This is a genomic window from Anaerolineales bacterium (assembly GCA_019637805.1).
GTDB lineage: Bacteria > Chloroflexota > Anaerolineae > Anaerolineales > UBA11579 > JAMCZK01.
Genome location: JAHBVB010000001.1, coordinates 960320 through 1075662, shown reverse-complemented (window position 1 = coordinate 1075662; position 115343 = coordinate 960320). Strand labels below are relative to the sequence as shown.

General features: G+C 61.7%; 105 protein-coding genes and 1 other annotated feature (2 of these 106 running past the window's edge). Of the genes, 45 read left to right on the top strand and 60 right to left on the bottom strand.

Translation table 11 applies throughout. The features are described from left to right. Positions 1 to 1375 carry the 5' portion of a carboxypeptidase regulatory-like domain-containing protein gene (locus KF885_05230; GenBank protein ID MBX3048559.1) on the bottom strand. It extends 152 nt beyond the left edge of the window, so 1375 of the gene's 1527 nt are visible here — the first part of the coding sequence; its start codon is at positions 1373 to 1375; its stop codon lies off the left edge, out of view. A gap of 225 nt (positions 1376 to 1600) precedes the next feature. Here KF885_05230 and KF885_05225 point away from each other — a divergent pair, with 225 nt between their 5' ends. From KF885_05225 to KF885_05210, 4 genes are all read left to right on the top strand, one after another. Continuing rightward, complete coding sequence (locus tag KF885_05225; GenBank protein ID MBX3048558.1) at positions 1601 to 2254, top strand: O-methyltransferase; 654 nt, start codon at positions 1601 to 1603, stop codon at positions 2252 to 2254. A 4-nt stretch (positions 2255 to 2258) separates the two neighbouring features. After that, entirely contained in the window at positions 2259 to 3050 is a 792-nt protein-coding gene (locus KF885_05220) for a DNA alkylation repair protein (GenBank protein MBX3048557.1), read from the top strand. A gap of 100 nt (positions 3051 to 3150) precedes the next feature. After that, positions 3151 to 3426 carry a 30S ribosomal protein S15 gene (gene rpsO, locus KF885_05215; protein ID MBX3048556.1) on the top strand — a complete coding sequence of 92 codons (276 nt, stop codon included), beginning with the start codon at positions 3151 to 3153 and terminating at the stop codon, positions 3424 to 3426. Positions 3427 to 3661: 235 nt separating this feature from the next. Further along, a complete protein-coding gene (locus KF885_05210) occupies positions 3662 to 5893 on the top strand; it encodes a polyribonucleotide nucleotidyltransferase (protein MBX3048555.1) in 2232 nt (743 codons plus the stop codon). A 67-nt stretch (positions 5894 to 5960) separates the two neighbouring features. Here the strand turns inward: KF885_05210 and KF885_05205 are convergent, their stop codons facing one another. Further along, positions 5961 to 6689, bottom strand: a complete 729-nt coding sequence (locus KF885_05205; GenBank protein ID MBX3048554.1) for a hypothetical protein — start codon at positions 6687 to 6689, stop codon at positions 5961 to 5963. A gap of 335 nt (positions 6690 to 7024) precedes the next feature. On the opposite strand from KF885_05205, the gene KF885_05200 reads away from it, so the two are divergent. Further along, a complete protein-coding gene (locus KF885_05200; GenBank protein MBX3048553.1) occupies positions 7025 to 9316 on the top strand; it encodes a hypothetical protein in 2292 nt (763 codons plus the stop codon). 109 nt (positions 9317 to 9425) lie between these two features. On the opposite strand, the gene KF885_05195 is transcribed toward KF885_05200, so the two are convergent. From KF885_05195 to KF885_05120, 16 genes are all read right to left on the bottom strand, one after another. After that, on the bottom strand, positions 9426 to 9890 hold the full coding sequence (locus KF885_05195) for a zf-HC2 domain-containing protein (GenBank protein MBX3048552.1): 465 nt from the start codon (positions 9888 to 9890) through the stop codon (positions 9426 to 9428). Then, on the bottom strand, positions 9887 to 10369 hold the full coding sequence (locus KF885_05190) for an RNA polymerase sigma factor (protein MBX3048551.1): 483 nt from the start codon (positions 10367 to 10369) through the stop codon (positions 9887 to 9889). The genes KF885_05195 and KF885_05190 overlap by 4 nt, the downstream gene beginning before the upstream one ends. A gap of 310 nt (positions 10370 to 10679) precedes the next feature. After that, positions 10680 to 11222 carry a dihydrofolate reductase gene (locus KF885_05185; protein ID MBX3048550.1) on the bottom strand — a complete coding sequence of 181 codons (543 nt, stop codon included), beginning with the start codon at positions 11220 to 11222 and terminating at the stop codon, positions 10680 to 10682. Positions 11223 to 11595: 373 nt separating this feature from the next. Then, entirely contained in the window at positions 11596 to 13134 is a 1539-nt protein-coding gene (locus KF885_05180) for a UDP-N-acetylmuramoyl-L-alanyl-D-glutamate--2,6-diaminopimelate ligase (protein ID MBX3048549.1), read from the bottom strand. A 66-nt stretch (positions 13135 to 13200) separates the two neighbouring features. Further along, positions 13201 to 13938 carry a F0F1 ATP synthase subunit B gene (gene atpF / locus KF885_05175; GenBank protein ID MBX3048548.1) on the bottom strand — a complete coding sequence of 246 codons (738 nt, stop codon included), beginning with the start codon at positions 13936 to 13938 and terminating at the stop codon, positions 13201 to 13203. Positions 13939 to 13977: 39 nt separating this feature from the next. Beyond that, positions 13978 to 14202, bottom strand: coding sequence for an ATP synthase F0 subunit C (atpE, locus tag KF885_05170; GenBank protein MBX3048547.1), 225 nt, complete (start codon positions 14200 to 14202; stop codon positions 13978 to 13980). 35 nt (positions 14203 to 14237) lie between these two features. Further along, a complete protein-coding gene (locus KF885_05165; GenBank protein MBX3048546.1) occupies positions 14238 to 15266 on the bottom strand; it encodes a F0F1 ATP synthase subunit A in 1029 nt (342 codons plus the stop codon). Then, a complete protein-coding gene (locus tag KF885_05160) occupies positions 15259 to 15555 on the bottom strand; it encodes a hypothetical protein (GenBank protein ID MBX3048545.1) in 297 nt (98 codons plus the stop codon). Before KF885_05160 ends, KF885_05165 begins: the two co-directional genes overlap by 8 nt. 55 nt (positions 15556 to 15610) lie before the next feature. After that, positions 15611 to 17059 (bottom strand): NADH-quinone oxidoreductase subunit N, encoded by a 1449-nt coding sequence (locus KF885_05155; GenBank protein MBX3048544.1) that lies wholly within the window; start codon positions 17057 to 17059, stop codon positions 15611 to 15613. Further along, positions 17060 to 18538 carry an NADH-quinone oxidoreductase subunit M gene (locus KF885_05150; protein MBX3048543.1) on the bottom strand — a complete coding sequence of 493 codons (1479 nt, stop codon included), beginning with the start codon at positions 18536 to 18538 and terminating at the stop codon, positions 17060 to 17062. 19 nt (positions 18539 to 18557) lie between these two features. After that, positions 18558 to 20132 (bottom strand): NADH-quinone oxidoreductase subunit M, encoded by a 1575-nt coding sequence (locus KF885_05145; protein ID MBX3048542.1) that lies wholly within the window; start codon positions 20130 to 20132, stop codon positions 18558 to 18560. 6 nt (positions 20133 to 20138) lie between these two features. Further along, entirely contained in the window at positions 20139 to 22304 is a 2166-nt protein-coding gene (nuoL, locus tag KF885_05140; GenBank protein ID MBX3048541.1) for an NADH-quinone oxidoreductase subunit L, read from the bottom strand. Positions 22305 to 22310: 6 nt separating this feature from the next. Then, complete coding sequence (nuoK, locus tag KF885_05135) at positions 22311 to 22616, bottom strand: NADH-quinone oxidoreductase subunit NuoK (protein MBX3048540.1); 306 nt, start codon at positions 22614 to 22616, stop codon at positions 22311 to 22313. Positions 22617 to 22626: 10 nt separating this feature from the next. Continuing rightward, positions 22627 to 23145, bottom strand: a complete 519-nt coding sequence (locus KF885_05130) for an NADH-quinone oxidoreductase subunit J (GenBank protein MBX3048539.1) — start codon at positions 23143 to 23145, stop codon at positions 22627 to 22629. A 26-nt stretch (positions 23146 to 23171) separates the two neighbouring features. Beyond that, entirely contained in the window at positions 23172 to 24359 is a 1188-nt protein-coding gene (gene nuoH, locus KF885_05125; GenBank protein MBX3048538.1) for an NADH-quinone oxidoreductase subunit NuoH, read from the bottom strand. Between the two features lie 68 nt (positions 24360 to 24427). Continuing rightward, positions 24428 to 24784, bottom strand: a complete 357-nt coding sequence (locus KF885_05120; protein ID MBX3048537.1) for an NADH-quinone oxidoreductase subunit A — start codon at positions 24782 to 24784, stop codon at positions 24428 to 24430. Positions 24785 to 25163: 379 nt separating this feature from the next. On the opposite strand from KF885_05120, the gene KF885_05115 reads away from it, so the two are divergent. The 11 genes from KF885_05115 (at position 25164) to KF885_05065 (ending at position 37444) form a co-directional block, all read left to right on the top strand. After that, positions 25164 to 26744 carry an aldehyde dehydrogenase family protein gene (locus tag KF885_05115; protein MBX3048536.1) on the top strand — a complete coding sequence of 527 codons (1581 nt, stop codon included), beginning with the start codon at positions 25164 to 25166 and terminating at the stop codon, positions 26742 to 26744. After that, positions 26744 to 26977, top strand: coding sequence for a hypothetical protein (locus KF885_05110; GenBank protein MBX3048535.1), 234 nt, complete (start codon positions 26744 to 26746; stop codon positions 26975 to 26977). The genes KF885_05115 and KF885_05110 overlap by 1 nt, the downstream gene beginning before the upstream one ends. An 87-nt stretch (positions 26978 to 27064) precedes the next feature. Further along, positions 27065 to 27742, top strand: a complete 678-nt coding sequence (locus KF885_05105) for a hypothetical protein (GenBank protein ID MBX3048534.1) — start codon at positions 27065 to 27067, stop codon at positions 27740 to 27742. A 115-nt stretch (positions 27743 to 27857) separates the two neighbouring features. Continuing rightward, positions 27858 to 28877 carry a D-2-hydroxyacid dehydrogenase gene (locus KF885_05100; protein ID MBX3048533.1) on the top strand — a complete coding sequence of 340 codons (1020 nt, stop codon included), beginning with the start codon at positions 27858 to 27860 and terminating at the stop codon, positions 28875 to 28877. Next, the gene (locus KF885_05095) at positions 28877 to 29620 is read left to right on the top strand and encodes an HAD family hydrolase (protein ID MBX3048532.1); all 744 of its coding nucleotides are present in this window, start codon (positions 28877 to 28879) and stop codon (positions 29618 to 29620) included. Before KF885_05100 ends, KF885_05095 begins: the two co-directional genes overlap by 1 nt. Positions 29621 to 29924: 304 nt before the next feature. After that, positions 29925 to 32471, top strand: a complete 2547-nt coding sequence (locus KF885_05090) for a hypothetical protein (protein ID MBX3048531.1) — start codon at positions 29925 to 29927, stop codon at positions 32469 to 32471. A gap of 334 nt (positions 32472 to 32805) precedes the next feature. After that, positions 32806 to 33768 carry an ABC transporter permease gene (locus KF885_05085; GenBank protein ID MBX3048530.1) on the top strand — a complete coding sequence of 321 codons (963 nt, stop codon included), beginning with the start codon at positions 32806 to 32808 and terminating at the stop codon, positions 33766 to 33768. Positions 33769 to 33799: 31 nt separating this feature from the next. Then, complete coding sequence (locus KF885_05080; protein MBX3048529.1) at positions 33800 to 35146, top strand: ABC transporter permease; 1347 nt, start codon at positions 33800 to 33802, stop codon at positions 35144 to 35146. Positions 35147 to 35176: 30 nt separating this feature from the next. Further along, positions 35177 to 36157: an ABC transporter ATP-binding protein gene (locus KF885_05075; GenBank protein ID MBX3048528.1), complete on the top strand. Its 981-nt coding sequence runs from the start codon at positions 35177 to 35179 to the stop codon at positions 36155 to 36157. Beyond that, on the top strand, positions 36157 to 37221 hold the full coding sequence (locus KF885_05070) for an ABC transporter ATP-binding protein (protein ID MBX3048527.1): 1065 nt from the start codon (positions 36157 to 36159) through the stop codon (positions 37219 to 37221). Before KF885_05075 ends, KF885_05070 begins: the two co-directional genes overlap by 1 nt. Continuing rightward, positions 37202 to 37444: a hypothetical protein gene (locus KF885_05065; protein MBX3048526.1), complete on the top strand. Its 243-nt coding sequence runs from the start codon at positions 37202 to 37204 to the stop codon at positions 37442 to 37444. The genes KF885_05070 and KF885_05065 overlap by 20 nt, the downstream gene beginning before the upstream one ends. A gap of 29 nt (positions 37445 to 37473) precedes the next feature. Here KF885_05065 and rsgA read toward each other — a convergent pair whose 3' ends face one another. From rsgA to maf, 3 genes are read right to left on the bottom strand one after another with little or no spacing between them, the layout of a single operon-like run. After that, a complete protein-coding gene (gene rsgA / locus KF885_05060) occupies positions 37474 to 38385 on the bottom strand; it encodes a ribosome small subunit-dependent GTPase A (protein ID MBX3048525.1) in 912 nt (303 codons plus the stop codon). Between the two features lie 2 nt (positions 38386 to 38387). Next, complete coding sequence (locus tag KF885_05055) at positions 38388 to 40616, bottom strand: hypothetical protein (GenBank protein MBX3048524.1); 2229 nt, start codon at positions 40614 to 40616, stop codon at positions 38388 to 38390. Next, positions 40613 to 41275, bottom strand: a complete 663-nt coding sequence (gene maf, locus KF885_05050) for a septum formation protein Maf (GenBank protein MBX3048523.1) — start codon at positions 41273 to 41275, stop codon at positions 40613 to 40615. The genes KF885_05055 and maf overlap by 4 nt, the downstream gene beginning before the upstream one ends. A gap of 102 nt (positions 41276 to 41377) precedes the next feature. Here maf and xpt point away from each other — a divergent pair, with 102 nt between their 5' ends. The 6 genes from xpt (at position 41378) to holA (ending at position 47072) form a co-directional block, all read left to right on the top strand. Beyond that, positions 41378 to 41950 carry a xanthine phosphoribosyltransferase gene (xpt, locus tag KF885_05045; GenBank protein MBX3048522.1) on the top strand — a complete coding sequence of 191 codons (573 nt, stop codon included), beginning with the start codon at positions 41378 to 41380 and terminating at the stop codon, positions 41948 to 41950. Next, on the top strand, positions 41947 to 43479 hold the full coding sequence (gene guaA, locus KF885_05040) for a glutamine-hydrolyzing GMP synthase (GenBank protein ID MBX3048521.1): 1533 nt from the start codon (positions 41947 to 41949) through the stop codon (positions 43477 to 43479). Before xpt ends, guaA begins: the two co-directional genes overlap by 4 nt. Before the next feature lie 45 nt (positions 43480 to 43524). Continuing rightward, a complete protein-coding gene (locus tag KF885_05035; GenBank protein ID MBX3048520.1) occupies positions 43525 to 44445 on the top strand; it encodes a hypothetical protein in 921 nt (306 codons plus the stop codon). 170 nt (positions 44446 to 44615) lie between these two features. Continuing rightward, entirely contained in the window at positions 44616 to 45581 is a 966-nt protein-coding gene (locus tag KF885_05030) for a hypothetical protein (protein ID MBX3048519.1), read from the top strand. Position 45582: 1 nt separating this feature from the next. Next, positions 45583 to 46098 carry a hypothetical protein gene (locus KF885_05025; protein MBX3048518.1) on the top strand — a complete coding sequence of 172 codons (516 nt, stop codon included), beginning with the start codon at positions 45583 to 45585 and terminating at the stop codon, positions 46096 to 46098. Then, positions 46095 to 47072, top strand: coding sequence for a DNA polymerase III subunit delta (holA, locus tag KF885_05020; protein MBX3048517.1), 978 nt, complete (start codon positions 46095 to 46097; stop codon positions 47070 to 47072). Before KF885_05025 ends, holA begins: the two co-directional genes overlap by 4 nt. Here the strand turns inward: holA and KF885_05015 are convergent. The 3 genes from KF885_05015 to KF885_05005 form a co-directional block, all read right to left on the bottom strand. After that, entirely contained in the window at positions 47053 to 47307 is a 255-nt protein-coding gene (locus KF885_05015; GenBank protein MBX3048516.1) for a hypothetical protein, read from the bottom strand. The two genes, holA and KF885_05015, sit on opposite strands and share 20 nt — an antisense overlap. Positions 47308 to 47375: 68 nt before the next feature. After that, positions 47376 to 47984 (bottom strand): isoprenylcysteine carboxylmethyltransferase family protein, encoded by a 609-nt coding sequence (locus tag KF885_05010; GenBank protein ID MBX3048515.1) that lies wholly within the window; start codon positions 47982 to 47984, stop codon positions 47376 to 47378. After that, positions 47981 to 49030: a hypothetical protein gene (locus tag KF885_05005; protein MBX3048514.1), complete on the bottom strand. Its 1050-nt coding sequence runs from the start codon at positions 49028 to 49030 to the stop codon at positions 47981 to 47983. Before KF885_05005 ends, KF885_05010 begins: the two co-directional genes overlap by 4 nt. 28 nt (positions 49031 to 49058) lie before the next feature. Between KF885_05005 and KF885_05000 the strand changes: the two genes are divergently transcribed. Together KF885_05000 and KF885_04995 are read left to right on the top strand one after the other, a co-directional pair. Beyond that, on the top strand, positions 49059 to 49613 hold the full coding sequence (locus KF885_05000) for an adenine phosphoribosyltransferase (GenBank protein ID MBX3048513.1): 555 nt from the start codon (positions 49059 to 49061) through the stop codon (positions 49611 to 49613). A 46-nt stretch (positions 49614 to 49659) separates the two neighbouring features. Further along, complete coding sequence (locus KF885_04995) at positions 49660 to 50067, top strand: hypothetical protein (GenBank protein MBX3048512.1); 408 nt, start codon at positions 49660 to 49662, stop codon at positions 50065 to 50067. A gap of 64 nt (positions 50068 to 50131) precedes the next feature. Here KF885_04995 and KF885_04990 read toward each other — a convergent pair whose 3' ends face one another. From KF885_04990 to KF885_04975, 4 genes are all read right to left on the bottom strand, one after another. Then, on the bottom strand, positions 50132 to 52120 hold the full coding sequence (locus tag KF885_04990; GenBank protein MBX3048511.1) for a hypothetical protein: 1989 nt from the start codon (positions 52118 to 52120) through the stop codon (positions 50132 to 50134). Next, positions 52117 to 53772, bottom strand: coding sequence for a glycosyltransferase family 39 protein (locus KF885_04985; GenBank protein ID MBX3048510.1), 1656 nt, complete (start codon positions 53770 to 53772; stop codon positions 52117 to 52119). Before KF885_04985 ends, KF885_04990 begins: the two co-directional genes overlap by 4 nt. 32 nt (positions 53773 to 53804) lie before the next feature. Continuing rightward, positions 53805 to 54791, bottom strand: a complete 987-nt coding sequence (gene trpS, locus KF885_04980; GenBank protein MBX3048509.1) for a tryptophan--tRNA ligase — start codon at positions 54789 to 54791, stop codon at positions 53805 to 53807. A 55-nt stretch (positions 54792 to 54846) separates the two neighbouring features. Continuing rightward, positions 54847 to 55069: a binding site (T-box leader), on the bottom strand. A gap of 48 nt (positions 55070 to 55117) precedes the next feature. Then, on the bottom strand, positions 55118 to 56998 hold the full coding sequence (locus KF885_04975; protein MBX3048508.1) for a hypothetical protein: 1881 nt from the start codon (positions 56996 to 56998) through the stop codon (positions 55118 to 55120). Between the two features lie 67 nt (positions 56999 to 57065). On the opposite strand from KF885_04975, the gene KF885_04970 reads away from it, so the two are divergent. Genes KF885_04970 through KF885_04960 form a run of 3 tightly spaced genes read left to right on the top strand, consistent with a single transcriptional unit; the run spans position 57066 to position 59261 of the window. Further along, positions 57066 to 57617: a 3'-5' exonuclease gene (locus KF885_04970; GenBank protein ID MBX3048507.1), complete on the top strand. Its 552-nt coding sequence runs from the start codon at positions 57066 to 57068 to the stop codon at positions 57615 to 57617. Next, the gene (locus KF885_04965) at positions 57610 to 58923 is read left to right on the top strand and encodes a hypothetical protein (GenBank protein MBX3048506.1); all 1314 of its coding nucleotides are present in this window, start codon (positions 57610 to 57612) and stop codon (positions 58921 to 58923) included. Before KF885_04970 ends, KF885_04965 begins: the two co-directional genes overlap by 8 nt. Positions 58924 to 58940: 17 nt before the next feature. Further along, positions 58941 to 59261 (top strand): nuclear transport factor 2 family protein, encoded by a 321-nt coding sequence (locus KF885_04960; GenBank protein ID MBX3048505.1) that lies wholly within the window; start codon positions 58941 to 58943, stop codon positions 59259 to 59261. A gap of 3 nt (positions 59262 to 59264) precedes the next feature. Here KF885_04960 and KF885_04955 read toward each other — a convergent pair whose 3' ends face one another. Together KF885_04955 and KF885_04950 are read right to left on the bottom strand one after the other, a co-directional pair. Further along, positions 59265 to 59702: an SRPBCC domain-containing protein gene (locus tag KF885_04955; GenBank protein MBX3048504.1), complete on the bottom strand. Its 438-nt coding sequence runs from the start codon at positions 59700 to 59702 to the stop codon at positions 59265 to 59267. A gap of 66 nt (positions 59703 to 59768) precedes the next feature. Next, on the bottom strand, positions 59769 to 60281 hold the full coding sequence (locus tag KF885_04950; GenBank protein MBX3048503.1) for an SRPBCC domain-containing protein: 513 nt from the start codon (positions 60279 to 60281) through the stop codon (positions 59769 to 59771). A gap of 61 nt (positions 60282 to 60342) precedes the next feature. Here KF885_04950 and KF885_04945 point away from each other — a divergent pair, with 61 nt between their 5' ends. From KF885_04945 to KF885_04915, 7 genes are all read left to right on the top strand, one after another. Continuing rightward, positions 60343 to 61764, top strand: coding sequence for an AAA family ATPase (locus KF885_04945; GenBank protein MBX3048502.1), 1422 nt, complete (start codon positions 60343 to 60345; stop codon positions 61762 to 61764). Between the two features lies 1 nt (position 61765). Next, positions 61766 to 62386, top strand: a complete 621-nt coding sequence (locus KF885_04940; GenBank protein ID MBX3048501.1) for a histidine phosphatase family protein — start codon at positions 61766 to 61768, stop codon at positions 62384 to 62386. A gap of 16 nt (positions 62387 to 62402) precedes the next feature. Continuing rightward, on the top strand, positions 62403 to 62927 hold the full coding sequence (locus KF885_04935) for a DUF3090 domain-containing protein (protein ID MBX3048500.1): 525 nt from the start codon (positions 62403 to 62405) through the stop codon (positions 62925 to 62927). A gap of 109 nt (positions 62928 to 63036) precedes the next feature. After that, entirely contained in the window at positions 63037 to 64365 is a 1329-nt protein-coding gene (locus tag KF885_04930) for a hypothetical protein (GenBank protein MBX3048499.1), read from the top strand. A gap of 83 nt (positions 64366 to 64448) precedes the next feature. Continuing rightward, positions 64449 to 65186 carry an SCO1664 family protein gene (locus KF885_04925; protein ID MBX3048498.1) on the top strand — a complete coding sequence of 246 codons (738 nt, stop codon included), beginning with the start codon at positions 64449 to 64451 and terminating at the stop codon, positions 65184 to 65186. 301 nt (positions 65187 to 65487) lie between these two features. Then, positions 65488 to 66492 carry a flippase-like domain-containing protein gene (locus KF885_04920; GenBank protein MBX3048497.1) on the top strand — a complete coding sequence of 335 codons (1005 nt, stop codon included), beginning with the start codon at positions 65488 to 65490 and terminating at the stop codon, positions 66490 to 66492. Next, positions 66489 to 67829: an NAD(P)/FAD-dependent oxidoreductase gene (locus tag KF885_04915; GenBank protein ID MBX3048496.1), complete on the top strand. Its 1341-nt coding sequence runs from the start codon at positions 66489 to 66491 to the stop codon at positions 67827 to 67829. Before KF885_04920 ends, KF885_04915 begins: the two co-directional genes overlap by 4 nt. Before the next feature lie 15 nt (positions 67830 to 67844). On the opposite strand, the gene KF885_04910 is transcribed toward KF885_04915, so the two are convergent. The 14 genes from KF885_04910 to KF885_04845 form a co-directional block, all read right to left on the bottom strand. Then, positions 67845 to 68357, bottom strand: a complete 513-nt coding sequence (locus tag KF885_04910; GenBank protein ID MBX3048495.1) for a hypothetical protein — start codon at positions 68355 to 68357, stop codon at positions 67845 to 67847. A 22-nt stretch (positions 68358 to 68379) separates the two neighbouring features. Then, a complete protein-coding gene (locus KF885_04905) occupies positions 68380 to 68868 on the bottom strand; it encodes a dihydrofolate reductase (protein MBX3048494.1) in 489 nt (162 codons plus the stop codon). Beyond that, positions 68868 to 69662 (bottom strand): thymidylate synthase, encoded by a 795-nt coding sequence (locus tag KF885_04900; protein ID MBX3048493.1) that lies wholly within the window; start codon positions 69660 to 69662, stop codon positions 68868 to 68870. The genes KF885_04905 and KF885_04900 overlap by 1 nt, the downstream gene beginning before the upstream one ends. A gap of 147 nt (positions 69663 to 69809) precedes the next feature. Then, on the bottom strand, positions 69810 to 70739 hold the full coding sequence (locus tag KF885_04895; protein MBX3048492.1) for a bifunctional riboflavin kinase/FAD synthetase: 930 nt from the start codon (positions 70737 to 70739) through the stop codon (positions 69810 to 69812). Positions 70740 to 70748: 9 nt separating this feature from the next. Continuing rightward, positions 70749 to 71693: a tRNA pseudouridine(55) synthase TruB gene (truB, locus tag KF885_04890; GenBank protein MBX3048491.1), complete on the bottom strand. Its 945-nt coding sequence runs from the start codon at positions 71691 to 71693 to the stop codon at positions 70749 to 70751. A 30-nt stretch (positions 71694 to 71723) separates the two neighbouring features. Continuing rightward, a complete protein-coding gene (locus KF885_04885) occupies positions 71724 to 72686 on the bottom strand; it encodes a DHH family phosphoesterase (GenBank protein ID MBX3048490.1) in 963 nt (320 codons plus the stop codon). Next, positions 72679 to 73047: a 30S ribosome-binding factor RbfA gene (gene rbfA / locus KF885_04880; protein MBX3048489.1), complete on the bottom strand. Its 369-nt coding sequence runs from the start codon at positions 73045 to 73047 to the stop codon at positions 72679 to 72681. The genes KF885_04885 and rbfA overlap by 8 nt, the downstream gene beginning before the upstream one ends. Positions 73048 to 73087: 40 nt before the next feature. After that, complete coding sequence (gene infB, locus KF885_04875) at positions 73088 to 74905, bottom strand: translation initiation factor IF-2 (GenBank protein ID MBX3048488.1); 1818 nt, start codon at positions 74903 to 74905, stop codon at positions 73088 to 73090. A 110-nt stretch (positions 74906 to 75015) separates the two neighbouring features. After that, entirely contained in the window at positions 75016 to 75348 is a 333-nt protein-coding gene (locus tag KF885_04870) for a YlxR family protein (GenBank protein MBX3048487.1), read from the bottom strand. 15 nt (positions 75349 to 75363) lie between these two features. After that, positions 75364 to 77271, bottom strand: a complete 1908-nt coding sequence (nusA, locus tag KF885_04865; protein ID MBX3048486.1) for a transcription termination/antitermination protein NusA — start codon at positions 77269 to 77271, stop codon at positions 75364 to 75366. 147 nt (positions 77272 to 77418) lie between these two features. Next, on the bottom strand, positions 77419 to 77970 hold the full coding sequence (locus tag KF885_04860) for a GNAT family N-acetyltransferase (protein MBX3048485.1): 552 nt from the start codon (positions 77968 to 77970) through the stop codon (positions 77419 to 77421). After that, complete coding sequence (locus tag KF885_04855; GenBank protein ID MBX3048484.1) at positions 77954 to 79297, bottom strand: CCA tRNA nucleotidyltransferase; 1344 nt, start codon at positions 79295 to 79297, stop codon at positions 77954 to 77956. The genes KF885_04860 and KF885_04855 overlap by 17 nt, the downstream gene beginning before the upstream one ends. Positions 79298 to 79342: 45 nt before the next feature. After that, complete coding sequence (locus tag KF885_04850; GenBank protein ID MBX3048483.1) at positions 79343 to 80302, bottom strand: protein phosphatase 2C domain-containing protein; 960 nt, start codon at positions 80300 to 80302, stop codon at positions 79343 to 79345. Further along, positions 80289 to 82166 (bottom strand): FHA domain-containing protein, encoded by a 1878-nt coding sequence (locus KF885_04845; GenBank protein ID MBX3048482.1) that lies wholly within the window; start codon positions 82164 to 82166, stop codon positions 80289 to 80291. Before KF885_04845 ends, KF885_04850 begins: the two co-directional genes overlap by 14 nt. On the opposite strand from KF885_04845, the gene KF885_04840 reads away from it, so the two are divergent. Genes KF885_04840 through KF885_04830 form a run of 3 tightly spaced genes read left to right on the top strand, consistent with a single transcriptional unit; the run spans position 82165 to position 86249 of the window. After that, positions 82165 to 84135 carry an alginate lyase family protein gene (locus KF885_04840; GenBank protein MBX3048481.1) on the top strand — a complete coding sequence of 657 codons (1971 nt, stop codon included), beginning with the start codon at positions 82165 to 82167 and terminating at the stop codon, positions 84133 to 84135. The two genes, KF885_04845 and KF885_04840, sit on opposite strands and share 2 nt — an antisense overlap. A 1-nt stretch (position 84136) precedes the next feature. Beyond that, positions 84137 to 85357: a glycosyltransferase family 4 protein gene (locus KF885_04835; GenBank protein MBX3048480.1), complete on the top strand. Its 1221-nt coding sequence runs from the start codon at positions 84137 to 84139 to the stop codon at positions 85355 to 85357. Then, the gene (locus KF885_04830) at positions 85344 to 86249 is read left to right on the top strand and encodes a class D sortase (GenBank protein ID MBX3048479.1); all 906 of its coding nucleotides are present in this window, start codon (positions 85344 to 85346) and stop codon (positions 86247 to 86249) included. The genes KF885_04835 and KF885_04830 overlap by 14 nt, the downstream gene beginning before the upstream one ends. Here the strand turns inward: KF885_04830 and KF885_04825 are convergent. After that, a complete protein-coding gene (locus KF885_04825; GenBank protein MBX3048478.1) occupies positions 86246 to 87949 on the bottom strand; it encodes a hypothetical protein in 1704 nt (567 codons plus the stop codon). The two genes, KF885_04830 and KF885_04825, sit on opposite strands and share 4 nt — an antisense overlap. A 61-nt stretch (positions 87950 to 88010) precedes the next feature. Between KF885_04825 and KF885_04820 the strand changes: the two genes are divergently transcribed. Beyond that, complete coding sequence (locus KF885_04820) at positions 88011 to 89276, top strand: MFS transporter (protein ID MBX3048477.1); 1266 nt, start codon at positions 88011 to 88013, stop codon at positions 89274 to 89276. Positions 89277 to 89296: 20 nt separating this feature from the next. On the opposite strand, the gene KF885_04815 is transcribed toward KF885_04820, so the two are convergent. After that, positions 89297 to 91489 carry a DUF3048 C-terminal domain-containing protein gene (locus tag KF885_04815; GenBank protein ID MBX3048476.1) on the bottom strand — a complete coding sequence of 731 codons (2193 nt, stop codon included), beginning with the start codon at positions 91487 to 91489 and terminating at the stop codon, positions 89297 to 89299. Between the two features lie 119 nt (positions 91490 to 91608). Here KF885_04815 and acnA point away from each other — a divergent pair, with 119 nt between their 5' ends. Continuing rightward, the gene (gene acnA / locus KF885_04810) at positions 91609 to 94308 is read left to right on the top strand and encodes an aconitate hydratase AcnA (GenBank protein MBX3048475.1); all 2700 of its coding nucleotides are present in this window, start codon (positions 91609 to 91611) and stop codon (positions 94306 to 94308) included. A 203-nt stretch (positions 94309 to 94511) separates the two neighbouring features. Here acnA and KF885_04805 read toward each other — a convergent pair whose 3' ends face one another. Continuing rightward, the gene (locus tag KF885_04805; GenBank protein MBX3048474.1) at positions 94512 to 95984 is read right to left on the bottom strand and encodes a hypothetical protein; all 1473 of its coding nucleotides are present in this window, start codon (positions 95982 to 95984) and stop codon (positions 94512 to 94514) included. Between the two features lie 117 nt (positions 95985 to 96101). On the opposite strand from KF885_04805, the gene KF885_04800 reads away from it, so the two are divergent. Further along, a complete protein-coding gene (locus KF885_04800; protein MBX3048473.1) occupies positions 96102 to 96290 on the top strand; it encodes a hypothetical protein in 189 nt (62 codons plus the stop codon). Positions 96291 to 96424: 134 nt separating this feature from the next. Here the strand turns inward: KF885_04800 and KF885_04795 are convergent, their stop codons facing one another. The 11 genes from KF885_04795 to KF885_04745 all read right to left on the bottom strand — a co-directional run bounded on the left by KF885_04795 (position 96425) and on the right by KF885_04745 (position 107367). After that, positions 96425 to 96886, bottom strand: coding sequence for a DUF402 domain-containing protein (locus KF885_04795; protein ID MBX3048472.1), 462 nt, complete (start codon positions 96884 to 96886; stop codon positions 96425 to 96427). Beyond that, on the bottom strand, positions 96879 to 97919 hold the full coding sequence (locus KF885_04790) for an ABC transporter ATP-binding protein (protein MBX3048471.1): 1041 nt from the start codon (positions 97917 to 97919) through the stop codon (positions 96879 to 96881). The genes KF885_04795 and KF885_04790 overlap by 8 nt, the downstream gene beginning before the upstream one ends. A gap of 2 nt (positions 97920 to 97921) precedes the next feature. Further along, positions 97922 to 99673 carry an iron ABC transporter permease gene (locus tag KF885_04785; GenBank protein ID MBX3048470.1) on the bottom strand — a complete coding sequence of 584 codons (1752 nt, stop codon included), beginning with the start codon at positions 99671 to 99673 and terminating at the stop codon, positions 97922 to 97924. After that, positions 99622 to 100089 carry a pyridoxamine 5'-phosphate oxidase family protein gene (locus KF885_04780; protein MBX3048469.1) on the bottom strand — a complete coding sequence of 156 codons (468 nt, stop codon included), beginning with the start codon at positions 100087 to 100089 and terminating at the stop codon, positions 99622 to 99624. The genes KF885_04785 and KF885_04780 overlap by 52 nt, the downstream gene beginning before the upstream one ends. A 9-nt stretch (positions 100090 to 100098) precedes the next feature. Continuing rightward, positions 100099 to 101142 carry a thiamine ABC transporter substrate-binding protein gene (locus KF885_04775; GenBank protein ID MBX3048468.1) on the bottom strand — a complete coding sequence of 348 codons (1044 nt, stop codon included), beginning with the start codon at positions 101140 to 101142 and terminating at the stop codon, positions 100099 to 100101. Further along, complete coding sequence (locus KF885_04770) at positions 101139 to 101798, bottom strand: thiamine diphosphokinase (GenBank protein ID MBX3048467.1); 660 nt, start codon at positions 101796 to 101798, stop codon at positions 101139 to 101141. Before KF885_04770 ends, KF885_04775 begins: the two co-directional genes overlap by 4 nt. Positions 101799 to 102065: 267 nt before the next feature. Beyond that, positions 102066 to 102767 carry an endonuclease III gene (locus KF885_04765; GenBank protein MBX3048466.1) on the bottom strand — a complete coding sequence of 234 codons (702 nt, stop codon included), beginning with the start codon at positions 102765 to 102767 and terminating at the stop codon, positions 102066 to 102068. After that, positions 102764 to 103627, bottom strand: coding sequence for a hypothetical protein (locus KF885_04760; GenBank protein MBX3048465.1), 864 nt, complete (start codon positions 103625 to 103627; stop codon positions 102764 to 102766). Before KF885_04760 ends, KF885_04765 begins: the two co-directional genes overlap by 4 nt. Further along, complete coding sequence (locus tag KF885_04755) at positions 103627 to 105735, bottom strand: GAF domain-containing protein (protein MBX3048464.1); 2109 nt, start codon at positions 105733 to 105735, stop codon at positions 103627 to 103629. The genes KF885_04760 and KF885_04755 overlap by 1 nt, the downstream gene beginning before the upstream one ends. 84 nt (positions 105736 to 105819) lie before the next feature. After that, a complete protein-coding gene (locus tag KF885_04750) occupies positions 105820 to 106806 on the bottom strand; it encodes a DNA polymerase III subunit (protein ID MBX3048463.1) in 987 nt (328 codons plus the stop codon). Positions 106807 to 106809: 3 nt separating this feature from the next. Continuing rightward, entirely contained in the window at positions 106810 to 107367 is a 558-nt protein-coding gene (locus KF885_04745) for a hypothetical protein (protein ID MBX3048462.1), read from the bottom strand. A gap of 98 nt (positions 107368 to 107465) precedes the next feature. On the opposite strand from KF885_04745, the gene KF885_04740 reads away from it, so the two are divergent. From KF885_04740 to KF885_04730, 3 genes are read left to right on the top strand one after another with little or no spacing between them, the layout of a single operon-like run. Further along, entirely contained in the window at positions 107466 to 109643 is a 2178-nt protein-coding gene (locus tag KF885_04740; GenBank protein MBX3048461.1) for a UvrD-helicase domain-containing protein, read from the top strand. Positions 109644 to 109646: 3 nt separating this feature from the next. Next, positions 109647 to 110624: a UDP-glucose 4-epimerase GalE gene (gene galE / locus KF885_04735; GenBank protein MBX3048460.1), complete on the top strand. Its 978-nt coding sequence runs from the start codon at positions 109647 to 109649 to the stop codon at positions 110622 to 110624. Further along, positions 110621 to 111037 carry a nucleoside 2-deoxyribosyltransferase gene (locus tag KF885_04730; protein ID MBX3048459.1) on the top strand — a complete coding sequence of 139 codons (417 nt, stop codon included), beginning with the start codon at positions 110621 to 110623 and terminating at the stop codon, positions 111035 to 111037. Before galE ends, KF885_04730 begins: the two co-directional genes overlap by 4 nt. On the opposite strand, the gene KF885_04725 is transcribed toward KF885_04730, so the two are convergent. Beyond that, positions 111038 to 112450, bottom strand: coding sequence for a response regulator (locus tag KF885_04725; protein ID MBX3048458.1), 1413 nt, complete (start codon positions 112448 to 112450; stop codon positions 111038 to 111040). It abuts the gene before it with no gap. Positions 112451 to 112556: 106 nt separating this feature from the next. Here KF885_04725 and KF885_04720 point away from each other — a divergent pair, with 106 nt between their 5' ends. Next, on the top strand, positions 112557 to 113462 hold the full coding sequence (locus KF885_04720) for a J domain-containing protein (GenBank protein ID MBX3048457.1): 906 nt from the start codon (positions 112557 to 112559) through the stop codon (positions 113460 to 113462). A gap of 25 nt (positions 113463 to 113487) precedes the next feature. Then, positions 113488 to 114630 (top strand): trypsin-like peptidase domain-containing protein, encoded by a 1143-nt coding sequence (locus tag KF885_04715; GenBank protein MBX3048456.1) that lies wholly within the window; start codon positions 113488 to 113490, stop codon positions 114628 to 114630. Positions 114631 to 114676: 46 nt separating this feature from the next. Here the strand turns inward: KF885_04715 and KF885_04710 are convergent, their stop codons facing one another. Continuing rightward, a protein-coding gene (locus KF885_04710; GenBank protein ID MBX3048455.1) for a DNA translocase FtsK crosses the window boundary here: on the bottom strand, positions 114677 to 115343 show its 3' portion. Its footprint extends 1595 nt past the window's final position; only the last 667 of its 2262 coding nucleotides appear in the window; its start codon lies beyond the right edge, outside the window; it ends in the stop codon at positions 114677 to 114679.

Sequence of the window (115343 nt, the reverse complement as noted above, 5' to 3'; positions counted from 1 at the left end):
GCGGGTCAAAACTGGCCACGCGGTTGCCGGCTGCATAGCCGATCCAGACCAGGCCGCGCTGGTGGTCAATCTTGACCACATAGGGCTCGGCATTCTTGGTGGGCACTTCCCACTCCGTAAAGGTTTCCGTGACCGGGTCAAACATCGCCAGGCGGCCGCCGGAAAACTCGGGAATCCACAGTTTGCCGTCAGCATCAATATCAAACCGCCGCGGACCACTGGTGTCATGCGGGAACTCATAGTAAGCCACTTCGCCAGTCTCAGGATGCAGCTTATAGATCCGGTTCCAGTTCAAGTCTGAGACCCACACCATGTTGTCCGGACCTACCCGAATCTCGTAAGAGATCGGCAATCCGGCCAGGTTGGAGACGTTATTGTCGGGGATGTCAAAAACCAAGCGAGAACCATCCGGACTGACCCGGATGACCTTGCCAGGGTCGGAGAGGAAATGCCCATTAACCCAAGCATTGCCTTTGGAATCGAGCGCGACGCTGTGCGCGTACATGTCAATGGAGTAGGTTTCGAATTCCGCGGTGAGCGGGTCGAAGAGGGCCAATTGGTGCGGGCTGCCAAAGACGATCCACCAGTTCCCCTCGGCATCCAGCTCCAGCGCGCGGGGGTTGGCGTTGGGCTTTAAAGCATAGCGGGTAAATTCGCCGCTCTCCGGGTCCAACGAATACATGTTGTGGCTGAACATGCCGGTAATGATGATCTGCCCGTTTGAGTCGAGCACCAGGTCGTGAGGGCCAGCGCCAGGGAAGTCATACTCGGTCATGCGTACCTTGGCGGCCTGGGCGGTCACAGGCTGCGGCAGCGGCGGCTGGGTTTCCGCAGTCAGATAGTGCGCCAGCCAGGCAGCCGTTTCCTCCACATCCAGAGGCCCGATGATCGGGAACCCGCTCTGTGGCCCGTAAAAGCTCAGCATCTTGCGGATGGACGCTTGCCACTGGGTTTCCGTGGGCCAGCCGTTGTAGGCCTTACGCGGCCAGCCGAGCTGGTGACAACCCTGGCAGTCCAAAATAAACTGCCGGGTTTGGGCATCGTCCGGCAGGACGCTTAGCCATTCGGCGCCGCTGACCTGGTCGCGAATGTCCGCGGTGGGCGGCAGGCTCAGGTCGATCTCAAGCGCAGCGGCGGAGGTGATTGTGACATTGTGCGGCAGGGAATATTGATAACCAAACCCATGGGAGGAAATCACATAATCCCCAGCCGCCAGACCGGGCAGGGCATAGCGGCCATCTCCGTCCGAAAAGACCGTTACGGTCACCCCACGGTCGTTTTTGGCCTGCACAAAGGCGAAGGGCACCGGGTTGCTGGTGCCGGCCTGCGTGACCCGGCCCTGGACTGCGCCCACAAAATCGGTCTGGGTGGTCACAATTACTTCAGGCGAGGTAGTAGCGGTTGTTGGTGCGGCCGGCGCAGGACCACAGGCACAAAGACCAAGTATCAATACCAAGCATGCACGCTTTACCGTCAACATAAGTCCTCTTCGTAGGCGACTACTCGTCCTGACCAGCCTGCCATGGCAGGATTATGCTACGATTGCTTGAAAGTATGCCAGCCTAACTCAGGCCGATTTTTAGCACCACACGGAGAACGCATGGACAATCCTACCTGGCAGCAAGTGGATGATTTTCTCGAAAACCTTATGGCCCCGGATGACCCCGGCTTGGCCTCAGCCCTGGCCTCCGCTGAAGCGGCCGGACTGCCCGCCATCCAGGTCTCGCGCATGCAGGCCCAGTTCCTGCACATCCTGGCCCGCGCCATCGGCGCGCGGCGCATTTTGGAACTGGGCACGCTGGGCGGCTACAGCGGCATTTGGCTGGCGCGGGCCTTGCCCGACGGCGGCCAGTTGGTGACGCTGGAGGCGGAGGCCAAGCACGCCGAGGTGGCGGCAGCCAACTTCGCCGCGGCTGGAGTGAGCGAACGCGTCAGGCTGCATGTAGGCCCAGCACTGGAAACGCTGCCCACGCTGTTGGCGGAGTATGAAGCCGGCTTTGACCTGTGCTTCCTGGACGCCGACAAAGCCAACCTGCCGGCCTACTTCGACTGGGCACGCCGGCTGACGCGCAAGGGCGGCCTGATCCTCAGCGACAATGTGGTGCGCGGCGGCCAGGTGCTGAACGGCACAGACGCCAGCAGCCAGGGCGCCCGCAGCCTGCTGCAAGCCCTGGGCAACCGTGGGGACAGCGCGGTGCTGCAGACGGTGGGCAGCAAGGGCTACGACGGTTTCGCCCTGACTATCGTAGAATAACCCTGTGCCAACCATTGAACTGGGCCGCCTGAAACAAGAGGCGGCGCTTTTGTCCCAGCACTTTAGCGATCCGCCCGGCTATTTGCGCGAGCTGGAGCGCCTGCTGGAAGCCTATTCGATGCCGGTCAACCGCCTGGGCGAAGTGCGCGGCCTGCGGCCGGTGCTCAAAACCTACGAGGTGCCAACCCCGCTGCTGCGCCAACTGCAATTGGAGATGAGCCAGTTGGCCGAAGAAGACCCCGCCACCGCACTGCAGGTGGCCGATGGGCTGTGGGCGCGGCGCAGCATTGAGACACGCCAGCTGGCCGCCCGCCTGCTGGGCGCCACGCCGGCCGAAGCGCACGAAGTGACCGCCCGCCTGGCCGCCTGGGCAGAGGAGAACCAGGAACCCTGGCTGGCCCCCGAACTGGCCCAGGCCGGCACGCAGGGCCTGCAGAAACAGCATGCGGAAGCGCTGATCACCTGGGCTGGCCAGCTGCTGGCCGGCGGCCACAGCCGCCAGCAAAGCCTGGCGCTGGCCGCCCTGCAGCACCTGCTGCAAGGCCCGGGTTACGCCAACCTGCCAGCGATCTACACGCTGCTGGAGGCGCCGGTACGCAGCGCCGACCGCAAGATCCGCCCCGATCTGGCGGACCTGCTGAGCGAGCTGGGCCGCCAAAGCCCCAAAGAGACGGAGTATTTCTTGCAGCAAGCCCTGCAGCAGCCGGATCTGGACCCGGGCTGCCGCTGGATCGCGCGCCAAGTGTACAAGGTGCTGCCAGCCGTCAGCCAGGCGCGGCTGCGGCCGCTGCTCTAGATTTCCGCCGGGCTTGCGGTTATAATCTGGCGTTGACTTGACCAGCAGGCTGGCCTTGGCTAGCTGCCTGGAGACCTGCAAAAAAGGAGTGCAGAACGTCATGCCATTACCTCAAGAAAAGAAACAAGCCGTAATTGGCGAATACAAGCGCGCCGAAGGCGACACAGGTTCGCCTGAAGTGCAGATTGCCCTGCTGACCAGCCGGATTGAGCAGCTGACCGGCCACCTGCAGACCCACAGCAAGGACCATTCCTCCCGCCGCGGCCTGCTGAAGCTGGTGGGCCAGCGCCGCCGCCTGCTGGAGTATGTGCGCAGGCACGACTACGAGAAGTATGTGTCGCTGGCGGACAAGCTCAAGATCCGCCGCAAGGCTTAGCCTTCAAAAAGAGGCGGCTTCGCATAGGCCCAGCTTATGCCAGCCGCCTCTTTTTTTGTTTCGCTGCAGGAGGACATTCCAGCGCAGAAAATACTATAATTGCCTCTAACCTAAACCCATCATTGCTCGTTGGCCAGGGCATTGGAACTTGCTCATAAGCCTGCTTGTGACCAGTTTCCAGTTCCTGGGCTAACGGGCCTGTGCGAAGCGCTGCGGCCTTCGCAAAAGGAGATTTATGAAACCCGAGTCCAAAGACTTTAGCGCCCAAGTGGGTAACCAGACGCTGACATTTTCCACGGGCAAGGTCGCCCAACTGGCCGGCGGCGCGGTAACGGCCCGCCTGGGCGATACGCTGATCCTGGCGACCGCCACCATGTCGGCCAACCCGCGCAGCGGGATCGACTTCTTCCCGCTGAGCGTGGATTACGAAGAGCGCATGTACGCCGGCGGCAAGATCCCCGGTTCGTTCTTCCGCCGTGAGGGCCGCCCCAGCGAGGGCGCCATTCTGACGGCGCGCCTGACCGACCGACCGCTGCGCCCGCTGTTTCCCAAGGACCTGCGCAACGATGTGCAGGTGATCATGTATGCCCTCTCCGCCGACGAAGAGAACGTGATCGACGTGATCGCGGTCAATGCGGCTTCTGCGGCGCTGAGCATTTCCGACATCCCCTGGAATGGGCCGGTGGGCGCGGTGCGCGTAGGCCGCGTGGACGGCCAACTGGTGATCAACCCGACCTATTCGCAATTGAAAGAGTCCGACCTGGACCTGCGGGTGGCCGGTACGCGCGACGCGATCCTGATGGTGGAGTGCGGCGCCAACGAAGTGGATGAAGACACGATGGTGGCGGCGCTGGAAGCCGCCCACCAGGCGATGCAGCCGATCATTGATATGCAGGTACAGATGGCCGAGCAGGTGGGCAAACCCAAGCGCGCCTACCAGAGCTTCAAGGTGGATGAGGCCTTGAAGGCCACGGTGCTGGAACGCACCCAGGCTGAACTGGAGCAGATCTTTGACCAGCAGATCGGCAAAACCGATCAATACGGCGCCATCGACGCGCTGCGCGACACGGTGGTGGCCGAACTGGCCGGAGACGACGCCGAGCTGGCTGGGCAAGTAAAAGAGGCCTACGGTTCTGCCGAGAAGGCGGTGGTGCGCCGCCGGATCATCGAGCAGGGCAAGCGCCCTGACGGCCGCACCCCGACCGATATCCGCCCGATCTGGTGCGAGGTGGACTACAGCCCGCGGGCGCACGGTTCCGGCATTTTCACCCGCGGCGAAACGCAGGTGCTGACCCTGGCCACGCTGGGCACCCCGCGCGAGGCGCAGGAGCTGGACACGCTGACGCCGATCAAAGAAAAGCGCTACATGCATCATTACAACTTCCCGCCCTTCTCCACCGGCGAGGCGCGGCCGCTGCGCGGCTCCTCCCGCCGGGAGATCGGCCACGGCGCGCTGGCTGAGCGCGCCCTGGTGGCGGTGATCCCTTCCGAAAAAGAATTCCCCTACACGCTGCGCCTGGTCTCCGAGTGCTTGTCCTCGAACGGCTCGACTTCGATGGGCTCGGTGTGCGCTTCGACCCTGGCGCTGATGGACACCGGCGTGCCGATCAAGGCGCCGGTTTCCGGGATTGCGATGGGGCTGATCACGGACGGCAGCAAGTACCAGATCCTCAGCGACATCCAGGGCATTGAAGACCACCTGGGTGACATGGACTTCAAAGTGGCCGGCACGGACAAGGGCATTACCGCCCTGCAGATGGACATTAAGATCTCGGGCCTGACGACGCAGATGATGGCTGAGGCGCTGCAGCAAGCCAAGGCCGGGCGCAAGCACATCCTGGACAAGATGCTGGAGACCCTGCCGGCCCCGCGGCCGGACCTGAAGGCGCACGCCCCACGCATCACCACGGTGATGGTGCCGATCGAGAAGATTGGCGCGGTGATCGGCCCAGGCGGCAAGACGATCCGCGCCATTCAGGAAGAGAGCGGCGCCAAGATCGACATCTCCGATGACGGCACGGTGTTCATCGCCTCTGACAATGCCGAAGCAGCGCAGATCGCCCGCGAACGCATTGAGGCGCTGACCGAGACGCCGGAGATCGGCCGGATCTACACCGGCAAGGTGGTGCGCATCACCGACTTTGGCGCCTTCATCGAGATCATGCCCGGCACGGACGGCCTGGTGCACATCTCGCAGTTGGACAGCGGCCACGTGGAAAGCGTGGAGAGCGTGGTGCAGATGGGCGATGAAGTGTCCGTGATGATCACGGATATTGACCCCAGCGGCAAGATCCGCCTGAGCCGCCAGGCCGTGCTGGAAGGCTGGACGGCCGAGGAAGCCCGCGAGAAGGACAAGGGCGGGCGGCCCAGCGGCGGCGGGGGTGGTGGCCGCGGCGGCGACCGGCGTGGCGGTGGGGGCGGCCGCGACCGTGGCGATCGCGGCGGTGGTTTCCGCGGCCGGCGCTAGGCCTCTGCAGTTTCCAAGTAAAATCAAACAGCCCCGTCATCTGGCGGGGCTGTTTTTGTCTAGATACTTATTTCAATCGCCCCAACAATTTATTCTTTTGCGATTCATAGTCATCGTTAGAAATAGCGCCTGATTCTCGTAGTTTTGCTAATTCTTCAATTGTCGCCAAAATTTCTCTATTAGTGTTGTCAGCCATAAGAGCTTCATTTTTTCTGAAAAGATTATTTTTGCCCATTGAAATAGAAGTTTGAATTAGCTCCAAATCTCCCTTAAAGTGTCGTGCTATCTTCCACTCGCTCGTCGTAGTTACGACACGCAATATTCTTTCATCAACGGCGTGCGTTCCATGAATTTCTTCGAAAGAAATACGCCAAATCTGATCACCTTTATAGCGTTTTCGATCATCTCGCTCACCGCCAACTCCAGACAACACTTGATAGGCCAAGCTAGAAGGTACTGGAGGATAGTCTTTTGACAGTTTGTCAAAGACACATATGTAAAGACCGAAAGAACTAACGGCCAGATATCCAGTCCCGTACGAGCCTCTTAGCACTCTGTAGGATCTAGTTGAATATGTTCGCAATTGAGAAGTCTCATCCCAAATAAAACTACACGGCCAATACTCTACAAAGGCCTCATTGTTTTCTTCCAAGGAAGGTAGGAGCTCGCGTTCATAGTGTTCGTGAATAATTGAATACCAGTCTTGCTTGGTGCCTTCGGTATTTGAAAGCTGCTCTTTTAGATACTCTTCATGATGAGTTGCTAAGTCAAGCAATCTTTGTTCTAAATCTTTCATTTACCTCTCCAGATTCTTATTGTATCAAGAGTATCCACAATTCAAATGGGCTTCCATTAGTCATTGCGGCGAAGCCTAGTCAATGAAACGCTCTGCCAAATCGGTGACCTTTCGAGATTGCTTAGTCGCAATGATGGGCAGTATTTTATTCTATGCATGTTGAGCATCAAACTGTATTCTTGTTGACGAGTTCTGGGTAATTCTTCGCAGAATGAAGCAAAGTGCAGGCGATCGGACGTTTGGTGTGGAACTGATGGAACCCTGTCAAGTGGGTGACTGTAAGGTTAGCAGCGGGGTGGGTACTATATACTTAAGTCAGGCAGTAGAAGTATCTAATGCGATCTTTATACGATTTTGGTCTTTGTCTTTTGGCGCTGGTATTGGCCGCCTGCTCGCCGGGCGCGGCAGCAAACCCGCTTGAAGCGCAACCGGCCGAGACTGAGGCGACAAACCGGCCGGCCCTGGATGTGCCCCGCATCCAGATTCGGGTGGTGGAGGGCCGCGGGGAATTCTACAACTCACGCAGCGGCGAGCCTTTCGTGCCGCGCGGGGTCAACTATGTCGACTTTTACCGGGCGGAGCACGGGGGTTACGAAGACCGCCTGATGGCCACCAATGTCTACGACCCACAGCGGGTGCGGACGGCGTTCCGGCAGCTGGCGCAACATGGCTACAACACGGTGCGCATCTTCTTCGACACCTGCGGCGGCGGGCCATTCTGCATCGGCAACCCGGCCGGCACGGGCCTGAACCCCGCTTATCTCGACAATATGGTGGACCTGATGCAGATCGCTGGCGAGGAAGGCATCTACATTATCTTCACGGCCAATTCGGTGCCGGAGCACGGCGGCTACTGGGCGTATTTTGACCAGCAAATCTATAGTGCCGACGCGCGCTTCGGGTTCGAGGATTATCGCAATGCGGATTGGCTGCACCCGGCGGGCGTTGAGATCAAACGGCGCTTTTGGCAAGACCTGATGGCGGGGATGGTGGCACGCGACGCACCTTTCGAAGTGATGTTGGGCTGGCAGCTGACCAACGAGCTGTGGCTGTGGAAACATGTGCCGCCGCTGTCATTGGATGAAGGCCATGTCACGATTTCCAACGGCAAGAGCTACGACATGGCCGACCAAGCACAAAAACGCCAGATGGTGGTGGATGGCGTGCTATTTTATATCGACGAAGTGGCGGCGATCGTCAAAGAGCACGACCCGCAGGGATTGGTGACCGTGGGCTTCTTTGCGCCGCAGTTCCCCCACCCGACCGAGATCGGCGGGGACTGGTACGTGGATACGGCCCCGCTGATCGAGAGCGAGGCGGTGGACTTTTGGGACTTCCACGCCTATTACGATACCGACCTGAGCGTAGAGCAGCAGGCGGAAAACTTCGGCATGCCGGGCCATGAAGAAAAACCGGTGATCATGGGTGAGACCGGCTCCGGGCATGCCATCTTCCCCTCGGCCTTCACGGCGTTGAGCATCGGGCTGCAATACATCGCCGATTCCTGTGCGGTGGGCTTTGACGGCTGGCTGCACTGGGGTTATTACCCCTGGCCGGAGGACCTGGACGGCAAACCGTGGACCGTGCTGGAAGAAGACGAACTGATGCTACAAGCCATGTCGCCGGCCCAGCAGCCGGACCCCTGCGTCGTACCGGCGCAGGAACGCGCCAACGTGGCGCTGGGGCGGGCGGCCCAATTCTCCAGCCAATTGGCGGAGAACCCGGCGCGGGCGGCGGTGGATGGCGGAAGCACGCCATGGAACTCCGGCAACTACCCGCCGCAATGGATCGAGATCACGCTGGATGAAGCGACCGTCATTCAACAGGTGGGCATGAGCATCGAGCAGTGGCCGCCGGGCCACACCCGCCACCAGGTTTGGGCCCGGCTGGAAGACGGCAGGCAAGTGTTGGTGGCCGAGTTCTACGGCTTCACCAGTATTGACGGGCGGCTGGTCTACCGCCTGCCGATCCCGCTGGCGGGGGTGAGCGCGGTGCGCATCCTGACCTTGGAAAGCCCGGCCTGGGTGGCATGGCGCGAGATCGAAGTGGTCTCCGCGCCGGCGCCAGAGGCAGAGGCTTGCATTGGCCAGGCACTGGGAAGCGCCCCACTGCACCGCTGGCCGGGCAGTGAACAGCCGAGGGCCTCGCAACTGAGCGCGGGGCAGCTGGCGCTCCTGGATGGGCGGGACAACGCGGCGGACGGCAGCCAGTGGCTGCGGGTCGGCGGCGGCTTGTGGGCCGCAGCTGAGGACATGGCGCTCTCCGGGGACTGCGAGTCGAGCTCGCTGAGCGGACAACCGCTGCCGCAAATGGTGGCGGTCACGTTTCAGGTTGAGGCGCCGGCCGGTTCGGGGCCGGAGATCTTCCTGGGCGGGGACCTGCGGCATCCCGGCATCCCGCCCTGGACGCCGTGGAGTGTGCTGCTGCAGCCCAGCGGCAACGCCTACCGGGTGACGGTGGACCTGCCGGTGGGCGAGGAGATCCGCTATGCCTACAATCTAGGCGACTGGGAGCGGGTCGAGCGCGGCGCCAATTGCGTCGAGACGGCGCCGCGCAGCTTGGTGATCGAAGCCGGCCCGATGCTGGTCGAGGATGTGGTGCAGAACTGGCTGGGGTCGGACTGCTAGCGTTCCTTACAAGCGAGGGCGGCCATGCGATGGTTGAGTGTTGCGTTGCAAAGATAGAGATGGGGCAGGCTGGCTGCCCGCCCATCTATTCTAGCTATAGAGTATCCGGCTAGTTGCGGCCCAACCAGCTGTTGAGCAGCACCAGGCCCCACAGGGCGGCTGCGGCCACAAGCAAGGGAGGCACCAACTGCGGAAAAGCCTCTTTGAACAGGGTGATGGAATTGCCGTCAAACCAGAAGGCAAAAATCGACAAGGTGGCAAAGATGGCTGCCCCGACAAGCCCACCACGGACAGCCATGCGCAGACGAGTTTGCGAGAAAGTGCGCTTTTCTTCCTCCGCCGTGGGGGCAGGCGGACTCCCCAGCAGATTGTCGAGTTCACGGTCGAGCTGTTGCAAGCCGCTCTCCCGGTTCAAATCCCCTGCCCCAGTGGTGTTTTGCAGTGTGTTGGCCAGCTGGCGGAGAGAAGCATCCTGCGCCAGAGCTTCCTCCACCAGGCGGCGGCTGGCCGGGCTGAGTTCCCCAGCGCTGTAGAGGGGCAACAAGTCGATAATCACTTCGCGTTCGATGTTCATTTTTCCTCCAATTGTTGGCGGGCCAGCAGAAGCTTAAGGCGAGCGCGGTGGACCACCACTTTGGCCGTCGAGAGGCTGAGGCCGAGGGCGGCGGCGATCTCGGCATAGCTCATCTGCTCCACGGCGCGCAGCAGGAGCGCGGTGCGCTCACGCTGGCCGAGTTGGCTGAGAGCCTGGCCGGCCGAGGCGAACTGCTCAGCCTGCTCAAGAGCGACCAGCGGGGAGACTAGCGAAGCAGGCAAGTTCTCGGCCAGTTCGACCTGGCGGCGATGTTTGCGCCGGTCCTCGAGGTAGAGGTTGCGGGTGATGGCGAAAAGGTACGACCGCAGGGTGGGTTGGCGCAGGGTATCGATGCGCAGCCAGGCGCGCACGAAGGTCTCGCTGGTCAGGTCCTGGGCCAGGTGGACGTCGCCGCAGAGCCAGAAAGCGAAGCGCTGCACGGCGGGGGCGTAGCGGTCGTAGACTTGATGGAAATCCATGAGTGCCTTCCATGGAGTATATGCAGTTGGTGGGGAAAAGTTACAGTGAGAAGCCTGGCTGGAATCGCTCCATCCAGCGAAGCTTGGTACCGGCGTTATGAGGATCCTTCGCTGCGTTCAGGATGATGGGTTGGCTTACGGTTGAGGCGGCATACAAACGAGAGGGCATGAGCAAAACAAGCGTAATGAAAGCCCCTCGCTGCGCTCAGGGCGACACGAATTGAGCAATATACGGGGGGACCTTCGCTGCCGCTCAGGATGACGCGGGATTAGGCAGAGACGGCTTGCAAGCCGCCCCTACGCGCAAACATTACTTTTGGTAATGAAGGGCAACAATCCCGGAACGGAAGGTTTTTGTTTCAACAAGCTTTAGGGTATGTTCCCCGCCTGCTTCGAACAGACGCGGGCCTTTGCCGGCAATGACCGGGTGCACCACGAAGCGATATTCATCGATCAGGTCCCATTGGGCAACTTGCGATCCAATGTTCAGTCCACCGATGGCGATAGTCTTCCCCGGCTGTTGTTTCCACTTCAGAATTTCTTCGCGCAGATTTGAGCGCAGCAGCGTAGTGTTGTTCCACTCGGCCCGTTCCAGGGTGGTAGAAAAGACGATCTTCGGCAGCGCGTCAAATGCGCTGGCGAATGCATTTTCGGTCTGGCTGCCCGATTGGGCCACCGCCACGTCATGCCAGTACGGGTACATCAGCTGGTAGGTCTTGCGGCCCAGGATTTCGACATCTGTCTCTCGGAGGAGCTGTGTGAAATACTGGTTGGTTTCGTCATCCGGCATCCCCGACTCATGGCCGCAGTAGCCGTCAATGGTGATGTTGATGGCAAAGATCACTTTTCCCATTTGTTATTCTCCTGAGATCGTTGGGCAGGGCTATAGCAGGCTGGGTTCCAACCGCCAGCAGGATTTTAGCACTATGGTTGTGGGGAAATCCTTGGCTGGCCAAGCTTAAGCCTTCTACGCGTTTTGTCTGCACGGTGTCAGTGAGCACGACTGTTTAACAAGCGGATTGAAAGCCCTTCGCTTGCGCTCAGGGCGACACGAATTGGGCAATATGCAGTGGGATCCTTCGCGACGCTCAGGATGACGGGATCCGGCAGTAGAGGGCGGCTTGCAAACGAGAGGGCCTGAGCGAACACGCGCAATAAAAGCCTTCGCTTGCGCTCAGGGCAACACGATTTGCAATTAATGGTGGAGATTGCTTCGTCGGCCCTGGCTACCCACTCGTCGGCAGTTTGGGCATTTCCGGGCCGGGGACGCCCAGATATTCGGCCAGGGCGGCGCGCAAAGCAATGCGATCGTCCCAAGGATACTCGGTCTCGCCGAAGCACATGGACTGCTCATGGCCTTTGCCGAGGACGATGACCAGATCGCCGGGCTGGGCTTGCAGCAGGGCAAAGGAGATCGCCGCGCCGCGGTCGGGGACGCGGAAGAAGCTTTTGCCCTCCACCCCACCCTTATGCCGTGCCCCAGCGGCCATTTCTTCGAGGATGCCATCCAACGATTCGGTGCGCGGGTCTTCGGCGGTCAGCACGCTGATGTCGGCCAGTTCGGCGGCGGCCTCAGCCATCATGCGGCGTTTGGCCTTGTCGCGCAGGCCGGCGGAGCCGAAGACGGCGATGAGCTTGCCAGCCGTGAGTTGGCGGCCGGCCTGCAAGGCGGCGATGAGGGCGAAGGGCGTGTGGGCAAAGTCGACGATGGCGTTGAAGTCCTGGCCCATCTCAATGCGCTCCATGCGGCCGGGCACGCCCCGCAGGGCGGCGATGCCCTGCTGAGCCGCCTCTACCGGCAGCCCGAGGCCGATGACGGTGCTGCCGATGGCGGCCAGGGCGTTGGAGACGTTGTAGGCGCCAAACATGGGCGTGTGCACCGGAAAACGCAGTCCGCCAGGACCTACAGCGGTGAAGCTGAGGCTGCCCGGCTGGTTGACCACGTCCTCGGCGCGCAGGTCGGCCTCGGCATGCAGGCCGTAGGCCAGCTGCCGGGCGGTCACCCTGGCGGCCAGCCCAGCGTAGGAGCGGTCGTCACGGTTGAGCACGGCCAGGCGGCCCACCGGGCGCGTTTTGTGGGCCGGCTGCGCCAGGCCGTCAAAGAGCCTGGCTTTGGCATCGAAATAGGCCTCGTAGGTGCCGTGGTCGTTGAGGTGCTCGTGGGTGATGTTGGTCACCACGCCAATATCAAATTCTGCGGGACGGGCGCCGCGCTGCTGGGCCAGGCCGATGGAGGTCATTTCCAGCACGGCGTGGCTCAGCCCAGCGTCGGCCATTTGGCGCAGGTAGCCCTGGGTGTCAAAGGCCTCTGGTGTGGTGACGTGGAAGCCGGTGTCCAACACCTGCTCGCCGATCTGGGCGTTGACGGTGGAGATCATGCCGGTGCCCAAGCCGGCCGCCTGCAGGATCTGGTAGATAAAATTGGATGTGGTGGTCTTGCCGTCCGTGCCGGTGACGCCGATGATGGTCAGGTCGCGAGCCGGGTAGCGGTAGAGGGCGGCGGCGGCGGCGGCCAGGGCGGCGCGCGCATCGGCGACCTGGATGTGCGGGATGGGCAGCTGCACGCCGGCGCGCTCGCCGACCACGGCAACGGCGCCGCGGGCCAGCACTTCATCAAGGAACTGGTAACGGTCCACGCCCTGCACAATGGCGAAGAAAACGTCGCCCGGCTTGACCAGGCGCGAGTCCAAGGCCAGGCCGCCGACCTGCACATCCGGCAGGGCGACGTTGGTGACCTCCCCTAGCAGTTCAGATAAGTTGAGCATGGCGACCCGCCCATGATAACAAAAGGACGCCCATTGCTGGGCGTCCTGTAAGCTGTCTGCAAAAGATCAGCGCAGGTTCTGGCGCATGGAGTTGAGCTGGCCGGACACAGAACCGTCCAGGACCTTATCGCCCACGCGCACCACAATGCCGCCCAAGATGTTGGGGTCGACCTTGAAGCTGACCTCGCCCTTGCCACCAATGGCGGCCAGGACCTGCTTCTGCACATCATCCTGCTCGGACTTGCTGAGCGGCAGGGCGCTGGTGACCGTAGCGGCCGCGCCGCTGACGCTGGCGCCTTCCAGCACAGTGACCTTGCCGGACTTGACGCCGGAGAAGAATTCATCGATGAGGGCTTTCTGCTTCTTCTCGTCCATCGCGTCGCCGATGAGCTTCTGAGCGGCGGCAATCGCCAGGGCGCCAACTTGACCGCGCACATCGCTAAGCACGCGGGCGCGCTCAGCGTCGACCTCAGCCAGGGCTTCTTCGCGGGCTTTGCCAGCGGTGGCCTCGGCGGCGGCGCGGATCTGTTTGGCTTGCTCTTCGGCGCGGGTGGTAACCTCGCGGGCCTCGGTAGCTGCCTTGGTACGAGCGTCGTTCAGCAGCTTTTCGGCTTCCTTCTCCGCGTTGGCACGCGCCTCGGCGGCGATGGCAGCGTCCTCAAGACCCTTGCTGATGGTCTCGCGGCGGCGCTCCAACATATTGGTGATGGGTGTAAACACCCAAGCGCGCAAGGCGATCATCAACAGCAAGAAGCTGCAGATCTGAACGATCAGAAAACCCAGATTAATACCTAAGGCTTCCAATGTAGGGCTCCTTTCCTATCGTGTCTCTCGCCTGTCCGCTTAGACGAACAGAACGAGCATGGCTACCACCAGACAGTAAATGGCGATAGCTTCAGTGAACACGATACCCAGAATCATGCTGGTTTGGATGGTGCCCGCGGCGTCCGGGTTGCGGGCAATGCCCTGCACGCCGCCATAAGCGGCCAAACCCACGCCCAAGCCGGCGCCCATTGCGCCGATCATGGCAATTCCTGCACCAATCATTTTTGCGGCATCAGCTTCCATGTTTCTTCAACCTCCATCAAAGATGAGACAATTTTTTAGTGATGTTCTTCTTCGCCGTGATGCGAATGGGTGGCCTGAGCCATAAAGATCATGGTGAGCATACCGAACACCACAGCCTGAATGAGACCCACACCAAATTCCAGCAGCAACACACCGGTCTGAGCCGCGACCGGAACAAGCGTACCGATAACCAACAGCAAGATCATGCCGGCGAAGATATTGCCGAACAGACGGAAAGAGAACGAAATGATCTTGGAGAATTCCGAGACGATCTCGAAGATACCGACGATGAAATCGATCTTGCCCATGCCGGGCTTGCCCAGCGCACGGATGTTGATGAACTTCTCAAAGTAGCCCAGCCCCAGGGAGCGGACACCGATGACCTGAATGGCCAGGAAAGACACAATTGCGAGGCCCACGGTGAAGTTCAGGTCTGTGGCGGCAGCACGCACAAAGGGTGCCATGATGGCGCCGCAGCTGGTGACGCCGTTGACCGCCACCACCGGCAGGCTGCCAATGCGGAACAGCTCGTCCTGGGTGCAGTCGTTGGCGATGTCCAGGTCATGGTCGACGTGGTGGGCATGCTCGTAGGTGGCTTCGTTGATCACGCCGATACTGTCCACACCGGGGATGAGCTCCATCCAGTTGACGGTCAGCACCAGCAAGGTAATCGTGGCGAAGATGGGGAAGATGGTCTTGGCCCACTTGCCGGCAGTGCCTTCGGTCAGGTTGTAAATGCCCTCGAGCAGAGCTTCGATGACACCCACGATGCCGGTAAAGACCTGCTTGCCAGACTTAAGCGCCGGGCGAATGACGAAAAAAGCCACGCCCAGCAGCAAAATGTCCGCGATGATGACTGCCAACATGGTGTTGGTCAGGTAAAAAGGCTCGCCAGTGAAGGGGAAAGTGAACAGGGTCCCGGTGATCGGCTCTGCAGGCAACTGAATGTACGGGCGCAGAGGGGGAATCTTCCCTACCAGGTAAACATTAATGGCAATAATCGCCAGAGCAATCCAGCGCTTAACGCCATACTTCCACTTGCGGGGGGCTTCTTCTTTAGCCACTAGCCGCGTCCTCCTCGTCTTTCGGTAAATTGGTGGGCACAAAACGCTTGGTAATCACGCGCGTGACCCACAGCATAGCCATTAGCGTAACGGGCACACTTGCACACACCAAACCGAAGGTGTACATGTGGTTTTCCACTGCAAAGTAGTTGTCTAGCCATAATCCGGCGAACAGAGCTAGGAAAATGATAGCAACTGTGAGGAGCCCGGCCAGTGCAGCAGCCGCCAACAAAGCCAAGGAAATCGGACTGCGGGCGTCATTCTGCCCAGGTTTGTTGGCTTGGCCCATCGTTCGAGAATTGTATCACAATCGAAAAAGCTGTCAATAAAACCGGCGAGGCGGGCTAGAAAAGCCCGCCAGCGCCAGAAGCGGCCCAGTTGTACCAGGGCGCAATCACTACGCCCAGGATAAGCACCAGGACGATGGAGACCACCAAAGTGGCCGCCTGCGGGCGGCTGGGCGCAATGACGGCCTCGCCCTTGGGTTCATCCAGGTAGGCAACTTTGAGCACGATCAGGTAGTAGTAGAGGCCGACGATGGAGTTGAGCACGCCCACCACGGCCAGCCAGATCAGGCCCGCCTGCACCGCAGCGGCGAAGGCCAGCACCTTGGCGATGAAGCCGCCCAGGGGCGGGATGCCGGCCAGCGAGAGGAAGGAGAGCAGCAAAGCCAGCGCGAGCATGGGGTTGCGGCGATGCAGGCCCGCAAAGTCTGCGATCTCGTCTGACCCGGTGACGTTGGAGACCACAATGACCACGGCGAAGGCGGCGATCTGGGTGACGGTGTAGACCAGCAGGTAGTAGACCACGCTGAGCACGCCCAACTCCGAAGCGGCGGCCACGGCCAGCAGCGAATAGCCGGCGTGGGCGATGGAGGAGTAGGCCAGGAGACGCTTGATGTTGTGCTGGCTGAGGGCGATGAGGTTGCCGATGGTCATGGTGAGGGCCGAACCGACGGCAATGATGTTCTGCCATTCCGGCTGAATGCCGGGGAAGGCCGCCAGCATGACGCGCATCAGCACCGCCAGACCGGCCGCCTTGGAGGCGGTGGAGAGGAAGGCGGTGATGGGCGTGGGGGACCCTTCGTAGACATCCGGCGCCCAGAAGTGCAGAGGCGCCATGGAGACCTTGAAGCCGAAACCGACCAGCACCAACAGCAGGGCGCCGACGATGACCGGAATGGGCACGCCGGAGGCGGCCATGCCGCTGGCGATGCCGTACAGGTTGGTGGTGCCGGCAAAGCCATAGAGCAGGCTAAAGCCGTAGAGCATGATGCCAGTGGTGACCGCGCCGAAGAGCAGATACTTGAAGCCCGCTTCGTTGGACTTGCGGTCGGTGGTCACGAAGCCGGCCAGGATGTAGAGCGGGATGGAGGTGGTCTCAATGGCCAGGAAGAGCATAACCAGATCGGCCGAAGCGCCCATCAGGGTCATGCCCATGGTGGAGGCCAGCAGCAGGATGTAGTATTCGCCCTTATACCAGAGCTTCTGCCAACCCACGGTCAGCAAGGTAACCAGCAGAGCCGAGAAGAGGAAGATGACCTTGAAGATGAAGGCCAGCCAGTCATGGCGCAGCATGCCGCCCCATAGCAGCTGCGGCTGCGCGGCGGGCTGGGCAAAGGCGATGGTGGCCAGCAGGGTCAGGCCCAGGCCGCCAATCGTGATCCAGGCCGGCAAGGGGCTGTTCTTGCCGTGCAGCACCAGGTCGGCAACAAAGACGACCAGCATCAGCAACAGCAGAGAAATTTCCGGGAGGATAGCCAACAGCATGTCAGCAGTAATCGAAGAAAACATTTATGCGCCTCCCAGCAGGGCCAACACGGCGTTCACGCCGTGCTGCACCATGGGCATAATCACATTGGGGTAAATACCGATGGCAATCATGATGAAGCAGAGGATGCCGATGGCCAATTTTTCCGAAGGCTTGACATCGTGCATGTGGCCTTCCAAGTCCGCCGGCAGCTCACCGAAGAAGACCTGCCCCACCGCCCGCAGGATATAGGCGGCGGTGACGGCGATGGAAACCACACTGATGATGGCGATCCAAGGGTAATTGGCGGCCCACAGGCCCATGAAGATCGGGAACTCGGCGATGAAGCCGGAGAAGCCGGGCATGCCCATGGAGACCAGACCGCCGATGATGAAGCCCACGCCGGCGAAAGGCATGATCTTCATCAGCCCGCCCAGCTTGGGAATTTCACGGGTGTGGGCCTGGTCGTAGATCATGCCGACCACCGCGAAGAAGAGGGCGGTCATCACGCCGTGGGAAACCATCTGCACGCTGGCGCCCACCAGGCCGTTGTAGTCCAGGGTGGCGAAGCCCATGGCCACCAGGCCCATGTGCGAGACAGAGGAGTAACCGATCATGTACTTGAAGTCAGTTTGGGTCATGGCGATAAAGGCGCCGTAGACCACATTGACCAGAGTGAGCAGGATGATCCACCACATGTGGGTCTGGGCGCCGATGGGGAGCAGCATAATGCCGACACGCAGGGCGGCGAAAGCGCCCAGCTTCATCAGCACGCCAGCGTGGAACATGGACACCGCCGTGGGGGCGGCCACATGGCCGACCGGGCTCCAGTTGTGGAAGGGGAAGATGCCGCCCAGGACGGCGAAGCCGAAGAAGACGAAGGGGAACCACAGGTTCTGGAAAGCCGGCGAGAAATTGGCCGTCGCCAGCAGTGTCATATCGAAGGTATTGAGACCAGAGGCGAAGTACATCGCCAAAGCGCCAACCAGGGCGACCACCGAGCCGACGAAGAGGTAGAGCGTCAGCTTCATGGCGGCGTACTCCCGGGTCTGCTTCCAGCCCCACATCGCAATCAGCAGGTACATGGGGAACACGGCGATCTCATAGAAGAAGAACAGGGCGAACATGTCCAGCGCCACAAAGACGCCGAAGACACCGCTGGCCAAAATGAACAAGAAAGCGAAGAATTCCCGCACGCGGTCTTCGATGCGCTGCGAAATGATCACGCCGGTGAAAATGACCACGCCGGTCAGCAGCACCAAGGGGGCGCTGATGCCGTCCACGCCCAGCTTGAACGAGATGCCCAAGGCCGGCAACCAAGCATAATCCTCAATGAATTGATATTGCGGTCCAGCGGCATCAAAACCGAAGTAGACCACCAGCGTCAGCAGGAAGGTGACGAAAGCCGCGCCCAGCGCGAAGCGATAGATCAGATCACGGTTCTTGGGGGGCAGGAAAAGCATCACCGCGCCGGCCAAAATGGGCAGCAGAACGATGGCGCTTAGGAGATAGGGGATTTGCATCAATTCACCTTATGTCCGACTAGCCAAAGATTTTCAACATGGCTTGATTAATGACGTCCAGCAGCCAGGCCGGCCAAATGCCCAACCAGAGCATCAGCACAACCAGCGGGGAAAGCACCAGCAGCTCGCGGCGGGTGACATCCTCAAAGTGGCCTGCGTGGCCTTCGGCCACACGCCACTTCTCGTTGAGCGGGCCGTGCAGGCTCTTGGCGATGCCTTTCAGAATGTAGGCGCCGGTAAAGAGCAGGCCGAGCATGCTGAGGGCGGTGTAGAACGTGAAGATAGGCCAGGCGCCGCGCACCACCAAGAATTCCGAAACAAAGCCATTGAGGCCGGGCAGGCCCAAGGAAGCCATGGAGCTAAGGATCAGCAGCGCGCCGAAGACCGGCACGATGGCAAACAAACCGCCCCACTCTTCCAGGTTGCGGGTGTGGGTGCGTTCGTAAATGATGCCGACCATGAAGAACATGGCGGCGGCCGAGATGCCGTGGTTGAACATCTGCAGCACGGCGCCGTTGACGGCGATGTTGGCGCTTTCGGTGCCGGCGGCGAAGGCCGCGGCGGCGATGCCGAGAACGACGAAGCCCATGTGGTTGACCGAAGAGTAAGCCACCAGGCGCTTGAAGTCAGTTTGGGCAAAAGCGGAGAAGGCGCCGAAGATGATGGCGGCGGTGGCCAGGGCGGCCAGCACCGGGGCATACTGCTGGGCCTGCTCCGGGTAGAGCGGCAGCACCAGGCGCAGGAAACCGTAGGCGCCTAGCTTGAGCAGCACACCCGCCAGGATCATGGAGCCGGCCGTGGGCGCCTCGGTGTGCGCATCCGGCAGCCAGGTGTGGAAGGGCCAAATAGGCACCTTGATGGCGAAGGCGACGGCGAAAGCCCAGAAGGCCACGGCCTTGACCGTGCCGATCTCATAGCCAAAAAGCGTGCCGGTCAGAGCCGGCCAGCTTTGGTAGAGGGCCAGCAGGTCGAAGCTGCCGGACACCACACCGAGCATTTGGATGGCGGCCAGCAGGCCCAGGGAGCCCGCCATGGTGTAGACCATGAACTTGAAGGCGGCGTAGCGGCGGGAAGGCATCTTGATGCCGTTCCACAGCTGGCGCTCGCCGCCCTTGCTGCCCCACTGGTCGATCAGGAAATACATCGGCACCAGGCCAATTTCCCAGAAGACGAAGAAGAGCAGCAGGTCCAGCGAGAGAAAGACGCCCAGCATGCCGGTTTCCAGGGCCAGGAACAGGGCCATGTAGGCCTTGACCTTGTCATCCACGCTGAAAGAGGCCAGGATGGCCAGCGGGGTCAAGATGACGGTGAGCAGCACCATGCTGAGGGAAAGGCCGTCAATGCCGAGGTGATAGCTGGCATTGATGGCCGGGAACCAGACGTGCTGTTCCTGCATGCGGAAACCGTCCACCTCAGGCGCGGCGCCGAAGCCGAACCAGGCGATCAGCGTGAAGGCCAGCGGCACCAGGCTGAGGGCAAAGGCGACCCGGCGGGCCAGGTCTTTGTTCTGCCCAGGCAGCAAAAGCACCACCAGAGCCGCCAGCAAGGGGCTGAACAAAATCAGGGAGAGGATGTTTTGATTAATAAAGTCCATGGTCGCCTATTGCAAAATGTTGAGCAGGTAATAGAAGAAACCGCCAAAGACCACCAGCGCCACCCACAGCAGGTACTGCTGCACCTGGCCAGTTTGGATGATGCGCAGCAGGCGGCCGGCGGCCTGGGTGATCCTCGCCAGCAAATCGGCTGCGTAGTCGATCACGGGGCCTTCAAACTTGTTGCGGAAGATGAGGCCCAGGCCCATAGCGCCGCGGGCGGCCCGGTGCAGCAGGCCGTCAATCACCACGCCGTCCAGGAAGCGATAGCTGAAGTTCTCGGAAAAAGCCTGAGCGGGTTTGACAAAGATGCGCTGGTAGAGCTCGTCGAAGTAGTACTTGTTTTCCAGCAGGGTGTAGACCGGGCCCAGCGCCTTGCGCAGCGGGTCGGTCTGGCCGGCATTGCGATAGACCAGATAACCCAGGCCCAAGCCGCCGAGAGCCACCACCAGCGAGACGATCAGCGGGATCCAGTTGAAGTCCACGGCGGAGGGATGCTCCAGCAGCGCGCCACCCAGGAAGTGGTGGAACCAGTTGGGCAGCAAGCCGCCGATGAGCGGGAAGTGCTCGGGGATGCCGACCCAGCCGGCGGCCACGGCAAAGACCGAGAGCACAACCAGCGGCACGGTCATGGACGGGACATTCTCGCTGGCATGCTCGGCTTCCTTGGTGCGCGGCTTGCCGAGGAAGGTCAGCGTGATCTGGCGCATGGTGTAGAAGGCGGTGAGCAGCGCCGCCAGGGCCAGGACAACGAAAACAGCGAAATGGCCGTGAGCAAACGCGTCGGCCAGAATCTCGTCTTTGGACCAGAAGCCCGAGGTGAGCAGCGGGAAGCCGGAAAGAGCCAACCCGCCGATCAGGAAAGTCCAGAAAGTGATGGGCATCTTGTCCTTCAGGCCGCCCATATTGAACATGTCCTGCGGGTCGACTTTGTGGTCGCCGGTATGCAGCACGCCGTGCTCCACGCCGTGGATGACCGAACCGGAACCGAGGAAGAGCAGCGCCTTGAAGAAGGCGTGGGTAACCAGGTGGAAGGCGGCCGCCACGTAAGCGCCAATGCCGAGGGCGGCGATCATGTAGCCCAGCTGCGAAATGGTGGAGTAGGCCAGGACACGCTTGATGTCGCGCTGGGCCACGGCGATGGTGGCGGCGAAGAGCGCCGTGAAGGCGCCGATGAAGGCCATGATGGTCATGGCGGTGGTCAGCTCGCCGTGGTGCCAGCCGGCGGAGATGAGCGGGAACATGCGCAGCACCATATAAATGCCGGCCGAGACCATGGTGGCGGCATGGATCATGGCCGAAACCGGGGTCGGGCCTTCCATGGCGTCCGGCAGCCAGACGTGCAGCGGCCACTGGGCTGATTTGCCCACCGTGCCGATGAAGAGCAGAATGCTGATCAGCCCGGCCAGCGACAGCCCGCCGATGAAGCTGGGGCTGTGGGCCAGCATGTCCAGCACCTCGGCGTTGTAGAGAATGTCACGGAAATTGAGGGTGCCGGTGGCGGCGTACAGCGCCACGATGCCCAGCAGCATGAAGACGTCACCGATGCGGGTGGTCATGAAGGCTTTCATGGCCGCATCGCGGGCGGAGGGCTTGGCATACCAGAAGCCGATCAGCAGGTAAGAACACAAACCCATGATCTCCCAGCCCACAAAGAGGGTCAGTAGGTTGTCTGAGACCACCAGGGTGTACATGCCGAAGGCGAACAAAGCGATGAAAGCGAAGAAGCGCGCATACATCGGCTCGATGGAGGGCACCGTGTGCCCTGGATGCTTCGCATCCTTGGCGCCGTGCGGCGGCAGGCCGGGGTGGTCGTGGTCTCCTACCGGTTGGCCGAAGTTGTGATAGCCGATGCTGTAGATGAAGATCATCAGCACGGTCCAGTTCACGAAGAACAGGACGATGGCTGAGAGCGGGTCGATCATCACGCCGATCGACAAGAAGCCGTCCGCCAGGGGCAGCCAGTTGATGGCCGAGGCGAAGACGTGCTCGCCAAAGTGGTCCACACCCAGCGCAGCGATGAAGACCAGCATGCCCAGCAGCCAGGAAATGGCGGCAGCGGCCACGCCCACCGTATGACTGAGGGCGTTGTTGCGGCGCGTGAAGAGCAGAATAAGGAAGAACGCCAGCAGGGGCGGCAGCGGGATTAACCAGATCAGTGTTTCAGTCGTCACAAGCGCCTACCACTTCATCAGATTGATTTCGTCGGCCGCGATGGTCTTGCGGCTGTTGTAGATGGAGATAAACAGCGCCAGGCCCACAGCCACTTCGGCGGCGGCCACGGCGAAGACCATGATGGCGAAGATCTGGCCGCCAATCTCTGCTGGGGCCAGGTAACGCCAAAAGGCGACGATATTAATGTTGACGGCGTTGAGCATTAGCTCCACGCTCATCAAAATGGCCACGGCATTTTTACGGGCCACTGCGCCAAACAGGCCCAGCGCGAACAGGCCGGCGGCGAGATAGAGGTACCAAGAAAGCGGGATCATATAACTCCTACTCACCCTTCTTGGGCGCGCGGGCAACATACAGGGCGCCGATCAGCGCGGCCAGGAGCAGCACCGAAGCCACTTCAAAGGGGATCACAAAGCCTTGCGGGGAGAGGAAAGCCACACCAATCTCCACCAGTTCATTCCAACCAGTGGGCAAAGCGGGAGCCAGCGATGTGACCGCCGGCCATTGCCCCAGCATAATAATGAGGGCGAAGCCGAACAACGAGGAGAGCAGCATACCCCAGCCGAAGACACTGTTCATGGTGATCGCCTCGCCGGTCACGTCGCCACGCGTGAGCATGACGGCGAAGATCATCAGGATGGCGATGGCGCCGATGTAGACGATGATCTGCACGACCGCCAGGAAGCCGGCGTTCAGCAAGACGAAGAGCACAGCCACACCGAACAGCACCAGGATCAGGTAGAGCGCGGCATGCACCAGGTTGGAGCGCGTCACCATCATGAACCCGGAGAACAGGATGAGGAAGCTGATAAAAAGAAAGATGCCTTGTTCAACAGTCATAAACCAAATTGCTCCTGGGCGGCTGCCTAAGCCGGCTTGGCCACCGGGCGTTTCTTGAACTTGACGCGCTCTTTGGCCTGACGGCGGGTCATGGCCGAGCTGATCACGTAGCCAATCGCCAGCACCACCAGATTGGCGATGAGCAAGACCGGAATGCGCAGCGCAGTCTCGGAGAAGATCTTGTCCAGGAAGGCGGTGAGGATCAGCAAAGCCAGCGCCACCGGGGTGAGGAACTTCCAGTTGAAGGCCAGCATGTGGTCGATGCGGATACGCGGCAGCGTGCTGCGCACCCACATGATAATGAAGTAGCCGAAGATGCTCTTAAGCATCAGGTAGAAGAGACCCAGAATGGGGGCCTGCTCCGCCCACGGGCCGCGCCAACCGCCCAGGAAGAAGATGGCGAAGAGCACGCCGACCGTGAAGGCATGCAGGAATTCGGCGGCAAAGAACAGGCCGAACTTCATGCCGGTGTATTCGGTGTGGTAGCCGGCCACGATCTCAGATTCGGCTTCGAGCAGGTCAAAGGGCGTGCGGCCCAACTCGGCGATGGAGGAGATCAGGAAGACGACTGCGGCGGCGGGGGCCAGGAAAATGAACCAGGTGTCCTGGGCGGTGACCATGTGCACCATACCCATGCCGCGTGCCAGCAGCACCGGCACCAGCATGGTCAGCAGCATGGGCACTTCATAGGAGATCAGCTGCGCCACGGCGCGAAAGGCGCCCAGCAGGGCGTACTTGTTGTTGGAGGACCAGCCCGCCATCAGCACCGAGAGGATGCCGAAAGAGCCGACCGCGGCGATGTAGAGCACGCCGACATTCAAGTCGGTGCCGATCCAGCCGGGGGCAAAGGGCACCACAGCCCAGATGAGCAGCACCGCCACCATGGAAAGGATCGGCGCGATATTGAAGACCAGCCGGTCCGCCTTCTCAGGGACGACGTCCTCCTTTGTCAGGAGCTTGACGATGTCCGCCAGGGTCTGCAGCAAGCCATAAGGGCCGGCGCGGTTGGGACCCAGGCGGTCCTGAAAGCGGGCAGCGACTTTGCGCTCCACCCAGATAAGGAAGATGACCAGGATCAAACCGAAGGAGGCGACCACGATCACACCCAGCAGCGTGTAGATGAAGGTCACCCAAGCCTCAGGCAGGTTGAGGCTGATCAGCAGGTCCAGGATCCATTGACCAATTACTGCAACGGGGTCTTGCCAAAACGACATGTTTTTCTCGGCTCCTCAGGCAACAAAAAAGAAGGCCGGCAGATCAACACCAGCCTTCTTCCTGTGAACTAAGTCCATTCCAGGGCGCCTTTGCGCCAGGCGTAAAACAGACCGCCAACCAGAATAAGGATAAAGATGATTCCTTCGACCACCGCGAAGAGCGGCAGCATATCGAAAGCCACGGCAAAGGGGAACAGGAAAGCGACTTCGATATCAAAGATCAGGAAGATGAGGGCATAAATGTAGTACTGCACCTTAAACTGCACCCAAGTATCGCCGACGGTTTCCATGCCGCACTCGTAGGTGTCCAGCTTGATGGCGTTGGGCTTGCTTGGCGCCAGGAATTTGGCGACCACGATGGGCAGCAGAGGGAAAACCGCCGCCATAGCGACAAAAATTCCGATAAATATCCAAGTGTTTTGCATAACTTCCTTATTTACCGCAAAGAGGCTTGGGATTTGAGGTGACGAACTCCGAAAAATAGACTTTGTGGATTTTACCACAGGTTGCCGTTTGTGCAACTTTCCGCAAACGAAACTACGCAAAACTACGGAATTGCCGATGCCTGATCACCGCTGCTGATCTATTCGCACCGCCCCAATAAGATACCCGGGGTCGGGGTCCTTCGCTGCCTTCAGGATGAAGAGCTGAGGAGGACAGAGTGCAAGACGCGCTGCAGGTCCTCCGCTGCGTTAAGGAGCACGGCTGGGCGGACAAGGCGCAGATGCCCCATGCGCCTCGCTGAATTGCCGAGCGTGATGAGCTACGCTATACTGACCTCACCACCCGAAAGAGGAGAATTCAATGGCTGAAAGCAGTAAGTTTAGACTTACCTATGCCACCATGTTCGATCCCCCGGAAGAATTGCATACGGGGTACGAAAAGGCAGTGGAAACGATGCGCGCGGCCGCCGGACAAGACCACCCGATGTGGATCGGCGGCCAAGACGTGTTCACCAGCAAGAAATCCGAAGACAGCTCGCCGATCGATACCAGCCTGATATTAGGCACTTTTCAGGATGGCGGCCCGGCCGAGGCCGAACTGGCGATGCAGGCGGCCAAGCAGGCTGCCAAGGACTGGGGCCGGCGGCCCTGGCAGGAGCGCGTGGCGCTGGTGCGCAAAGCGGCCGAGATCATTGACCAGCGCGTCTACCAGATCGCGGCAGTGATCTCGCTGGAAGGCGGCAAGACGCGCATGGAAGCCCTGGCCGACGCGGCCGAGACCTCTGACCTGATGCGCTATGCCTGCGACCAGATGGAAGCCAATAACGGCTTCGTCGTGGAAATGGGCCAGGACCCGCTCAAGGGGTATCAGGCACGCAACACCTCCAAGCTGCGCCCCTATGGCGTTTGGGTGGTGATTAGCCCGTTCAATTTCCCGGCGGCGTTGACCGGCGGCCCGATGGGCGCGGCGCTGATCGCCGGCAACACAGTGGTGTATAAGCCGGCCGAAGTGACCCCGTGGACCTCGCGCCTGCTGGCAGAGTGCTTCCGAGATGCCGGCTTCCCCGACGGCGTGGTCAACTACGTCACCGGCCGCGGCTCCGTAGTGGGCCAGGCACTGATCGACAACCCGCTGACCGACGGGGTGACCTTTACCGGCTCGGTGGATGTGGGCATGGGCATTTACCGCAGCTTTGCGGCGGGCCGCTACCCGCGGCCAACCATCCTGGAGATGGGCGGCAAGAACCCGGCGGTGGTCTCGCGCAATGCCGACCTGGAGCGGGCCGTGCAGGGCCTGTATCGCTCGGCCTTCGGCAACCAGGGCCAGAAGTGCTCGGCAGCCTCACGTATATATGTAGAAGAGCCAGTGTACGAAGAACTGCTGGCCAAACTGGCCGAAGTGACCCGCGGCCTGAACATCGGGGACCCGACCCGCAAAGAAGTCTTCCTGGGCCCGGTGGTCAACCAGAGCGCCTACGAGAGCTTCAAGGGCTACACCGAGGAGCTCTCCCAGGCCGGCGAGTTCGTCACCGGCGGCAAGGTGCTGACCGAGGGCGAGCTGGGCAAGGGCTACTTCTGCGAGCCGACCATTGCGGCCAACGTGCCGCTGGAGCACCGCCTGTGGAAGCACGAGATGTTCCTGCCGATCACCATGGTGCACAAGATCAAGAACCTGGAAGAGGGCATGGCCTTGGCCAACGACGTCGACTTCGGCCTGACCGCCGGCTTCTACGGCGCGCCGGACGAAGCGCAGTGGTTCTTCGAGAACATTGAGGCCGGCGTGACCTACGCCAACCGGCCGCAGGGCGCCACCACCGGCGCCTGGCCCGGCTTCCAGCCGTTCGGCGGCTGGAAGGGTTCCGGCTCCACCGGCAAGAATGCCGGCGGCCATTACTACGTGCAGGAATACATGCGCGAGCAGGTCAACACGGTCATCGAGTAATGCGACGCCTGGCGAAGTTCGCGCTGTGGTCTGGGCTGTTTGGCCTGTTCCTGACCTTCGCCGCCTACAGCGTGGGCCAGTTCCAACTGGAGATCGCCGGCGGCTCACTGGCGCTGCTGCTCTTCGCCTGGCTGATATTGCGCAAGCCGGAAAGGCCGTTCCAGGCGGAACGGCCTTTCCGCACCTTGCGCAAGCTGGGCTTGCTGGGCCGCCCTCACCATCACGAAGATTAAGTGAAACTTAGCGCTGAGAATCCGGCGGACGCGGGGGATATAATCCTGGCTTGAGAAACCCGGCCTGCGGGCCACCAAGGATATGCAATGAACCGAAAACGCCTGTTGTTCATCATCCCCCTCAGCCTGTTGGCCCTCGCGCTCAGCGCCTGCGGTGGCAGCCCCAGCGCCGATTCTTCTTCCCTGGTGCTGACCGAGGCCGCTTTAATCTATGAGCAAAGCCTGACGCAAACCGCCCAGGCCGCGCCGCCCACGGCCACCCCCACAGAAGTGCCGCCCACGGCGACCAATACGCCGGAACTGCCCACGCTTACGCCGACGGTGACGGGCACGCCGCCCACTTCCACTCCGCTGCCCACCCAGCCCCCGGCGAGTGGCGGCGGTGGCGGTGCCAGCCTGGGTTGTCTGCGCGCCGAGCTGACCTACGAAACCATCCCCGACGGCACCCAGATGGAGATCAACAAGAGTTTTAGCAAGCGCTGGGTGCTGAGGAATGTGGGCACCTGCCCGTGGACCCCAGGCTTTGCCGCCATCTTTGTGGATGGTGAACTGATGGGCGCCGAATCGGTGCAGGGTTTTGAAGACTACACTGACAAAGACATCCAGCCCGGTGAGCGCATCGATATGAGCGTCGCCATGCAGGCGCCCAATGTACGCGGCATCTACCGCGGCTACTGGATGCTGCGCAGCGACTCCGGCACCATCTTTGGCTTGGGCCCGGACGGGCGCGCTTGGTTCTGGGTGGAGATCTTTGCCCAAGACTAGGCTGTGATCGGTTGTGCAAACAAAAACACTCGCCGGAGGTCGGCGAGTGTTTTTTAATCGCAAGACTTTCTATGCCAGTGAGTGTTACTCCTTCTAGTAGGAACGTTATGAGAACATGAGCAATCCGAAAGAAATCCTGATCGCAGCCCCGTTCAGCCCTGAGCAGATGGACGAGCTGCGCCAGATGGCGCCTGACTACCAGGTGCGCAACCTGCCCAAGAGCGACAATCAGTCCATCCCGGAAGGCACCTGGGAGCATGCCGAGGTGCTGTATGCCACCCGCGCCCTGCCCACGCCGGAGCAGGCGCCCAAGCTGAAGTGGATCCAGTTCCATGTGGCCGGGATTGACGCTTACTTGGACGCGCCGATCATGGCCAAGGAAGGCCTGCAGGTCACCACGCTGAGCGGGGCCAACTCGCCCCAAGTGGCAGAGCATGCGCTGACCTTGCTGCTGGCCCTGGGCCACCGCGTGCCGGAAATGCTGGCAGACCAGGGTCGCAGCCACTGGTCTGCAGAACGGTTGACGCGCTTTGTGCCCAGCGAGCTGGCGGGCAGCACCGTGGGCATTGTGGGGTATGGCTCCGTGGGCCAGCGGCTGGCGCAGCTGCTGCAGCCTTTTGGCTGCACGCTGCTGGCCAGTCGCCGCGACCTGTTGAACGTAGACAAGGCCGACTACCAGGCCCAGGGCGCGGGCGACCCACACGGAGAATTGCTGCGACGCCTGTATCCCGGCAAGGCGATCCGCAGCTTATTGAAGGAATGCGACTTCGTGGTGGTGACTGTGCCGCTGACCCCCGAGACGCGCGGCCTGCTCGGCGCCAGGCAGCTGGAAGCGATGAAGCCCGGCGCGTTCCTGGTAGATGTGTCGCGCGGCGGCGTGGTGGACCACACGGCCTTGGCGGCCGCGCTGGACAAGGGCCAGTTGGCCGGCGCCGGCCTGGACGTATTCCCCGAAGAGCCCTTGCCAGCCGACAGCCCGCTGTGGGCCATGCCCAACGTGATCGTCTCTCCCCATGTGGCCGGGCTCAGCGCGCACTACACGGCCCGCGCTTTCGAACTCTTCAAGCAAAACTTGCAGCGCTATCTGGCTGGCGAGGAGTTGATCAGCAGCGCAGACCTTGAACGGGGGTATTGATGGCTTCAGAAATCAAGGCGGTGATCTTCGACCTGGGCGGCACCCTGATCTATAGCGATGAGGTCTGGCCGGACCTGATGCAAACGGCCATGCGGGAATTGCTTAGCTATTTGCAAGACCAGGGCCTGCCTTTAAAGGAAGATGGCTTTCTGAAAGAATTCCACGCCCGTTTGCAAGACTATTACGTCCAACGCGATGCGGAATTTGTGGAGTACACCACCGCGCATGTTTTGCGCACCTTGCTGGCGGATATGGAGCAACCGGCCCTGACTGAGGAGCAAATGAATACCGCGCTGCGCCAGTTGTATGCCGTCTCTCAGGCGCATTGGCAGCCCGAAGAAGATGCCCTGCCCACGCTCGATCAGCTGCAGGCCGCCGGCTACCGCATGGCCATTATCTCCAACGCCAGCGACGACGCCGATGTGCAAACCCTGGTGGACAAGGCTGGCCTGCGCGGTTATATGGACTTCGTGCTGAGCTCGGCGGCTTGCGGCATCCGCAAGCCTAACCCGCTGATCTTCCAGACCGGGCTGGACGAATGGGGCTTGGCCCCCGCCCAGGTGGCCATGGTGGGCGACACGCTGGGCGCCGACATTCTGGGAGCGCGCAATGCCGGCTTGTACAGCATCTGGATCACGCGGCGGGCCGACAAAGCGGCCAACCGCGACCACGACGAGACCATCCAGCCGGATGCGGTGATCGCCACGTTGGCTGAACTGCCTGGGCTGCTAAGCAACCGCTAACTCCCCGCTCGGGCCTGCTTAAAACCGAGGATATGCGCCTCTTAGGGTCTTTTAGGGCGCTTAGATTAACAAATTTCAGGGATTCCGGGAATCTATGGCATAATTCCGCGAATTAAGCCCTATAATGCTCATACTATGAAGACCGCATCGTGTTACGGTGCGGTTCTGGTTGGTCTGGATTTTGACACTTTAAACAGATGACCAGCAAGAGCGTTAGATTTCCGAGGAGGTGATTTGCCGCAAGGAACATGTGACACAGATCTACCCCGACTATCCCACTTTCAAAGTTTACGGAGGAGAAAATATGTACCGTAATCGCATTTTGGCGCTGTTCAGTGGCCTGATTATCCTCAGCCTGCTGTTGGGCGCCTGCGCGGCTCCTGCTCCGGCAGCGACCGAGGTTGCCACTGGAGATGATGTTGCAACCGAAGAAGCGACCGAAGAGGCCGCCCCCCAGACCACCCGCCGTGGTGGCTGGCTGGATGAGATCGGCATGAAGGTTGTTGGTGGCGACTCCGCGATCACCCAGATCGCGGCTGGCGACATCGACATCTACACGTCGAACCTGTCCCGCCCCCAGGACGTTCAGGCTGCTGACGCCGCTGGCTTGGAGCGCTCGTTCCAGTATGGTATCTACTACGAGATCACCTTCAATCCCGCGGAGTTCTCGACCGGCGTCTACAACCCCTTCACCAACCAGGCCATCCGCAAGGCCATGAACAACCTGATTGACCGCGACTACATCAACCAGGAAGTTTATGGCGGCTTGGGCACGCCGAAGTTCTTCTCGTTCGTGTCCGCCTTCCCGGATTATGCCCGCCACGTGGACGTGATCCGTGGTCTGGAAGCTGACTTGGCTTACGACCCGGCCCGCGCCGAGGCGGAAATCTCCGCTGCGCTGGAAGCTGATGGCGCTGAGCTGGTCAATGGTGTGTGGAGCCACAGTGGCGCCCCGCTGAACCTGATCTTCCTGATCCGCAGCGATGCCGACGGCACCCGCGTGCCGGTGGGTGACTATGTCGCCAACCAGCTCGAGTCGATCGGTTTCGAAGTGACCCGCCAGTACGGCACCTCCTCGGAGTTGGCCGCCCTGTGGGTGAGCGGTAACGCCGCTGACGGCCTGTGGCACATGTACACTGGTGCCTGGGGCGTGGGTGGTATTACCCGCGACGATGCTGGTGACTTCCAGTTCTTTGATTCTCCGGACAGCGCCTACGGCTTCACCACCCTGTGGCAGTCGTTTGGCACCCACATCGATCCTGCGTATCAGGCCCTGGCGAACGACCTGGCCAATGCCGCTTACTCCAACCTGGATGAGCGCAAGGAAATGGTGGGCCGCGCCCTGCAGTACTCTGCTGAGCACGCTTTCCATGTCTGGTTGATCGACGGTCAGGCCTTCAGCCCCTGGCAGCCGAACGTCTCCGTGGCGTTCGACTTGGCCGCTGGCGTGGACATCAACCCGCTGACCACCTTCACCCTGCGCTTCGATGATCGCGAAGGCGGCACCCTGCAGTGGGGTACCCCTGACCTGTTCGTCGAACCCGCCAACCCGATTGGTGGTAGCAACTGGACCTACGACAACCAATGGCAGCTGCTGACGCGTGACTCCGCTGTGTTGCTGAACCCGCACACCGGTATCCCGCTGCCGCAGCGCATTGCTGGCGCTGAGGTCTACGTTCAGGAAGGTCTGCCCATCGGCACCACCTATGACTGGGTCGACCTGAGCTTCGTGGATGGCAATGAAGTCCCGGCTGAGGCCTGGATCGATTGGGATCCCGTTGCTGAAACCTTCATCACCGTGGGCGAGGCTTACCCCGACGGTCTGACCTCCCTGGTCAAGACTGTGGTGACCTACCCCTCCGAACTGTATGACCGCACTTGGCACGATGGCAGCCCGATGACCGTGGCTGACTTCATCATGCCGGCGATCATGACCTTTGCCACCGGCACCGAAGGCAGCAGCATCTACGATGAAGCTGCCGCTGGCGGCCTGGCTGCCTTCAAGGGCGGCTTCAAGGGTTGGAACATCACCTCCACCGATCCTCTGACGATCGAGTACTACACCGATGTGTGGACTCAGGATGCTGAGTTGATCGCTGGCGCTGGCGCTGCCACCCTGTGGCCGGAATACGGCTACGGCAATGCTGGTTGGCACGCGATTGCCGCTGCCAACCTGGCTGAGGCCGCTGGCGACCTGGCCTACACGCCTGACAAGGCTGTGGTTCAGGAAACCGAGCAGACCAACTTTGTGGGTGGTCCTAGCCTGGAAGTTCTGGCTACCTACCTGCAGCAGGCTGCTGACGAAGGTCACGTGCCTTTCGCTGCCGTCTTGGGTGATTACATCACCGCTGACGAAGCGAGCGCCCGCTACAACAACCTGCTCGGCTTCTACGCCGACCATGGTCACGTGTGGGTGGGTGTCGGTCCGTACATCCTGGATCAGGCCTTCTTGGTAGAGAAGACCGCCGTCTTGGTGCACAACGCCGACTACACTGACCTGGCTGACAAATGGTCCTCCTTCGCTGCGCCGAAGGTTGCCACCGCTGAGATCGATGGTTCTGCCCGCGTGACCGTGGGTGAGGAAGCCACCTTCGATGTGTTGGTCTCCTTCGCTGGCGATGCGTACCCGGCCGATGAGATCACCAGCGTCAGCTACTTGCTGTACGACGCTGAGGGCACTCTGGTTGAGACTGGCGAAGCTACTCCGGTTGCTGATGGTCATTACACCGTCACCCTGAGCAGCGCCTCCACCTCCGCCCTGGGCGCTGGCTCCAACAAGCTGGAAGTTGCTGTTGTGGTCATCCCGGTCAGCATCCCGGCCTTTGCCACCTTCGACTTCGTGACCGAGTAACTCACGAACTAGAAGCGTAAAAGCCAAACAAAGAGGCAGGGCGAACGCCCTGCCTCTTTTGTTTATCCAGCCAGATCATTTCTCATTGTGCAAATGTTGTTTTTTGGTATGATTGATTATCTGCCCCCTTACCACGGAGCAAGGAGAGATCTCTATGAGCGTTGATGTGACAAGCCTCGAGGCTCAGCCAGGCGCACCTCAAGAACAAGTAACAAAGAAGGGGTCTGGCCGAGCAAGCACTCTGGTACGCGTTACCAAGTACACCGCAGTTAAGACGGTAACGTTGTTTATTAGTGTGGTTATTGCTGTATATCTAACGATACTTATTGCGAATATGGGTGGCTATGTTGACCAGATCGTGCGTGGTCAGATTCGCGAGTTCATTGGCCAGCAGTTGCGTGCCAATCAAGAATACCAATTGATGGACCCCGCAGAAAAGAACGCTTTCTTCCTGAGCCAAGTGGAGCGCGCCGAAAAACGCTATGGTCTGGACCGCCCCTTTGCCGTGCGCAGCCTGGCATTCCTATGGAATGCCATCCGGATGGATTTCGGCACGGCACAGCTGATGTCAAGCGATACCGGCTCCCGGCAGGTGAGTTTGATCATTCTAGACCGGCTTGGGCCTACTTTGCTCCTGCTGGGGGCATCCAACCTGATACTTTTCTTCGCAAGTATTGGCGTGGCCCTGGCGCTCTCAAGATCTTATGGCAATATCTGGGACAAGCTGATCATCGCTTTCTCACCCACATCTTCTGCGCCATCCTGGTTCTACGGGCTTTTCCTCATTCTGCTTTTCGCGGCTGTGCTCAAGTGGTTGCCGTTCGGCGGCATGATCGATTCGCCGCCGCCGCGTGATCAGTTGGGGTATGCGCTGAATGTGGCCAAGCACTTGATCCTGCCGACTGCGGCGATCATTACCAGTTCCATTTTTATCAGTATTTACAATTGGCGCACCTTCTTCCTGATCTACTCCAGTGAAGACTACGTGGAAATGGCCAAAGCAAAAGGCCTCGGCGATCGAGACATCCAAAACCGCTACATCCTGCGGCCGACTTTGCCGACGATCATCACCAGCTTTGCCTTGCTAGTGATCTCGCTCTGGACCGGTTTGATCCTGACCGAGGGCGTATTCCAGTGGCCCGGTTTGGGGCGCACATACATCACCGCCATCGGTCTGTACGACACGCCAGTGATCGTAGCGATTACGATCATTTACGCTTACTTACTGGCGCTGACCGTATTCTTGCTGGATTTTGTGTACGCCCTGGTAGACCCTCGGGTCAAAATCGGCGATTAAAAAAAGACAAACAAGGTAAGGTGCCTATTCCATGGAAGGTTTACGCAACGGTTTTAAACAGCTGATCAAATACCCCTCAGCGCTGATCGGGCTGATCTTGATCGCGCTGCTAGTGATTACTTCGATCTTGACGGTAATTTTCATTCCGCGGAACGAAGCGATACGTTTGTGGCGCGGCGGCGAGGCGATCTGGGGACAGAACCCCAAGACGGCCCCGCCTGCCTGGACAAACATCTTTCGCTCCAAGAAGTTGCCGGAAACCATTATTCTTAACCCCAGCAGCCCGGGTACTGATGTGCAGCTTTCCGAGCGTGCTCCGGGCGAGGCCTTGTTGGTGACCTACATCTTTGACTACACAGCTGATGAGGCGCCACAGGATATTGTCTTCAGCTTCACCGCAACCTTTAAGAGCCGCAATCCTTTTGTGAGCATTTTCTGGATCACCCCGGATGGCCGGGAAATCCGCCTGATCGAACAAGGCATCAACTACAACACCACCTATCGGGTGGTGCAGGACACCAAGCTCCAGCGGCGCCTAAATGGGTTGAGCCCGGAGATCGGCCTCTTCGATAACCCTGAGACCGAAGCGGTCGATGTACTCAAAGGCACCTACCAAATTGTGATCGACGGCATCAGCTTTGAAGAAGGCTCACAGATCATCAAATCTGACGTGGTTCTGCACGGCAAGGTACACGGTCTATTCGGCACGGATAACCAGCGCCGCGACCTGACCATCGCCATCTTATGGGGCACCCCCATCGCTTTGGCCTTCGGTCTGGTGGCTTCTTTCGGAACGTCGGTGCTGTCGATGATCTTCGCCGCCATCGGCGTGTGGTTCGGCGGCTGGGTGGATGAATTGATCCAACGCATCACTGAGATCAGTATCAACCTACCCTTGCTCAGCATCCTGATCATGATCGGTACGTTCTATTCACGCAGTATTTGGGTGATCCTGGTCGTTACGGTGGCACTCAACATTTTTAGTGGTGAGATCAAGAGCTACCGGGCCATCTTCCTGCAGGTCAAAGAATCGCCTTACATTGAGGCGGCCAAGTCTTATGGCGCCAGCAGCGGCCGCATCATCTTCAGCTACATGATCCCGCGTGTCACCCCCCTGCTGATCCCCGGATTGGTGCTGGGTGTGCCTACCTTCGTGTTCCTGGAAGCCACTCTGGCGGCCCTGAACCTGGGCGACCCGGTGCTGCCCACCTGGGGCAAGGTGATCTATGATGCCTGGCAAACGGGTGGCGCGGTGTATAACGGCTTTTACTACTGGATCCTGGAACCCGCGGTCCTGCTGATCGTGACTGGCCTGGCCTTTGCGATGGTAGGTTTTGCGATGGACCGGGTCTTCAACCCCCGCCTGCGGGATATTTAATCCTTTCACTAAGAAAGAACGTTATCGCTCATGAAGAACGACGTACTACTCGATGTAGAGAACTTGAAGCTGTCTTTCCGTACCTCCAAAGGGGTGGTGCAAGCCGTGGATGGTGTCGATTTCCAGATGCCGTCCAACCAGGCCGTAGTGGTCATCGGCGAATCCGGCTGCGGGAAAACATCTTTTGCTAAGGCTTTGCTGCGCCTGATCCCACGCAATATCCATGAATACAGCGGGCATGTCCGCCTGAACGGGCAGGACACGATGGCTTTGGACGACGAAGCTTTCCGCGAAGATGTACGCTGGGTCAAGATCTCCATGGTGCCGCAAGCAGCCATGAACTCGCTGAACCCGGTGCTGAAGGTGGGCGACCAGGTAGCGGAACCATTGATCATCCACATGGGCATGAGCCTGAAAAACGCCTTGGAGACCGCCAAAGAGATGTTCAAGAAGGTGGGCGTCCCCGTGGATTTTCTGGACCGCTACGCCTTCGAGTTGAGCGGCGGTATGCGCCAACGCGTGGCGATCGCCATGGCACTGGTAACCAACCCACAGCTGGTGGTGCTGGACGAGCCCACCTCTGCGCTGGACTTGCTGACCCAGGCCAACATCATGAACCTGCTGAAGCGCGTCAAAAAAGAAACAGATGCCAGCTTCATTCTAATCACCCACGACATTGCCACGTCCAGCGAGCTGGCCGACCGCGTGGTAGTGATGTACGCCGGGCAAATCGTAGAAGATGCCGATGCCCGGCGCTTCTTCGAAGATCCGCTGCACCCTTACTCACAAAAGCTGATGGCCAGCGTGCCGCGCTTGCGCGCCACGGTGGAACCGGAATACATCACCGGGCAGCCCCCCAGCCTGATCAACCCGCCCACGGGCTGCCGCTTTGCCGCCCGCTGTGCGCACCGTTTTGACAAATGTGATCAAGACCCGCCGCTCTTTGAGCAAGAGGGCCGTAAAGTAAAATGCTGGTTGTACGAACCTGGTCGCAAGGAGCGCAAAAAGTAATGGCAACAAAGACAAAGAAGGCGGCCCAGGCCGCCAGCCCGAATGGCAAAGCCAGCGAGACCTTGCTTTCCATCAAAGATCTGCGTGTTTGGTTTGAACTGCGCCGCTTCGGCTTTGGCAACGCCGGTTATGTGCGCGCGGTGGATAACGTGTCTTTTGACTTGCACCAGGGTGAGGCGATCGCCATTGTGGGCGAAAGTGGTTGCGGTAAATCCAGCCTGATGAAAACCATTCTTGGCATCAATAAGCCCACTGAAGGTTCAATCGTTTTCGAAGGTCGTGATATCAGCAAGTTCAACCGTGAAGACCTGTCCTGGTACAGCGCCCAGGTGGGCTATGTACAGCAGGACCCCTTTGGTTCGCTGCCGCCTTTCATGACCATCGAGCGCATTTTGGAAGAGCCGCTGATCATTCACGGCGTGAATGACAAAGAAGAGCGCATGCGCCGCATTTACAAAGTGATGGAGGAGGTGAAACTGACGCCCCAGGCGGAGGTGTTGCCAAAGTTCCCCCATCAGATCAGCGGCGGCCAGGCGCAGCGCGTGGTAATTGCGCGGGCGATGATCCTGGAGCCCAAGTTGATCGTGGCCGACGAGCCGGTCTCGATGCTGGACGCTTCTGTACGCGTGGAGATCCTGAAACTGCTGCGCGGCCTGCAAGAGAGCCACAACCTGGCCGTGATCTACATCACGCATGACTTGTCGACCGTGCGCTACTTCTCTGAGCGCATCTTCGTGATGTATGCCGGCCAGCTGATCGAAAAAGCCAAGATGGAGGCGCTGCTGAAGAATGCCCGCCATCCCTATACCCAAGCGCTGTTAGCGGCCACCTCCGACCCGGATGCCGACAATGCCCTGCATTACAAAGATGTGCCCCCTGGCGAGCCCCCCAGCCTGGTGAAACCCCCAACCGGCTGCCGCTTCCACCCCCGCTGCCCTCACTTTATGGAAGGGCTGTGTGATGTGGAGGAGCCGCCAGAGACCCAACCCGAGAGCAATTACTTAACCTTGTGCTGGTTGTATGATCCAGAGCTTGAGGTAAAACTTGCTGCAGTTAAGCGCTAAGCAATATTTGGTCTACGGCTTTCTGATGGTCCTGTTTGGGTTCGTCATGCCTTATATGTTCGTCCTGGGCATAGTCAAGATCAACTTCTTCTTAGCTTTCTTAGCCTACGGCACTTCGCTGGTTGGGATGCTTTTTGGCATCATCGGCATCGCCATGATCGGTGTACAGCGGATCAAGAAACGAAAAGAAGAAGACTATTACGAAGACCGCGAGCGATCGTGAATAAAAAAACGGGCCGATGGCCCGTTTTTTTATTCCTTGGCGCCCTGGCGCAGAAGTTTATAAGACTCGTAGCGGGCGGGATGCAGGTCACCTACCTCTACAGCCGCGCGCACTGCACAGCCGGGTTCATCAAAATGATGGCAGCTGCGATATTGACAGTCATGAATCATGGCGCGCAATTCAGGGAAATAGCCGTCCAGTTCCTCAGGTTCAATGTCCCAAAGCGCCAACGCCTTCAGACCCGGCGTGTCGGCGACATAGCCGCCGGCGGCCAGCTTGAACAGCCGGCGTTCCACGGTGGTGTGCTTGCCCTTGCCCGAGCTTTGCTGCACTTCGCCCACGCGCAGGTCCAGGCCCGGTTCGACCAGGTTCATCAGGCTGGATTTGCCTACGCCGGAAGGCCCGGCCAACACAGACAGTTTGCCATGCAACAACTGGCGCAGTTCCTCCACACCCTGCCCAGTGACCGCCGAAGCATAAATGAGGCCATAACCCAGACCGGCGTAATGGCCAAACTGCTCTTCGGCCGCCGCCTGGCCGACCACATCGACCTTGTTGGCCACCACTGTGGCGGGGATCTGCTGGGCTTCGGCCACCACCAGAAAACGATCGAGCATGCGCAGCCGAGGTTCCGGGTTGGCGCAGGCGAAGACGAATAGGGCCTGGTCTGGGTTGGCGACGATGACCTGCTCATAGAGCCCGTTGGGGCGCGGGTCCTGGCGCACCAGCGCCCGGCTGCGCGGTTCCACCGACTCGATCATCGCCTCCACGCCCCCGCCGGGGTGCGAGACCTCCACACGGTCGCCCAAGGCGACGATGTCGCCCGTGGCGCGGCCCTTTTTGAGGCGGCCGCGCAACCGGGCGACAATATGTCCGTGGTCGGTCTCTACTGTGTAGAAACCCGACTGCGAGCTGACGACCAAACCCTGGCTGATGGTCATGCTTATGGCGACGGCGTAATCACTGCGGGGCTGTCTGAGCCGGCAGTTTCCGTAGCCTGCGCCTGCAGGGTTTCGTCGAAGTAGACCGGATCCAAGACGCCGAAGCTGGTCTCCCACGGATACAAGGTGCCCGGACTGCCGAAGAAGTAATAGCTGGCCACGCGGCGCCAGACCGGGGCCGCAAATTCCGAGCCGTCGCCAATGTTCTCGATCAGCACGGCAATCGCAATATCCGGCTGGTTTTGGCGACCGGCATTGGTGTAGCCAATGAACCAGGCATGCGGATCGAGGCCCTGGCCGGCGGTGGCTGTGCCGGTTTTGCCGTGCACAGGAATGCCGAGGCCGGAGAATTGGCGGAAAGCCGTGCCGCGCGGGTTGGAGGTGACCATGCCCATCGCGGTTTGCAGATTGGTCAAGGTGTCTTCGCTGATCGGCAGGCTGCCGCGCGCTTGGGGTTCAAAGCTGAGTAGCGCGGTCCCGTTGGCGTCCACTACACGGTCCACCAGCAGAGGCTGGTAGAGCGTGCCGCCATTGCCCACCGCAGCCGCATAGACCACGGCCTGCAGCGGCGTGATGGTGGTGGTGCCCTGACCAAAGGCCTGCTGCACGGCCTGGTTGCGGCCGGTGTCACCGTCTTCGGTGCTGGGCGCGGACAGAGTGCCGGCCGATTCCGGCACGCCCTGGATGCCGGTCAGGGCGCCCAGGCCAAAGCCGCGCGACATCTCGGTGATGGCATCTTCCTGGCCAGCGTTAAAGAGATCCAGGCCGATCTGGTAGTACCAGGGGTTGCAGGAGCGCATCAGGCCCTGCAGATAGTTGAGCACGCCGTCCGCAGGCAGCTCACGTGCCACCGTCCAGTTGTCCAGCACGATGCCCGAGAGGCCGAACCACTGCTGGGTGCAGTCCAGGGTGTCCTCCGGCGTGTACAGGCCGCTCTCCAGGCCGGCGGCGAAGGTGATGACCTTGAAGATAGAGCCTGGAGGATACTGGCCCTGGGTGGCGCGGTTGAAAAAGCGCTGCTGATTGTCTGGGAAGTAATTGTTCCAGAAGCTGTTGGCGTTGTTGGGATCTGCCCAGTTTTGATTGAAGCCGGGAGAGGAGACCATGGCCAAAATGCGGCCGGTGTCGCGCTCCATGACCACGATGGCGCCGCTAAAATCCTTGATGGCGTCCTGCGCCTGGCGCTGCAGCTGCACGTCGATGGTGGAATAGATCGACGCGGCGGGTTGCGAAGCGGCCTGGGCCAACTGCGTCACCACGGCACCATTGGGATCCAGCACGTAAAGGGTTCCGCCGCGGGTGCCGGACAGGTATTCTTCTCCCCAGGCTTCGAGGCCCATGCGCCCCACCCAATCATGGCTTTGGTAGCCCAGCGGGATGTAGGTGGAGATCTCCTCGGCCGGGATGGCGCCGTAAAAGCCCACGGTTTGCGGGGCTGCGGCGCCATTGAAGTACAGGCGGGTGTTGTATTCGAAATAGTAGATCCCACTGAGGCCTTCCCAGCTGCCGGCACGCGCCTGAAATTCCTCGCGTGAGACCTCAGCGATGGGCACGTAATAGGGCTCCTCGCCCTCTTCAGGGAAGAGCAGCGCGCTGACTTCGGCGGCTGGGCGCTGGCCGACGCGGGCCAGTTCAGAGACGACTTGGCTGACATCGTCGTCAGCAATGCTCCAGGGGAAGGCGCCTACTGCCACGGCGGTCGTATTGGCGGCGATGGGCTCGCCGTCACGGTCGTAGATGATGCCGCGGGTCGGCACGCTGCGTTCCAGGCTGAGTGTGTTGCCGCCGGCCAGCTCGGGCAGAATGATGCGGTCATCCCACACCACCAGCCAGCGGTCGCCTTCCAACTCCAGGTCCATCTGCGTGTCGCGGGTGATGGCGCCGACCACCGCCGAATTGAGCGTTACGCGGTAGCCCACCTGGGCCGTACGCGGGTGGGTCAGCAGCTGCAAAATCTCGTAATGCACGCCGAATAAGTTGGTTTGGGTGGCGACCATGGCATAACGCGCCAGGAAATCTTCTTCGCTGACCGCCGCGCGGCTGGCCGGGGTCAGCATTTGATACATGGCGGCGTAATCGCCTTCGTTCCAGGCATCCAGATAGGCGCGCACGGCGCCCTCAGGGTCTGGCGCAGAGGCCACGCTGATCACCGGCGTGGGCAGCTCTTGGGCGCCGGGGCCGCCGCAGGCAACCAGCAGTAAGGTCAAAAGGAGCAGGTATAGGGGTTTCATTGGCGCCATTCCAAAATAGCTTCGCTCACTGGACATTGGTAATCCAGATGAGCCTGGCAAGCCGCAGGCAAGTCCTGCGGCAAAGAGAGGTCGAATTTTTCCATAGTGCGCTTCACGTGGCACAGGGGCAGGCCGACCACATTGGCCCGGCAGCCCTGCAGATCCTCTACCGGGTGGAAGCCCGCATGTTGTATCGCATAAGCCCCGGCCTTGTCCAGAGGGTCTCCCGTGGCGATATAGGCCTCCACCTCAGCCTGCGTGTAATCACGCATCGGTACATTGGTGTCGGCCACATCGCTGTGCAGGTGGCCGTCCACCGTGCGCAGCACAGCGATGCCGCTGAAGACCGAGTGCTGGCGGCCGCGCAGCTCGGCCAGCATCTGGCGCGCTTCTTGCGCATCGGCCGGTTTGCCCAAAATACGCTGGCCCTGGGCCACAGTGGTATCAGCGGCCAAAACGATCACATCCTGCCCGACAAAGCGCTCGGCAACCTTGGCGGCCTTCTCCTCTGCCAGACGTCGCACGTAAGCACGCGGTTCTTCGCCTGGGAGAACGTCTTCATTTATATCGGCGGCGTGGACTTCAAAGGGCTGGCGGGTCAAAGCCAGCAATTCTTTACGGCGCGGGGAGCTGGATGCAAGAATGAGGATTTTGGGCATGAGCAATCCAGCGATTCTAGCATATCCACCTTACAGACGGATGAAGAGCCCCAAAGCCGTTGTAAAATCTGACAACGCAGTCTTCTGATTCGAAAGGCCAGGATGCAAGCACTTAAAGAGCGCATATTAAAAGAGGGCCAAAACCTGGGCAACGGCATCTTGAAGGTGGACGGCTTTATTAACCACCAGGTGGACGCCCAATTGATGGACGCTTGCGGACAGGAATTTGCCCGCCTGTTTGGCTCGATAGGCGCCAGCAAAGTGCTGACCGCCGAGATCTCCGGGATTGCCCCGGCGCTGACCACCGCCCAGCACTTGGGCATCCCGGTGGTCTATGCCCGCAAGCACAAGCCGATCACCATGCCAGACCAGGTGTTCCTGACCCTGGCGCCCTCGCACACCAAAGGCCGCACGGTGGAGCTGATCGTCTCGCCGGAATACCTGGCCAGCGGGGAGCGGGTGCTGATCATTGACGACTTCCTGGCCTCGGGCAGCACGATCCTGGGCCTGGCGCGCCTGGCGCAGACCGCCGGGGCCCAGATCGTGGGCGTGGGCGCCCTGGTGGAAAAGACCTTTGAAGGCGGCCGCCAGGTGCTGCAAAGCCTGAGCGTGCCGATCCACTCGCTGGCGGCCATCAGCCGCATGGAAGACGAGATCATCGAGTTTGCCGAATGATCGTGATCCTGGATTTCGGTTCACAGACATCGCAGTTGATCGCCCGGCGTTTGCGCGAAGCGCAGGTCTACTGCCAGCTGTTCCCCTGCGATGCGCCGGCGGAAGAGGTGCTGGCCGCGCAGCCTCTGGGTTTTGTCCTCTCCGGCGGGCCAGCTTCGGTGTACGCCCCCGGCGCCCCGCAGCTGCCGGACTACGTGCCGGCCAGCGGCAAGCCCGTGCTGGGCATCTGCTACGGCATGCAGGCGCTGACACATGCGCTGGGCGGCACAGTGGCCGCTTCCGGGCAGCGCGAATACGGCGCAGCCGAGATCCACAGCACGACGGAAAACCCGCTGTTGGATGGCGCGCAACGCGTGTGGATGTCTCACGGAGACCGGATCGAGCAGGCGCCGCCCGGGTTCGTGCCGATCGCCAGCAGCGACAACGCCCCTGTGGCGGCCATGGCCGACCTGCAGCGCAAGCTGTTTGGCGTACAGTTCCACCCCGAGGTGCAGCACACCCCAGGCGGCCAGGAGCTGTTGCGGCGTTTTGCCGTGCAGGTGTGCGCCGCGCCGGCCAACTGGACCCCCGGGGAAATTGTGGAGCAGTCTGTGGCCGCCATCCGCCGGCAGGTCGGCGGGCAGGCTGTGCTGGCCGCCATCAGCGGTGGCGTAGATTCCAGCGTGGCCTCGGCCTTGGTGCACCGCGCGATTGGCGACCAACTGGTCGCCATTTTTGTAGACAATGGCCTGTTGCGCCAGGGGGAACGCCAACAGGTGACCCAGGCGCTGCAAAGCGGCCTGGGGATCGAACTGGTGGTGGTGGACGCCGCCGCACAGTTCCTGGCGGACCTGGCCGGCGTCACAGACCCGGAGGAAAAGCGCCGCCGCATCGGCGAGCGCTTCATCCGTATCTTTGAAGAGCGGGCCAAGACCCTGGGCCAACCGCCCTTCCTGCTGCAAGGCACGATCTATCCGGATGTGATCGAATCGCGCGCGCCGGAGCGCCAGCACGCCGAACGGATCAAGACGCACCACAACGTGGGTGGTCTGCCAGAGGATATGCAGTTCGAGCTGGTGGAGCCGTTGCGCTACCTGTTCAAGGACGAAGTGCGCCAGGTGGGGCTGCAGTTGGGCTTGCCCGACGAATTGGTCTGGCGCCAGCCGTTCCCCGGGCCTGGGCTGGCGGTGCGCTGCCTGGGCGAGGTGACCGCCGAACGCCTGGAGCGCCTGCGCGGGGCGGACGCCATCTTCACCAATGAGCTGCTGGCCGCCGGGCTGCTGGGCGTGGCAGGCGCGGCGCTGGCGCAGGCCTTCGCCGTGCTGCTGCCGGTGTACAGCGTGGGTGTGATGGGCGACCAGCGCACCTACCAGGAATGCGTGGCCTTGCGGGCGGTGAGCAGCCAGGACTACATGACCGCCGACTGGGCCCGGCTGCCGGAGGACCTGCTGGCGCGCGTCTCCAGCCGCATCGTCAACGAGGTGCAGGGCGTAAACCGCGTGGTCTACGACATCAGCAGTAAGCCGCCGGCCACCATCGAGTGGGAGTGATGTGGCGCGGCGTGTTATAAGTAAGCTCAATACAGGGAGGGCATCATGACACTTGGCAACATCATTTCCAAATCTTTTGCAATCGCCTGGAAAGAGAAGGTGCTGTGGCTGTTCGCCGCACTGCCACTTTTGGCTTTGCTTCCCACGCTGTTCTTCTCGTTCCCCTTGCCGACAAACCCGGGGATGCTGTCAGAGCGCGAAGCGGCGGAGATGGTTTCGGTCTTGTTCGCCGCCATCGGGTTGCAATGCATTTTGGGGATTGCCTCTTATCTGCTGTTCCCCTTCAGCATAGGGGGCATCTTGAAGGGCGTGGCCCTTAGCGAGCAAGGGCAATCACTCTCGATTAAAGACGTCTTTCAAAAGACCAAACCATACTACTGGCGGCTGTTGCTGCTGCCCTTGCTACTGACCGGGCTGGGCGTTTTGCTCTATCTGGTGTTTGTATTTTTCCTGGTCTTATTGATCTCCAATGCAGACACATCCACAGCAGCCGGCCTGATGATCATCCCGCTGTTCTGCTTTCTGTGCCTGGGTCTGATCGCGATCATGCTCGCTTCTGTTGTGATGGTGTTTGCCTTTGCGGCGATTGTAGTGGACGACTTGGGGATAGTCGAAGCCTTCACGCAGAGTGCCAAGCTGATCCGCGCCAACCTGGGCGCGGTGATTGGTTTCGTGTTCCTGTTCGTGTTCATTACCATGGGCGCCAGCTTTGTGTTGACCTTGATCCCGCTCTCGGCCCAATTCATCGCATTCGGCTCAATGGACGTGAGCTCGCCGCAAGCGATCATGGACCTCAGCCAGGCCTGGTGGCTGCGTCTGCTTTACCTGCCGCAATACTTGCTCAGCATCCCGCTCAGTGTGTTTTATTACGCCGGTATCCTGCTGCAATATACGGCTCTAAAGCCGGCTGGGGACGCCCCGCGGCCCCCGGCGAAACGCCCCAGCCGAAGCAAAAAGACCGAATAATCCTGCCATCAATCCAAAGGCCGCCGGATGGCGGCCTTTGTGGTTAACTTGGCGAGCGGGCTGTGCTATGCTAGAACCACAATAGCCCTTTGTAACTTTTGTCCAGCAGACTCCGTATTAGTAGATATACACAAGTATTCTTACGGTACTGCCGGAAGCAAGGAGACAACATGGATTTTGGAAGAGTACTAACCCGTTCCTGGGAAATTATTTGGAAGAACAAGGTGCTGTGGCTGTTTGGCATCCTGGCCTCCTGCGCCAGCGGCGGCGGTGGTGGGGGCGGTGGATTTGGAGGCGGTTCCGGCTGGGAGGCTGATACAACCCCAGGCACACTGCCGCCCCAATTCGAGCAGTTCGGCCGCGGTGTGGAGGAGTTCTTCACCAACGGCGGCTGGGTGCTGATCGTGGGGTTGGTCTGCCTGATCGTGCTGATCAGCGTGATCGCCTGGGCCATCGGCATTTTTGGCAAGGTCGGCCTGATCCGCGCCGTGCTGCGCGCCGAAAGCGACCGCCCGATCTCTTTCGGCACCATCGTCGAAGACGCCAAGGTGGAGTGGATGCCTGCTCTGGGCCTCAACCTCTTGCTGGCCCTGATCGCGCTGGGCGGCACCCTGGCGATCGTGGCCATCGGCCTGCCGCTGGGGATTCTGACCCTGGGCATCGGCCTGATCTGCCTGGTATGTCTGGCCGTGCCGCTGGCGATCGCCTTCAACATCTACAGCGAACTGGCCAATGTGGCCCTGGTAAAAGACCGCCAGGGCGTGAGCGCCGCGCTGAGCAAGGCCTGGGAGACGCTGCGCAGCCAGCCCGGACCGGTGATCATGCTGGCGGTGATTCTGTTCATTGTGGGGTTGGTGGCCGGCGTGGTGATCGCTTTGCCGCTGCTGGTGATCTTCATCCCCTTCTTTTTCACCATCTTCAACGACGCCAACACGCTGGGCCAGAGCTTTCTGGTGGCGATTGGCCTGTTCGTACTGATGCTGCCGCTGGTGCTGTTGCTGCAAGGCATCCTGACCAGCTATGTGCAAAGTGCCTGGACGCTGGGCTACCTGGAATTGGACACCCCGGCTGCTCCGCAGATCGTGGAGCCGGCGCCCAAACCGCGCCGTCCGCGCACCCCGAAGGCGGCCGCGTAACTTGAACCCACTGCAATCTCTGCTCCAAATCCCGTGGTTGCTGCGCACCCGCCGCAACCACGGGCTGGAGCATGCCAGCATTCACATCCTGACCGCCCGGCGCAGCCATAGCGGCCTGGCGGGGCATTCGGATGCCGGCGGTTTCTGGCTGATAGGTGAGGTGCAGACCGAAGCGGTGGAAGCCGCCGTGCAGGAAGCCCTGCAGCGTTTCCGCGCCGGCCAAGCCGGGCTGGCGGTGCACCCCAACTGCGGCACCAACCTGGTGACTGCCGCGGCGGTCACCGGCGGCATGGGCAACCTGGCCCTGCGCGGCAGCCAGCGCAACACTTGGGCTCTGCGTCTGCCGCTGGCCCTGCTGGCTAGCGTGCTTGGCCTGCTGCTGGCCCGCCCGCTGGGCGGCTGGCTGCAAAAATACATCACCACCAGCGCCGACATGGGCGACCTGCAAGTCATCAGCATTCGGCGCAGCCAGCGCGGCCGCACCACCCTGCACCGCGTCGAAACCTTCAGTTCATGAGCGCCCCCAGCATCTACCTGTTCCACGGAGAGGACGAGCCGGCGACCAAGGCGGCGGTAGCCGCCTTGGTCGCCGAACTGGGCGACCCTAGCACGGCGGAGATGAACACAGCCCATTTCGAGGGCAGCCTGTCACTGGACGCGCTGACCGGGGCCGCCATGGCGATGCCCTTCCTCAGCGCCCGGCGTGTGGTCAGCGTGCTGGGAGCCGCCAAAACCTTCAACGCCGCCGAGCCGCGTGCCGCCTTCATCCGCTTTCTGGAACAAATTCCCGCCAGCACGGCCTTTGTGATCCAGGAGTTTGCCGCACTGGACGCCAAACATTGGCTGCTGAAGTGGGTGCAGGCTGCCGGCTCACGCGCCCAGGCCCAGTTGTTCGAACTGCCCAAGGGGCCGCAAATGGCGACCTGGCTGCAGCAACGCACCGCCGAACTGGGCGGGACGCTGCAGCCGCAGGCCGCCGCGGCGCTGGTGCAGCTGCTGGGCAGCGACAAGCTGGCGGCCGACGGTGAACTGGCCAAGTTGCTGGCCTATGTGAACTACAGCCGCCCGATCCAGGCGCAGGACGTGCAGCTGCTGTGCCAGCCGATCGGCGAGCAAGGCGACTTCTTCGGCCTGCTCGATTCCCTAGTGGGCGGCAACCCGGCCCAGGCCATGAACCGGCTGGAAACCCTGCTGCAAGAGCGCGACCATATTCTGTTCTTCTTCAGCCTGGTGGGCCATTTTCGGCTGCTGGTGCAAACCCGCCAACTGATGGACACAGGCCTCAAAGCGCCAGAGATCGCCAAGGAGTTGAGCATCCACCCCTTCCGGGCGGAAAAGCTGGCCGGGCAGGCGCGCCGTTTTTCGGCGCGGGCCCTCAAGGCACTTTATCAGCGCTTATTTACACTCGATCAGGAAATGAAGACGGGAAAGATCGAACCCGGCCTGGCGATGGAAACCTTTGTGGCCGCGCTCAGCGTGCCAACGGCTTAACCCGGCCCTCGGGGGCCACCGAACCCAACCAAAGATAATTGGGCAGCAAGGCAGGCTTGGCCTCCACACGCAGGCCGGCAATGCGCCCGCCGGCGGCGGGCAGCAGGCTGGGGTGTACCAGGCACAAACTGGGATCTTGCCCATAGCGGCGGCGATAGCGTTCCGCCGCCCACAGCACCCGGGCCTCCGGACTCATACTGGTGTCTTCGATCAAAAACAATTCGCCGAGTTCCATAATGAACTCCTTCATGGGAGCCAACGAGCGCTCCCATGAAGATGCTATCGGCCCGATATTGGAGAAGTCTAAGAATTGCGCGGCGCAGTTAAGCGCGGGATGAAAGCCGGCGTGCGCGCTTGATAGTCTCGATAGGCTTGGCCAAAGGCTTTTTCCAGCTTGCGCTCTTCAAACCAGGAGCCGATCACGAAGTACAGCGTGATGGCAAAGATCAGCGCCAGGCTGTTGCCGCTCATCCGCGGCAGCAGCCAGAACACCAGCAGGCTACCGGTGTACAGCGGGTGGCGCACATGCGCATACACGCCGCTGGTCACCAAGCCGCCCGGCCCGGCTGGGCCGGCCAGTTGGCTGAGGCCTAGGAAGTCGCCGATGCCGGTTTGGCGCAGCGAGGCGGCCAGCAGCCCCAGCCCGGCCAACTGGCCCAGCAAGCTGAAAGGCAAGGCCCAGACCGGCAGGCGGTACAGCAGGCCGTCCGGCAGCCAGGCGGCCAAGGCCAGCACGGGCAGCAGGCTGACCACGCCGACCATATTGAAGAACAGCCGATAGTAGCGCTGCTCAGCCCCGGCGCCCAAGCGCCGGGTTGCCCAATCTTTGACGCCGGCCCCTGCCAGCAGCGAGTGCAGCACTGCATACAAGCCAAAGGCCAGCAAGATCCACCCGGCGGAGGATCCATTCATGGCAGGGCCAGCTCCCAAACGCGTTCAAACTCGCCTAAGTATTCCGTCGCCAGCAGCGGGCTTTCGATCACCAGCACATTCTCATCATTGCGCCGCTCGGCGCTGTTGCTGAAGTTGTACGAACCGGTCACCACAATGCTCTCGTCGATGATCAGCACTTTGTGATGCATGGCGCCGCGCTCCCCATCCAGGCGCACATCCAAGCCAGCTTCAATGAAGCCATGATATTCGCCGCCCGTGTTGTTGAGGCCCTGCTCCTCGTCCATCACGCCGTAGATCTGCACACCGCGCTGGGCGGCGGTGTGCACCGCAGCGGCCAGATCGTCTGAGGTGAAGGAAAAGGCCATGAAATATAGGCTCTCCTCGGCGGCATTGACCAGAGCCACCAAACGGCGCAGCACGCCGTCCTCCGGGGCAAAGTACGTCTCCACGCGCATCTCGCCAAAATACCACTGCGGATAGGGTGTGTTGGCGGGAGAAAGATCGCCAAAGTCAAAGCCGAGGAACATTTCCTCAAATTCGGTCAGGTAATTCTCGGCCAGCTCGGGCGAAACAATCCGCAGCAGGTTGTTGCGGTTGAAGTAAGCACCGCTGACGTTGTAGTTCATCGACCCGGTCCAGACCTCCTGGCGGTCTATGATGGTGAACTTGTTATGCATAAAATCCTGGTGGCGGTCATCCACCACGGCAATGCCGGCGGCCCGCAGCTCCTGCAGTTCCGTCCTGCGGCGCAGGTTGTCGCTCTCCACCACCAGGCGCACCAGCACGCCGCGCTGGTGGGCGTCCAGCAGGGCGTCGCGCACGCTCCACAAATCCAGGTCGTAGATGGCCATGTCCACGCTGACTTTGGCGGCAGCGATGGCCGCCGCCAAATGCGCATCCGGCCCGCCGCGCACACTCTGGGCGTGAGGGCTTTCCGGATCGCTAAAATACACGCTGATCAGAGGCACCTCGTCGGCGGCAGCCGCCGGCTGAGGCGCGGCGGGCTGGGGACTGCAAGCCAGCAGCAGGGCGAACAAGGCAAAAAGGCAGGTGTAGGTACGCAAGCCAACATTATAATGAGGCCCACTGACAATGGACAACCAGACCTATTCCGTAGAGATCGCCGGGCTGACCCGGGAACTGCCCCTGGTGGAAGTGGCCCCCGGCGTAACGATTGCGCTGCTCAATATCCTGGGCGATACGGCCCTGGTGCGCGCCAGCGCCCAAGCCCTGGCCGAAAAACTGGCGGGCGTGGAGTACGACACGCTGGTCACTGCCGAAGCCAAAAGCATTCCGCTGGCCCATGTGCTGGCTGAAGTGGCCAAAAAGCCGTACGTGGTGCTGCGCAAGAGCTATAAGCTTTACATGGGCGACGCGATACAAGCCGAGACGGTCTCCATCACCACCGGCGCCCCACAGACCTTGTACCTGGACGCCAAGGACCGCGGCCTGGTGAGCGGCAAGCGGGTGGTGTTGGTGGACGATGTGGTCAGCACCGGGTCCACCCAGCAGGGCATGCGGGCGGTGATGGAAAAAGCCGGGGCGCAGATCGCAGCCGAAGCCGCCATCTTCACCGAAGGCGACCAGGCCAGGTGGGCGCACATCATCGCCCTGGGCCATCTGCCCGTCTTTTTGCAAGATTCCTAAGTATCAATTCTTTCCACTTTTCGTTCTGTAATCAGGAGTGAATGCCATGCAAAAGAAATCTATTTTGATGCTTGTTTTGGCCGTATTGGTTGTTGCGCAGATCGCCTGTGGTTTCAACTACAGCTCTGCCAACATTGCCGACGCCTACATGAGCCTGGACAGTGAAGGCACCCAAAGCACCAGCGTGTACAGCGACGAAGCCGTCTTCTATGCGATTGTGGACCTGGCCAACGCACCCGACGGCACAGAAGTGACGGCAGCCTGGATCGCGGCGGACGCGGAGGGTGAAGAGCCTAACCTGCTGATCGACGAAGTCTCCATCACCAGCGGCAGCACGGTGCTGGTCTTCGACCTGGCCAATGAAGTCGGTTTCCTGTGGCCAGCCGGCGCCTATCAGGTGGAGATCTACCTGAACGGCGAACTGGACACCACGCTGAATTTCCAAGTACAATAAGCCCACAGACCAACCCAACAAAAACAGCCGCGTGTGCGCGGCTGTTTTTGTACGAATAGAACGGTCAGGGCTTCAGCTTGTAAAGACCAAAATGTGATATTTCTACCTGAGCATGGTTGCTGATAAGCACAGGAGAAATGCTAACCTCTTGAACGGCCTCAAAACCAGCCGTGGAGATCAATAGTCCATAAGTGCCCCATTCTTCCGGATACACCCAGCCATAACTGTATTCCTCGTCCCTTATACGTAAATACAGCGCACTAATAGCATGCTCGGTTTTCAGTTTAACGTGCAGGTAATACAAAGAATCCGGTTCTAACTCTTGCTGGAACTCTACCGTCCGCCCGTCGTAAAAGAAGAAGTATTTCTGAAAAAGGCCGAAGTGCTCACCCTGCTGGTCACGTTGCTGCACCCAAAGAAAGCTATCTGAATCCAGAAAACCATCATAAGAAAGCAGTTCTGAAAGCAACAATCCGCCAGCGTTTTCCGAGGAATCTTTGGGAAGAGCCTTATCTTGAATCATGTTTGCCATTAAATTTGAGCCAATAGTCAGCTGATCACAATCCACAACAGCCAAAGGAGTTGCCAACCTCTCGGCAAGGCCAGATAAAGCATTACAGTCCAGCGACTCCTCCAGAACCCTGAATGCAATCAGGCGAGGAGTTTCCGGGCGTCCGAAGCTTTGGACTCGAATCCAATTCTCAGGAAGCTGAACCCGAAGCACGTCTTCTTCAGGCAGAATCACCAAGCTACCAGGGAGCGTCTCGGCAAAATCTCCAGGCAGCCGAGTTATTGGCTTGGTGAATCCGCTGGCATATCCTAGGAGTAACCGCTGCCTCTGTGAATCAACTACTATTCCCTCGGCACCCTCTAACCCAAGCCATTGATCTGCAAGCCGCCAGCGAGCAGAAGCGTCGGCATAACTGCGTCCTTGGCTCTGGATGACTAAGAGGAGCGAAAAAATCACACCAAGCACCAATATCACATGGAGTGGGAGATGCAACCAAACAATCTTGTGGTGCGATTGCCATGCAATTACAAATAGGGTCAAAAAGGTCAAGCCACAGCCAATCAGCAAAACCACCGCAAACTGGCCAGTAGTTAACCATTCTGCATTCCCATAATCAGGTATTGCAATTCGAGATAACCCGCCAGTTAGCCAAGCGCAAATAGCCAAGAACGGCAACAACACAATCACCGTCCGCTTCAGCAAATCCCCAATTAGAACAGAGGATAAGTAGCCCGCTACAAGCAAAGCCGGCCCAAGGAATAGCAGGGGGATTAATACTTGAGCGTAGATGAAGATGTCAACGCGGGTCAGGCCACTAATCAGTAGCAAACCCAAAACCCAGGCAAACCAGAAGCGAGAATTCTTGAGCAACTCTTCGACTGTTGCCGGCCTGATCAGCAAAGCAAGGAAGCTGGCGGGTAGAAGCAGATACCACTCCGGCAAAGCCAGGAAACTGCGCACCGCTATGTAACCATCTGCAAACATTAAGAACAGTCCGATGGCAGCGACTGCGAGGCCTTTGAACCAGGGGATAAGTTTTGGTGGCAAGGATTGGGTTTTATGGAGGGCGAGCCAGCCAAGGCCAGCAAGAAGGACGGTCACCAGCCAAGGCCAAGCAGCATGCGCACCGGCAAAAAATGCCTGACTGGGTTGGAATGCCCAGATCAAGCTAGCAAAGAAACCCGCCTTGCGACCAACCAAAAAATAAGTGATACGATAGACTAGAATAATGTTTACTAGCGACATGGCAAACGGAAAAAAGAATGTTGTCCAATCCTTGACCCCAAACAAGAAATAGAGCAAAGCTAGGGGCCCATTAACCAACAATATTCGGCCACCAAATTCGGCACGCAGTTCAGAAAACAGGCTCGCAGGTGAGTGTGTGCCCAAAAGTTCACCCAACCCATTCGCAATTTGCCAGGCACGATATGCATTTTCGACCGTTTCACCATAAGCTACACCTGGCAAAAAAAGCACCCACACAAGCAAAGCAAGAGCTAACACAAGCAGCAAGTCAGAGTATCGTTTAAAAAATTCTCTCATTCTGCATCCAAAGGCCCATAAACACGGAAAAGCAACTGTCTTTCAAAATAATGCTCCGAGATTAGTTGAGCGTCCCGCGGTGGTTGATTATCTGAGTTGAAGAGGAAGAGCAAGCTATTTGAGGGCAATACCAAATTGCTTGTTGAAGTTACCAAACGCAGACGTCCATTAGGGTCAGCAGGAAATTGATTTTCCCAATCCACAGATAAGGCAAAGTCAAAAGAAAATTCTAGCTGCATGTTTGGGTGATCAGTAAAAACAAGACCATCACTTTCAATATCGAAGGCTTGTGCCGCTTCTTGCAAGTTAGCCAACATTGCCAGTCGTGGTGCAAAAAAGCGCCAATCTGAGGGTTGCACCGGGGCCATGGCTCCCAGGTTGATCAGCAATATCAATCCAGCACCGAACCATGGATTAACCAAAGACTGGGTTTTAGATGGCCTCCAAAGAACGGAAACTAGTATTCCTATTAGTGACAAGACTACCGCGGTTTCACTGAATCGGTTGCCTAAAGCTTCTGATCCCGGGTTTGACATGATGATTGCTAACACGATGATAAGTGGTGCCCAGATAAGTATTAGCCTACGAAGCACATCTTCCTGCACAAATCGCGCCAAGTACATCGCAGCCAGAGCGACTAATCCCGGCAACAAATAGATAACATAACGGGCTTCACCCCAATCCCAAAGTGGGTTGTACTTGAAAATATTTGTCTCAAAAGAGCCCCACTCAAAATAAGCAAGGCCAATCAAAACTAAGGCCAACAAATCATTAGCACGTTTCGTTGAGTTTATGAGCAAATGAAAGACAGATATCAGGAAAAGTGGACCGAACAGCAAAAACAAGGGAGTGTACGTAACAATGAATCCACTGCTATGAATATTGGTTTTGCCAATAGTCAACAACATTGAGAAATCCGTGCCGGCCCGAGCTAATTTAATCGGCAATGTGCCAGAAAACAAAATGATTCCGAGTAGCAAAAGAGCAAATGTGAGCAAAAAGCTCTTAAGAAGAAATCGAACTGCTATCCTTCGAGCAAGAAATCGCTGGTAAACCAACTTGGCCATCTGGATGCTGATAAAAATACCAATAGCCAAGGGTGCAGCTATGATGGTTGGCTTTACGTAAAACCCCCAAATTAAACAAACAAGTGCTCCTAAGTTCCAAAACAAACGCTCACGCAATGGAGTGGCGCGATAAGCACGCAAAAAGAAATACATTACACCTGTGTAAAAGAAAGCGGTTGGTGCATCTGGCATTAGATCAGTGGCCAAAAAGATGTCGAGCGGAAATACGGCCCAAAGCATGGCGCCGATAAGCCCAGCTTTGGGTGGCGCATACAAGGTTGCAAGCAGATAAACCAGTACAACCGTGCCAAGAGAGGTTAGGAGCGGAAATGCAGCTGTTGTCAATGGAGATACACCAAAAACCGTATACAGCAGTGCTGTAGGGGCATAAAGGCCAACACGAGAAGTCCCAAAAGACCACACGCCGAAATGCGTTCGTCCCTGAGTTAGCTCAAAGGCCGATTTTGCATAGTAGTAATCATCACCACGAATCTGCCCAGTGAACAAAATCAGTCGTATGGCGAGGCCGACAAGTACTATTAAAAGTAACCAAAAAAATGGAAAGCTAGTTATCTTTTTGATCATTCACCCTCACCATTGAAATATCTAAAACTGGATTATAGCCCCATCTTCTCCATCGCCTCGCGCAGTGTGGCCTGCACCAGCGGGCGGGCGCGCTCGGTACCTTCATCCAGCACTTTGACCACATAGCCGGCATCTTTCTGCAGCTCCACACGGCGGGCGCGCAGGGGCGCCAAGTAGTCGTTGAGCGCTTCGGCCAAGCGGCGTTTGACTTCCACATCGCCCACCTTGCCCTCACGGTAACGCGTTTTGAAGTCCTCCACCTCGTCAGTGTTGGAGTTGAAAACCTCGTGGTATTCGAAGACCGGGTTGCCCTCCACTGTACCGGGGTCGGTGGCGCGCAGGCGGGTCGGGTCGGTGTACATGCTCATCACCTTCTTGGTGGTCTCCTCCGGCGTGTCGCCCAGGCGAATGGTGTTGCCATAGGAGTTATGCATGGTGCGGTTGTCGGTGCCGGGCAAACGGGCGGTCTTGGTCAGCAGCCCCTCCGCCTCCGGGAAGGTTTCGCCGTACTGGGTATTGAAGCGCCGGGCGATCTCGCGGGTCAGCTCGATGTGCGGCAGCTGGTCCTCACCCACCGGCACCAGATTGGCCTTGTAGATCAGGATGTCGGCACTTTGCAGCACCGGGTAGGTCAGCAACCCCAGCGAGGGGTTGAGCTTGAGCTGCTGGATCTGCTCCTTATAGGTCGGCACGCGCTCCAGGCGGGCCACCGTGGTGAGCATGCCAAACAGCAGCGAGAGCTGGGCATGCTCCATCAGCGCCGATTGGCGCACGAAGGTGGCCTTGGCCGGGTCCAGGCCCGAAGCCAGCCAGTCCACCATCACGTCGGTAATGTTGGACTGGATGCGGCCGGGGTGCTCAAAGTCAGTGGTCAGTACATGCAGGTCGGCAATGAGGAAATAGCACTCATAGTCGTCCTGCATCTTGCGCCACTGCTCCAGGGTGCCTACCAAGTGGCCTATGTGCCGCGGGCCGGTGGGGCGATGCCCGGTAAGAATGCGCCCTTTTGTCTGTGCCATTGCTCTACCTCCAGAGAAATAAAAATTCGTCCTCAATCACAGATTGAAATCTGTGATTGAGGACGAATAGGGATCCGCGGTGCCACCTCAGTTAACCAGCCGTACTGGCTGATTCGCTTGAAGCCCGCTAACGGGGGCGAACCGGCGGCAGCTACTGGAAATCCGTTCACTGCGCAACTCGGCGGTCCATTCCAAGCCGGCGTGGGGGCAGGCTTTCAGCGCTTCCTGCTCTCTGTGCCTTCGTTTCGGCGTGTACTTGTCCGCTTCGCGGTCTTTGCTTATTGAGTAAGGATTATGCGGGCGAAAGCAAGGCTTGTCAAGCCAGGCTAGTCGCACCACTCCGCATAACCATAGTTTTCAATATTCTGCAGCAGCTGACTGCCCGCTTCGCTGCTGAAACCACAGAAATCGGGCCGCGCGGCCGCCAGCTGATAGGGCACGAACAGCGGCAATGCAGGAATACGTTGGGCAAAGATGTTCTGCGCCAGGGCCTGGGCTTCGGCGTAGCCGGGCTCACCCGGCAGGCTGCTCAGCGCGGCCTGGCAGGCGGCATCGTACTCCGCATCCGCCCAGCCGGTAATGTTCCAGCCGCCCCAGCTGTAGCGATAGGTCAACAGGTCCTGGCCAGGGATGGCCTCGCTCAGGTACAGGTAGCAGGCCGGCCGGTCGCTGTGCGGCCAGGCGAACTGGGCCAGCTGGAAGCGGCGGCCAAAGACGGCCCCATCCGGCCCGGGCGCAAAGGACTCGGCGGCCGGGCCGGTTTGCACATCCAGCGCAATGCCGCAGTCATCCAGACTGGAGCGCAGCAGGCCGGCGATCGCCGCCGCTCCCGGACTGTCGCTGGTGATCAGGATCAGCTGCAGCGGCACTCCAAAGGCGGCGCCGGGGTAGAACTGGTTCACCCGCGTGCCTTCCGGGCCGGCCAGCCAGCCAATCTCCTCCAGCAAGGCACTGCCTTCACTGGGGGAGTAGGGAATGCCGTAGCCGACCGCAATCAGATGCTCCGGCTGATAGCTGTTAAGCACCTGCCCCTGGCCGAAGGCCAGTTGGTCCACCAGCGCCTGGCGGTCGATGCACATGGCGATGGCTTCACGCATGCGCACATCGCCAAACCAATCCGGGTTGTCTTGGAAGACATTAAAGCCATCGTCATGGCTGATCTCACGGATGCCGAAGCTGAGCTGCTCCCAGCGCCCGCTGGAAACGTAATGCAGCTGCGCCCCTGCCGCCTGCAGGGCTTCGGCCTGGTCGGCCAAAGCGTCGTCGGGCAGCAGCAAATCGCAATTGCCATTTTGCAGGTCAGCGGCGCTGTGCACGCCAAAAATAATATTGAGGGTGCTGAACTTGGGCAACCCTTCCGCAGCACGGAAGTAGTTAGGGTTGCGCTCCAGCACAATGCGCTGGCCGGGCTGCCATTCGCGTAGACTGTAGGCGCCCCAGCCCAGCGGCTGGCGGTTGCTGGCCTCGGCGGCGAGCAGGTCGGCGGCAGAGCTGCCGCCCCAGGCGTGGCGCGGCAGCGGCGTCCAAAAGTGAGTTTGGTAGCCCTGGTCCAAGTAGCCCGGCAGCCCCTGCCACACAGCGCGCTCGCCCTCGGCGGTATAGCTGGCGGTGCGCTGCACCAGGCTTTTGTCGCCCGGCGTGGCCGGGTCGGCGGCGAGTTCAAAGGAATACAACGAGTCGGCGGCGGTCAGCGGCGCCCCATCCGCCCAGGTCAGGCCGGGCAGCAGCGTGAAGGTCACGCTGAGCTGGTCCATCTGCACCTCGCCCTCGCGGTATTCGATAGTGCAGTTGCCGTCCCGGCAGCCCGCCGGGCGGATGCGCAGGCCGGGCTCGAGTGGGCGCACCTGGCCGTCGGCGTCCACCACCAAGGCGCCGCGGCCCACGCTGACCGCTTGCAGGGTCGCCCCGCCATTATCCAGGCTGGGCACGCTCTGCAAGATCACCGCTTGCGGTTGGTAGCCCTGGGTGTCAAAGGGGCCGTCGTAGATCGCCTGGCGCACCAGGCGCGCTGCGGCGGAATTGTCCGCATACAGGTACAGCGAAGCCGGCTCGGTCGCCGCGCAAATATTGAGGGTCTGCGGGCCAGCCGGGGTAGGTGTGACGCTGGGCTCCGGCGGGGTTACCGGGCCGGGGGCGGCGCAAGCGGCCAGCAGCAGGGCGAAAATGATGAATACAATCAAGGACCAGGGAGATTTGGCGATAGGCATGCAGGGGATTATATCGGCTGGCCTGGACTTGCGGGCTGGCCCCCTGCCCATGCTAGAATCGCCCTCTATGCCAAACGAATGCTTTATTTGTGTGGATGTCGAAACCGCCGGCCCCAACCCGGCCGATTATTCGATGCTTTCGCTGGGCGCCGTGCTGGTCAGCGATGTGCAGCAAGAGTTCTATGCCGAGTTCAAGCCAATCAACATGAACAACACCGCCGAAGCGCAGAGCGTGCACGGTTTGTCACTGGAGGCGCTGGCCCAAACCGGCCTGGAACCGGCTGAGGGGATGCAGCGCTTCGCTGATTGGCTGGCCCAAGTCTGCCAGGGGCAGCCGCCAGTCCTCGTGGCCTTTAACGCACCCTTCGACTGGATGTTCGTGGCCGATTATTTTCACCACTACCTGGACAACAACCCCTTCGGCCACCGCGCCATAGACATCAAGGCCGTCTACATGGGCTTGCACGGCGGGCCGTGGGCCGAGGCCAGCTTCCAGCAGGTCAGCCAGCGCTACGGCCTGCCCCAGATGCTCAATCACAATGCGTTGGATGATGCGCGCCAAACTGCAGTGATGTTTGCCGCTATACTGGCTGAAATCAAGGAGAGCCGCCATGCCTGAACCTTCTGCTGCCCTGCAACGTATCATCGAATCCGCCCAGCGCCTGGGCGTACAGCTGGACGAGAGCGCCGCCCTGCAATGGCTCACGGCGGTCGCCGCCGGCGACGGCCAGGACAGCGACGTGGTCGTGGATGTAAAGGAAGGCGTCTTCGGCCACCGCCTGACCATGCTGGACTTCAGTTCGGAAGAGCTGGCCCACTTCCGCAAAATGGGCAAGCTGGTCGAGTTTGAAGACGTTCCCGGCCAGGTGGAGACCGCCCTGGCGCTCTCCGGATCGGCGGCCCAGTCCAAGATCCAAACCTACCCAGGCGACGCCGACTTCTTTGAGCGCGTCAACATCATCGCCCCCACCCGTGAAGAGGCCTGCGATATCCTCGGCAAGCTGATCCGTGACAAGGCGCTCAGCACGCTGAGGGGGCCGGGCTACGAACTGATCGAGATCAAAATGGGCAACTACCCGCAGGATGTACAGCGCGAGGGCAAGAAACTGCCGGCTGGATCGCCGATCTCCTGGAATGCGGCCGAGGTGCAGGCCGGGCAGATCGAACTGCAAGACGCCGAAGGCACCCCGCTGACACTGACCTGGCAGCAGGCTGTGCAAGACCCAGGCTGGTGCAAGCTGGACTGGGTGGTGGCCGACAAGGCCCACCGCCAACTGGTGAACGCCAGCAACATGCTGGACGCCACCTGGGAGGCGCCGGACGGCACGATCACGCCGCTGGACGGCTACCTGGACCCGTATTTCCAAGAGGTCTATTTGGAAGCCAGCTCCATCCCGCTGTTCACCAAGCTGGCCAAGCAGGTGGACGCCGACGCGTTGGACGAATATGTGCGCCAGTTGGAAAAAGAGGTGCGCAAGTACACCACCAAGGACCCCAACTTCGGCAAAGCCGCCAAGCGCATGTACAACATCTTCCGCCTGACCGGGCGCTATGAGGAAGCCGCCTTCCTCCGCGAGCTCTTCGACGAACCCGCTACGGTGCTCTACCAGGTCTGGTCGCTGATCCGCACGATTGACGACTGCTTTACGCCCGACTCGTCGATCGAACTGGACACCCTGCTGGGCCAGACAGACAAACTGATCCTGAGTGTGGTGCAGGCGCTGGAAGGCCCGGAAGAGCAGGAGATCGTGCGCGAGCTGCTGCAGCTGCGCGACGTGCTCTCACGTGAGCGCGTCCACGAGCAGCTCTCGCCCAAGGCTGAGTCAGCCCGGGCCGAGCTGATCAACCTGGTCAACAACTTCTATTACGAGCGCATGACCGGCGTGCCGACCATCAAAGAATACATGGACGGTTTGGGAAGCTAGCCTGAGGGCTACCCAGAATGGAAACCCCGCAGTTCGGCCATCCCAGCATCCAGGCCGCTTTTGAGGCCCTGCAAGCCGGCGACAAAGCAGCCTGGTTCGCCCAGTTCAGCGACGACGCCGAACTACTGGACGACGGGCAGCCGCTGGCCTTCCGCCCCTTCTTCGAGAACGCCATCGGCCACGAGCGTTTCGTGAGCATCGACGCGGTAAGCCAGGATGGTCATGAACTGATCGGCACCATCGAAACCGAGCAATGGGGCAGTTTCAAAGCCTATTTTCGCTTCGGTTTGAATGCCGAGGGCAAGCTCAATAAGCTCGAGATCGGCCGGGCGGATTAACCCTCAGTCCCGCTCGGCCAGTGCGGCGAACAGGGCCAGCAGCTTGGGCCAGCCCGCCGCGTAGCTGGGGGCGAACTCCCGCACACCAGCGGCCGCCCAGCCGCTGTGGGTCAGCGTCAGCAGCGTGCCGCCCGCCACCTCGATCAAGATCACATCCACCTCTGTGGCCTCTTTGTAGGCCTCGCCCTTCCAGGTGAAGCTGAAGCGCGCCGGGGACTGCAAAACGGTCACCTCTCCGATCTGGAATTCTTCGCCGTTGGCAAAGGTTTCATAAAAACGCCCGCCCACTTCGGGAACAAAGTGGATCTGGCCGGGGGTGGTGTGCTCCGGCGCAAAGCTGTAGCCTTGCAGCGGCCACCACTCGTTGACCCGGTTGACAAACACGTCAAAGACTTTGGCCGGGCTGGCTTGGATCTGGATGTGGGCACTGACGCGGTCCATCAGAATCTTCCTTTAGGTGGAGTCTCGGCATTTTTGCAAACCAGACACGAGCGAATGACTGGCGTCTTATTCGCGAATTTCCGTCACCAAATCCACATAGGCGTCAAGGTCGGGCGGGTGCGCCCAATCGACTGGACCTTTGTCAAAGCGATACGCCAGGCGCGGCAATATGACCTTGCCCCAGGCGCGCCGGAAATACTCAATGCGCTGCTCCCACTGGCCGCCTTGACCAAAACCATCCTCACAGAAGTGCAGACGAGTGCCATTTGCTAACGGCTCGAGGCGCACAGTGATGTGGGTGTGCTGTGGGCGCACATCCGCCAAGTGCGGAGGAGCGTTCCAAGTGAAAGAGATCAAATGCGGGCGCTGCAGGGCCAGAAACACCAGGCCCTCCCCGCCGCGTGAGCCGGGCGCGGCAGCCAGATCGAAGTACATTTCATAAGCCCCGCCGGGCCGGGCGTCTATCTTGGATTCCGGAGCAAAGAAAGTGTGCGCTGTGAGCCAGGCATCCCAGACTTCTTCGGGAGTGGCTTTTAGATCCAACTGAAAGCGAATGCGGCGTTCCATGGTTTCCCTCACTTGTTCATTATAAAAGGCAATTAAATCAGCCCGGCAACCGGCGCTGTATAATTCATCTGCTTTGGCCGATCTCTTTGACCACGCGCTGAAACAGCGCCTCGACCGCGAAGCCCCGTTGGCGGCGCGCATGCGCCCGCGCCGGCTGGAAGAATACGTGGGCCAGCAGGAGATTCTCGGCGAAGGCCGCCTGCTGCGCCGGGCCATTGAGGCTGACCGGCTGTTCGCCTCCATCATCCTGTGGGGGCCGCCGGGCGTGGGCAAGACCACCCTGGCGATGGTCATTGCCAACCACACCCAATCGCACTTCGAAACGCTCTCGGCCGTGATGGCCGGCAAAGCCGAGCTGCGCCAGGTGCTGGACGAGGCCAAAGAGCGCCGCCGGCTGTACAACATGCGCACCATCCTCTTTGTGGACGAGGTGCACCGCTGGAACAAAGCCCAGCAGGACGCCCTGCTGCCGCATGTCGAGAACGGCACCATCACCCTGATCGGCGCCACCACCGAGAACCCCTATTTCGAGGTCAACGGCGCGCTGGTCTCCCGCTCGCGCATCTTCCAGCTGCACCCCCTGACCGATGCTGAAGTGCGCCAAGTGATGCAAATGGCGCTGGACGACCCCGAGCGCGGCTACGGCGGCCGCAGCATCCACCTGCACGACGAGGCCGCCGCCCACTTCATCCGCGTGGCCGGCGGCGATGCGCGCAATGCGCTCAATGCCCTGGAGCTGGCCGTGGAGAGCACCCCACCCGATGCCAGCGGCATGATCCAGATCAGCCTGTCCGTGGCGCAGGAATCGATCCAGCGCCGCGCCGTGCTTTATGACAAGGACGGCGACGCCCATTACGACACGATCTCGGCTTTCATCAAGTCGGTGCGCGGCTCCGACCCGGATGCAGCGCTGTACTGGCTGGCCAAGATGCTCTACGCCGGGGAGGACCCGCGCTTTATCCTGCGCCGTCTGGTGATCCTGGCCGGCGAGGACATCGGCCTGGGCGACCCGCTGGGCCTGGTGGTGGCCAACGCCGCCGCCCAATCCTTCGATTTCATCGGCCTGCCGGAGGGCATTTTCCCCATCGTGCACGCCACGCTGTATCTCTCCACGGCGCCCAAGTCCAACAGCGCCCTGGGCTATTTTGCCGCCTACCAGAAGATCGAAGCTGAAGGCAAGGTGGACGTGCCGGACCCGCTGCGCGACAAGAACCGGGACGGCAAGGCGCTGGGCCACGGCCAGGGCTATGTCTATCCGCATGACGAGCCGGAGCATTTTGCCCCGCAGCAGTACCTGCCCAAGGACGTGCTGGGCACCTATTTTTACGACCCGTCCGAGCAAGGCTATGAAGCCGAGGTCAAAGCGCGCCTGGCGCGCTGGCGCGAAGCCCAACGGCTGGCGCTCAACATCACTCGCAGCGAACAGCTGCCCACCCCGGGCCACGACGAAGCCGAAGAGATCAAACGCCGCCACAAGGGCGGCGGGAGCCGCTAGCATGCCGCTTGTCCTATTGATTCGCCACGGCGAAAACGACTTCGTCAAAACCGGGCGCGCCGCCGGGCGGCTGCCGGGCGTGCATCTCAACGCCCGCGGGGGGGCTCAGGCCGCCGCGCTGGCCGGCGCGCTGGCCAAGCCGTCGCTGGCGGCGGTGTACAGCAGCCCGCTGGAGCGCGCCCGTGAGACGGCTGCACCGCTGGCCAAGGCCCACGGCCTCAAAGTGCACATCCGCCGTGACCTGCAGGAAACCGACCTGGGTGAGTGGCAGGGTCGCCTGCTCAAGGACATGCGCCGCGAGAAGTCCTGGAAGGTCTTGCAGCAGGCGCCTTCGCGTTTCCGCTTCCCTGGCGGTGAAAGCATCCCCGAGCAGCAGCTGCGCCTGGCTAACCAGATCGAAGCGATCTGCGCCGGCCACGGCCCCAAAGACGTCATCGCCTGCGTCAGCCATGCCGACCCGATCAAGCTGATCATTGCCCACTACCTCGGCCTGCCGCTGGACCAGTACCAACGGCTCTCGGTGGACACGGCCTCGGTCAGTACGCTCTTCATCGGCGAGGCTGGCGCCCAGTTGCTCAACTTAAACTGGCGCGCCGGTGACGGTGCTGCCAAACCCGGCTGATATACTATCCACCTCTATGCCTAAACCCATCGAGCTTCGCCCTGTAGACCACATCACCACCGACGCGATTGGCGCCCCCGGCCAGCGCGTCTTTTACATCCAGGCCTGGAAGGACGACCGCATCATCACCCTGGTCTGTGAGAAGACCCAGATCCAGAGCCTGGCGGTCGGCGTGGAGCAGTTCCTGGCTGAGATCAACACCAAGCACGCCGACCTGGCCGACGCCTCGGCCGACTACGACGAAGACCAGATGCACATCCACCCGCCGGTGGACCCCATCTTCCGCGTCGGCCAGTTGGGTTTGGGCTACGACCCAGACGGCGACCTGGTAGCCCTGGAACTGCGTGAGCTGCCCGAAGGCCAGCAGGAGCCGGATGAGCTGGGGCTGGCGCGCTTGTGGTGCACACGCTCGCAGATCCGCGCCCTGGCCAATTGGGGCATCGAGATCGCCTCGCGCGGCCGCCCGATCTGCCCGCAGTGCGGCCAACCGATGGACCCGGCCGGCCATTTCTGTGCCCGCAAAAATGGGCATAAGCATTGATCAGTAAATTAGAATGAGTGGGGCGCCTGCACATCGCATGACACATTCCTGACTACGGCGCTGATCAGAAACCGGAGTAACATCACAATAGGGAGGGCGTTATCCCATCATGCAAAAACACATTCTCCTAACCCTTAGCCTGCTCTTATCCGCCTGTGCCTCCGCGCCGGCCAGCCAGCCGGATGCCTCAGCCAGCCAGCCCAGCGCTACCAGCCAGCCCGCAGCCAGCGCCACAATTGAGGCCAGCCCTACGGTGGAGCCCAGCCCCACGCCAACGCAGCTGCCCTACAGCGGCCCCAACCCGCGCCTGGCCGTAGCTAGATGGGAGCTGGTGGGGGAGAGGGGGGAAGGTTTTATCGACGTGATCGAATTGGGCAGTGAAGAGCTTGTAGCCAGCATTCCCATAGAGGGCTCGTGGAGACTGGCTCTTTCTCCCGACGGCAGCATGCTGTTCAGCTCCCCCAGTAAAGGCCCCGGCACCGTGTATGACCTGGATAGCGGCGAAAGCCGGGTGATTGATCTCTCCGGGATCATAGCCGAGGAGGCTGACCTCCTTCATGTGGCTTGGGCGCCCAGCCAACAATGGCTGAGTTTGGGTGTACTCAACTACCACAGTAGTGATTCCCTGTGGCTGTACAGTCTGCAAACGGACCAGCTTACCTATATTGATCAATTTACGAGCGCATATTCTGCTGGTCAAATTGCGCCCGTCATCTGGTCTACCGGGGATGACATTGTGAGCTATATCCGCGATGCAGATGGGGTCCCGCGCATCTCCTATGATTCCAGCACCGGCCAGCATACGGTCTGGCCGATGCCAAACGCCCAAACGCGTTCTGATTTGATTAAGCATAGTGGCCTGACCCCAGACTCATATCGGTGTGAGATCTGCATACTCCCGCAACTGGGCATGGTGCACGATTACATCTCCCGCCAAGAAAGCCCAGTGCAATATTATTATCAGCTCTACGATTTTGATAAAGTAGAGTTGCTTGCCTATGTAGCCACCTTCGATACGGAACGGGAAGACTGGCGGGAGTACAACATAGAGGTGCTGAAGTTGTTTCCGCTGCAGGACCGCGGAGACTATCTGCTTTTTGTAGAAGAGCGCTCCGGTTCATTCAGCGATGGTGACTTGCTAAATCGTTATTACTCCGCCTGGAACCCCTCGGGTGAAATGCCATTTACGGTAGTGGAAGGCGAGCAGGCCAATACGCTCCCGGACGTGATACCCATGGCGGTCAGCCCGGATGGGAGCAGCTTTGTGGGCTTTCGTCTCGCTGGCACGGATGAATATGGATGGACTTTCAGAGTGGCTAGTGCGTTGGTGGTGGACCTGGCCACCGCAGAGGTACTCTATGAATATCCCCTTCCTGACGCGGCTTACTTTTATGTGCCCACCATAGAGGGGGTCCACGTAGTCTGGCCTAGGGAGTGAGCCGCGTCGGTTGCGCCCCGCAAAAATGGGCATGAGTATTAGTCAACGGGTCAGCCGGTGCTTGGTCAATTGGGAGTAACCAATTGAGCAAGCGACTTAGTGCCCGAGTCACACCCATCGCCATCCTCCAAAGCGGCGAATTCTCCATCACCGGCCAGTTCACTTGGGGCAGCAACTACACATTCCTGGTGGAAGTGACGCAACCCGGCGGCGCCCCGCTGGAAGCGGTCTACAAGCCGCAGCGCGGCGAACGGCCGCTGTGGGACTTCCCCGAAGACAGCCTGGCCGGCCGCGAAGTGGCCGCCTGGCTGGTCAGCCAGGCGCTGGGCTGGGGCTTGGTGCCGCCCACCGTCTTTCGAGACGATGGCCCGCTCGGTCCCGGCTCCCTGCAGCTGCACATCCCTCATGACCCCGAACAGCACTACTTCACTTTTGACGACGCCGTGCGCCAGCAGTTGCGTCCCACGGCGGCTTTTGACCTGCTGATCAACAATGCCGACCGCAAAGGCGGTCATATCCTGCTGGACCCGGCCGGCAAACTCTGGCTGATCGACCACGGCATCAGCTTCCACACCGAACCCAAACTGCGCACCGTAATCTGGGTCTTTGCCGGCGAGCCGTTCCCGGCCGAGGTCAGCGCGGGGCTGGCGCGCCTGGGGCCGCAGCTGGCGCCTGACGGGCCGCTGAGCGCCGCTTTGGCGCCTTACCTCAGCCAGGAGGAGATCGCCGCACTGGAGGCTCGGCGGGCGGCCCTGTTGGCCGCCGGGCACTATCCCGCCCAACCGGAGGACCAGCGCAGCGTACCGTGGCCACCCGTATAAGCTGTCGGTTGACGCCGGCAGGCGAACAACAACCCGCGGCGGGTTAACCGCTATACTGGCTTCAGTTTGCTGGGATTCCAAGCTTATCAGGCTGGCTGTCAAGCCAAGAGACCCTCGCGTCATGATAATAATTAATACTTTGCGGCCAAGAGTACAATCTGTTTAATGAATAAATCACTTGCGGCCTTGGGTGGGGCAAACATCGTATGAAACGATGGCAATTTTGCGGCGCAAGCGCCGCGTCGGAGAATTTAGCGCTGCTGAGCATCGCTTACGATTCTCCACTGCAAGGATGTTTATTGTGAAGCGTTGGCAATTTTGGCTTGGCCTGTTGATCAGCGCCTTTTTCCTCTGGCTGGTGCTGCGCGACCTGCATTTGGATGACTTCATGGCGCAGGTGCAGTCCGCCAACTACTGGTGGCTGCTGCCGGGCGTGGGCGTTTATCTGCTGGCGGTCTGGGCGCGCGCCTGGCGCTGGCATTACCTGCTGCGCCCGCTGAAGACCGTGCCCACCGCAAGCATGTTCCCCATTGTGGCCATCGGCTACATGGGCAACAACATCTACCCGGCCCGGGCCGGCGAGATCCTGCGCGCCGTGGTGCTCAAACGCCGTGAGGGCGTGCCCGTCTCGGCTTCGTTGGCCACCATTATCGTCGAACGCATCTTCGACGGCGTGGTCATGCTGGCCTTCATCTTCATCAATCTGGGCGAACTGGCCGAACTGGGTGGGGCCGGCAGCCTGCTGGGCGGCCTGAACATCCAGCAGGTCGCCTTTTGGGGCAGCCTGGTCTTCTTCGGGGCGCTGCTGGTCTTCCTGCTGGCCGCCATGTTCCCGGCCGCCAGCCTGCGCCTGCTGGCCGCCCTGGCACGCCTGGCTCCGGTTCGCTTCCGCCAGCAGCTGCTCTCCCTGGGTGAGCGCTTCCTGGGCGGCCTGGCTTCGCTGCGCTCCCCGCTGGAGATCCTGATGGTCTTTTTGACCTCGGTGGTGATCTGGCTGTTGGAGACGGGCAAATATTGGTTCGTGATGCACGCCTTCAACTTCGAGGTCAGTTTCTTCGCCCTGATGCTGATGAATGGCGTGGTCAACCTGGCGACCACCATCCCCTCGGCCCCCGGTTACATCGGCACTTTCGACGCGCCGGGCATCGCCGTGCTGGAAGCCTACGGCGTGCCGGCCGCGGTGGCCAGCAGCTACACCTTCGTTCTGCACATCGCCCTGTGGCTGCCCATCACCCTGCTCGGGGCTTATTACCTGGCCCGTGAGGGCATCCGCTGGGGCGAAGTGCCTACGGAGGAGCCGGTATGAAGATCGCCATCATCGGCGCCGGCTTCGGCGGTATGGCCGCCGCCTACGACCTGCGCCGCGCCGGGCACGAGGTCACCATCTACGAAGCCGCCGAGCAGGCCGGCGGGCTGGCGGCGGGCTTCAAGCAGCCGGGCTGGGACTGGTGGGTGGACAAGTTCTATCACCACTGGTTCGCCTCTGACAGACACATGCTGGGCCTGATCGAAGAATTGGGCTGGAGCGATCAAGTGCTCTTCCCGCGGCCTTACACGGTCATGTATCACGAGGGGCGTGATGGCGAGGGCGGCTTTTACCCCTTCGACTCGATCCTGGCCGCCCTGCTCTACCCCGGCCTGGGCTGGGGGCTGGACAAGATTCGCTTCGGCCTGGTGGGCCTGTATCTGCGCCTCAGCAGCAATTGGCGGCCGCTGGAAAAGACCACCGTGGACGCCTGGATGCGCAAGTGGGCCGGGGAGCGTGTCTACGAGCGCATGTGGCTGCCGCTGGTGCAGGGCAAGTTTGGCCCCTACGCCAAAGATGTCAACATGGCCTGGCTGTGGGCCCGCCTGCACGCCCGCACCACGCGCCTGGGCACTTTTGAGGGCGGCTTCCAGGCCTTCGCCGACCAGTTCGCCGCCCGCCTGGGCGAGATGGGCGTGCATATCATCTTCAACGCCCGCGCCGAACGCATCGAGAGCGCCAATGGCGGCGGCCTGACCCTGACGGTGAACGGCGCCGAGCAGCATTTCGACCAGATACTGGCGACCACCTCCCCAAGCCTGCTGGCCAGGCTCGCCCCGCAGCTGCCAGAAGATTATTTGCGCGGCCTGCTGAACCTGCAAAGCATGGGTGCGGTGGTGATGACCCTGGCGCTGGACCGACAGCTATCGAACGAGGGCTACTACTGGTACAACATCCCCAAGAGCGCCGGCTTCCCCTTCCTGGCCCTGGTGGAGCACACCAACTTCGTGCCCCCCGAGCACTTCGGCGGCGACCACATCCTGTATTGCGGCGATTATTTGGAAGTCGGCCACGAGTATTTCTCGCTGAGCGACGAGGAACTGCTGGCACGCTTCATCCCCGGCATTCAGCGCGTCAATCCTGATTTTCGCCGCGACTGGGTCAAAGGGGTCTGGGTGCACCAGACGAACTACGCTCAGCCAGTGCCTCTGGTCAACCACTCGGCCAACATTCCCGACATCCGCACACCGCTGCCCGGGCTTTACTTCGCCAGCATGTCGCAGGTCTACCCCTGGGACCGCGGCACCAACTTCGCCGTGGAAATTGGCCGCAAAGCGGCAGGTATGATGTGCGCTGCTACGCAGCGCCAGGAGAACCTACTCGGCTACACCGAGTAACGGTTCTCCACCGCCTTATCGATATTCATCCCGTTCCCAATTCAGGGGGTTGGCTTGGATATATTTGGCCACGGCCTCAAATTCACGTTCGCTTCGGACGACACGTTCGTAGTAGTTGCGTTGCCAGAAACGTATACCAGGAGTATTTTGCAGTTGGTTGATTGCTTTCGTGGTCGCATATTTATAATAAGCCACCATCTGACCCAAGGTGTGTTTGCGTAGGGGCGGGGTAACCCCGCCCCTACTACCACGGCTCTGCTCCTCACTGCTGTCAGCAATTACTATGACCGCATGCATATGATTGGGCATCACGCAAAATACTGGTACCGCAATACTGGCATACCGATCACCCAACTCAATCCATTGCTTCTCAGCGACCAGACCCAATGGGCTCAATCGCATTTCATTGTTTATGACTTCACCCAATCGGTGCTCTTTCCCATGCACACAAATGGTCACAAAATACGCGCCTGTTTGGCTGTAATCATAATTTGGCAACCTGATGGAACGGCGATTGAGTTTGTGCATGTTCCCCAAGGACGAGCTTCGTCTACCGTTCCAACACCATCAAGCTGAAATCGAAATCATTGCGTTCGCTCGCCGCGTAATCGCGCTGCGAGATCAGCCGCCAGTCGGATTCGTCGAAGGCGGGGAAGAAGGTGTCGGCCTCGACCTCGGCGTGGACGCGGGTCAGATACAGGCGGCCCGCCAGCGGCAGCGCCTCGGCGAAAACCTGCCCGCCGCCGATGACGAAGAGCTCCTCTTCGCCGGCGGCCTCGGCCAGCTGGATGCCGGCGGCCAGCGAGCCGGCCACCTGCGCATCCGCCGGCTGGAAGCCCGCGTCACGCGAGAGCACGATCAGATCCCGGCCGGGGAGCTTGCCCGCCGTGGCCTCATAGGTCACCCGGCCCATCAGCAGATGATGGCCCATGGTCAGGCGGCGGAAGTGGCGCAGGTCGTCGCCCAGGTGCCAGGGCATGCCGCCGCGCAGGCCGATGCCGCCGCGGCGGTCCATGGCAACCACCAGGGAAATCCGCATCAGACGGCCACCGGCGCTTTGATGTGCGGGTGGGCCTGGTAATCCAATAACGTAAAGTCGCTGTAGTCGAAGTCGAAGATGGAGCGGATTTCCGGATTGAGCTGCATACGCGGCAGAGCATAGGGCTGGCGGCTCAGCTGCAAGCCGGCCTGCTCGAAATGATTGCTGTACAAATGACAGTCGCCCAGGCTGATCACCAGCTCACCCGGTTGCAGGTCGCAGACCTGGGCCATCATCAGGGTCAGCAAGGCGTACGAAGCGATGTTGAAGGGCAGGCCGAGAAAAATGTCCGCTGAGCGCTGATACATCTGACAAGAAAGCTTGCCTTCAGCGACATAGAACTGGAAGAGCAGGTGGCAGGGTGGCAGGGCCATCTGCTCCAACTGGCCCACGTTCCAGGCGCTGACCATCAGGCGCCGTGAGTTGGGGTTGCGGCGGATCTGCTCGACCACCTGGGCGATCTGGTCCACCACTTCACCGTCGGCGGCGGGCCAGCTGCGCCACTGCACGCCGTACACCGGTCCTAACTCGCCCTGGGCGTCGGCCCACTCGTCCCAAATGCGCACGCCGTGCTCTTTGAGGTAGGCAATGTTGCTCTCGCCGCGCAGGAACCAGAGCAGTTCGTAGATGATCGATTTGAGGTGCAGTTTCTTGGTGGTCAGCAGGGGGAAGCCCGCCGCCAGATCGAAACGGAGTTGGCGGCCAAAGACGGAGCGCGTGCCAGTGCCGGTACGGTCGCCTTTTTCGGCGCCGTCTTCCAATACTTCACGCATCAGGTCGAGGTAGCTTTGCATAGGTCTATACGATTATACGGAATTTTCCATCTTCACGAATCTCCAAACGTCTTGCGAAGCAGCCGCAGGCTGCTGAAGCAATCCCCGATTCGTTGTCGGAGATTGCTTCGTCGTACTTGCTGCGCAAGTACTCCTCGCAATGACAGGTTAGTGGTTGGTCAGCAGCTCACGCGCGGCGGCGATGTCACGCTGAATCTGGGCCAGCAGCGCCTCCACGCCCTCGAAGCGCTGCTCGGCGCGCAAGCGGGCGAAGAAGTCCAGCTGCAGCTGCTGGCCGTAGAACTCACCACCGGCATAGTCCAGCAGGTGCGCCTCGACCACCGAAGCCAGGGTACCGTCTTCGAAGGTGGGGCGTAGGCCAATGTTGGTCACCGCGCCCCATGCCTGCCCACCGAGACGCGCCCGGGTGACATAGACCCCGTTGGCAGGCAGGGCCAGCTTGTCATCCACCGCCACGTTGGCGGTGGGGATGCCGATGCTGCGGCCGCGCTGCGCGCCGGCGACCACTTCGCCCGCCAGGGCAAAGGGCCGGCCCAGCAGCCGCGCCGCTGCGGCCACATCGCCCTCGGCGATCAGGCCGCGGATGCGCGAGGACGAGACCGGCGCGCCATCCAGCTCCAGCGCGGGCACAGGGTGCAGGCTGAAGCCCAGTTCAGCGCCCAAAGTTTGCAGGGCAGCAAAGTCGCCTTCGCGGTTACGCCCCAGGGCAAAGTCGTGCCCCACCCAGAGCTCTTCCAGGCCCAGGTGCTCTTTCAGCAGCTGCACAAAATCGCGGGCGCTGGTGGCCGCAGTTTCACGGTTGAAAGGGTGACGCACCAACACATCCACGCCCAGGGCGGCCAACTGCTCGGCTTGCTGCTGCGGCGTATTCAAATAAAAACGGCTGCGCGGGCCGCGCAGCACTTCTTCAGGGTGGGGGTCAAAGGTAAGCACAACTGCCGGGGCGCCCTTGGCGTGCGCTCCGGCAGTCAGTTGCTTGAGGATCTGCTGGTGACCAAGGTGCACGCCGTCAAAGGCGCCGATGGTCAGCCAGGCATTTTGAATGTGGGCGGCTTGCAGCGAGGCGAAGTGCTGCATGCAGGCCTCCTAGGACATGAAGACTTTGCGCGGCTGCCACTCCGCGCCGTCCACTTCGATCACGGCGACCAGATCGCCCTGCTCGCTGACGGCACGGGCCAGGCCGGTGGCCTCGGCCGCGGCAGGAATGCGGTGGCCGTTGCGCACCTTCTCCAGCATCTCGGCGTCCAGCTCTACCGCCGGCCAGTCAGCCAACGCTTCGGCCGCGGGGATCAGATATTGCGCCCAACTGCCGGTCTCGAAAGCTTCCCGCAGGCGGCGCAGGGAGACCGCGTCACGCAAAGTGAAGCGGCCGCTGCGCGTGCGGCGCAAGCCCACCAAGTGGGCGCCGGTGCCCAGCTTCTCGCCGATGTCGTTGGCCAGCGAGCGGATGTAGGTGCCGGACGAGCAGTGCACATCCACCACCACCTCAGGCAAAGCCCATTCCAGCAGCTCCAGGCTGTGCACCTGGATGATGCGCGGCGGCAGTTCCACGTCTTCGCCGCGGCGGGCCATGTCGTAGGCCCGCTGGCCCTGCACGCGCACGGCGGAATAGGCCGGCGGGGTCTGCTCGATCTCGCCGGTGAATTGTTCCAGCAGCTTGGTGAACTCCTCGCGCTCGATGTCCACCGGCACTTCCGGGCTGGTAAAGGCGCCCTCCGCATCATAGGTGTCGGTTGAGGAGCCCAGGCGGATGGTGGCCTGGTAGCGCTTGTCTTCTGCCGAGACGAACTCGCTCAAGCGCACCGCCGGGCCCATCAGCACCACCAGCACGCCGGAGGCACGCGGGTCCAGCGTGCCGGTATGGCCGGCGCGGCGGATGCCGGTGCCGCGGCGGATGATCTGCACCACATCGTGCGAGGTCAGCCCAATGGGCTTATCCACCACCAGCACTCCCGAAACCAGGTTGCTCACGTCGTTTTGCCCCGGCTCCCCGCGGCCGCCCCCGGAAGTGTACTGAAAGTTGTTTTGCATCTAAAGGTCGTCCTTTATCCTTTATTGTTTTTATACTGCAACCGCTTGCAGGGCCGCTCGGGTGGCCTGCAAGACCTGTTCCTGTACTTGCGCCAGGCTGCCGGAAAGGTTGGCACCAGCCGCGGCTAGATGGCCGCCGCCGCCAAACTGGGCAGCAATACGCGAGACATCAATCGCGCCCCGGCTGCGCCAGCTCATCTTGACCTGGTTGTCGTGCTGCTCCACAAAGAGCACCACCACCGCGGCGCCCTCGACAAAAGCGATGTTGTTGACCAACTCAGCATCATCGTTGGCCGGGTAGCCCGCCGCCTGGCGGTCCGCCAGGGTCAGGCTGGCCCAGACCAGTTCGCCCTCGCGCTGCAAGCTGCTGAGCCCGGCACCCCAATAGCGCAGGGCTTCAAAGGAGCGGCGCAGCAGGGCGCGCTCGTACAGCTCCGGCAGGTCGGCGCCGCGCTCCACCAGGTCGGCGGCAATGCGCAGGGCCTGGGGATTCATGTTAGAGGTGTGGAAGCCGATGGTATCGGTGAGGATGCCGGTCAAAAGCGCTTCGGGCACGCCCGGGGCGAAGTCCAGCCCCAGGGCGGGCAGATGCTCGGCGAGCATGGCGCAGGTGGCCACGGAGTCGGGGTCGATCAGGTTCAGTTCGCCAAACAGCGTATTGGTAATGTGGTGGTCAATATTCAGATGTACTTGGGGGTGCTGGCGCAGGGCTTCGCCAGTGCGCTCCTGGGCGGCGGCGTCCACCGTGATCACCAGGTCCACCGGGCCTTGCGCGGCGCGCGCGATCTGCTGCACGCCGGGCAAATGGTCAAAGCCTTCCGGTAAGCCGTCGCTCAGCACCATTTGCACCTGCTTGCCCGCCGCCTGCAATGCCAGGCCCAGGCCCAGGACAGAACAGATCGCATCGCCATCCGGGCGCACATGCGAAACGACCAGGAAGCTCTGCGCGTCGTGCAGACGCTGGCGCGCCTGATCCAGCAGTGATCTATCCATTCTTATCCGTGTCGCTATCCTTGTTGAGGGTGGCGATCAAGCTCTCAATGCGCTCTGCGTTTTCGGGCGTAGGGTCCCAGACAAAGCGCAGGCGGGGGAAGACGCGCAGGTCGCTGCGCCTGGCTAACTGTGTGCGCAGGAAACCGGAGGCGTGCTGCAAGCCAGCCAAAATCTCCTGGCTACGCTCCACGCCTTCCAACGCAGAAACAAAGACATTGGCCTGGCTAAGCTCACGGTCTACACGCACATCCGTGATGAAGACGCCCTGCAGGCGCGGGTCAGTCACCTCGAAGAGCAACATCTCCGCGAGCATTTCCTGAATCCCTTTGGCAATACGAGCAGCTCGAGATTGTGAAACCATAGCAACCCTGTAATGACTAAACGAGCAACGTCAAAAGCCGTTACTGCACGGCAACCAGTTCACGAATGTAACACTGGATGATGTCGCCCTCTTTGAAGTCATCAAATTCTTTGAGATTAATGCCGCAGTCAAATCCCTCACGCACTTCTTTGACATCGTCCTTTTCGTGTTTGAGGGAGGAGAGCTCGCCATCGAAGATGACCTTGTCGTCGCGTACGATGCGCACCAGCGCCCCACGGCGCAGTTCGCCTTCGGTCACGCGGCAGCCGGCGATCTTGCCGAAACGGCTGATCTTGAAGACCTGCTGCACCACAGCCTTGCCCAGCAGGCGCTCCTTGAGTTCCGGCTCCAGCATGCCCTTCAACGCCATTTCCACGTCTTCGGTCATGCGGTAGATAATGTCGTAGAGGCGGATGGAGACGCCTTCGGCCTCAGCCTGGCGCTTCACCGCCGCATCAGCTTCTACATTGAAGCCCATCACGATCGCCTTGGAAGCGGCCGCCAGGGCAACATCGCTCTCGCTGATGTGGCCGGTGCCGGTGTGCAGCACGTGCACACCGATCTGACCGACTTTGTCATCCGCCTTCATTTGCTCCAGCGAGGACACGATCGGCTCCAGGGAGCCCTGTACGTCGGCCTTGATCACCAGTCGCAGCTCGCGCACTTTGCCCGCCTGGTAAGCGGCGAACATGCTCTCCAGGGTCAGCGAACCGCCGGCCTGGCCCTTGTCCTGTTTCTCCTTCTCGGCACGTTCGCTCACCAGGGTGCGCGCCTCGCGCTCAGCGTCCACTGTGCGGAAGGGCTCGCCCGCCGCAGGGACTTCATTAAGGCCCAAGACGGAGATGGGCGTAGACGGACCGGCTTCTTCCAGCTTTTGACCGGCGAAGTCGAACATGGCGCGCAGGCGGCCATAGGCCTGGCCCACCACCACAATATCACCCAGCTTGAGGGTGCCGTTTTGCACCAGCAGCGTGGCGATCACGCCGCGCGAGGGGTCGCGCTCGGATTCGATGACGGTGCCGAAGACCTCGCCGGCGGGGTTGGCCAAAATCTCAGTATTGTCGGCCACCAGTTGGATGGCCTCCAGCAGGTCCTGCAGGCCGACCTTCTCCTTGGCGGAGACAGGCACCACGATCGTGTCGCCGTCCCAATCGTCAGGGATCAGGCCGTTCTCGGCCAGCTGCTGCTTGACGCGCTCCGCGTTGGCATTCGGCCGGTCGATTTTGGTCATGGCGACCACGATCGGCACACGGGCGGCGCGGGCATGCGCCAGCGCTTCTTTGGTCTGGGGCATCACGCCGTCATCGGCGGCCACCACCAGCACCACCACGTCGGCGCCCTGGGCGCCGCGTGAGCGCATGGCGGTAAAGGCGGCATGGCCGGGGGTATCCAAGAACGTGATCAGGCGGTCTTTGTGGGTCGCCTGGTAGGCGCCAATGTGCTGGGTAATGCCGCCTGCCTCTTGACTGACCACGGAGGTCTGGCGGATGGCGTCCAGCAGGGTGGTTTTGCCGTGGTCGACGTGGCCCAGAATGGTGACCACCGGCGCACGCGGCTTCAGGCTGCTCTTGTCTTCGTTGGCGATCAGTTGGCGCCACAGGGGCACTTCGCCCGTATTGTCCTGACCTTCCAGCTGGTCCAACTGCTGCATCGTGGCCTCAAAGCCCAGTTCCGAAGCCACAATGGCTGCGGTATCAAAGTCGATCTGCTGGTTGATATTGGCCATCACGCCGTTGGACATGAGGGTTTTGATGATCTGAATGGGGCTGGCTTGCAGGGTGTCAGCCAATTCACGTACCGTCAGGCTGCCCGGCAGTTCAATCGTTTTTATTTCTTTGTCAGTAAGGTTCTCAGCCATAAAACACCAATCCTTCTCCCCTGATCCCCTAAGCTAAGATTTTACCAAGCTTAGTTTGGAACCGAGGGCAGGTTCATACAAAAATGCGACTTAAGAGCAGCAAGGGGCTCTTACGGGGCAGCCTGGGCGAAGAATTCCGTCAGGCGGGCGCGGTCAGCCTCGTTCAAGCTGGTGCGCAGGGCCTTATCCAAGGCGCCGCTCAAACCGCGTTGCCAGCAAGCTTCCTGCAGGTGCAGGTAGGCGCCGCGGCCAGGCTGCTTGCCCCGGGCGTCGACAAAGACACCTTCAGGCGTGCGCACCAGGCGCACTAAGCCGGCTTTGGCCTCAACTGCCCGGCAGGCCACACAAGTGCGCTGCGGAACATGCTTGGCTCGGCGGGGAGGCTGTTTCGCTTTCGCCATGATCACTAGCTGGGCGGCTGGGATGGCCGCCAAAGCGGCCATCCCAGAACGCTAAGCTCAAGCCAGGTCTTCCCATTCGTCCCGGCGAGGCGTATAGGTGACGTCCTCATCCGGATCGTAGTCCAATTCGCGGTACTTCTTTTTCTTGGCCTTCTTTTTCTTGTCAGGCTCAGCTGGGGCGGCACCTTTGGCAACCTTGGCCTTGCCCAGCAACTGCTCTTCGGTGCGAGCAAAGACCTCATCCACAGAAAGCGCCGGCACTTGGGCTTCGGGAGCCTGGCCGCCTTGCATCTGGGCCAACAGCTTCTCGTCTTCTTCGGTCAGTTCGACCGGTTTCTCGTCCTCTTCGTACTCTTCCGCCACACGGGCAGTCGCTTCGGGCTGCTCGACCAGCACGGCCTCCGGCTCAGCCGGGGCCTCAGCCTGCGGTTCAGGGGCCGGTTCAGGCTCGGGTTCCGGCTCGGGCTCGGGGAAAACAAAGGCGTCCAGCTTTTCCTGGATGCTGGCAATGGCCACCGGGCCAACGCCCTCGATCTGCTGGATCAGGCTGCTATCCAGCTTGAGCTGCAGCAGCAGATCGCCAATGGTGGAGAAGCCGTCGCCGCTGATCTTCATCGCCAGGCTGGGCGCCAAGCCCAGTTCTTCCAACGGGATGGAGAAGGCCGCCTTGGGCAACTGCGCCTCAATGGCGGCGCGCTCTTCGCGTTGGGCATCCAGAATGGCCTCGCGGCGGTCCTGTTCCCCGCGCTCCAAGCGTTCCACAAAGCGGCTGAGCAGCGTGTACTCTTCGGGTGTGATCGGGCGGCCTTCGGACTTCTTAGCCAGGATCATTTCGATCTGCGGCAGGAGCTCGACCCAATCAGCATGTTCTTTGGCGAACTTGGCGTTGGCCTGCGCCTGATGCAGGGCATCAGCGGCGGCCTCGGTCAGGCTCTTGATATCAATGCGCCAGCCGGTCAGCTTGGCGGCCAGGCGGGCGTTCTGCCCGTCGCGGCCGATGGCCAGGCTCAGCTGGTCTTCCGGCACCACCACCGTGGCGGTCTTGTTGCCGTCCACGGCTTCGTCCAGGTAAACGCCGGCCACACGCGCCGGGCTGAGCGCCTTGGCGATGAACTGGGCCGGGTCGGTGTTCCACTCAATCACGTCGATCTTCTCGTCGTGAAGTTCACGTACGATGGCTTGGATGCGCACACCGCGGATGCCGACGCAGGCGCCCACCGGGTCAATGCCGGACTGCAGCGCGGAGACGGCTACTTTGGAACGGTAGCCGGGTTCGCGGGCGATGGAACGGATCTCCACCAGGCCCTGATAGATCTCAGGCACTTCATCTTCCAGCAGGCGGCGCAGGAAATCGCGATGGGCACGCGAGAGGATGATCTCCGGCCCGCGGGTGGTGTCCTTGATCTCCAGCAGCAGGGCGCGCACGCGGTCGTGCACGCGGAAACGCTCGCCGGGGATCTGCTGGCCGCGCGGCATCTTGCCCTCGGCCTTGCGGTCCAGCGCCAGGGTGATCATGTGCGGGTTGGCCGCCTGGACAATACCGTTGACGATCTCACCGGTGAGGTGCGAGAAGTATTCCTTCTGCGCCTCACGCTCCGCCTCGCGGATGCGCTGCTGGATCATTTGGCGGGCGGTTTGGGCCGCCACGCGGCCGAAGTTCTCCGGGGTGCTCTCCACCACGACGATGTCGCCCAATTCGGCGTTGGGGTCGTATTTGCGAGCCACGTCCAGCAGTACCTCGGTGCGTTCATCCATCACATCTTCCACCACTTCCTTCTCGGCAAAGATCTTGACTTCACCGGTGGTGTCATCGATGCTGGCCTGCACCAATTGGGCCTGCGAAGCATTGACCGTCTTGCGATAGGCCTGAATGAGGGCATCTTGCACTGCTTGCACAATGACCTCACGCGGCAACTGCTTATCATCCAGGACTTCGTTAAAAGCCAGGGAAAATTCCTTCTTCATCTCTGTATAACTCCTTGTGACCACCCCTAATTAAGCAGAAAAGTGGGGGTTGCCCACTTCCGGTCGTTGCTACTATGGGGTGCTGCCGAACGTGGAAATTGTAGCATCAAAAAATTTCGATGGCAAGGGAAAGCGAACGCAATTTGCTTAATCTGCGGTGTGTAAAGTCTTCAGCAAACGCCAACCGATTTCGCTGATCTGCTGTAAGCGGCCCAAGTGATCGTAGTAAGTCCAATCACCGGCCACCGGCTCAACAATCTCATACCCCAGGCGTTGATACAAGCGCAGAGCATGCGGGTTGTCGTCGGCCACTTGCAGGCACACTTCCCGGAAGCCGCGCGTCCACAGATCAGCCTCGGCGTGGGTCAGCAGCTGGCTGCCCAGGCCGCGGCCGCGCAGTGCACGGCGCACACGAAAGGCATGGATGTAAGCACGGCGGCGGCCATCGGCGGCGCTGGGGTCTGCCTCGCTGTGCAGCTGCACGAAGACCTGCCCCAGGGCGGGGCCGCCGGGCAGCTCAGCCAGCCACATCAGGCTTTGGCCGGTCTGCATGCGGGCAAAGACCCGGGCATACACCCGGCGGAAATGGACGTACTCGCCCTCCCATTCCAAGGCGGGCAGGTCGGCCGCGGTCACCAGGCGGATCACCACACGCTGCAGCCAGGCAGGGTCGGCGTAAACGCTAGCGGCCAGCTTCACGCAGCAGTTCCTCCAGCAAGGCCGCTTCCTGGCGGGCGCTGCGCACTTCGCCGTCCAGCCAGGCGGCCCGCAGCCGGGCCAGGATGTGTGCATAGGCCGGGCCGGGCGGCAGGCCGCGCCGGCGCAGGGCGTGCCCATCGGCGTGCGGCTGCACATGGCGCCAGCGGCGCGCATAGCCTTCCAACTGGGCGGTGAGTGGGCTGCCAGCGGTCAGCCATAGGGCATACACGGCGGCCAGAGGCTGGCGTTCGAGGTGGCTCACCAGGGCGCTGGGCGACAACCGCGCCAAGCGGCGGCGTTCGCTGTGCAGACGGGCCGCGACCAGGGTCAGTTGGCGCAGCTCGCCCTCAAAGCGCAGGCGCTCGGCGATGGCTTCCACCGCCTGCAGCGGCAGCCACATCAGCCACAGGGCCAGGTCGACCCTGGTGGCGCTTTCGGCGGACAATCCCCAGTAGGCCGGGGGCTTGGGGCGAGGTTGCAGTGCTGCAGCAGCCTGTTTGGGAAAACTAAGCTGGGGGTGGATAACACCCAACAACCCGGCGCGCTGCATGGCCTGCAAAATCGGCACGCGCGGCCGCTCTTGCAAAGCAAGCTCCAGTTCATGAAAGATGCGCTCACCGGAAACCTGCGCCAAACCCGGCAGGTGGCGGGCCAACTCCTGGCGGGTCGCCGGCGCCAGCCGGAAACCCAGGCGCCCGGCAAAGCGCAGGGCGCGCAGCATACGCGTGGGGTCGTCGACAAAAGACTGTGCATGCAGCGTGCGCACCAGGCCGCGGCGCAGGTCCGCCAGCCCGCCAAAGGGGTCGTGCAGGTGACCGGCCTGTTCGCCGTTCAGACGCAGCGCCAGAGTATTGATGCTGAAATCGCGGCGGGCCTGGTCCGCAGCCAGATCGGCCAGTTCCACCTGGGGGAGGGCTGCCGGTTGCGGATAGCGCTCGCGGCGAGCAGAAATCAGGTCAATGTGGGTGGGCAGCTTGCCCTTGATCCCCGCCAATAGCGCCGGACGCTGGGGCAGGAGCCAAACGGCTGTGCGAAAAGCCGGGTGGGTCTGCAAATCACCGCCCAGCTGCCTGACCAGCTTACGCCCAAACTGAATGGCGTCGCCTTCAATGACCACATCCAGGTCCAGGCTGGGGCGCGCCAAAAACAGGTCGCGCACAAAGCCGCCCACCAGGTACAGCGGGCGGTCTTGCGCCTGGGCCGCGATCCAGTCCAGCAGCCGCCGCGCGGCGGGCGAAAGCGGCTTGCGCAGCCAGCTTGTCAAGCTGGGCCGCAGGCGGCCGGCAGCATCCAGACGCGGCTCTCGAGGCAGGCGGGGGGAAGCCATCCACCAATCATAGCCGAGGCCAGGGCGCCAGTCCAAGCAATGAGGCTAACGACTGGGCGTGTGTGTGGGCAGCGGGGTCAGGGTGTGGATGGCGGTGGGGCTGGACGGACCTAGCAAGTCGGGCGTATCAGGCTGGCCTTGCCAGGCCAGCAAGGCCAGCAACACCAGCAAAGCGACCAAGCCAGCCCGCCACAGGCGCCGCCGGCGCTGGCTGCGCCGCGCCTGCAGCGGCGGGATGGCGGGCGGCATGCCGATGACAATGGCGGTCAGGTCCCCAGGCAGGCCTATTTTCAGGCCGCGCTGTATCAGGGCCTCAGCCGCATCCTCGATGGGGCTTGCCGCCAGAGTCTCGCCGATCTCTTCCGGCTGCAGGCCATCGCCCAGGCCGCTGGTGCACAGCAGCAGGCGGTCATTGGGCCGCAGGCGCATGCCTTGCTGGCGCAGGGAAGGCCGGCCGCCGCTAGCCGGGTGCAGGCGCAGGTCCACATCCAGCGGCGTTTTGGCGCCTAGATAACCATGCAGGCCATCGGCGTCCTTGCGCGGCGCCGGCGCATTTTTCTCCGGCAGGCGCGGCAGGTTGAGCTGCTGCAGCCGCTCGCCGCGCATCAAGTAGAGGCGCGCATTGCCCACAGAGGCGGCATACAGCCTGTCGCCCACCAGCCAGGCGCACAGGCAGGTGCTGCCCATGCCCTTCCACTCGCGCCGGGTTTCGCTACGCTGCAGGATCAGCCGGCTGGCTTGGATGATGGCGGCCTGCAAGATGCCGCTGGGCTGGCTGGCATCACTCTGCCCCACCAGACGGGTCACCGCATCCACAGCCAGTTGGGCGGCCACCTGGCCGGCCCGGCTGGCGCCAATGCCGTCGGTCACCATGGTCAGCAACGAGGGTTTCGGGTTGGCTTCGCTGAGGGTGTAGTGCTCCAGCGCGTAGCGGTCCTCATTCAAATGGCCAATGGCGCGGGAAGCCACCGAGAGGGGGTATTGGGGTTTTTTAGAGGGAATCATCCCGGCTCGGATTGATCAAGAAGCGGAAGGCCACCCGGCCAATATGCAGCAGGTCCCCGTCTTGCAGCTGGCTGCCCTCCGGTGAGATCGGTGCATAGTTGATCCAGGTGCCGGCTTCCGACCCCAGGTCGGCCACAGTATAAGTGCCATCAGGCTGATGGCTGATCTGTGTATGCCGCCCACTGATCGAGTCATCCTCCAGCACCAGGCTGTTTTGGGCGTCCCGCCCGATAAAGGTTTCGCTGCCAAAAATCGGGAAGACCTCGGCGGGTTGGTCAGCCTCCTGCACATTGAGGCGCTGCAACCAGGCCGGGGGCCGGTTGTCAGCCGCTTCCCCGCCATCAAAGGGCAGCGGAACGATCGAATCCAATAACGGCGTATCGCTCAGCGGGTCGGGGCCGGCCGCCGGGAGCGGCGTGACCCGCCGGCTGCGGCGGCGCGCCCCGGGCTGCCGCGGGCGCAGGCGTCCCGAAAGCACCAGGACCAGCAGGACCGCGCCGGCGGCCAACACCACACCCCCGGCCATCAGCCAGGTGCCGCCACGGTCCAGCAGGGTTTGCAGCCGGGAGGGTGGAATGCTGACGCCGATCTGCACCGGGATCTCGACACTGCTGCCGATCAGCCCCAGGGTGTCCTGGGCTTCAACCCGCAAAGTGACCGGCTGGCTGCTGGTGTAGCCGCTCAGGTCCCAGACAAAGCGGGTGAAAGGCGCACTGCGGTTTTCCGCCACCTGCATGCCGTCCACGAAAAGCGTAGTGCGCTGCAAGCCGCGCTCAATATTGTCGGGGAACTCCACAATGATTTCCAGCGGCTGGCTAAAGGGCGACAGCTGCTGCGGGTCGGCCTCGGACGGGCGGCGTTCAATGCGCACCGGCGGAGAAACCAGGATCGGGTTGGGCGGGCCGATCTCCAGGTTGAAGCTGTGCGCAGCCGACGTGGCCTGCCCGGCCTGGCTGTCCATGCGCAACTGCACTTCATGGGCGCCCGAACTGTGCAATGTGGAATCGTATTGGAAGAAGTAAGCCGAGCGGAAGCCGCGGAAGTAATCCTCAGGGGCGGGGAAGACTTCGCCGCCCGAAAAGCCAAACCATTGGCCGCCGGTGGCCCGCGCCATGGCTGCCAACTGCAGGCTGATTTCGCTGGAGAAGCTGGAAACCGAGCCGATCTGCCAGATGAACAAGGGGATGCCCTGCTCGACCAATTGGGGCTGCCAACCGGCCAGCACGCTCATATCCGCCAGGGAGGGGGAGCTGGTTACCCACCACACGGCGCTGCCTGCTCCCGGCCGGGGAGCAGGCTGGGCGGCGATTTGCAGCGCCAGTTCCAACGGCTGCAGATCCGCAGCCGGCATGGGCGCAGGCAGCCAGTCCGTCAGGGCGCCGGACCACTGCGGCAACGACACGTCCGTGACCAGCGGGCCGGCGCTGGTCACCAGACCCATAGCGCTGTCATTGGGCGGCAACCCGCCGGCCCAAGTCAGCATGGCCTCGCGCACGTAGTCAAAACGGGTGCGCGCCTGGGCATCGCGGATCGTAAAGGCGTCGGTGGGGCTGAGCGCCACGACAATGCGCAGCCCCGGCTGCACCTCACGCAATTGGGACAGCGGGCGCGGCAGGCCATTCTCCAAAACCTGGAAGTCCTCGACGGTTAAGCCGGGAATGGGCTGTCCGGCGGCGTCTCGTGCGCTGAAGTAGCCGAGAATTGTAGGGAAGGCTTCGGTTTCGAGCTGGCTTAGGTGGAGTGTTGCCCCCGTTTGCGCAGCCGCCGGGTGGCTATGCCACAGGGCAGCCAGCACCACGGCCAGCGCAAGTAAAGTACGTTTCAACGCGCCGATTTTAGCATACGGCTTTGGTGATTTGGTCATGCCCCAAAATGGTAAGATGGCCGCGCGCATGGTTCGGACACCGAAACTTCAGACTCTGGTCAAAACCGCCCGCCAATTGGGTCCGGCGGCGGTCTTACCCTACGCCGGCTACCAGCTACGCCTGCGCAGCGGCTGGCTGCGCAGGCAAACCCCGCCCGGCGGGCGCCCCCAGCCTGATCCCCTGCCCGCTGCGCCGCAGGTGCTGCTGCAGCCCGCGGCCGCCGCCCAAATCCGCCGCAGCCTGGGCCAAGACGGACAAAAGCGGCTGTTGGCAGACGCGCAGGCCGCGGCCAAAGGTCGTGCCCGCCTTTTTGATGGGCCAGAACGATCCTTGAGGCTGACCCCAAAAAAGCCATTGGGGCACTGGTTGCGCTATCACAGTCATTTGCCGGACGGCAGCGACATCAAGCCTGTCTGGGAAGCGGGCCGCTTCGGCTGGGCGACGCGCCTGGCTCAGGCCTACTGGCTGAGCGGCGAGGAAAGCCATGCCGAGAGCTTTTGGCGGCTGTTCGAGCGCTTCAACGCCGCCAACCCGGCCAACTGCGGCCCGCACTGGTCCTCGGCGCAGGAGGTGGCCCTGCGCCTGATCCACTGGGCTTACTGCTACAGCCTGCTGGCCGGCGCCGAGGCCAGCACGCCCGCCCGGCAGGCGGCCCTGGTGCAGGCCATGGCCCGGCACGCTGAGCGCATCCCGCCGACTTTGGACTATGCCCGCGCCCAGAACAACAACCACCTGCTCAGCGAAGGGCTGGGCCTGGCCACCGCCGCGGCAGCCCTGCCCAGCCACCCGCAGGCGGGCCGCTGGGCCCAGCAGGGTTGGGCCGCTTTTAATGAAGGCATTGCCCGACAGGTGCATGCTGACGGCGCTTACGCCCAGCACAGCAGCAACTACCAGCGGCTGATGCTCAGCCTGGCCTGCTGGGCTCAGATACTCACTCGACACAGCGGTCAGCCCCTGCCCCGGGCCACGAGCCAGCGCCTGGCCGCGGCGGCCGGCTGGCTGCAGACCTTGTTGGACGAAGCCAGCGGCCAAGTCCCCAACTTAGGCCCCAACGACGGCGCCTATGTGCTGCCGCTCAGCGCCCTGCCGTTTGCGGACTTTCGGCCGGTGCTGCAAGCCGCCCATGTCGCCACCAGGGGCCAGGCCAGTTTGCCGCGCGGCGCCTGGGATGACCTGGCGCTCTGGCTGGGCTGGAAGCCAGGCAAAGCCTCCAAGCCCTCCAGCAACACGGCCGGCCCTTTGCGGCTGCAAAGCAGCCGAGCCTGGGCCTATTTGCGCGCCGCTCGCTTTGAAGAGCGCCCCGGCCACGCCGACCAGCTGCACTTGGACTTATGGTGGCGCGGCCACAACCTGGCCGCTGACCCAGGCACCTACTTCTACACAGCCGCTGTCCCCTGGGACAATGCACTGGCGGGCAGCGCCGTGCACAATACGCTCACGATCGACGGGCGCGACCAAATGACCCGCGCCAGCCGCTTTTTATGGCTAGACTGGGCACAGGCCGAGGTGCTGGAGCAGCGCCGCGACCGCGCCGGCCGGCTGGTATCCGCCGCCGCCCAACACGACGGCTACCGCAGCCTGGGCCTGCGCCACCGCCGCAGCGTGCAAGTGCGAGGCAGCCTGTGGAGTGTGCGCGACGAGGTCTACAGCACCCACCCCGCCACGAACCGCCACCAAGTGCGCCTGCACTGGCTGCTGCCGGATTGGCCGTGGGAGCTGCAGGGCAACCTGTTGGCCCTGCAGGGTCCGGACGGCACGGTCCTGCTGGCCGTGTCTGGCGAGCCGCTGGCCCCGGCGCTGTCCTTGTTGCGCGCCGGGCGGCGCCTGGCGGGCAAAGCCCAGGCGGCGCCCACGCTGGGCTGGTATTCCCCCAGCTACGCCAGCAAGCGACCGGCGCTGGCCCTGCTGGCGGATATTGAAGCCGCCGCGCCGCTCACGCTGACTACACAGTGGACGCTGCCGGACTAATATGCACATCCTGCTGATTCACCAAGCCTTTGTAGACCTGGACCAGCCTGGCGGCACGCGCCACGCCGAGTTCGCCCGCCACCTGGTGGCGCAGGGTCACCGCGTCACGGTCATCGCCAGCCCGGTCAGTTACCTGACCGGCGCGGAGCAGGTGGGCAGCCAGGCGGTCCTGCCGGAGGGGCTGACCATCCTGCGGGCGGCCACCTACCGCGCCCTGCACCGCAGCTTTGTGCACCGCCTGCTCAGCTTCTTCTCCTTCACCGCCAGTGCTTTCTTTATCGGCTTGCGCGTGCGCAAGGTAGACCTGGTTTGGGGCACCACGCCGCCCATCTTCCAGGCCGTCACCGCCTGGGCGCTGGCGCGGCTGAAGCGAGCGCGCTTCTTGCTGGAGGTGCGCGACCTGTGGCCGGCCTTCGCTGTGGAAGTCGGCGTGCTGCGCAACCGACTGCTGATCCGGGCTTCGGAGTGGCTGGAACGCTTCCTATATCGCCAAGCCGATGTACTGATCGCCAATTCGCCTGGGTTTGTGGAGCACATCCGCCAGCGCAGCGGGCGCACAGCCGAATTGGTGCCCAATGGGGCCGACGAAGCTATGTTTGATCCCCAGGCGGACGGGGAGGCTTTCCGCCAGCGTCACGCACTGCAAGGCAAGTTCCTGGTGCTGTACGCTGGGGCGCACGGCCTCTCCAACGACCTGGGGGTGGCGCTGGCGGCCGCCGACCAGCTGCGTGACCAGCCTGAGATCCGCATCGTCCTGCTGGGCGATGGCAAGGATAAGCCTGCACTACAAAGCCAGGCGGCAGACCTGGGCCTGGACAATCTGATCTTCCTGCCGCCGGTGCCCAAAGAGCAGATGGCCGAGGCGTTGGCCGCTGCCGACGCTTGTTTGGCGATCCTCAAGCCGCTCAAGCTCTATGCCACGGTCTACCCCAACAAAGTCTTCGATTACCTGGCCGCCGGCCGACCGATCGTGCTGGCGATCGACGGCGTCATCCGCCAAGTGGTCGAAGCCGCCGGGGCGGGCGTCTTCGTAGCCCCCGGCGACCCGGACGCGCTGGCCGCAGCCATCCGCCAGATGGCTGTCGACCCGCAGCGGGCGCGTGCCATGGGCCGCGCCGGGCGCGCCTACCTGCAGGCGCACTTTTCGCGCAGAGCGCTGGCCCGCCAGCTGCAAACGATTGTCGAAGCCCAGGGCTATAATGCCCGTGATGGGCAGGAATAACCCCCCGGAACTGAGTGAAAGCGAACTGCGCCGCCAGCTGCTGGAACGCCGGCGGGCAGACCGCGCCCGGCGCCTGCAGCGCTTCAGTCAGGATGGCGAACTGGCTGCCAGCCAGGCGGCCGCCGCCGAGCCGCCGCAAGGCGACCCGCTGAATGGCCCACAGGTACACCCCGCGCCCGGCCTGCGCCTGGCCAGCGGGGGGCCCAGCCGCCTGGACCGGACTTTGCTGGTCGTGGAAATCCTGGCGGTACTGGGTCTGGTCTATATCTTCTTCAACGGGCTGAGCGTGCTGGACAACTTGAACAAAGAACTCTCGGCCGCCTTTCAGCTGGGCGGGGAGGCCAGCGCGGCGCCGATCATCGGCCCGGTGGTGTTGCCCTCCGGCCACACCCCGCCCGGCCAGAGCGGCGCGGCGCGCCCGAACGAAGCCGAAATCCCCGAGCATTTGCGCCCGCAAATGCAAGCCTATCTGGCCTCGCTGCAGGCGCCTACTCCGGGGCCGGAGCAGGCGCTGGGCATCCGCATCGAGAGGATCGGGGTCAATGCGCCCGTGGTGTTGGGCGACGATTGGGAAGCGCTCAAACGCGGCGTGGGCCAGCACATTGGCAGCGCCAACCCCGGCCAAACCGGCAATTTGGTGCTGAGTGGGCATAACGATATTTACGGCGAGGTCTTTCGCCACCTGGATGAACTGCAGCCCGGCGACGAGATCGTGATTTTCACCGCCAGCCGCACCTACACTTACAAGATCGTGGAAACACGCATCGTCGCCCCCACAGCTGTGGAAGTGCTGGCGCCCACCCCGCAGGCGACACTGACCTTGATCAGCTGCTACCCTTACCGGGTGGATACGCAGCGCATTGTGGTGATTGGCGAGCTGAGCAGCAATTAAGGCACAAAACGCCACAAGGGCAGGACGCGGTCTTCTCCAAACAAGTATTGGCTGTAGGGCTGCAAATGCCCTTCCAGCATCGGCCCGTAGGGGTTGGTTTGGGTCAGGATGTACTCGTTGCCAAAAATGTAATCCACACCCAGTTCAGCCAGGTACTGAGCGCCACGTTCAGCTTGCAGGGCATGCAAGTAATCGACCGTGTTCATCAGCCCATCCATGTTGACGATCGTGATCCCCTGGCTGAAGTAGCCCAGGTTGCCGGAGCCTGTAATGGCCACCCGCGCCCCCGGCTCTACATTGGCCTGCAGCCAGCGGGCGCGATGCAGATAAAAGTGATTGCTGCCGTCGCCCGGCTGGCGAATGGCGCCCTGCAGATGGCCAAGATAAAACAGCGTCAGGCCCAGGGCGGCCAGGCCGCCCAGCACCGGCGCGAGGCGGCCAGCCGCCGGCAGAACGCGGCCCAGCCAGCGCAGCAGCGCCGCCAGCAGCAGGCCCAACCCAAACAGCAGCCAGATCATCTGCGCCATCCAGTACCAGGGCTGCTGGGCCACCGAGCCGCCAAATTTGTAATAAGCAATTTGCAGGAAACAGCCCACAAAGAACGGCAGCAGACCCAGGGAAACCGCCGCCGAGCGCACAAACTTGCGCTCGGCCCACACCAGGCCGCCGGCCAGGGCGGCCAGTATGCCACCCAGCGCCAGCAGCGCCATACGCCGCGCCGGCACAGACACCGCCTGGCCCAGCCAGGTCAGCAGCCCTTCGGCTGCGGCGTACAGCGAGGCGGTGGCCAGCGACCAGGGACCCAGTTCCGGATGATCGGTGAAGAATTGGCCGCCAAAGTCCACCCAGTTCTTGACCGGGAAGCCATAGGCCGTATTGCGCAGGGTGCCCCACCACAGTTTGACCTGCCCGCTGACCGGCGTGGCCGTACCGAAGGCCAGCAGGTTCCAGGCGACATAGGCGGCCAGGGTCAGCGCTACCGGGGCCAGAAAGGCGGCGGCCACCTGAAAGCGCCAAGCCCAGGGGTTGCCCTGTAGGACCGGCGAATTGGGCGGCTGCCAGGAGCGCAGCCACAGCCATATCCCGCCCGCTGCCACGAAAAAGACATTGTCCAGGCGGGCCAGCACCGCCAGGCTGGCCAGGCCGCCCAGCGCCAGCAAGCCGCCCAGATTCAGCCGCCCACCGCGGACAGCGGGCGTGCGCACCAGCGCGGCCCAGAAGAGCAGCAGGCAAAAGGCGTTCAGCCCGGCCTCTGTGCCGGAATGCAATACCAGGTCGTGGATGCGCGGCACAATGATCCACAGCAAGCCCGCCAGGGCGCCGCCTGGGCCGGCGCCCTGGCGGAGCAGCAGGCGATAGAGCAGGATGGCGCTGCCGGCACTGATCAGCGCCGAGAGCAGCATCAGGACGCGCAGCGGCAGCAGCACATCTGATTGCGCCAGGGCGAACACCGGCGTGATGAGGAACAACCACAGCGGATGGAAGCCGTTGGTGGGGTTAATGCGATCGAAGGTGAAGCCGTAGCCTTCAGCCAGATTGCGCGCCGCCTGGAAATAATAGAAGCCATCGTCGGAGTTGTACCAGTCCAGAATGGTGTTGGGATTGCTCAGGCTAAGGTAGATCTGCGGCAGGAGAGCTAACAAGAGCACAAAGACTTCAAAGGGATGGCGGTTAAGCCAGGTGCGCAAACGAGCGAGCATTTTCCGAGTATAACGCGCCATGCTGCGCAGACCCGCCCAGCGGTGATACACTGCCCAGCCTATGCCCTCCCGAAAACCGACAACAAGCAAACTTCCGGCCCTGTTCGTCTACCTGCTGGCACACTTCACCAGCGGCTTCGCCAATAAGCTGGTGCTGACCACCTACATCCTCTACCGCGTGGATGTGGCGCAGCTGGACCCGCTGCAGCTGGTACTGCTGGGCACCATCATGGAAGCGTCCATCTTCCTCTTCGAAATCCCCACCGGCGTGGTGGCAGACGTCTACAGCCGGCGCGTCTCGGTCATCGCGGGCTTCTTCCTCATTGGCCTGGGACACGCCATCGAAGCTCTGGCGCCCTTGTTTTGGGTGATCGCTCTTTCGCAGTTCGTTTGGGGCTTTGGCTCCACCTTCATCAGCGGCGCTTTCTCGGCCTGGGTTACAGACGAGGTGGGGACAAAAAATGCCGGTTCGGCCTTCCTACGCGGCAACCAGGTCAGCCTGGCGGGCAATTTGCTGGGGATTCCCTTTGGCGTTTTGCTGGGGTCCATGAGCCTCGGCCTGCCCTACCTGGTGGGCGGCGGACTGTATATGCTGCTGGCCTTGTTCCTGCTGCTCTTCATGCCAGAAACCGGCTTCAAACCCGTGCCGGCAGAACAGCGTGAGGGTTGGCGCAGTATGTTCACCACCTTTAACAAAGGTCTAGCCGTGATCCGCGGCCGGCCGGCACTGGTCACCTTTGCTTTGATCGGCCTGGTGCTCGGTTTGTACAGTGAAGCCTGGGACCGGCTCTCGCAGCCCTTCCTGCTGGAACGCTTTGACTTCCCGGACCTGTTTGGCCTGTCGCTGGGCGCCATCGAATGGCTGGGGATTCTGAATGTAGCTTTCATCCTGGCCAGTCTGGCGGCAAATTACGCTGTCAAGCGCCGCGTGGACACCCAAAAAGGCGCCAACATCTTGCGCAGCCTGCAAGGCATTTATTTGGGCATGGTGGTTGCCATGCTGCTCTTCACGCTGACGCGCAATTTCTACCTAGCGATCGCCGCCATGATCACCTTCAATGGCTTGCGCGCAGTCAGCTTCCCGTTGATCACCGCTTGGATCAACCAGCAGATCGACTCCAAAGTGCGCGCCACGGTCTTGTCCATCACCGGCCAGATCGATGCGCTGGGTGAGCTGGCCGGCGGCCCCATCCTGGGCGCCGTGGGCCGCAGCCTGTCCATGCAGGCCGCGCTGTGGGCCTCGGCGGCCACGCTGGCCACCACCGGGCCGCTGTTCGAGCGCATTCGCCGTCTGACCAGCCAGGAGAAGCCTAAGAAGAGCCGCTAACGCGGCTCTCTTTGTATGCCTTAGGGCAAGTACCAGCGCGCCCGCCAGTCACCCGAACCAGGCTCCGGTTCGAAGAAGTCGGCATTCAGGTGCACCATGTGCATGAACAGCTTGCCCGGCTTGAGCGGAAATGGCGTGCCGTCGGCATACACAAAGCGGATCGGGCGCAGGCGGCCCGTCTCTTGCTCGTATTCGCCATTGATCGTGGACCAATACAGGTCGCAGACCAAGCCGTCTCGCAGCAGTTTGACCCGGCCAATGGTGCCTTCCATGCTCACATCAAAAATGGTGCCGGCCTCATTGAGCTGTTGGTGCTCCACAAAGAAGACCATCACGTTCTCAAAATGCAGCGGCTGGCCGGTCAGTGCCTCGGTGCTGACTTCTTGCACCTCCGGCGTGGTATTGGTGTTCTGGTGGCGGAGGTACGCGCCGCGGTCGGCATCGTAGCTCCAGTAGGTTTGGTTGGCCACGTTGTAGAACATGGTCAGCGAGGCGGCCGGTGTGCAACCTTCCGGCGGCGCTTGCTGGAACAGATTGCCGGTCAGGTTGGGCGGGCCGTGCAAGCCCACATTTTCGGCAGCGATCTCTTGCAGGCGGGTCACGTCGATGCCCGCCGCGCCGATGTCGCCGTCATTGGTGCTGGAGGCCTGGGCGCAGACCTGGATCTGGGCCAGCACTTCAGGGTCGGCGCCAGCGATCACTGTGCAGCCCTCAAAGTAGCCGCGCATCGTCTCGTAAACCAGGCGGCCGGAGCGCACGCCCTCGATGCGGATGGCATGCCGCACGCCCGCATCAATATCCAGCAGCTGGCTGGCATCCTCCGGCAGCACAAAGCCGGCGGTCTGGCCGGTAGCCGGGTCGGCATCGCTGTCGATGCTGTCATCGGCGCTGGCATTGGCAGCCACGAAGTAGAAGGTTTGCATGCTGCTGGGGATGCTGAAGCGCACCTGGTAGCGGTAGCCATATTGCGGCTCCACCTGGAAGAAGTATTTGCCTGCGCCGTCCGTGGTCGTGCTGCCGATCACCTGGCCCTGCAAGATCAGTTCAACACCGATGCCGGGCACGCCGGGCTCACCTTCATCCTGCAGCGAGTTGCCGTTGTTGTCGTACCAAACCCTGTCGCCGATGATGAACTGGTTCTCAGCGGTCTCGGGGCTATCAGAACCGGCCTGGTCGCCCAAGACCTGGTCCAAGTCAATCTCAGGGTAACAGCCGTAGAACTGTGCATACAAGCGCGTGCTGCCTTCACCGATCCACCATTCGCTAACCCAAGCGACCCATTCCAAGCCCGTGGGCGGGCGCGTGGCGGCCGGGGGAAACTGCGAGATGGAAATGCCCACCACGCTCCACTCGGCCGCTTCCGGCACACACAGCGGCTGGCCGGTGAGCGGGTTGTAGCCCGCCGGGAAGTCGTCCGGACCCAGGCTGCTGGGCGCAGTGGACACAAAGCCAGCGTCCATTCGTACGCCGGCCGTATCCAGGGTGAACGTTTCGGTTTGGCCGCTGTTTGTGTCCGCATCGCTGTCGGCGGCGTCATCGCCCGCATCCATTTGGGTGAACTGGTAATCCGCAGGCGGCTGGAAAGCCACCCGGTACTGCTTACCCACCGGCAGAGCGGTGAACTCATACAAGCCCGCGGCATCGCTGGTTAGCTCATCCAGCATGTCGCCCTGTGCGTCCAGCAGACGCACAATCACTTCAGCCAGGGGCGGCTCCGCTGCGTCCTGGAGGCCGTCCGCGTTCTCATCCAGCCAGGTAAAGCCGGTGATCCCGGCTGCGGCTGGTTCAGACGTATCTGTTTCGGGTACGATGGGCACGATCAATACCAGGCCGGCATCCACATCCGAGAGTCGGCTGTTGATCAGCATCACTTCAGTGCGCCCGGTGATCGGGTCCACGTCACTGTCCAAGGCCGGGTCATTGCCCTGCCCTTGCTGGGTAAAACCATAGCCCAACGGGATTTCAAATTCCAGATAATACGCTCCGGAATTTACTCCCTGCTGCCCGACTTGATAAGTCCCATCCGCTCCAGTGAGCGCGGTGGAGACTAGGCTGCTGTCTTCTGTGTTGTACAGGCGCACGGTCACGCCTTCAACCCCAGGCTCACCCGAGTCCTGGATGCCATTGGCGTTCTCGTCCAACCAAACTAGGTCGCCGGCAGCCACACAGCTGCTAAGCAGTACGGCCAGTAAAAGGGTTAGAGCAATTTTCATCGATCGGTTACGGAAAAATGTAGGCATAGCACCTCTGCAAGCGAATAAAAAGAAAGCGCGCCTCTCCTCACCTATTCTAACCCGCAGAGGCAGGCGTTATAATCATTTTTGGAGTTTCAATGAAAAAAGACCCTTTCAATTCGATTAAAAATCTCAGTGCAAACAACAAAACCTACCAGTATTACAGCTTGCACAGCCTGGAAGAGGCCGGCCTGACCCAACTGGTGCGCCTGCCTTTCTCCATCCGCATCCTGTTGGAAGCGGTGCTGCGCAACTGCAACGATCTGGATGTATTTGAAGACGATGTGCGCAACCTGGCGGGCTGGCAGCCGCAGGCTACCGGCCGCCCGGCGATGCCCTTTAAGCCCGCCCGCGTGCTGCTGCAGGACTTCACCGGCGTGCCGGCCATCGTAGACCTGGCCGCCATGCGTGATGCCATGGCCGCGCTGGGCGGCGATCCGGCCAAGATCAATCCGCTGGTGCCGGTGGACCTGGTGATCGACCACTCGGTGCAGGTGGACTTCTTCGCCTCGCCGGACGCCTTGCAGCGCAACGCCGAGATCGAATTCATGCGCAACCGCGAACGCTACGAGTTCCTGCATTGGGGGCAGCAGGCCTTCGACAATTTCCGCGTGGTGCCGCCCAACACCGGCATTGTGCACCAGGTCAATCTGGAATTTTTGGGCCAGGTGGTCATGACCAAAGAGCAGGACGGCGCCACCTGGGCTTTCCCCGATACCCTGGTGGGCACTGACTCGCATACCACGATGATCAACGGCCTGGGCGTAGTGGCCTGGGGCGTAGGCGGCATCGAAGCTGAAGCCGCCATGCTGGGCCGCGCGGTGGACATGCTGGCCCCGGACGTGATCGGCTTCAAGCTGCACGGCAAGCTGCGCGAGGGCGTGACCCCCACCGACCTGACCCTGACCATCACCCAGATCCTGCGCAAGAGGGGCGTGGTGGACAAGTTTGTGGAATTCTATGGTCCCGGCCTGGACTCGATGAGCCTGGCCGACCGCGCCATGATCGGCAACATGTCACCCGAGAACGGCGCCACCATCACCTACTTCCCGGTGGACGCCGAAACGCTGCGTTACCTGCGCCTGACCGCCCGCAGCGAAGAGCAGATCGCCCTGGTGGAAGCCTATTGCAAAGCCCAGGGTCTGTTCCGCGAGGCCAATTCGCCAGACCCGGAATATACCGATGTATTGGAGTTGGACCTGAGCAGCGTGCAGCCCAGCCTGGCTGGGCCCAAGCGCCCGCAAGACCGCGTCACGCTCGAGGATATGCGCGGCGAGTTCCACAAAGCGCTGGTGGCGCCCAAGAGCGAGCGCGGTTTCGCCCTGGCGCCGGAAGAGCTGGAAAAGAAGATGACCTTCGGCACCAACGGCTCGCAAGCCGAGATGGGCCACGGCGCGCTGGTCATCGCCGCCATCACCTCCTGCACCAACACCTCCAACCCCTCGGTGATGCTGGGCGCCGGCCTGCTGGCCAAGAAGGCCGTAGAGCGCGGCCTGAAGGTTAAGCCTTACGTCAAGACCAGCCTGGCCCCCGGCTCGCGGGTGGTCACTGAATACCTGGAGAGCGCCGACCTGATGGAGCCGCTCTCCAAGCTGGGCTTCAACCTGGTGGGCTACGGCTGCACCACCTGCATCGGCAACTCCGGCCCACTGGCCGGCGAGGTGGTCAAGGCCGTCACTGGCGGCGACCTGGTGGCCGCTGCAGTGCTCTCCGGCAACCGCAACTTTGAGGGCCGCATTCACCCCTACGCGCTGGCCAACTACCTGGCATCGCCGCCGCTGGTGGTGGCCTATGCCTTGGCCGGCACGGTGGACATTGACCTGACCAACGACCCGCTGGGCATGGATGGCGACGGCAATCCGATCTACTTGCGTGACATCTGGCCGACCAGCGAAGAAGTGCGCCAGGCGATCGAAAGCAACGTGCGCCCGGAGATGTTCGCCGAACGCTATGCCAACGTCTTCACCGGCAACGAAACCTGGAACAACATCAGCGCTCACGAGAGCGAGCTGTACAACTGGGATGCTGATTCGACCTATATCCAGCAGCCGCCCTTTTTTGAAGGGCTGAGCCGCGAGCCCAAGCCGATCGGCGAGATCAACGGCGCCCGCGCCCTGGCCATTTTGGGCGACTCGGTCACCACGGACCACATCTCCCCCGCCGGGGCGATCCCCGCCGACGGCCCGGCCGGCAAGTACCTGCTGGAGCACGGCGTGACCGTGCCCAACTTCAACTCCTTTGGCTCGCGCCGCGGCAACGATCGCGTGATGGCCCGCGGCACCTTCGCCAACATCCGTCTCAAGAACGCCATGGTGCCCGGCGTGGAGGGCGGCTTTACCGCCCACCAGCCCAGCGGCGAGCAGATGAGCATCTTTGACGCCTCAGCCAAATACAAAGAAGAAGGCGTGCCGCTGATCGTGCTGGCAGGCAAGGAATACGGCTCCGGCTCCAGCCGTGACTGGGCCGCCAAGGGTCCGCTGCTGCTGGGCGTCAGCGCGGTGATCGCCGAATCCTTCGAGCGCATCCATCGCAGCAACCTGCTGGGCATGGGCATTTTGCCGCTGGTCTTCCAGGCCGGGCAAAGTGCGGACAGCCTGGGCTTGGACGGCACCGAGAGCTTCAACATCGCCGGCATTACCGCCGATATGGCGCCGAATACCGAGCTGCAAGTGACCGCCACCAAGCCGGACGGCCGCCAGATCAGCTTCCAGGTGGTCAGCAAGCTGAACACCGTCCAGGACGTCGAGGTCTATCGCCAGGGCGGCATTCTGCCGTCCGTGATCCGCGAGATGTTGTAAAAGAAACGAGATTGGAAATTTCCTAGACTAGCTTTGTGTCTTTCTGAGCCAGCGGCGCAGCGCGCCGCGAAGAAGTTTACGTACAGTAGTCAAAATCAAACCCGGCTGACAAGAGACTTTGTCAGCCGGGTTTGATTCTTAACCAATTGTTTAAAACAGCTCTTCGCTCCGCTCAGAGCGACACAGCAGGGTGTGATCCAATTTTATCCCTCCTGCAGGTGGTGCCGTCCGTCATCGCCAGGCGTGTAATCCATCAACCCCTGCGGCACATGCGGGTCGATCTCCAAAGCGCCAGAATCCATGGCTTCCCAGATAATCTCAAAAGGCGCCTTGGCTTGCTGCCATTTCTCTGCCATAACCACGCCGTGGCCAGGCAGCACTGTGAAGGCAATCTTGCGCGGGTCATCGGGGTTGAGCAGCGACTCGGCCCGGCTGAAGGCGGCCTTGATGCCGCGCGCCTGGGCTTCAGTGGCGCACGAGACCAGGTAGTGATAATAGGGCGGGTCCAGCGGCACGTATTCCACCAGTTCCGGGTTGAAGGCCTTGACGCCGCGGTGTCCATGCAGCTTAGAGCGGATCACCGGCACTTCGGTCTTGACGCCGGCTACAGTCTCTTTGGAGATGCGCGGCAGGTGCTCGTCCATATCCATCATCTCGACCGCTTCGGATGAAGGCGGGTCGTTGCGTTTGCCATCCACATGGCGCACCTGCGCGCCGGAACCATCCGGGCGCACGCCAATGATCACGGCCAAGTCATCGTCGGTCAGGCGACCTTTGTGCACCGGGCGGGCGCTGCCGGTCACCGTGGCGATCAGCGCATTTAGGCGCGGGTCCCAGGTGGCGAAGCAGCCCTCGCTGTATTGCTTGGCCACACCTTCATTAACTGCGGGTACCTGCACCAGGTCTTCGATGCGCACCATATCGGTGAAAAAGCCGCGCGCCCCAATCTCGTTGCCGGCCCGGCGCATGGCTTCCGGGCTGCTCAGCGCTTCCCATTCGGGAAACTTGATCTCGGGTTGGATCAATTCGTGATTGGTAACCTCGGTCGTGCTTTCGGTGGTGACGATGCGCAAAACGATGTCGCTGTAAAAGGCCTCGGCCGAGGTGTTGTGGCTGGCCGGGTAAGCGCCCACCAGGTCGAAGTGGTAGACGCGCTCCGGGCGCTCGTCGCCCACCAACAGCAGGATGCGGATGCTCTTGGCCTGCGCCTGCAGCATGCGCGCCAGCGAGAGGATCGGCCCGCCGCGCAGCCCCTGCTCGATCAACACCTTGTAGGCCGTGGGCGACAGGCCCTCGAACTGAAAATCCTCTGCTGCCGGCGTTTCTTTGGCCAGCGCAGTCTGGAAACGGTTCATCCATTCGTCGAACTGTGCCGGGCTGATCTGGATGATGTTATAGACCACCGGGGAGCGCTTGAGGCCAAATTTGCGGCGGGCGGTGAAGAACAAAGCCTCGCGCCAGGAGACCGATTCACCAAATGCGGCGGTGGTGAAGAGCACGTCAATATCTTCGGCAGGCGGATCGCTAACCTGGTGGCCCAGCGCGGCGAAGCGTTCCAGCAGTCCCTGGCGGAAATTTTCCAGCAGGGGTGTCATCGGACCGGGAGTGAAAGCTACGCCAATCTTGCGCAACCAGGCATGGGTCGGATTGGACGAGAGTGAAGTCGATACTTGCATAACCAATACCTCTATAAGCAGTTTCGATTAACTATAATAACCGGGTGAAAGCAAAAAGCAACCAACCCAGTTGCACAACTGTGAATGTTACAATCCCGCTCAGAAAGCGAAAGAACTATGTCCAACCAAGAACCTGAAATCACTTCCGTTTCCTCCAACGCCGAATCCGACGGCCGCCGCGGCCTGCGCATCGTGCTGTGGTTCATCGCCGGCGCGCTGATCTTCTCCGCCCTGTGCTGTCTGTGCACGCTGGTCGTAGCCTGGTTTGGCGGCGACTACATCATTGACTTCCTGCGCAGCTACTAAGCGCCTCAGCCCAATCAAAAAGACCCGGACGAACTGTCCGGGTCTTTTTGATTGGGCTGAGCACATCTTGAGGACGAAGTCAGAGCAGAGACACGTAGGGGCTAGGCATGCCTCGCCCTGCATAAGCCGAACTGCTACAACCGCTTGCGGAAGCGTGCCGCAAACTCCGCTTGCAGCTGGGCCAGCCCATCTAGCGCCAGCTGGCGCTCGTCTGGCGCGCAGTCCAGCGCGGCGAATTCGTCCTCATCCAGAATGAATTGGCGCCCATCCGGGTAAACCAGCAGATCCAAGGCGAAGTCACGGAAAACCAGCTCCCCAGGGCGCAGCACAGCAGGGGCGGACACGTTGCAGTACCAGCCTTTGAGGTGGTCGTCTTGCGGGTCACGAATTTCAAAGATATTGAACCAGCGATCCAAATAATAGGTTTCCAAAAAGCGGTCGCCCTGGTTCAGTTGAATATCGATCAGCTTGCCGCTCTCGGCGTTAAAGGCCGCTTCGATCAGCACTTGGTTGGACGTCTGGGAGAGCAGCTTCCCCTGCCACTGGTAGAGCAGTTCGCCAGCCGGGTTTTGTTTGAGGACCGTGATCTCAGTCATGGGGAAAGAGCTGGATGGCCTCCGCCGGGTCGAAGCTCAGGCTGAGCGGCTGGCCCAGGGCAGGCAGTTCCACTTTGGAGGGCAATTCAATAGCCAGCCGCGTCTCACCCACGCTGATTTCGGCCTGCAGCTGGCTGCCGCGGAACTGCTTGCCCACCAGTTCGCCGCGCAGCTGGGCCGGGCCGTGCTCGCCCAGTACAAAAGCGTCCGGCCGGAAAAGCACCATCACCGGGCCAGGCGCTGCGCCGGAGGGCGCCGGGAAGCGGCCCAGCGGCGTCTGGACTGCGGCATCGTCACCGCTGCCGCTCAGCTCACCTGGGAGCAGGTTGCTGAGGCCTAGGAAACGGGCCACGAAGGCCGAAGCCGGCTGGCGGTAAAGCTGCTCCGGCGCGGCCACTTGGGCCAGTTCACCGGCGTTGAGCAGCGCGGCCCGGTCGGCTACGGCATAGGCTTCTTCCTGGTCGTGCGTTACATAAATGCTGGTCTGGCCTGCGGCGCGCAGGATGGCCGCCAGATCACCCTGCAGGCGGGCCCGCAGGGCGCGGTCCAGCGATCCCAGTGGCTCATCCAGCATCAGCAGGCGAGGCTGCGGGGCCAGGGCGCGTGCCAGGGCCACGCGCTGCTGCTCGCCGCCGGAGAGCGCAGTTACCTCGCGGCGTTCAAACCCGCCTAGGCCGACCAGTGCCAGCATCTCGGCCACCCGCCGTTCGGCGCGCCCCGGCCGCCAACCGGCCATTTGCAGGCCAAAGGCCACGTTGCCCGCCACGTTGCGGTGCGGGAACAAGGCGAAGTCCTGGAACATCAGCCCAAAGCCGCGGCGGTGTGGCGGCACTTCGGTCAAATCCGCCCCATCCCACAGCACGCGGCCCTGGTCCGGCATTTCCAGGCCGGCAATAATATTCAACAGGGTGGATTTGCCGCTGCCGCTCGGCCCCAGCAAGGCCAGCACTTCACCGGTGTCCACCTGCAGGTCAATGCCTTGCAGCACCGGGACACCGTTGTAAGCCTTGTGGATGTTCTCCAAGCTCAACATGCTCAGAATTCTCCCACATCGGCAATGCGCAGGCGTTCGATCAGCAGCATGCCAACCCCGGTGAACAGCATCAGCAGGGTGCTGAGGGCCATAGCCTGCCCATAGGTTTGCGCGCCGGGTTGGCCCAGCAGGCGGAAGATCAGCACCGGGATGGTGGGATACTCCGGCCGGGCGATCAGCGCGCTGGCGCCAAATTCCCCCACCGAGACGGCGAAAGCGAACAGGGCCGAGACCAGCAGGGCGCGGCCCACCAGAGGGAGGTCCACATTGCGCAGCACCTGGCCCGGGTTGGCGCCCAGCATGGCGGCCGCCTGGCGCAGCCGCGGCCGGATGCTGCGCAGCGCCGGGGTCAGGCTGCGCACCACAAAGGGCAGCGCCACCAGACTGTGGGCCAGCGGCACCAGCAGCGGCGAGGTGCGCAGGTCCAGCGGCGGCCGGTTAAGCGCCACGATGAATCCCAAGCCCAGCGTCACGGCCGAAGTGCCCAGCGGCAGCATCAGCAGCGGATCCAGCAGGCGGCTGCCCAGGTCCTGCTGACGGGTGGCCAGCAGCCAGGCCGCCGGCAGCCCGACCGCCAGCGAAACCAGGATGGTGGCCCCGGCGTACAGCAGCGAGGTTTGGATGGCCTGGGAGGGAGTGGCGAAGAAGATGTTGCCGCGCGGGTCCTCGCCCAAGCTGCGGTAATAGTCCAGCGTCAGGCCGCCGCCCTGCACCTGGGTCTGGCCGCGCTCCGGGGTCAGCCGAGAGATGGAACGCAGACCCAGGCCCAACAACGGGGATAAGAAGAAGGCCACCAACACAGCCAGATACAGCCCGGCCAACAGACGTCCGCGAGCACCCAACGGGCGCGGCGCCACACGCGTAGAAGCCAGCTCCAGCGGGCGAGAAAGCCGGGCGGACAAGCGCGTGTACAGCGCGGTCAGCGCCAGCGTGCACAGCAGCTGCAGGAGCGCCAGCACGGCGGCCACCGGCAGATTGAACAAGGCGGTGGTTTGGTAATAGATCTCGGTTTCCAGTGTGGCAAAGCGCGGCCCACCCAGCACCAGCACCACCCCAAACGAAGTGAAATTGAAGATAAAGACCAGCAGGGCCGCGGCGGCCAGCGCCGGGGCCAGCAGCGGCAGGCTTATGCGGAAGAAGACCTGCCAGGGCGCGGCCCCCAGGCTTCGGGCCGCTTGTTCGATGCGCGGGTTGAGCCGCCCCCAAAAGTCGCCCACCAAACGCAGCACGATGGTGGTGTTGTAAAAGACATGCGCCACCAGGATCGCCCCGAAAGTATTGACGAATTGCAGCGGAGGAACCGGAAGCTCGAACAAGCTCATAGCGGCCTGGTTGACCCAGCCGCGCGGGCCAAGCAAGGCATCAAAGGCGGCCGCCACCACCAGAGTGGGCAGCACAAAGGGAATGCCGCTCAGGGCGCGCAGCAGGCTCTTGCCGCGGAACTGGTGGCGGGCCAGCAGCCAGGCCGCCGGCAGCCCCACCATCAGGGTCAGCAGCGTAGACAACGTGGCCTGCCAGAAGGTGAAGCCCAACACGCTGCGCTGTGCGGGGCTGCCCAGCACGGCGGCCACAGCTTGCCCCAGCCCGCCGCCGCGCTGTATGCTGAGGGTCAGGATGCTGCCCAACGGATAGAAATAGAAAAGGGCCAGAAAGGCCAGGGGAAGCAGCCAGAGCAAAGCCAGCAGGACTTTGCGCGGCGGCTTCACCGCAGCGTCCAACGCGTAGCCGTGCGCGGGAAATCCTGCTCGCGCCAAGCAAAAGCCTGCTCGACGCGCAAGGTATACACCTGCCCGCCCAGGATCGAGACCTGGTATTTCTGCTGATAGGCCTGATCCAGCTCTTGCAGCAGATCAGGCTCGGCCACCGTCTCGATCTGCCCCTCCAGGATCACGACCTCATCGCCGCTTTCCAAGTGCAGGGTGACCGAGGGATTGGCGGCCAGGTTGCGGCCCTTGCGAGAGCTGGTGCCACTGCTGAAGTAGAAATTGCGCTTATGCCACACGCCCCACACTGGGGCGGCATGCGGACGGTTCTCTGCCGCAGTGATCAACCAGTAGTTGCGGGCCGCACCCATGCGCTCTTCGACATACGACCAGGGCAGCAAGCCAGCCTCATCCCTGGCGATGCCGTAACCCGGCATATACGGACGCGTGGCTTTAGGCTGGGTCATAGGTCCAGTTTATCGCAATACCGCATCGGTCCAGGCCGCCACCCATTCTTCGCGGTAGGCAGCAATCGCCTCAGGACTGACCAGGATCGGCTGCTGGGGCACCTCCAGGAAATCCACGAAGACCTCAGCCAATTGAGCGTTGGGGTTGACCGGGAAAACGAACATTTGCAGCGGCAAATCTTCCTGGAAGGTGGGCGAGAGCATAAAGTCCACCCAGGCCTCGGCCAGGGCGCGCTGTTGGGTGCCGCGCAGGATGCCGACGAACTCGATCTGGCGGAAGCAGGTGTCGTCCGCCACCAGTGCAGCGGTCACCGGGCGCTCCAGCGGCTCCTCGGCGAAGATCAGGTCCACCGGTGGGCTGGAGGCGTAAGAGACCACGATCGGTCGCCCTCCGCCCCAGCGGCTGAACTCGGTGTAGAAGGCCGTGTCCCAGTCGCTGACCACGCGCAGGTCATTGGCCACCAGGCCGCGCCAAAAGTCCAGGTAGCCATCTTCGCCAAAGTGGCCGATGGTGGCCAGCAGGAAAGCCAGGCCCGGTGAGGAGCTGGCTGGGTTTTGCACCACCAGCAAACCGGCATATTCCGGTTTGAGCAGGTCTTCCAGACTGGCCGGGGGCTCAAGATCGTTTTCCTCGAAATAGGCGATGTCGTAGTTGAGGCACACATCGCCATAGTCCACCGGCAAGGCCCCGTTGTGCGGGTCGAGCTTGAAGTGGTCGGGGATCTCGGCCAGCAGGGGCGAATCGTACGGCTCAAAGATATCGCCCTCCAGCGCCCGGCTGAGGAAGGTGTTGTCCACGCCATAGAAGACATCCGCCAGCGGCGCGCCAGCAGCCAGCACAGCCTGGTTGGTCGCAGAGCCGGCATCGCCCACCTTGAGGAAGACGACCTCGGCGTTATGCTGCTCCTCGAAAGCGGCGACCACCGCTTCGGAAACGGCAAACGAATCATGGGTCATCACGGTCAACGTGGTCCGGCCGTCGACCTGAGCCGCCGGGGCGCAGGCCGCCAATAGCAAGGCAAACAGGGTTAAAGCAAACAGTAGGGGTCTCATAGCTCTCCTGGTATCTCTGAATCAGGGGTGGAAAGGACGCACAACAGCGTGCCGCCAGCCAGCTCGACCCGCGGCCGGGGGCCGGCCACCAGGTTGCTGACGCCGCGGCTGCTGCCGAGTGGCAGGGTTTCGTCCGCCAATGGGTAAGCCAGGTCGTGCGTGGTCACGCCGCGCGCATCGCCGCCCAGGGGCAGGAGCGAGACGCGTTCGCCGGGCTGGGCATCCAGGTCCTGCCCGCCGCGGATGGGGAACAACCGTTGGTCGCCGTGCAAGAAGAGGATCGACAAGTGAGCGAACTGTTCCTGGGCGGCCAGCAGCAAGTTGGCTAAGCTGTGGTCCCAGCGGCCGCCCAGGCCGGCCAGCACGACCACTGCGCCGGCGCCCGCGTCTTCGGCCGCCTGCAGGGCCAGTTCCAGATCGGTCTGGTCCTTCTCCGCTGGGTGGCGCTGCAGCTGCGTCCCGCGGGCTTGCAGTTCGGCCTGCTCAGCCTGGCTGAGCGAATCCATATCGCCCACCAGCAGGTGCGGAGCCAGACCCAGGCGCAGGCAGTGGCGGCCGCCGCCGTCGGCGGCGATCAGCAAACCCGCCGCGTCCAGCCGCGTCTGCAGGTCGGGCGGCGGGGCAAACTCCCCATTGGCGAAGACGACTGCGATCAAAACAAAACCTCCGGTGGGTAGCCGGAGGCGGGAGCGCGTCACGCTAAGCAATTCCTCCGCCGGCATTACCCGGATCAGGTCTCCCAGGCACAGCCTGGGTACGGGTCGTGGCGTATGTCTCGGCTCTGCCGGAAACATGTGCCACCTCTCAGCCAACGCGTGTCAGATATTTGGCTTAGCCAAATCTTGGTTTAGCCAAATGACTGACACGCAAGCTCCCCGTGCAACTAAATTGTCTTACAAGTATAGGAGGCCAACAGGCGAACGTCAAGCCGCCGGTTGGGCGGGCAGGTACACCTGGGCGTAATAATCACACAGATCGCTCACCGGGCACATCTCACACTTGGGCCGGCGCGCCTGGCAGATCTCACGCCCCAGGCGGATGATGTTGAGGTGCGCAGTGAAGAAGGTCTCCGGCGGCAGCAGCGCCTCAAAATGGGCGTGAGCCTTATCGGCATTCATCTTCGCTGGGCGAATGCCCAGCCGCCCGGTAACACGATAGACATGCGTATCCACCGGAAAGGCCGGCATCCCCAGCGAGAACTGCAGAATGATGGCGGCCGTTTTGGGCCCAATGCCGTTGAATTGGGTCAGCCAGGCGCGGGCTTCTTCCCCGGACAGGTCGCGCAAGAAGTCAATCGAAAGTTCGCCGCGCAACTGGGTGATCTGGCGCAAGACCTGCTGGATGCGCGGCCCCTTCTGGTTGGCCAGGCCGGCGGGCCGGATGGTCTCGACGATGTCTTTGGCCGGTGCATCCCGCACATCTTCCCAACTCTTGTAACGCGCCTTGAGCGCAAAGAAGCCGATGTCTCGATTGGTGTCACTGGTGCTTTGCGAGAGAATCGTGGAAACCAGCTCGTCTATGGGCGGCAGGGGATTGCGCCATTCAGGCGTGCCATACACTTCCACCAGGCGTTGGTGAATGGCCAAACAACGAGCCGCCAGGGCGGACTGGTCTGCTGTGTTCACGCAGCCTGTCGAGCGGCGCGCCCCGCCGCAGTGTGATAGCGGGCAAAGTAGCTGTGCAGACCATGCCGTAAACGCTGTCCAAACAACACCTGGCGCTTCACCGGGGCGCGGAATTTTTCGTTAAGCTTGGCGGCCAGCTTGTCAATTTCTTCGTTGGCGCTCTTTTTACCGTCCAAGCGCTGCAAACGGCTGTGTACGTCTTTAATAAAGCGCCGCATGGCGGCGATGTCTTCAGCGCCGGCCTTGCCGCCGCGCCCGGCGATAATTGTATAGTCTTTATAGTCCCGGCCCGAGAGCAGATCCAATTGCTCCAGCCAGGCGCCAATATCTGCATTGGCCAAAAAGGGCGGTTCATCCACGGTCAGCGTATCGCCCACAAACACCACGCCATCCTGGGGCACCAGCAGCCAACTGGTGGCAGGGCTGGGGCCGGGGCGATGTTCCATGCGCAATTCAGCTTCATCGAACTGCAGGCCCACTTGTTCAGAGAACGTGAGCCGCGGCAGGATCCAGCGCAAGCCACTCAGCCCGGAGGTCTCTTCCCACTCCGCGCCGCTTTCCTGCTTAAGCGCCTTGAAGATGGCCGCCCGCCGTCGAATTTGGCGGGTGACCTCGCGGTGCGCCAGCACCTGGGCTTCCATGGTCTGCACGCCCAGGGTGCGGTCCGGGTGAGCGTCCAAATTGAGCACCAGCCGCCGCGGGGCAGCGCCGGCCTGCTCCAGATCCGCCAGCCACTGCCGGCCCTGTTCGGGTTGCAACGGAGCGTCCACCAGCAGGGTCACCTGCGGCAGCAGCAAGGCGCCGACGGTGACGCCCGCATAACCATTCTCGTAATAAATGTTGGCTTTAAGCTTCTTCACTAGAGACGCCCCGTGCGTGCGATCGGCAGGGTAAAGGCAAAGCGCGCACCGTTGTCCGGCTCGCTTTCCACCCAGATCCGGCCGCCATGCCCCTCGACGGTCAATTTGCAATAGGCCAAACCCAAGCCTAGCCCGTGGGTCTTGCCCGCAGATTTGGAGGAAGGCTGCACGCGGGTAAATTTATCAAAGATGCGCTCGTGCTCACTCTTGGGAATGCCGCGGCCCTGATCCTGCACCCAAAACTCCACAAAGTCGCCGCTGCGCTTGGCGCCACACACCACAGACATACCCCCCTTGGAATAACGGATCGCATTTTCCAATAGATTGATCAATACGCGGCGGATCATTTCGCTGTCGGCCATGACGCGCGGCAGGCCTTTGACCACAGCATCCACCAGTTCCACCTGCTTGCTTTGCGCCGCCAGCGTGACCGCTTCCAGGGCGGCCTGCGCCAAACTGGCCACCGCCGTCGGTTCCGGGCTGCCCAGTTTCTGGCCGGATTCCATGCGCGAAGTGTCCAACAGGGAATTCACCAAACGCTGGATGCGCTCGGTGGAGCGCATGGCAATATCCAAAACCGAGCGCATAGTCGGGTCTGCGTCGGCGGGCAGCATCATGGCAAGCACATCCAGGCCGGAGACCACATTGGCCAGCGGGGAGCGCAAGTCGTGGTAGATCATCGAAGCCAGGTCTTCCCGCAAGGTATCCAGGTTCTTGCGTTCCGTGATGTCGCGCAGGATCCATTGCAGCTGCACCAGGCCGTCCACATCAATACGGCGCACATACACCTCGACATAGCTATCGGCATTGTTCTCGGCCTGCAAAACGGATTCGTAGGATACGCTTTGGCCATCTTTCAGGTTAGCCATATCTTTGCCCAGCACCTTGCTGTCGGCTTGGTGAAAATGGTGAACATTCATCGTCTGCAGATGATTCTTGTTCAGGTTCAGCAGTAAATGGGCCTGGCGGTTGGCCTCGACAATGTTTCCCTCCAGATCCGTGATGAGGATGGGGTCAATACTGTCTTCGAAGAGCTCCAAGTAGCGGCTGCGCGCCGCCTCCATTTGCTCAAACAATTGAGCGTGCTCGATCGCCGTGCCGGCCAGGTTGCCAATCCCTTCCAGCACCAGCAGATCGCTGTTGTCCAGTTCACCACTGACCGGGTTGATCGCCTGCAGCACGCCAATCACTGTTTGCTGGGCGCGGATCGGGCTGGTGGCAATCGCCCGCGCCTGCAGCCCGATCTGCGCATCAATTTCATGGAAATAGCGCGGGTCTGTGTCCACATCTGGGACCAGCAAGCCCTCATTGTGTTGGGCGACCCAGCCGGCCAGCCCCTGCCCCACCTGCATACGCATGCCGATCAGTTTCTTGCTCAGCTCGCCGCTGGCCGCACGGAAGACCACGCTGTCGCCATCCACCAAAGCCAGCGCCACAGCCTGCACTTCCAGGGCGCGGGCAGTCTGCTCCAGGATGGTCTGCAAGACGTCGTCCAATTGCAAGCTCTCGCCAATCGCTTTGGCGCTGTCCGCCACGGCGGTCATGATGGCGGCCCGGCGTTGGCTTTCGGCGTAATAGCGCGCATTGAGCACGGCAAAGCCGGACAAGTCGGCAATCACCTGGACGAGATTTAGATGATCGGCGTTAAAGAAGCCCGCCTGAGGGTGCGTCAGGGTGACCACGCCCACCAGCTTGTCACGCACGATCAGCGGGGCGCTAACTACAGACTTGGAAGCTGCCTTGGATTGGTTTCTTTCTGCAGTAGGTTGCCAACGCTCGTCTTGGCTCGTGTCTGGCACCAGGGCCGCTTTGCGATTGGTAGCCACCCACCCGGCCAGGCCGCTCTGCAGCGTGAATTTCAATTGGCGGGTGGTTTCTTGAATGACTTTGTCTCTAACAATAATGATCGAATCGATGGGCTCTTGATGGTCATCCAGCACGATCAGGCTGCCGCTTTCCGCGATCACATTCTGCATGGAAAGCTTCAGCACGCGTTCCAACACCACCCGCAAGTCAAGCGCCGAGGCAAGCTCGCGGCTGATGTGATAGAGCAGGTCAAGGGAGGCCTGGGTGCGGCCACCCTCCATTACAGGGTTGGGGATCGTCATGTTAATAAAGAAAAGAGCTCGTTTGCCAGACTGGAATCAGTATAGCATAGGGCCTTTTTCGCAGCTTGTCGGACGGCTTGACAATCACCCAGGCAGGTGCAGCAGCAAAGCCTCCAGAGCCAAACGAGCGTTAACGTTAGTTTCCAGTTGGTCCAGCGTTTCCTGCAGCTTTTCCACCCAGACATGAATGCTGTCCAGGTTCAGGGTCTGCGCCACCTGCTCCAGCTGAGCTTCACGGTCCGGGTTGGCCACTGCGGCAGAAGAGCCGCCGGCCCGCAAAAGCGCATCCCGCCAAAAAGACAGCCAGACCAGCAGCAGCTCACGCAGGTTGTGGCGGTCTTTGCTGGCTTTTTCAGCAAAGGCAAAGCGCTGCACCGGGTTGGCAGTCAGCAGGCTGTCACAGGCGTCCAACCAATCGGCCCGGCGCTGCAAAAGTTCTGGCTGGGCCTGCCAGCGCAGCGCCAGGCCGGGGCGGCCGGCGCTCAGCCGGGCCAGCAGTTGGGCTTGCTCGGCGTCCAGGCCGCGGGCGACCAAGCTGGCGGAGAGCATCTCGGCCGGCACAGGGCGCAGGCGCAGCAGTTCGCAGCGCGAAACGATGGTGGGCGGCAGGCGGTCTTCATCCGTCGCCGTCAGGCAGATCAGCGTGCGCGGGTTGGGTTCCTCCAACGTCTTGAGCAGCGCGTTGGCCGCCTGTACGCTGGCGTCTTCAAAGTTGATCAGGATCGCCACCTGGCTGTTGGCTTCCAACGGAGTCCGGGACAGTTCGCGGCGCAGTTCGCGGATGGCTTCGATGCGCAGGTCACGGTCGCCTTCATTGCGCGAGACCAGCAGCAGGTCGGGGTGCTGGCTGCGGGCAAAACCGCGGCAGGCGCGGCATTCACCGCAGAACTCGCCCGGCGCCGGGGGCGCCTGGCAGTTCAGCGCCTGAGCGGCGCGCAGGGCTAGCGTGCGCCGGCCAATCCCCGGCGGGCCGGTCAGCAGATAGGCCTGGCGCAGCTGCCCGGACCCGATCTGGGTCTTCAGCAGGCGAACCGCCCATTCGTGGCCAATCAGGTTCCAGTTGGCGTCCATAGTTTAAGGAACCGCAAAATTGATCTGGTTCTCGCGGAAGATCAATTCGTGTTTATCCCCGTTGGTGATGCTAAAGCTGCCGTTGCGCGGACCTTTGCCGCCAATCCAAGCGCGGTAAGTGTAGGTCCCTTCCGGGACAATAATGGTCATCGTGCGGGTGAAAGTGTACTCCTGGTACACCGGTGTAAGCAATTGCAGTCGAATTTCGTCATCGGTGTGATTGACCAGCACCAACGGCGCATTTTGGTCATCCTTGTTCGCCTGGGCGGAGGCCAGCTGAGATGGCTCCATAAAGCCGAAGGGCGTCACGGTATTAAAGGCCACCGGGGGCACGGTGGCGCTTTCGGTCAGTGTCGGCTCGGCCGTTTCGCTGGGAGCGCTGGTGGGGGAAGGCTCCGGTGTGTTACTGGGGGCCGTGGTCGCGGTGGGGATGGCGGCTTCCGTCTCCAGCCAGCTGGCCGCCAGGGCCTGGGCGCTGGCGTGCAGTTCCGCTTCGCTCGGCCCCGAGGGGGCACAAGCGCTGAGTAACAAGGCACAAAGAACAATGGCTGGCAATTTCATGTAGAAGAAAGACCTTTCAAGGTACAAACGCAAAGCGATTTTACCTGTTCTGGCTGTGCGCTCGCCGGCCCGCGTTGCGATACAGTAAAATCGCCCGTATGTTCGAACTTTCTGCCGGGCTGAACGCCCAGCAACAGCAAGCGCTCACCGCCGGTCTGGGGCCGGTTTTGGTGCTGGCCGGCCCCGGCTCCGGCAAGACGCGCGTGCTGACCCACCGCATCGCCTACCTGATCCGTGAGCTGCGCGTGCCGCCGCACCATATTCTGGCGGTGACCTTCACCAACAAAGCCGCCCGCGAAATGGCCGAGCGCGTGGAACGTGTGCTGGGGGAGCGGCCGCGCGGCCTGAGCCTGGGAACCTTCCACTCCATCTGCGCCCGGCTGCTGCGCACCGAAGCGGAGGCGCTGCCTTTTAACCAAAACTTTGTGATCTACGACAGCGACGACCAACAAGGCCTGGTGCGAAACGCCCTGAAAGAATTGAACATCGACCCCAAGATGCACACGCCCCACAGTGTGCACAACCGCATTTCGCAGGCCAAGAATGAACTGCAGCTGCCTGAGGACATGCCGGTTAACAATTACCGCGACGAGGTCGTGGTGCGGGTCTACCAGCGCTACCAGCAAATGCTGCTGGCCAGCAACGCGTTGGACTTTGACGACCTGCTGCTGTGGACGGCGCGCCTATTGCAAGACAATCTTGAGGTGCGCAACAAATACGCCCAGCGTTTCCAACATGTGCTGGTGGACGAATTCCAGGACACCAACCAGGCCCAGTATTCGCTGCTCAAACACCTGGCTTCATTTCACAATAACATCTACGTGGTAGGCGACACCGACCAGTCAATTTATCGCTGGCGCGGCGCCGATTACCGCAATGTGCTGCGCTTCGAAAAAGACTACCCGGACGCGCAAGTGATCCTGCTGGAACAGAACTACCGCTCCACCCAGCGCATTCTAGACGCCGCCATGGCAGTGATCGACCGCAATCCGCACCGCACGCGCAAACAGCTGTTCAGCGACCGCGGGGCTGGCGAAAAGATCCGCATTCACATGACGCTCAACGAACAGGAAAGCGGCCGCTACATTGTCGAACAGATCGCCATGGCCGTGCGCGCAGGCGCCAGCTTGGGCGACTTCGCCGTGATGTACCGGGTCAATGCTCAGTCGCGCCTGATCGAAGAAGCTTTCCTGCATGCCAACCTGCCCTACAAGCTGGTCGGCGCCCAGCGCTTTTACGGCCGTCGTGAGGTCAAAGACGTGCTGTGTTATCTGCGCCTGGCGATCAATCCAGACGATGAGGCCAGCCTCAACCGCGTGATCAATGTGCCCGCCCGGCGGATTGGCCTCAAGTCTCAGGCGGCTTTGCGCAACCTGGCCATTCAGGAAAAGACCACCCCCGGCCGCATGCTCATGCGCCTGGGCGAAACGTCAGACGACCCGCTCTTCGGCGTCATCCCCAACCTGGCGCGCCAGGCCATGGCCCCGCTGGGGCGCCGCCTGGCGGCCTGGCACGCCATGGCGGGCGAGGCCGAGCCGATGAAGCTTATGGACCGCATCCTGGCCGATATTGACTATCACGGTTACCTGCTGGCTGACGCAGGCGAAGAGGAAGGCCAGGACCGCTGGGACAACGTCCAGGAAATGCGCCGCCTGGCGGCCGAGTACAGCGGGCGCACCATTTCGGATTTCCTCGAGAATATCGCCCTGGTCTCGGACCAGGACACCATTGACGAAAACGCCGAAGTGCCGACCCTACTGACTTTGCACGCAGCCAAGGGGCTGGAATTCCCGGTAGTCTTCATCGCCGGGCTGGATGACGGCATGCTGCCGCACTCGCGTTCCTTTGATGACCCCGAAGAGATGGCCGAGGAGCGCCGGCTATTCTATGTAGGCATCACCCGCGCCGAAGACCACCTGATCTTGATGCACAACGCCTACCGCAACAGCTTTGGCTACTCCGAGGCCGTGGAGCCGTCCCGCTTTTTGGATGACCTGCCCGCCGAACTGGTGGAAGGCGGCAACCGCGCCCGCCTGGAGCATGCCTTCCGGCCAGACCGCTGGGAACGACCCAGCAGCCCCAAGGCCAATATCCTGCAGCCGCAGTACCGCCCGGGCATGAACGTGCGCCACGCCACCTGGGGCGACGGCCTGGTGCTCAACAGCCGCATCCAGGACGATGATGAAGTCGTGGATATCTTTTTCGAAGGCGTGGGCCTCAAAAAAGTCCTGGCGGCCTTCGCCAACCTGGAAACTGTCGAAAAGACCGAGGACTAGCACATGAAAATGTTCGTCACTGGGGGAGCGGGCTATATTGGCTCAGCCGTCGCCGCCGAGCTGCTGGCGCAGGGCCATCAGGTGACCGTGTTCGACTCGCTGGCTACTGGCCACCGCGCCGCAGTGCCAGCTGGGGCCAGCTTTATCCAAGGCGACCTGCTGGATGCCCCCGCGCTGAAGGCTGCTCTGCACAGCGCCGGTTATGACGGCATTTTGCATTTCGCCGCATTTATTGAAGCCGGCGAAAGCATGCAAAACCCCGGCAAATATTTCCGCAACAATCTGCAAGGCACGCTGGAGCTGGTCGAGGCGGCTCAGCAGGCAGGCATTCCGCGCTTGGTCTTCTCTTCCAGCGCGGCGGTGTACCGCACCAGTGATGCGCCACTGAGTGAGGACGCCCCTCTGGGGCCGGAGAACACCTACGGACAAACCAAGCTGATGAGCGAAGAAGTGCTACAGCGCTACCATCAGATCCACGGGCTGCGCTACGCGGCCTTGCGCTACTTCAACGCCTGCGGCGCGCTGCCCGGTCGCGGCGAAGCGCACCAGCCCGAAAGCCACCTGATCCCACTGATGCTGCAGGTGGCCCAGGGCCGGCGTGAGCACATCGCCATCTATGGCAACGACTACCCCACGCCGGACGGCACCTGCATCCGCGATTACATTCATCTCAGCGACCTGGTGTCGGCCCATGTGCTGGCCCTGGGCGCTCTGGAAACCCAGGGCCAGCTGGTCTACAACCTGGGCAGCGGGCAAGGGTATTCGATCCTGCAGGTGCTGGAAAGTGCCCGGCGCATTACAGGCCACCCCATCCCAGCGCTGGATGCGCCGCGCCGGCCCGGCGATCCGGCGCGGCTGGTGGCCTCGCCGGCCAAAATTCAGCGCGAACTGGGCTGGCAGCCCGAGCACTCCAACCTGGACGAGATCATCGCCAGCGCCTGGGAATGGCAGCAGGAGCCGGGCTATCCGGGCGCCGCATGAAGATCTACTTCGCCTGCGCCATCATGGGCGGGCGCGGCGACGAAGCCGCCTACCAGCAGCTGGTGGACGCCCTGCTGGCCGACGGGCATGAGGTGCCCACGGCGATGAATGCCGGACCGGGTTGGCAGGTCATGGAAAATTCGCCCGACCCTACGGAGGTATACCGCCGTGACACCGTCTGGATCGACCAGAGCCAGGTGATGGTGGCCGAGGTAAGCACACCCTCGCACGGCGTGGGCTATGAGATCAGCTATGCACTCGAGCGCGGCAAGCCCGTGCTGTGCCTCTACCAGCGTGAGCGCAAGGTCTCCAAAATGCTCAGCGGCAACACCCTGCCGGGCATTCAAGTGCGTGCTTATGGGGATGTGCAAGAAGCCATAGAGCTGATGCGCCAGTTCCTGGCCGCCCAATAGTTATTGGCGGTTGGCTACCGGCAGCACTACGGTAAACACCGAGCCTTTGCCCGGCTGAGAATCCACCCAAATCCGGCCTCCGTGGTTGTCCACCACGGTCTTGACGATCGCCAGGCCCAGCCCGGTACCCGGCAAATCCGCCTGGATGTTGCTGGCCCGGTAGAACTTGTCGAAAATGCGGCCTTGCTCCTCCAGTGGAATGCCAGGGCCGTTGTCGGCCACCTGCAAGATCACCTGATTGTCCTTTTCGCGCAGGGTGGCGCGCACGCGGCCGCCGGCCGGCGTGTACTTCAGGGCGTTGCCCAGTAGGTTGTCGGCCAGCTGGTGCAGCTGGGTGCGGCTGCCCACTACGGCGGGCAGGCCGGGCGCCGCTTGAACTTCGATCGTCATCCCTTTGTCTTGGGCGGCGGATTGCGTATCGCGCGCCACGTTGGCCAACACCTGGTTCATGTCCACCGCGGCGTGCTCGTCCAGGTCGGCCACTTCCACACGGCTGAGCTTGAGCAGATCATCGATCAGGCCCGTGGTGGCATGCACACTGGCTTTAACGCGCTGGATGAAGTCCGACTGCTGGGGATTGACCTCGCCCGAGCGTTCGATCAGCTCGACATAGCCCAAAATGGCGGTCAGCGGGGAACGCAGATCATGAGACACCGTGTTGACGAAGTCACCTTTGAGCTTGTCCAACTCTTTGAAATGGCTGACATCGTGCAAGCTCAGCACCCGGCCCACGCCGGGCAGGTCTGCCAGGCGCAGGTGGAAGACGCGCCCCTGGGAGTTTTCCACTTCGTAGCGTTCCAGCGGCTCAGCGGCGGCCAGCGCCTCGGCAAAGCCGGGCAGGTTGAGCACCTGGCCCACCGGGTGACCGGTCAGGTCGCCCTCCCCCAGATCGAAGGTGTGGCGCAGGGCCTGGTTGACCATCAGTATCCGGCCTTGCTGGTCCAGCAGCATCAGGCCGTCGTTGGCCTGGCTGAGGATGGTTTCCATCTCCGAGGCGCGGCGGCTGAGTGCGCCGGTCTCTCGGCGCAGCCAGCGGTTCCACTGCTGGCGCTGCTGCTCGGCCTGCTGCAGGGCCGCCTGCACCTGGGCCGTCTGCAAAGGCAGGCTGAGTACATCGCTAACCCCGGCTTGCAGGGCGCGGCGCAGCAGCTCCGGCGTCGGGTGGGCGGCAGCCAGCAAGACCGGCACGTTGGGGTGTTCGGCGCGCAGGTGCGCCAGCGCGCTGAGGCCGTCGCCGGCCAGGCCGGCATCAATCAGCAGGACATCTGGGCGCGTATTGGCTTGAAATGCCGAAGAGATCGAAACATCATCCCCCAGAAAAACAACCGAGACCCCCAATGGCGCAAAAATCTCACTGGCCGCTTGCTGGGCAAGCGCCATATCTTTGATTGCCAGGAGAAGTCGTTGAGCCACAGTCCCGCGAATCATAGCATGGCTTGGCTGTTAGAGTTGTATTAAACCTGCGCCCGGGCGATTGACTCCCCCCTGAGGCGACATACAATAATTTTGTTGCGTTCCTATGGACTATAAAGACTATTACCAAATTCTGGGAGTGGAACGGGGCGCCAACCAGGATGAAATCAAGAAGGCCTACCGCAAACTGGCTTTGCAATATCATCCCGACCACAATCCCAACGACAAGACCGCTGAGGACAAGTTCAAAGACATCAATGAGGCCTATCAGGTGCTCAGCGATGCAGACAAACGCGCCCATTACGACCGGCTGGGCAGCGAATACAGCCAATGGCAGCGCCAGGGCGCGCCAGCTGGCGGCTTCGACTGGAGCCAATGGCGCAGCGGCGGCCCGGGCGGCGTGCATGTAGAGTACGGCAACGCCGAAGACTTGTTCGGCGGCGGCTTTTCCGACTTTTTCCAGCAGATCTTCGGAGGCATGGGCGGCTTTGCGGGCGGCGGTACCCGCCGCGGCGCTGCCCGCCGGCCGGCCGCTTATGAACAGCCGGTCAGCGTCAGCTTGGAAGAGGCCTATCGCGGCGCCAGCCGCCTGCTGCAGCTGGACGGCAAGCGCCTGGAAGTGAAAATTCCGGCCGGCGCCAAGACCGGCACCAAAGTGCGCATGGCCGGGGTTGGCCCAGCCCAAAGCGATATTTACCTGGTGGTGGACGTAGCGGCAGACCCGCGCTTCACGCGCCAGGGCAATCACCTGTACACAGATGTGGACACCGACCTGTATACTGCCGTATTGGGCGGTGAGGTGCGGGTGCCCACCCTGGACGGCGCAGTACTGCTCAAAGTGCCCGCCGGTTCGCAGCCCGGGCAGGCCATTCGCCTCAAAGGCAAGGGCATGCCGCAGATGCGCGGCAAAGAGCGCGGCGACTTGTTCGCCCGGCTCAAAGTGCACCTGCCCAAGAACCTCAGCGCCGAGCAGCGTGAGCTGTTTGAACGGCTTGCCGAGAGCAAGAAGTAATCACCCAGAAAGGACACGATTGTCCATGAAGAAGACTGTTCGCCCCATCCTGTTGCTGCTCGGCCTGCTGGTGCTCACCAGCCTGGCCTGCCGGCTGCCGATCAGCGAGCTGAGCGCCCTGCTCCCGCAGTCAGGCGCGCCGGCTGCCGAAGCCGAGGCGCCCAGCCTGCTGGCCACGGCCGCCATCCCCGTATCGATTGAAATGCTGGACCAACAAGAAGCGCTGGTCTCGCTCTATCAGGCGGTCAGCCCGGGCGTGGTGTCGATCGCCACCTTGTCCGACCTGGGCAGCGGCCAGGGCTCCGGGTTCGTCTACGACACCCAGGGCCATATCGTCACCAACTATCACGTTATCCAAGGCGCCTCCTACCTGGAGGTGGCCTTCCCCAGCGGCCTGAAAGCTGTGGGGCGCGTGATTGGCGAAGACCGCGACTCCGACCTGGCGGTGATCAAGGTGGATGTGGATGCCGCCGAACTGCACCCGCTGGCGGTGGGCGATTCGGATGCGTTGCTGGTCGGCCAGTCCGTGATCGCGATCGGCAATCCCTTTGGCCTGCAGGGCAGCATGAGCACCGGCATCGTCTCCAGCCTGGGACGCTCCATGGAATCGATGAACCAGGCCGCGGAGGGCGGCGTGTACAGCGCCGGCGACCTGATCCAAACCGACGCGGCCATCAACCCCGGCAATTCCGGCGGCCCGCTGCTGAACCTGCAGGGCGAGGTGGTGGGCATTAACCGCGCCATCCGCACCTACAGCTCAACGCAGGACGGCAGCGCGCTCAACTCCGGCATTGGCTTCGCCATCTCCAGCAGCATCGTCAAGCGCGTGGTGCCCAGCCTGATCAGCCAGGGACACTTTGACTATCCCTACCTGGGGATTAGCAGCAACTCCAGCCTGACGCTGGCCGAAGCCGAGCAGCTGGGCATCAACCGCACCGACGGCTCTCTGATCGCCCGGGTCACTCCCGGCGGCCCGGCCGCCGAAGCGGGCGTGCAGGCCGGCGACTTCATCATCGCCATCGATGGCCTCAGCATTAAGAGCTTTGATGACTTGATCTCTTATCTCTTCCGCCAAAAGAGCCCGGGCGAAACCGTGACGCTCACGGTGCTGCGCTCCGGCGCAGAATTGGAGATCGACCTGGTGCTGGGCAGCCGCCCCCGCCAATAAGCCTCTGCGCAAAAACAAAAGCCGCTCAAATTGAGCGGCTTTTTTGTTAGTCCTCGCCCGCCGGCGGGGCGGCCTGGCCGTAGTCCAGCACCTCCCGGTGCTGGGCCCCGGTCTTGGCCGGGCCGATGATGCCGCGCGCCTCCATCTGCTCGATGATACGCGCCGAGCGCGTGTAGCCGATGCCCATACGGCGCTGCAGCATGGAAATCGAAGCCCGCCCGCGGCGGCGCACCAGGTCCACGGCTTCGACAAACAGTGGGTCCTGGTCGGCCTCTTCCTGGATCTGTTCGATCTCTTCCCAGATGGGGATCTGCTTCAGCGGCGCACCCTGCACCGGGGCCTCGCTCACCTGCGGGGCGCCCTGCGGCGTTTGCGAAGCGGGCGCACTGCCGGCAAAGGCGCGCCAATGGTTGACGATACGCAGGATCTCGCTCTCGGCCAAATAGACGCCTTGCAAGCGCACCGGGGCGGGGGCATCGGGCGGCTGGAAGAGCATGTCGCCGCGGCCCAGCAGGCGGTCTGCGCCGGGCTGGTCCAAGATCACGCGGCTGTCCGTGCTGGAGGCGACGGCAAAGGCGATGCGCGCCGGAAAGTTGGCCTTGATCAGCCCGGTGACCACATCCACTGAGGGACGCTGGGTGGAAAGGATCAGATGCATGCCGGTGGCCCGCGCCAACTGGGCCATGCGCGCCAGCAGGCGCTCAGTCTGGTCG

Coding starts and splice junctions, on each gene's coding strand:
- KF885_05115 (MBX3048536.1), top strand. CDS start 25,164: ATGGCTGAAAGCAGTAAGTTTAGACTTACCTATGCCACCATGTTCGAT.
- KF885_04845 (MBX3048482.1), bottom strand. CDS start 82,166: ATGACCAAATCACCAAAGCCGTATGCTAAAATCGGCGCGTTGAAACGT.
- KF885_05155 (MBX3048544.1), bottom strand. CDS start 17,059: ATGTTTTCTTCGATTACTGCTGACATGCTGTTGGCTATCCTCCCGGAA.
- KF885_05035 (MBX3048520.1), top strand. CDS start 43,525: ATGACACTTGGCAACATCATTTCCAAATCTTTTGCAATCGCCTGGAAA.
- KF885_05090 (MBX3048531.1), top strand. CDS start 29,925: ATGTACCGTAATCGCATTTTGGCGCTGTTCAGTGGCCTGATTATCCTC.
- KF885_05150 (MBX3048543.1), bottom strand. CDS start 18,538: ATGCAAATCCCCTATCTCCTAAGCGCCATCGTTCTGCTGCCCATTTTG.
- KF885_05075 (MBX3048528.1), top strand. CDS start 35,177: ATGAAGAACGACGTACTACTCGATGTAGAGAACTTGAAGCTGTCTTTC.
- KF885_04995 (MBX3048512.1), top strand. CDS start 49,660: ATGCAAAAGAAATCTATTTTGATGCTTGTTTTGGCCGTATTGGTTGTT.
- KF885_04780 (MBX3048469.1), bottom strand. CDS start 100,089: ATGACCCAGCCTAAAGCCACGCGTCCGTATATGCCGGGTTACGGCATC.
- KF885_05145 (MBX3048542.1), bottom strand. CDS start 20,132: ATGGACTTTATTAATCAAAACATCCTCTCCCTGATTTTGTTCAGCCCC.
- infB (MBX3048488.1), bottom strand. CDS start 74,905: ATGGCTGAGAACCTTACTGACAAAGAAATAAAAACGATTGAACTGCCG.
- KF885_05000 (MBX3048513.1), top strand. CDS start 49,059: ATGGACAACCAGACCTATTCCGTAGAGATCGCCGGGCTGACCCGGGAA.
- KF885_05105 (MBX3048534.1), top strand. CDS start 27,065: ATGAACCGAAAACGCCTGTTGTTCATCATCCCCCTCAGCCTGTTGGCC.
- atpE (MBX3048547.1), bottom strand. CDS start 14,202: ATGGAAGCTGATGCCGCAAAAATGATTGGTGCAGGAATTGCCATGATC.
- KF885_05100 (MBX3048533.1), top strand. CDS start 27,858: ATGAGCAATCCGAAAGAAATCCTGATCGCAGCCCCGTTCAGCCCTGAG.
- KF885_04940 (MBX3048501.1), top strand. CDS start 61,766: ATGCCGCTTGTCCTATTGATTCGCCACGGCGAAAACGACTTCGTCAAA.
- nuoH (MBX3048538.1), bottom strand. CDS start 24,359: ATGTCGTTTTGGCAAGACCCCGTTGCAGTAATTGGTCAATGGATCCTG.
- KF885_04820 (MBX3048477.1), top strand. CDS start 88,011: ATGCCCTCCCGAAAACCGACAACAAGCAAACTTCCGGCCCTGTTCGTC.
- KF885_04715 (MBX3048456.1), top strand. CDS start 113,488: ATGAAGAAGACTGTTCGCCCCATCCTGTTGCTGCTCGGCCTGCTGGTG.
- KF885_05195 (MBX3048552.1), bottom strand. CDS start 9,890: ATGAACATCGAACGCGAAGTGATTATCGACTTGTTGCCCCTCTACAGC.
- KF885_04975 (MBX3048508.1), bottom strand. CDS start 56,998: ATGCCTATCGCCAAATCTCCCTGGTCCTTGATTGTATTCATCATTTTC.
- KF885_05225 (MBX3048558.1), top strand. CDS start 1,601: ATGGACAATCCTACCTGGCAGCAAGTGGATGATTTTCTCGAAAACCTT.
- guaA (MBX3048521.1), top strand. CDS start 41,947: ATGATCGTGATCCTGGATTTCGGTTCACAGACATCGCAGTTGATCGCC.
- KF885_04750 (MBX3048463.1), bottom strand. CDS start 106,806: ATGGACGCCAACTGGAACCTGATTGGCCACGAATGGGCGGTTCGCCTG.
- truB (MBX3048491.1), bottom strand. CDS start 71,693: ATGCAAAACAACTTTCAGTACACTTCCGGGGGCGGCCGCGGGGAGCCG.
- KF885_05205 (MBX3048554.1), bottom strand. CDS start 6,689: ATGAAAGATTTAGAACAAAGATTGCTTGACTTAGCAACTCATCATGAA.
- KF885_04745 (MBX3048462.1), bottom strand. CDS start 107,367: ATGAAATTGCCAGCCATTGTTCTTTGTGCCTTGTTACTCAGCGCTTGT.
- KF885_04790 (MBX3048471.1), bottom strand. CDS start 97,919: ATGTTGAGCTTGGAGAACATCCACAAGGCTTACAACGGTGTCCCGGTG.
- KF885_04990 (MBX3048511.1), bottom strand. CDS start 52,120: ATGAGAGAATTTTTTAAACGATACTCTGACTTGCTGCTTGTGTTAGCT.
- KF885_04775 (MBX3048468.1), bottom strand. CDS start 101,142: ATGAGACCCCTACTGTTTGCTTTAACCCTGTTTGCCTTGCTATTGGCG.
- rpsO (MBX3048556.1), top strand. CDS start 3,151: ATGCCATTACCTCAAGAAAAGAAACAAGCCGTAATTGGCGAATACAAG.
- KF885_04795 (MBX3048472.1), bottom strand. CDS start 96,886: ATGACTGAGATCACGGTCCTCAAACAAAACCCGGCTGGCGAACTGCTC.
- KF885_04850 (MBX3048483.1), bottom strand. CDS start 80,302: ATGATTCCCTCTAAAAAACCCCAATACCCCCTCTCGGTGGCTTCCCGC.
- KF885_04805 (MBX3048474.1), bottom strand. CDS start 95,984: ATGCAAGTATCGACTTCACTCTCGTCCAATCCGACCCATGCCTGGTTG.
- maf (MBX3048523.1), bottom strand. CDS start 41,275: ATGCCCAAAATCCTCATTCTTGCATCCAGCTCCCCGCGCCGTAAAGAA.
- KF885_05190 (MBX3048551.1), bottom strand. CDS start 10,369: ATGGATTTCCATCAAGTCTACGACCGCTACGCCCCCGCCGTGCAGCGC.
- KF885_04855 (MBX3048484.1), bottom strand. CDS start 79,297: ATGGCTTCCCCCCGCCTGCCTCGAGAGCCGCGTCTGGATGCTGCCGGC.
- KF885_04800 (MBX3048473.1), top strand. CDS start 96,102: ATGTCCAACCAAGAACCTGAAATCACTTCCGTTTCCTCCAACGCCGAA.
- KF885_04815 (MBX3048476.1), bottom strand. CDS start 91,489: ATGAAAATTGCTCTAACCCTTTTACTGGCCGTACTGCTTAGCAGCTGT.
- KF885_05110 (MBX3048535.1), top strand. CDS start 26,744: ATGCGACGCCTGGCGAAGTTCGCGCTGTGGTCTGGGCTGTTTGGCCTG.
- KF885_04910 (MBX3048495.1), bottom strand. CDS start 68,357: ATGCACAAACTCAATCGCCGTTCCATCAGGTTGCCAAATTATGATTAC.
- KF885_05095 (MBX3048532.1), top strand. CDS start 28,877: ATGGCTTCAGAAATCAAGGCGGTGATCTTCGACCTGGGCGGCACCCTG.
- trpS (MBX3048509.1), bottom strand. CDS start 54,791: ATGGCACAGACAAAAGGGCGCATTCTTACCGGGCATCGCCCCACCGGC.
- KF885_05010 (MBX3048515.1), bottom strand. CDS start 47,984: ATGAATGGATCCTCCGCCGGGTGGATCTTGCTGGCCTTTGGCTTGTAT.
- KF885_05185 (MBX3048550.1), bottom strand. CDS start 11,222: ATGGGAAAAGTGATCTTTGCCATCAACATCACCATTGACGGCTACTGC.
- KF885_05080 (MBX3048529.1), top strand. CDS start 33,800: ATGGAAGGTTTACGCAACGGTTTTAAACAGCTGATCAAATACCCCTCA.
- KF885_05200 (MBX3048553.1), top strand. CDS start 7,025: ATGCGATCTTTATACGATTTTGGTCTTTGTCTTTTGGCGCTGGTATTG.
- KF885_04905 (MBX3048494.1), bottom strand. CDS start 68,868: ATGCGGATTTCCCTGGTGGTTGCCATGGACCGCCGCGGCGGCATCGGC.
- KF885_04895 (MBX3048492.1), bottom strand. CDS start 70,739: ATGCAGCACTTCGCCTCGCTGCAAGCCGCCCACATTCAAAATGCCTGG.
- KF885_04740 (MBX3048461.1), top strand. CDS start 107,466: ATGTTCGAACTTTCTGCCGGGCTGAACGCCCAGCAACAGCAAGCGCTC.
- KF885_05030 (MBX3048519.1), top strand. CDS start 44,616: ATGGATTTTGGAAGAGTACTAACCCGTTCCTGGGAAATTATTTGGAAG.
- acnA (MBX3048475.1), top strand. CDS start 91,609: ATGAAAAAAGACCCTTTCAATTCGATTAAAAATCTCAGTGCAAACAAC.
- KF885_04900 (MBX3048493.1), bottom strand. CDS start 69,662: ATGCAAAGCTACCTCGACCTGATGCGTGAAGTATTGGAAGACGGCGCC.
- KF885_04840 (MBX3048481.1), top strand. CDS start 82,165: ATGCCCCAAAATGGTAAGATGGCCGCGCGCATGGTTCGGACACCGAAA.
- KF885_04720 (MBX3048457.1), top strand. CDS start 112,557: ATGGACTATAAAGACTATTACCAAATTCTGGGAGTGGAACGGGGCGCC.
- KF885_05160 (MBX3048545.1), bottom strand. CDS start 15,555: ATGGGCCAAGCCAACAAACCTGGGCAGAATGACGCCCGCAGTCCGATT.
- KF885_04955 (MBX3048504.1), bottom strand. CDS start 59,702: ATGGACCGCGTCAGTGCCCACATCCAGATCCAAGCCAGCCCGGCCAAA.
- KF885_05070 (MBX3048527.1), top strand. CDS start 36,157: ATGGCAACAAAGACAAAGAAGGCGGCCCAGGCCGCCAGCCCGAATGGC.
- holA (MBX3048517.1), top strand. CDS start 46,095: ATGAGCGCCCCCAGCATCTACCTGTTCCACGGAGAGGACGAGCCGGCG.
- KF885_05055 (MBX3048524.1), bottom strand. CDS start 40,616: ATGAAACCCCTATACCTGCTCCTTTTGACCTTACTGCTGGTTGCCTGC.
- rsgA (MBX3048525.1), bottom strand. CDS start 38,385: ATGACCATCAGCCAGGGTTTGGTCGTCAGCTCGCAGTCGGGTTTCTAC.
- nusA (MBX3048486.1), bottom strand. CDS start 77,271: ATGAAGAAGGAATTTTCCCTGGCTTTTAACGAAGTCCTGGATGATAAG.
- KF885_05130 (MBX3048539.1), bottom strand. CDS start 23,145: ATGACTGTTGAACAAGGCATCTTTCTTTTTATCAGCTTCCTCATCCTG.
- KF885_04935 (MBX3048500.1), top strand. CDS start 62,403: ATGCCTAAACCCATCGAGCTTCGCCCTGTAGACCACATCACCACCGAC.
- KF885_04730 (MBX3048459.1), top strand. CDS start 110,621: ATGAAGATCTACTTCGCCTGCGCCATCATGGGCGGGCGCGGCGACGAA.
- KF885_04885 (MBX3048490.1), bottom strand. CDS start 72,686: ATGGATAGATCACTGCTGGATCAGGCGCGCCAGCGTCTGCACGACGCG.
- KF885_05085 (MBX3048530.1), top strand. CDS start 32,806: ATGGGTGGCTATGTTGACCAGATCGTGCGTGGTCAGATTCGCGAGTTC.
- KF885_05180 (MBX3048549.1), bottom strand. CDS start 13,134: ATGCTCAACTTATCTGAACTGCTAGGGGAGGTCACCAACGTCGCCCTG.
- KF885_04915 (MBX3048496.1), top strand. CDS start 66,489: ATGAAGATCGCCATCATCGGCGCCGGCTTCGGCGGTATGGCCGCCGCC.
- rbfA (MBX3048489.1), bottom strand. CDS start 73,047: ATGGTTTCACAATCTCGAGCTGCTCGTATTGCCAAAGGGATTCAGGAA.
- xpt (MBX3048522.1), top strand. CDS start 41,378: ATGCAAGCACTTAAAGAGCGCATATTAAAAGAGGGCCAAAACCTGGGC.
- KF885_04965 (MBX3048506.1), top strand. CDS start 57,610: ATGCCTGAACCTTCTGCTGCCCTGCAACGTATCATCGAATCCGCCCAG.
- KF885_05015 (MBX3048516.1), bottom strand. CDS start 47,307: ATGGAACTCGGCGAATTGTTTTTGATCGAAGACACCAGTATGAGTCCG.
- KF885_04825 (MBX3048478.1), bottom strand. CDS start 87,949: ATGCTCGCTCGTTTGCGCACCTGGCTTAACCGCCATCCCTTTGAAGTC.
- KF885_04870 (MBX3048487.1), bottom strand. CDS start 75,348: ATGGCCGCTTTGGCGGCCATCCCAGCCGCCCAGCTAGTGATCATGGCG.
- KF885_04835 (MBX3048480.1), top strand. CDS start 84,137: ATGCACATCCTGCTGATTCACCAAGCCTTTGTAGACCTGGACCAGCCT.
- KF885_04970 (MBX3048507.1), top strand. CDS start 57,066: ATGCCAAACGAATGCTTTATTTGTGTGGATGTCGAAACCGCCGGCCCC.
- KF885_04930 (MBX3048499.1), top strand. CDS start 63,037: ATGCAAAAACACATTCTCCTAACCCTTAGCCTGCTCTTATCCGCCTGT.
- KF885_04830 (MBX3048479.1), top strand. CDS start 85,344: ATGGGCAGGAATAACCCCCCGGAACTGAGTGAAAGCGAACTGCGCCGC.
- KF885_04755 (MBX3048464.1), bottom strand. CDS start 105,735: ATGACGATCCCCAACCCTGTAATGGAGGGTGGCCGCACCCAGGCCTCC.
- KF885_05120 (MBX3048537.1), bottom strand. CDS start 24,784: ATGCAAAACACTTGGATATTTATCGGAATTTTTGTCGCTATGGCGGCG.
- KF885_04960 (MBX3048505.1), top strand. CDS start 58,941: ATGGAAACCCCGCAGTTCGGCCATCCCAGCATCCAGGCCGCTTTTGAG.
- KF885_04985 (MBX3048510.1), bottom strand. CDS start 53,772: ATGATCAAAAAGATAACTAGCTTTCCATTTTTTTGGTTACTTTTAATA.
- KF885_05210 (MBX3048555.1), top strand. CDS start 3,662: ATGAAACCCGAGTCCAAAGACTTTAGCGCCCAAGTGGGTAACCAGACG.
- galE (MBX3048460.1), top strand. CDS start 109,647: ATGAAAATGTTCGTCACTGGGGGAGCGGGCTATATTGGCTCAGCCGTC.